Annotated in this window: 103 protein-coding genes, 1 tRNA gene and 1 pseudogene (1 of these 105 only partly in view); 35 read left to right on the top strand and 70 right to left on the bottom strand. The window is 67.0% G+C overall.

What is annotated here, in order from left to right; all coding sequences use genetic code 11:
- Together ACZYX4_RS01660 and ACZYX4_RS01655 are read left to right on the top strand one after the other, a co-directional pair.
- A pseudogene (locus tag ACZYX4_RS01660) lies at positions 1-324 on the top strand (DEAD/DEAH box helicase); the annotation flags it as partial.
- 8 nt (positions 325-332) lie between these two features.
- The gene (locus ACZYX4_RS01655) at positions 333-1,202 is read left to right on the top strand and encodes a DNA-methyltransferase (RefSeq protein WP_463873186.1); all 870 of its coding nucleotides are present in this window, start codon (positions 333-335) and stop codon (positions 1,200-1,202) included.
- Positions 1,203-1,303: 101 nt separating this feature from the next.
- Here the strand turns inward: ACZYX4_RS01655 and ACZYX4_RS01650 are convergent, their stop codons facing one another.
- On the bottom strand, positions 1,304-2,149 hold the full coding sequence (locus ACZYX4_RS01650; protein ID WP_463873185.1) for a PHP domain-containing protein: 846 nt from the start codon (positions 2,147-2,149) through the stop codon (positions 1,304-1,306).
- Between the two features lie 91 nt (positions 2,150-2,240).
- Between ACZYX4_RS01650 and ACZYX4_RS01645 the strand changes: the two genes are divergently transcribed.
- Positions 2,241-3,824, top strand: coding sequence for an aminopeptidase P family protein (locus tag ACZYX4_RS01645; RefSeq protein ID WP_463873184.1), 1,584 nt, complete (start codon positions 2,241-2,243; stop codon positions 3,822-3,824).
- Positions 3,825-3,924: 100 nt separating this feature from the next.
- Here the strand turns inward: ACZYX4_RS01645 and ACZYX4_RS01640 are convergent, their stop codons facing one another.
- Entirely contained in the window at positions 3,925-4,863 is a 939-nt protein-coding gene (locus ACZYX4_RS01640; RefSeq protein WP_463873182.1) for a YflT domain-containing protein, read from the bottom strand.
- Between the two features lie 77 nt (positions 4,864-4,940).
- On the opposite strand from ACZYX4_RS01640, the gene ACZYX4_RS01635 reads away from it, so the two are divergent.
- Genes ACZYX4_RS01635 through ACZYX4_RS01625 form a run of 3 tightly spaced genes read left to right on the top strand, consistent with a single transcriptional unit; the run spans position 4,941 to position 8,207 of the window.
- Positions 4,941-6,224, top strand: a complete 1,284-nt coding sequence (locus ACZYX4_RS01635) for a magnesium transporter MgtE N-terminal domain-containing protein (RefSeq protein ID WP_463873180.1) — start codon at positions 4,941-4,943, stop codon at positions 6,222-6,224.
- Positions 6,205-7,017: a DUF1003 domain-containing protein gene (locus ACZYX4_RS01630; RefSeq protein WP_463873179.1), complete on the top strand. Its 813-nt coding sequence runs from the start codon at positions 6,205-6,207 to the stop codon at positions 7,015-7,017. The genes ACZYX4_RS01635 and ACZYX4_RS01630 overlap by 20 nt, the downstream gene beginning before the upstream one ends.
- A gap of 11 nt (positions 7,018-7,028) precedes the next feature.
- The gene (locus ACZYX4_RS01625; protein ID WP_463873177.1) at positions 7,029-8,207 is read left to right on the top strand and encodes an Mrp/NBP35 family ATP-binding protein; all 1,179 of its coding nucleotides are present in this window, start codon (positions 7,029-7,031) and stop codon (positions 8,205-8,207) included.
- Here the strand turns inward: ACZYX4_RS01625 and ACZYX4_RS01620 are convergent.
- From ACZYX4_RS01620 to sigE, 3 genes are all read right to left on the bottom strand, one after another.
- The gene (locus tag ACZYX4_RS01620; RefSeq protein ID WP_463873175.1) at positions 8,204-8,599 is read right to left on the bottom strand and encodes a twin-arginine translocase TatA/TatE family subunit; all 396 of its coding nucleotides are present in this window, start codon (positions 8,597-8,599) and stop codon (positions 8,204-8,206) included. The two genes, ACZYX4_RS01625 and ACZYX4_RS01620, sit on opposite strands and share 4 nt — an antisense overlap.
- An 80-nt stretch (positions 8,600-8,679) precedes the next feature.
- Entirely contained in the window at positions 8,680-9,783 is a 1,104-nt protein-coding gene (locus ACZYX4_RS01615) for a hypothetical protein (protein ID WP_463873173.1), read from the bottom strand.
- A gap of 8 nt (positions 9,784-9,791) precedes the next feature.
- Entirely contained in the window at positions 9,792-10,427 is a 636-nt protein-coding gene (sigE, locus tag ACZYX4_RS01610; protein WP_463873171.1) for an RNA polymerase sigma factor SigE, read from the bottom strand.
- A 268-nt stretch (positions 10,428-10,695) separates the two neighbouring features.
- On the opposite strand from sigE, the gene ACZYX4_RS01605 reads away from it, so the two are divergent.
- Positions 10,696-11,328 (top strand): O-methyltransferase, encoded by a 633-nt coding sequence (locus tag ACZYX4_RS01605; RefSeq protein ID WP_463873170.1) that lies wholly within the window; start codon positions 10,696-10,698, stop codon positions 11,326-11,328.
- A 173-nt stretch (positions 11,329-11,501) separates the two neighbouring features.
- Here ACZYX4_RS01605 and ACZYX4_RS01600 read toward each other — a convergent pair whose 3' ends face one another.
- The 4 genes from ACZYX4_RS01600 to ACZYX4_RS01585 form a co-directional block, all read right to left on the bottom strand.
- Positions 11,502-11,669 carry a DUF3117 domain-containing protein gene (locus ACZYX4_RS01600; protein WP_160664543.1) on the bottom strand — a complete coding sequence of 56 codons (168 nt, stop codon included), beginning with the start codon at positions 11,667-11,669 and terminating at the stop codon, positions 11,502-11,504.
- Between the two features lie 232 nt (positions 11,670-11,901).
- On the bottom strand, positions 11,902-13,233 hold the full coding sequence (locus ACZYX4_RS01595; RefSeq protein WP_463873203.1) for a hypothetical protein: 1,332 nt from the start codon (positions 13,231-13,233) through the stop codon (positions 11,902-11,904).
- Between the two features lie 35 nt (positions 13,234-13,268).
- Positions 13,269-13,649, bottom strand: coding sequence for a DivIVA domain-containing protein (locus tag ACZYX4_RS01590; RefSeq protein WP_463873169.1), 381 nt, complete (start codon positions 13,647-13,649; stop codon positions 13,269-13,271).
- A 43-nt stretch (positions 13,650-13,692) separates the two neighbouring features.
- Positions 13,693-14,502 carry an LOG family protein gene (locus tag ACZYX4_RS01585; protein WP_463873202.1) on the bottom strand — a complete coding sequence of 270 codons (810 nt, stop codon included), beginning with the start codon at positions 14,500-14,502 and terminating at the stop codon, positions 13,693-13,695.
- Positions 14,503-14,844: 342 nt separating this feature from the next.
- On the opposite strand from ACZYX4_RS01585, the gene ACZYX4_RS01580 reads away from it, so the two are divergent.
- From ACZYX4_RS01580 to ACZYX4_RS01565, 4 genes are all read left to right on the top strand, one after another.
- A complete protein-coding gene (locus ACZYX4_RS01580; RefSeq protein ID WP_463873167.1) occupies positions 14,845-15,600 on the top strand; it encodes an amino acid ABC transporter ATP-binding protein in 756 nt (251 codons plus the stop codon).
- A gap of 58 nt (positions 15,601-15,658) precedes the next feature.
- Complete coding sequence (locus ACZYX4_RS01575; protein ID WP_463873165.1) at positions 15,659-16,543, top strand: glutamate ABC transporter substrate-binding protein; 885 nt, start codon at positions 15,659-15,661, stop codon at positions 16,541-16,543.
- Between the two features lie 98 nt (positions 16,544-16,641).
- Positions 16,642-17,292 (top strand): amino acid ABC transporter permease, encoded by a 651-nt coding sequence (locus ACZYX4_RS01570; RefSeq protein WP_463873164.1) that lies wholly within the window; start codon positions 16,642-16,644, stop codon positions 17,290-17,292.
- Entirely contained in the window at positions 17,289-18,122 is an 834-nt protein-coding gene (locus tag ACZYX4_RS01565; protein WP_463873163.1) for an amino acid ABC transporter permease, read from the top strand. Before ACZYX4_RS01570 ends, ACZYX4_RS01565 begins: the two co-directional genes overlap by 4 nt.
- 123 nt (positions 18,123-18,245) lie before the next feature.
- On the opposite strand, the gene dapE is transcribed toward ACZYX4_RS01565, so the two are convergent.
- Positions 18,246-19,400 (bottom strand): succinyl-diaminopimelate desuccinylase, encoded by a 1,155-nt coding sequence (gene dapE, locus ACZYX4_RS01560; RefSeq protein ID WP_463873162.1) that lies wholly within the window; start codon positions 19,398-19,400, stop codon positions 18,246-18,248.
- Positions 19,401-19,548: 148 nt separating this feature from the next.
- Here dapE and dapD point away from each other — a divergent pair, with 148 nt between their 5' ends.
- Positions 19,549-20,559 carry a 2,3,4,5-tetrahydropyridine-2,6-dicarboxylate N-succinyltransferase gene (gene dapD, locus ACZYX4_RS01555; RefSeq protein WP_463873161.1) on the top strand — a complete coding sequence of 337 codons (1,011 nt, stop codon included), beginning with the start codon at positions 19,549-19,551 and terminating at the stop codon, positions 20,557-20,559.
- 68 nt (positions 20,560-20,627) lie between these two features.
- Entirely contained in the window at positions 20,628-21,479 is an 852-nt protein-coding gene (locus ACZYX4_RS01550) for a hypothetical protein (protein WP_463873160.1), read from the top strand.
- Positions 21,480-21,527: 48 nt separating this feature from the next.
- On the opposite strand, the gene ACZYX4_RS01545 is transcribed toward ACZYX4_RS01550, so the two are convergent.
- The 5 genes from ACZYX4_RS01545 to fdxA form a co-directional block, all read right to left on the bottom strand.
- On the bottom strand, positions 21,528-22,139 hold the full coding sequence (locus tag ACZYX4_RS01545) for a hypothetical protein (protein WP_463873158.1): 612 nt from the start codon (positions 22,137-22,139) through the stop codon (positions 21,528-21,530).
- A gap of 57 nt (positions 22,140-22,196) precedes the next feature.
- Entirely contained in the window at positions 22,197-22,880 is a 684-nt protein-coding gene (locus ACZYX4_RS01540) for a TetR/AcrR family transcriptional regulator (protein ID WP_463873157.1), read from the bottom strand.
- Positions 22,881-23,066: 186 nt separating this feature from the next.
- Positions 23,067-24,350 (bottom strand): citrate synthase, encoded by a 1,284-nt coding sequence (locus tag ACZYX4_RS01535; protein ID WP_463873156.1) that lies wholly within the window; start codon positions 24,348-24,350, stop codon positions 23,067-23,069.
- A 227-nt stretch (positions 24,351-24,577) separates the two neighbouring features.
- Positions 24,578-25,726, bottom strand: a complete 1,149-nt coding sequence (gene dapC, locus ACZYX4_RS01530; protein ID WP_463873154.1) for a succinyldiaminopimelate transaminase — start codon at positions 25,724-25,726, stop codon at positions 24,578-24,580.
- A gap of 12 nt (positions 25,727-25,738) precedes the next feature.
- Positions 25,739-26,065: a ferredoxin gene (fdxA, locus tag ACZYX4_RS01525; protein WP_282384023.1), complete on the bottom strand. Its 327-nt coding sequence runs from the start codon at positions 26,063-26,065 to the stop codon at positions 25,739-25,741.
- Between the two features lie 181 nt (positions 26,066-26,246).
- Here fdxA and ACZYX4_RS01520 point away from each other — a divergent pair, with 181 nt between their 5' ends.
- Positions 26,247-26,528 (top strand): putative acetyltransferase, encoded by a 282-nt coding sequence (locus ACZYX4_RS01520; protein WP_463873153.1) that lies wholly within the window; start codon positions 26,247-26,249, stop codon positions 26,526-26,528.
- Positions 26,529-26,667: 139 nt separating this feature from the next.
- Here ACZYX4_RS01520 and ACZYX4_RS01515 read toward each other — a convergent pair whose 3' ends face one another.
- From ACZYX4_RS01515 to typA, 3 genes are all read right to left on the bottom strand, one after another.
- Complete coding sequence (locus ACZYX4_RS01515) at positions 26,668-27,477, bottom strand: type IV toxin-antitoxin system AbiEi family antitoxin domain-containing protein (protein ID WP_463873152.1); 810 nt, start codon at positions 27,475-27,477, stop codon at positions 26,668-26,670.
- A gap of 358 nt (positions 27,478-27,835) precedes the next feature.
- Positions 27,836-28,213, bottom strand: a complete 378-nt coding sequence (locus ACZYX4_RS01510; protein ID WP_463873150.1) for a hypothetical protein — start codon at positions 28,211-28,213, stop codon at positions 27,836-27,838.
- Between the two features lie 34 nt (positions 28,214-28,247).
- Positions 28,248-30,176, bottom strand: a complete 1,929-nt coding sequence (typA, locus tag ACZYX4_RS01505; RefSeq protein WP_463873148.1) for a translational GTPase TypA — start codon at positions 30,174-30,176, stop codon at positions 28,248-28,250.
- A 223-nt stretch (positions 30,177-30,399) separates the two neighbouring features.
- Here typA and ACZYX4_RS01500 point away from each other — a divergent pair, with 223 nt between their 5' ends.
- A complete protein-coding gene (locus tag ACZYX4_RS01500) occupies positions 30,400-31,131 on the top strand; it encodes an SGNH/GDSL hydrolase family protein (protein ID WP_463873146.1) in 732 nt (243 codons plus the stop codon).
- A 66-nt stretch (positions 31,132-31,197) separates the two neighbouring features.
- Here ACZYX4_RS01500 and ACZYX4_RS01495 read toward each other — a convergent pair whose 3' ends face one another.
- Positions 31,198-33,027 carry an ABC transporter ATP-binding protein gene (locus ACZYX4_RS01495; protein ID WP_463873144.1) on the bottom strand — a complete coding sequence of 610 codons (1,830 nt, stop codon included), beginning with the start codon at positions 33,025-33,027 and terminating at the stop codon, positions 31,198-31,200.
- A 79-nt stretch (positions 33,028-33,106) separates the two neighbouring features.
- On the opposite strand from ACZYX4_RS01495, the gene ACZYX4_RS01490 reads away from it, so the two are divergent.
- Positions 33,107-33,736: a PH domain-containing protein gene (locus tag ACZYX4_RS01490; protein WP_463873143.1), complete on the top strand. Its 630-nt coding sequence runs from the start codon at positions 33,107-33,109 to the stop codon at positions 33,734-33,736.
- A gap of 33 nt (positions 33,737-33,769) precedes the next feature.
- On the opposite strand, the gene ACZYX4_RS01485 is transcribed toward ACZYX4_RS01490, so the two are convergent.
- From ACZYX4_RS01485 to ACZYX4_RS01460, 6 genes are all read right to left on the bottom strand, one after another.
- The gene (locus tag ACZYX4_RS01485; RefSeq protein ID WP_463873141.1) at positions 33,770-34,867 is read right to left on the bottom strand and encodes an ABC transporter permease; all 1,098 of its coding nucleotides are present in this window, start codon (positions 34,865-34,867) and stop codon (positions 33,770-33,772) included.
- Complete coding sequence (locus ACZYX4_RS01480) at positions 34,864-36,405, bottom strand: ABC transporter permease (protein ID WP_463873139.1); 1,542 nt, start codon at positions 36,403-36,405, stop codon at positions 34,864-34,866. The genes ACZYX4_RS01485 and ACZYX4_RS01480 overlap by 4 nt, the downstream gene beginning before the upstream one ends.
- Before the next feature lie 181 nt (positions 36,406-36,586).
- Entirely contained in the window at positions 36,587-38,368 is a 1,782-nt protein-coding gene (locus tag ACZYX4_RS01475) for an ABC transporter family substrate-binding protein (protein WP_463873136.1), read from the bottom strand.
- A 315-nt stretch (positions 38,369-38,683) separates the two neighbouring features.
- Positions 38,684-40,282: a cryptochrome/photolyase family protein gene (locus ACZYX4_RS01470; RefSeq protein WP_463873135.1), complete on the bottom strand. Its 1,599-nt coding sequence runs from the start codon at positions 40,280-40,282 to the stop codon at positions 38,684-38,686.
- A gap of 240 nt (positions 40,283-40,522) precedes the next feature.
- Positions 40,523-41,380, bottom strand: coding sequence for a hypothetical protein (locus ACZYX4_RS01465; RefSeq protein WP_463873133.1), 858 nt, complete (start codon positions 41,378-41,380; stop codon positions 40,523-40,525).
- Between the two features lie 366 nt (positions 41,381-41,746).
- Entirely contained in the window at positions 41,747-42,400 is a 654-nt protein-coding gene (locus tag ACZYX4_RS01460; RefSeq protein ID WP_463873132.1) for an SDR family NAD(P)-dependent oxidoreductase, read from the bottom strand.
- A gap of 246 nt (positions 42,401-42,646) precedes the next feature.
- On the opposite strand from ACZYX4_RS01460, the gene ACZYX4_RS01455 reads away from it, so the two are divergent.
- Complete coding sequence (locus tag ACZYX4_RS01455) at positions 42,647-42,835, top strand: hypothetical protein (RefSeq protein ID WP_463873130.1); 189 nt, start codon at positions 42,647-42,649, stop codon at positions 42,833-42,835.
- A gap of 180 nt (positions 42,836-43,015) precedes the next feature.
- Here ACZYX4_RS01455 and ACZYX4_RS01450 read toward each other — a convergent pair whose 3' ends face one another.
- From ACZYX4_RS01450 to ychF, 5 genes are all read right to left on the bottom strand, one after another.
- On the bottom strand, positions 43,016-43,600 hold the full coding sequence (locus ACZYX4_RS01450; protein WP_463873128.1) for a nucleotidyltransferase domain-containing protein: 585 nt from the start codon (positions 43,598-43,600) through the stop codon (positions 43,016-43,018).
- Between the two features lie 510 nt (positions 43,601-44,110).
- Positions 44,111-44,632: a hypothetical protein gene (locus ACZYX4_RS01445; protein WP_463873127.1), complete on the bottom strand. Its 522-nt coding sequence runs from the start codon at positions 44,630-44,632 to the stop codon at positions 44,111-44,113.
- A gap of 32 nt (positions 44,633-44,664) precedes the next feature.
- Positions 44,665-45,093, bottom strand: coding sequence for a hypothetical protein (locus ACZYX4_RS01440; RefSeq protein ID WP_463873126.1), 429 nt, complete (start codon positions 45,091-45,093; stop codon positions 44,665-44,667).
- Positions 45,094-45,211: 118 nt separating this feature from the next.
- Positions 45,212-45,382 (bottom strand): DUF6226 family protein, encoded by a 171-nt coding sequence (locus ACZYX4_RS01435; RefSeq protein ID WP_463873200.1) that lies wholly within the window; start codon positions 45,380-45,382, stop codon positions 45,212-45,214.
- A gap of 431 nt (positions 45,383-45,813) precedes the next feature.
- Positions 45,814-46,899 (bottom strand): redox-regulated ATPase YchF, encoded by a 1,086-nt coding sequence (gene ychF / locus ACZYX4_RS01430; protein ID WP_463873125.1) that lies wholly within the window; start codon positions 46,897-46,899, stop codon positions 45,814-45,816.
- Positions 46,900-46,995: 96 nt separating this feature from the next.
- Between ychF and ACZYX4_RS01425 the strand changes: the two genes are divergently transcribed.
- Positions 46,996-48,243 (top strand): DNA recombination protein RmuC, encoded by a 1,248-nt coding sequence (locus ACZYX4_RS01425; RefSeq protein WP_463873123.1) that lies wholly within the window; start codon positions 46,996-46,998, stop codon positions 48,241-48,243.
- On the opposite strand, the gene ACZYX4_RS01420 is transcribed toward ACZYX4_RS01425, so the two are convergent.
- The gene (locus ACZYX4_RS01420; RefSeq protein WP_463873121.1) at positions 48,240-49,331 is read right to left on the bottom strand and encodes a 4-hydroxy-3-methylbut-2-enyl diphosphate reductase; all 1,092 of its coding nucleotides are present in this window, start codon (positions 49,329-49,331) and stop codon (positions 48,240-48,242) included. The genes ACZYX4_RS01425 and ACZYX4_RS01420 overlap by 4 nt on opposite strands.
- 82 nt (positions 49,332-49,413) lie before the next feature.
- Positions 49,414-50,256 (bottom strand): hypothetical protein, encoded by an 843-nt coding sequence (locus ACZYX4_RS01415; protein ID WP_463873119.1) that lies wholly within the window; start codon positions 50,254-50,256, stop codon positions 49,414-49,416.
- A gap of 236 nt (positions 50,257-50,492) precedes the next feature.
- On the opposite strand from ACZYX4_RS01415, the gene xseA reads away from it, so the two are divergent.
- The gene (gene xseA / locus ACZYX4_RS01410; protein ID WP_463873118.1) at positions 50,493-51,779 is read left to right on the top strand and encodes an exodeoxyribonuclease VII large subunit; all 1,287 of its coding nucleotides are present in this window, start codon (positions 50,493-50,495) and stop codon (positions 51,777-51,779) included.
- 61 nt (positions 51,780-51,840) lie between these two features.
- Complete coding sequence (locus ACZYX4_RS01405; protein WP_463873116.1) at positions 51,841-52,071, top strand: exodeoxyribonuclease VII small subunit; 231 nt, start codon at positions 51,841-51,843, stop codon at positions 52,069-52,071.
- A gap of 14 nt (positions 52,072-52,085) precedes the next feature.
- On the opposite strand, the gene ACZYX4_RS01400 is transcribed toward ACZYX4_RS01405, so the two are convergent.
- The 10 genes from ACZYX4_RS01400 to ACZYX4_RS01355 all read right to left on the bottom strand — a co-directional run bounded on the left by ACZYX4_RS01400 (position 52,086) and on the right by ACZYX4_RS01355 (position 61,670).
- Positions 52,086-52,940 carry a PPK2 family polyphosphate kinase gene (locus tag ACZYX4_RS01400; protein WP_463873115.1) on the bottom strand — a complete coding sequence of 285 codons (855 nt, stop codon included), beginning with the start codon at positions 52,938-52,940 and terminating at the stop codon, positions 52,086-52,088.
- Positions 52,941-53,017: 77 nt separating this feature from the next.
- On the bottom strand, positions 53,018-54,238 hold the full coding sequence (locus ACZYX4_RS01395) for a pyridoxal phosphate-dependent aminotransferase (RefSeq protein ID WP_463873114.1): 1,221 nt from the start codon (positions 54,236-54,238) through the stop codon (positions 53,018-53,020).
- A gap of 98 nt (positions 54,239-54,336) precedes the next feature.
- A complete protein-coding gene (locus ACZYX4_RS01390) occupies positions 54,337-55,299 on the bottom strand; it encodes an ABC transporter substrate-binding protein (protein ID WP_463873112.1) in 963 nt (320 codons plus the stop codon).
- Positions 55,296-56,042, bottom strand: a complete 747-nt coding sequence (locus ACZYX4_RS01385; RefSeq protein ID WP_463873110.1) for an ABC transporter permease — start codon at positions 56,040-56,042, stop codon at positions 55,296-55,298. The genes ACZYX4_RS01390 and ACZYX4_RS01385 overlap by 4 nt, the downstream gene beginning before the upstream one ends.
- Complete coding sequence (locus ACZYX4_RS01380; RefSeq protein WP_463873108.1) at positions 56,039-56,773, bottom strand: ABC transporter permease; 735 nt, start codon at positions 56,771-56,773, stop codon at positions 56,039-56,041. The genes ACZYX4_RS01385 and ACZYX4_RS01380 overlap by 4 nt, the downstream gene beginning before the upstream one ends.
- Positions 56,773-57,867 carry an ABC transporter ATP-binding protein gene (locus tag ACZYX4_RS01375; RefSeq protein WP_463873107.1) on the bottom strand — a complete coding sequence of 365 codons (1,095 nt, stop codon included), beginning with the start codon at positions 57,865-57,867 and terminating at the stop codon, positions 56,773-56,775. Before ACZYX4_RS01375 ends, ACZYX4_RS01380 begins: the two co-directional genes overlap by 1 nt.
- A gap of 342 nt (positions 57,868-58,209) precedes the next feature.
- Positions 58,210-59,364 (bottom strand): ribosome small subunit-dependent GTPase A, encoded by a 1,155-nt coding sequence (gene rsgA / locus ACZYX4_RS01370; RefSeq protein WP_463873199.1) that lies wholly within the window; start codon positions 59,362-59,364, stop codon positions 58,210-58,212.
- 349 nt (positions 59,365-59,713) lie between these two features.
- Positions 59,714-60,166 (bottom strand): hypothetical protein, encoded by a 453-nt coding sequence (locus ACZYX4_RS01365; RefSeq protein ID WP_463873105.1) that lies wholly within the window; start codon positions 60,164-60,166, stop codon positions 59,714-59,716.
- 72 nt (positions 60,167-60,238) lie between these two features.
- Positions 60,239-60,691, bottom strand: coding sequence for an NUDIX hydrolase (locus ACZYX4_RS01360; protein ID WP_463873104.1), 453 nt, complete (start codon positions 60,689-60,691; stop codon positions 60,239-60,241).
- Between the two features lie 46 nt (positions 60,692-60,737).
- The gene (locus tag ACZYX4_RS01355) at positions 60,738-61,670 is read right to left on the bottom strand and encodes an N-acetylglucosamine kinase (RefSeq protein ID WP_463873103.1); all 933 of its coding nucleotides are present in this window, start codon (positions 61,668-61,670) and stop codon (positions 60,738-60,740) included.
- Between the two features lie 37 nt (positions 61,671-61,707).
- Here ACZYX4_RS01355 and ACZYX4_RS01350 point away from each other — a divergent pair, with 37 nt between their 5' ends.
- On the top strand, positions 61,708-62,766 hold the full coding sequence (locus tag ACZYX4_RS01350; RefSeq protein ID WP_463873101.1) for a nitronate monooxygenase: 1,059 nt from the start codon (positions 61,708-61,710) through the stop codon (positions 62,764-62,766).
- Between the two features lie 128 nt (positions 62,767-62,894).
- On the opposite strand, the gene ACZYX4_RS01345 is transcribed toward ACZYX4_RS01350, so the two are convergent.
- Positions 62,895-63,878 (bottom strand): LysR family transcriptional regulator, encoded by a 984-nt coding sequence (locus tag ACZYX4_RS01345; RefSeq protein ID WP_463873099.1) that lies wholly within the window; start codon positions 63,876-63,878, stop codon positions 62,895-62,897.
- Between the two features lie 90 nt (positions 63,879-63,968).
- On the opposite strand from ACZYX4_RS01345, the gene ACZYX4_RS01340 reads away from it, so the two are divergent.
- A complete protein-coding gene (locus ACZYX4_RS01340; protein WP_463873098.1) occupies positions 63,969-65,273 on the top strand; it encodes an MFS transporter in 1,305 nt (434 codons plus the stop codon).
- Here the strand turns inward: ACZYX4_RS01340 and ACZYX4_RS01335 are convergent.
- Positions 65,263-66,426, bottom strand: a complete 1,164-nt coding sequence (locus ACZYX4_RS01335) for a trans-sulfuration enzyme family protein (protein WP_463873096.1) — start codon at positions 66,424-66,426, stop codon at positions 65,263-65,265. The two genes, ACZYX4_RS01340 and ACZYX4_RS01335, sit on opposite strands and share 11 nt — an antisense overlap.
- A 132-nt stretch (positions 66,427-66,558) precedes the next feature.
- On the opposite strand from ACZYX4_RS01335, the gene ACZYX4_RS01330 reads away from it, so the two are divergent.
- From ACZYX4_RS01330 to ACZYX4_RS01320, 3 genes are read left to right on the top strand one after another with little or no spacing between them, the layout of a single operon-like run.
- Entirely contained in the window at positions 66,559-67,065 is a 507-nt protein-coding gene (locus tag ACZYX4_RS01330; protein ID WP_463873095.1) for an Lrp/AsnC family transcriptional regulator, read from the top strand.
- A gap of 57 nt (positions 67,066-67,122) precedes the next feature.
- Positions 67,123-67,392: a UBP-type zinc finger domain-containing protein gene (locus tag ACZYX4_RS01325; protein WP_463873093.1), complete on the top strand. Its 270-nt coding sequence runs from the start codon at positions 67,123-67,125 to the stop codon at positions 67,390-67,392.
- A gap of 43 nt (positions 67,393-67,435) precedes the next feature.
- A complete protein-coding gene (locus ACZYX4_RS01320; RefSeq protein ID WP_463873092.1) occupies positions 67,436-68,077 on the top strand; it encodes an NADPH-dependent F420 reductase in 642 nt (213 codons plus the stop codon).
- 71 nt (positions 68,078-68,148) lie between these two features.
- Here ACZYX4_RS01320 and ACZYX4_RS01315 read toward each other — a convergent pair whose 3' ends face one another.
- A complete protein-coding gene (locus ACZYX4_RS01315) occupies positions 68,149-69,387 on the bottom strand; it encodes an MFS transporter (protein ID WP_463873091.1) in 1,239 nt (412 codons plus the stop codon).
- Positions 69,388-69,563: 176 nt separating this feature from the next.
- Here ACZYX4_RS01315 and ACZYX4_RS01310 point away from each other — a divergent pair, with 176 nt between their 5' ends.
- The 3 genes from ACZYX4_RS01310 (at position 69,564) to ACZYX4_RS01300 (ending at position 72,901) form a co-directional block, all read left to right on the top strand.
- The gene (locus ACZYX4_RS01310; RefSeq protein WP_463873089.1) at positions 69,564-70,061 is read left to right on the top strand and encodes an Lrp/AsnC family transcriptional regulator; all 498 of its coding nucleotides are present in this window, start codon (positions 69,564-69,566) and stop codon (positions 70,059-70,061) included.
- Positions 70,062-70,136: 75 nt separating this feature from the next.
- On the top strand, positions 70,137-71,132 hold the full coding sequence (gene corA / locus ACZYX4_RS01305) for a magnesium/cobalt transporter CorA (protein ID WP_463873088.1): 996 nt from the start codon (positions 70,137-70,139) through the stop codon (positions 71,130-71,132).
- 41 nt (positions 71,133-71,173) lie between these two features.
- Complete coding sequence (locus ACZYX4_RS01300; protein WP_463873086.1) at positions 71,174-72,901, top strand: ABC1 kinase family protein; 1,728 nt, start codon at positions 71,174-71,176, stop codon at positions 72,899-72,901.
- 24 nt (positions 72,902-72,925) lie between these two features.
- Here ACZYX4_RS01300 and ACZYX4_RS01295 read toward each other — a convergent pair whose 3' ends face one another.
- The 4 genes from ACZYX4_RS01295 to ACZYX4_RS01280 form a co-directional block, all read right to left on the bottom strand.
- Complete coding sequence (locus ACZYX4_RS01295; protein ID WP_463873085.1) at positions 72,926-73,240, bottom strand: hypothetical protein; 315 nt, start codon at positions 73,238-73,240, stop codon at positions 72,926-72,928.
- A 54-nt stretch (positions 73,241-73,294) separates the two neighbouring features.
- Positions 73,295-74,887 carry an ABC-F family ATP-binding cassette domain-containing protein gene (locus ACZYX4_RS01290; protein WP_463873083.1) on the bottom strand — a complete coding sequence of 531 codons (1,593 nt, stop codon included), beginning with the start codon at positions 74,885-74,887 and terminating at the stop codon, positions 73,295-73,297.
- 58 nt (positions 74,888-74,945) lie between these two features.
- Positions 74,946-76,049: a methyltransferase gene (locus ACZYX4_RS01285; RefSeq protein ID WP_463873198.1), complete on the bottom strand. Its 1,104-nt coding sequence runs from the start codon at positions 76,047-76,049 to the stop codon at positions 74,946-74,948.
- Positions 76,050-76,295: 246 nt separating this feature from the next.
- On the bottom strand, positions 76,296-76,763 hold the full coding sequence (locus tag ACZYX4_RS01280; protein ID WP_463873081.1) for a GatB/YqeY domain-containing protein: 468 nt from the start codon (positions 76,761-76,763) through the stop codon (positions 76,296-76,298).
- A 156-nt stretch (positions 76,764-76,919) separates the two neighbouring features.
- On the opposite strand from ACZYX4_RS01280, the gene ACZYX4_RS01275 reads away from it, so the two are divergent.
- Positions 76,920-78,104, top strand: coding sequence for a metallophosphoesterase family protein (locus ACZYX4_RS01275; RefSeq protein ID WP_463873080.1), 1,185 nt, complete (start codon positions 76,920-76,922; stop codon positions 78,102-78,104).
- Between the two features lie 172 nt (positions 78,105-78,276).
- Here ACZYX4_RS01275 and ACZYX4_RS01270 read toward each other — a convergent pair whose 3' ends face one another.
- Positions 78,277-79,989: an ABC1 kinase family protein gene (locus ACZYX4_RS01270; RefSeq protein ID WP_463873197.1), complete on the bottom strand. Its 1,713-nt coding sequence runs from the start codon at positions 79,987-79,989 to the stop codon at positions 78,277-78,279.
- A gap of 14 nt (positions 79,990-80,003) precedes the next feature.
- Positions 80,004-80,546 carry a PadR family transcriptional regulator gene (locus tag ACZYX4_RS01265; protein ID WP_463873196.1) on the bottom strand — a complete coding sequence of 181 codons (543 nt, stop codon included), beginning with the start codon at positions 80,544-80,546 and terminating at the stop codon, positions 80,004-80,006.
- Positions 80,547-80,791: 245 nt separating this feature from the next.
- Here ACZYX4_RS01265 and ACZYX4_RS01260 point away from each other — a divergent pair, with 245 nt between their 5' ends.
- Positions 80,792-80,941 (top strand): hypothetical protein, encoded by a 150-nt coding sequence (locus tag ACZYX4_RS01260; protein WP_463873079.1) that lies wholly within the window; start codon positions 80,792-80,794, stop codon positions 80,939-80,941.
- 825 nt (positions 80,942-81,766) lie between these two features.
- Here the strand turns inward: ACZYX4_RS01260 and ACZYX4_RS01255 are convergent.
- From ACZYX4_RS01255 to ACZYX4_RS01245, 3 genes are all read right to left on the bottom strand, one after another.
- Positions 81,767-82,129, bottom strand: a complete 363-nt coding sequence (locus ACZYX4_RS01255) for a cupin domain-containing protein (RefSeq protein ID WP_463873077.1) — start codon at positions 82,127-82,129, stop codon at positions 81,767-81,769.
- A gap of 242 nt (positions 82,130-82,371) precedes the next feature.
- Positions 82,372-84,510 carry an MMPL family transporter gene (locus ACZYX4_RS01250; RefSeq protein ID WP_463873076.1) on the bottom strand — a complete coding sequence of 713 codons (2,139 nt, stop codon included), beginning with the start codon at positions 84,508-84,510 and terminating at the stop codon, positions 82,372-82,374.
- A gap of 138 nt (positions 84,511-84,648) precedes the next feature.
- A complete protein-coding gene (locus ACZYX4_RS01245) occupies positions 84,649-85,251 on the bottom strand; it encodes a TetR/AcrR family transcriptional regulator (RefSeq protein ID WP_463873075.1) in 603 nt (200 codons plus the stop codon).
- Positions 85,252-85,409: 158 nt separating this feature from the next.
- Here ACZYX4_RS01245 and ACZYX4_RS01240 point away from each other — a divergent pair, with 158 nt between their 5' ends.
- Positions 85,410-87,002, top strand: a complete 1,593-nt coding sequence (locus ACZYX4_RS01240; protein WP_463873073.1) for an FAD-dependent monooxygenase — start codon at positions 85,410-85,412, stop codon at positions 87,000-87,002.
- 200 nt (positions 87,003-87,202) lie between these two features.
- Here the strand turns inward: ACZYX4_RS01240 and ACZYX4_RS01235 are convergent.
- From ACZYX4_RS01235 to galU, 5 genes are all read right to left on the bottom strand, one after another.
- Positions 87,203-87,275, bottom strand: a tRNA-Ala gene (locus tag ACZYX4_RS01235).
- Positions 87,276-87,321: 46 nt separating this feature from the next.
- A complete protein-coding gene (locus ACZYX4_RS01230; RefSeq protein WP_463873071.1) occupies positions 87,322-88,122 on the bottom strand; it encodes an SDR family oxidoreductase in 801 nt (266 codons plus the stop codon).
- A 122-nt stretch (positions 88,123-88,244) separates the two neighbouring features.
- Positions 88,245-89,219 carry a hypothetical protein gene (locus tag ACZYX4_RS01225; protein WP_463873070.1) on the bottom strand — a complete coding sequence of 325 codons (975 nt, stop codon included), beginning with the start codon at positions 89,217-89,219 and terminating at the stop codon, positions 88,245-88,247.
- A 116-nt stretch (positions 89,220-89,335) separates the two neighbouring features.
- A complete protein-coding gene (locus ACZYX4_RS01220; protein WP_463873068.1) occupies positions 89,336-90,010 on the bottom strand; it encodes a GNAT family N-acetyltransferase in 675 nt (224 codons plus the stop codon).
- Complete coding sequence (gene galU / locus ACZYX4_RS01215) at positions 89,962-90,879, bottom strand: UTP--glucose-1-phosphate uridylyltransferase GalU (protein WP_463873066.1); 918 nt, start codon at positions 90,877-90,879, stop codon at positions 89,962-89,964. Before galU ends, ACZYX4_RS01220 begins: the two co-directional genes overlap by 49 nt.
- Positions 90,880-90,977: 98 nt before the next feature.
- Here galU and ACZYX4_RS01210 point away from each other — a divergent pair, with 98 nt between their 5' ends.
- The 3 genes from ACZYX4_RS01210 to ACZYX4_RS01200 all read left to right on the top strand — a co-directional run bounded on the left by ACZYX4_RS01210 (position 90,978) and on the right by ACZYX4_RS01200 (position 92,963).
- On the top strand, positions 90,978-91,616 hold the full coding sequence (locus tag ACZYX4_RS01210) for a 5-formyltetrahydrofolate cyclo-ligase (RefSeq protein WP_463873064.1): 639 nt from the start codon (positions 90,978-90,980) through the stop codon (positions 91,614-91,616).
- Positions 91,617-91,763: 147 nt separating this feature from the next.
- Complete coding sequence (locus ACZYX4_RS01205) at positions 91,764-92,021, top strand: FmdB family zinc ribbon protein (RefSeq protein WP_463873063.1); 258 nt, start codon at positions 91,764-91,766, stop codon at positions 92,019-92,021.
- A gap of 342 nt (positions 92,022-92,363) precedes the next feature.
- The gene (locus ACZYX4_RS01200) at positions 92,364-92,963 is read left to right on the top strand and encodes an RcpC/CpaB family pilus assembly protein (RefSeq protein WP_463873062.1); all 600 of its coding nucleotides are present in this window, start codon (positions 92,364-92,366) and stop codon (positions 92,961-92,963) included.
- Between the two features lie 77 nt (positions 92,964-93,040).
- Here ACZYX4_RS01200 and ACZYX4_RS01195 read toward each other — a convergent pair whose 3' ends face one another.
- The 7 genes from ACZYX4_RS01195 to ACZYX4_RS01165 form a co-directional block, all read right to left on the bottom strand.
- Positions 93,041-97,090: an AAA family ATPase gene (locus ACZYX4_RS01195; protein WP_463873061.1), complete on the bottom strand. Its 4,050-nt coding sequence runs from the start codon at positions 97,088-97,090 to the stop codon at positions 93,041-93,043.
- 273 nt (positions 97,091-97,363) lie between these two features.
- Positions 97,364-98,953 (bottom strand): glutamine-hydrolyzing GMP synthase, encoded by a 1,590-nt coding sequence (gene guaA / locus ACZYX4_RS01190; protein ID WP_463873059.1) that lies wholly within the window; start codon positions 98,951-98,953, stop codon positions 97,364-97,366.
- A 107-nt stretch (positions 98,954-99,060) separates the two neighbouring features.
- The gene (locus ACZYX4_RS01185; RefSeq protein ID WP_463873058.1) at positions 99,061-99,573 is read right to left on the bottom strand and encodes a DUF3817 domain-containing protein; all 513 of its coding nucleotides are present in this window, start codon (positions 99,571-99,573) and stop codon (positions 99,061-99,063) included.
- Positions 99,570-100,436: an SURF1 family protein gene (locus tag ACZYX4_RS01180; RefSeq protein WP_463873057.1), complete on the bottom strand. Its 867-nt coding sequence runs from the start codon at positions 100,434-100,436 to the stop codon at positions 99,570-99,572. Before ACZYX4_RS01180 ends, ACZYX4_RS01185 begins: the two co-directional genes overlap by 4 nt.
- Before the next feature lie 50 nt (positions 100,437-100,486).
- Positions 100,487-100,975 carry a PTS sugar transporter subunit IIA gene (locus ACZYX4_RS01175; protein WP_463873055.1) on the bottom strand — a complete coding sequence of 163 codons (489 nt, stop codon included), beginning with the start codon at positions 100,973-100,975 and terminating at the stop codon, positions 100,487-100,489.
- Positions 100,976-101,044: 69 nt separating this feature from the next.
- Positions 101,045-102,796, bottom strand: coding sequence for a glycerol-3-phosphate dehydrogenase/oxidase (locus ACZYX4_RS01170; RefSeq protein WP_463873054.1), 1,752 nt, complete (start codon positions 102,794-102,796; stop codon positions 101,045-101,047).
- A gap of 75 nt (positions 102,797-102,871) precedes the next feature.
- A complete protein-coding gene (locus tag ACZYX4_RS01165) occupies positions 102,872-104,008 on the bottom strand; it encodes a GuaB3 family IMP dehydrogenase-related protein (RefSeq protein WP_463873053.1) in 1,137 nt (378 codons plus the stop codon).
- Positions 104,009-104,271: 263 nt separating this feature from the next.
- Between ACZYX4_RS01165 and ACZYX4_RS01160 the strand changes: the two genes are divergently transcribed.
- The gene (locus tag ACZYX4_RS01160) at positions 104,272-106,173 is read left to right on the top strand and encodes a S8 family peptidase (protein ID WP_463873052.1); all 1,902 of its coding nucleotides are present in this window, start codon (positions 104,272-104,274) and stop codon (positions 106,171-106,173) included.
- A 174-nt stretch (positions 106,174-106,347) separates the two neighbouring features.
- Here the strand turns inward: ACZYX4_RS01160 and ACZYX4_RS01155 are convergent, their stop codons facing one another.
- From ACZYX4_RS01155 to guaB, 4 genes are all read right to left on the bottom strand, one after another.
- Positions 106,348-108,189 carry an ABC transporter ATP-binding protein gene (locus ACZYX4_RS01155; protein WP_463873051.1) on the bottom strand — a complete coding sequence of 614 codons (1,842 nt, stop codon included), beginning with the start codon at positions 108,187-108,189 and terminating at the stop codon, positions 106,348-106,350.
- 40 nt (positions 108,190-108,229) lie between these two features.
- On the bottom strand, positions 108,230-108,640 hold the full coding sequence (locus ACZYX4_RS01150) for a hypothetical protein (RefSeq protein WP_463873050.1): 411 nt from the start codon (positions 108,638-108,640) through the stop codon (positions 108,230-108,232).
- Positions 108,641-108,749: 109 nt separating this feature from the next.
- Complete coding sequence (locus ACZYX4_RS01145) at positions 108,750-110,111, bottom strand: hypothetical protein (protein WP_463873049.1); 1,362 nt, start codon at positions 110,109-110,111, stop codon at positions 108,750-108,752.
- A gap of 132 nt (positions 110,112-110,243) precedes the next feature.
- Positions 110,244-110,680: the 3' portion of an IMP dehydrogenase gene (guaB, locus tag ACZYX4_RS01140; RefSeq protein ID WP_463873047.1), read on the bottom strand. Its footprint extends 1,075 nt past the window's final position; the window shows 437 of its 1,512 coding nt (coding positions 1,076-1,512); its start codon lies off the right edge, out of view; the stop codon is at positions 110,244-110,246.

The raw sequence follows: 110,680 nt of genomic DNA, 5'->3' as shown, positions 1-110,680 counted from the left end.
GACGCCGGCGCCACCAGCGGCGGTCGTGACAGCGCCCGCACCGCCGGCGGCAGCCGGGACGGCAGCCGCGACACCCGCCGCAGCGGCGGCTCCACCGCCGGCAAGGACAGCGGACGCTCCGGCGACCGCCGTCGTCGTCCGGCCGAGGCGGAAGCCAGCACCGGCCCCGCCGCCGAGGCACCCGCCAGGTCCGCCGCTAGCGCACCGACCGAGGTTGACCGCGCCACCCGCGCACGCCGACGCACCCGCACCCGCCGGCACAACGGCGAAGTGGTCGCGGGCGAAGCACAGGCCGGGGCTCCGGCGCGCAGCACCGAGGCCTAAACCCCCTCATGACTGACACCGTCTGGGCGCCGGACGGCAGCAACCTGGTGGTACACGCGGACAACGCGGCGTACCTCCCGACGCTGCCGGACGGCGCCTTCACACTCATTTACGTGGACCCTCCCTTCAACACCGGCCGGGTCCAGAAGCGCCAGGAAACCAGGATGGTGCTCAACACCGGCGGCGACGGTGACCGGGTCGGGTTCAAGGGCCGCTCCTACGACACAATCAAGGGCGCGCTGCACAAGTACGACGACGCGTTCAGCGACTACTGGACGTTCCTGGAACCGCGCCTCGTCGAGGCCTGGCGGCTGCTCGCCGACGACGGCACCCTCTACCTGCACCTGGACTACCGTGAGGTGCACTACGCCAAGGTCATGCTCGACGCGATCTTCGGCCGCGAGTGCTTCCTGAACGAGATCATCTGGGCCTACGACTACGGCGCCCGCGCCAAGTACCGCTGGCCCACGAAGCACGACAACATCCTCGTGTACGTCAAGAACCCGGCGAAATACCACTTCGACAGCGCCGAAGTGGACCGGGAGCCCTACATGGCGCCCGGACTCGTGACACCGGCCAAACGCGAGCTCGGCAAGCTGCCCACGGACGTCTGGTGGCACACCATCGTCTCCCCTACCGGCAAGGAAAAAACCGGCTACCCCACGCAGAAGCCCGAAGGGCTGATCCGCCGCGTGGTGGCAGCCTCCAGCCGCCCCGGCGACTGGTGCCTGGACTTTTTCGCCGGCTCAGGCACCCTTGGCGCCGTCGCCGCGAAGCTGGACCGCAGATTCGTCTGCGTGGACCAGAACCAGCCGGCCATCGACGTCATGGCCAAGCGGCTCGCCCCGCACACCGCCTTCACCGTTTTTCCAAGTTAGCCCCGTTGCGCTATCACTTGTGGTGGCCATTCCGGCCCGGTGGGGACCAGGACTGATAGCTCAACGGGCCGGGCCGGGCAGCCGACAGGGGATCCGCCGTGTCAGCGCACCACCGGCGTTCCGGTTCCCTGTTCCTCGATCCGGGTAAATACTTCGGGTGAGGTCAGGTTCTCGCCCAGCCGGTTCGGTTTCCCGGTGCCGTGGTAGTCGGAGGACCCCGTCACCAGCAGCCCGTGCCGGTCCGCGAGTTTGCGCAGGAACACCCTGCCCTCCTCGGGATTGTCGCGGTGGTAGATTTCCAGCCCGGCCAGCCCGGCGTCGATCATTTCCTGGTAGATGCGCTCCCCCACGATCCGCCCGCGGGCGGACGCCACCGGGTGGGCGAACACCGGCACGCCGCCGGCCGCACGGACCAGTTCGACGGCGAATGCCGGGTCCGGCGCGTAGTGCTGCACAAAGTAGCGTGAGTGTGAGGTCAGGATGGAATCGAACGCCTCGGTGCGGTCCGCCACTACGCCCGCGGCGACGAGGGCGTCGGCGATGTGCGGCCGGCCCAGCGTGGCACCGGGCGCCACGTGGTGGATTACATCATCCCAGCTCAGCGGATAGTCCTCCGCGAGGAGGCTGACCATCCGCTCGGCCCGGGTGAAGCGGGCATCCTTGGCCTTGGTGATTTCCTCCAGCAGCCCGGGGTGCGCCGGGTCGTGCAGGTAGCTGAGGAGGTGCACGCTGATCCCCTCCCTCGTCCGGCAGGAAATCTCCATCCCGGGAACCATCGCCACGCCGAGCCCGCGGGCGGCGAGGGCGGCCTCGGCCCAGCCGTCGGTGGAGTCATGGTCGGTCAGGGCGACGACGTCGAGCCCCGCCTCCGCCGCCGAGGCCATCACCGCGCCGGGCGCTTGGGTGCCGTCGGATACGTTCGAGTGTGCATGCAGGTCGATCCTCACCTCACCAGCCTAGTAGATCGCCGCCGCGGCACCCGGATGGACGCCGCCGGCCTGTTGGCCTAAGCCGCTCCGCTGGTGAGACTATGGGACGGTGAAAGATGCAGACAGCACCCAAGTTTCCGCTTCCCAGCCCCTCGATGAGCGCGTCAACAACCGCTCCCTGCGGCCCAGCTCCAACGCCTTCAAGGCTTTTATGGCCAGCAACTGGGCCCCGTCCCGCGAGCAGCTCCCCGAACGCGACGCCGTCGCCGGCCACGCCGCCACCCGCCGGCGCGCCATCTCAGAGCAGTTCAAAGGCGAACGCCTGGTCATCCCCGCCGGTCCGCTGAAAGTCCGCTCCAACGACTGCGACTACCGCTTCCGGCCGCACTCCGGCTTCGCGCACCTCACCGGCCTGGGCCTGGACCACGAGCCCGATGCCGTGCTCATCCTTGAACCGGTGGAGTCGGGCAAGGGCGACGACGGCGGCCACCACCACGCGATGCTGTACTTCCGCCCGCTGGCCGGCCGCGACACCGAGCAGTTCTACGCCGACTCCCGCTCCGGCGAATTCTGGATCGGCGCCCGTCCCACCCTGGCCGAGTTCAAGGCCCGGCTTGGCCTGGACACCGCGGACATCAGCGAACTCGAACTGGGCATCACCAAGAACGTGGGCGCCCCCGAAATCGGCGGGATCTCCATCCGGCTGGTGCGGAAGGTGGACGAGAACATCGACGCCCTCGTGGACACCGCCCGCTACAACACCGCCAAGGACCCGGAGAACCTGGACCTGGGCATCCTCGACGCCCTCGACGAGAAGCTCTCCGAGGCCCTCTCCGAACTGCGCCTGCTCAAGGATGAGTGGGAAATCGAGCAGATGAAAACCGCCGTCGCCGCCACGGTGCAGGGTTTCACCGAGGTCGTCAAGGTCCTGCCCCGGGCACTCACCCACCCGCGCGGCGAGCGTGTCGTCGAAGGGGCGTTCTTCGCGCGGGCCCGGGAGGAAGGCAACGAACTCGGCTACGACACCATCGCGGCCTCCGGCAACAACGCCACGGTGCTGCACTGGACCCGCAACACCGGCGAGGTCAATGCCGGCGAACTGCTGCTGCTCGACGCCGGGGTCGAGGCGGACTCGCTCTACACAGCGGACATCACCCGCACCCTGCCGGCCAACGGCACCTTCTCCGCGATCCAGCGCAAAGTCTACGAGGCTGTGCTGGACGCCGCCGACGCCGGTTTCGCCGCCGCCCAGCCCGGCACCCGGTTCCGCGACATCCACACCGCCGCGACCACCGTGCTGGCGGAACGGCTGGCCGCCTGGGGCCTGCTCCCGGTCTCCGTGGAGGAAGCCATCAGCGCCGAGGGCCAGCAGCACCGCCGCTGGATGCCGCACGGCACCAGCCACCACCTCGGCCTCGACGTGCACGACTGCGCCCAGGCCAAGCGCGAACTGTACCTCGACGGCGTCCTCACCCCCGGCATGGTCTTCACGATCGAACCCGGGCTGTATTTCAAGGACGAGGACCTCGCGATCCCGGAGGAGTACCGCGGCATCGGCGTCCGCATCGAGGACGACATCCTCATGACCGCCGACGGCCCGGTCAACCTCAGCGCGGCCCTGCCCCGCAAGGCCGACGACGTCGAATCCTGGATGGCGGGAATCTACCAGGAAGCTGACAGCCAGACGGCGTAATTCCGCGCCGGCCGGGCTTCGCCGGCGCTGACACGCTGTCGCTGACACGCAGAAGGCCTCCGCCCGGATCACTCCGGGCGGAGGCCTTCTGCGTTGCCGGTCAGTGCTGCGAACCGCCCTCGTCGGGACCCTGCTTGGGCGGATCGGTGACGCGGACCCCGTACTGCGGGCGGCCATCCGGCAGGTCCGGGTAGGCGAACCCGGCCGGATTGGCGACCTCTTCCGTCTCTGCCGCGGTATCGGCAGACCCTGCCGGTCGGAGGTGGGGTTCTGCCTGCTGGCCTTCGGCCGGCTGGTGGCCGGGCTGCTGGCCTTCGGCCGGCTGGTGGACGGGCTGCTGGCCGCCTGGCTCCTGGCCTTCGGCGTCGGGGGTGCGCTGGCCGTAGGGGTCGTTCCAGGCCGCGGGGCGCTGCGGGGCGTGGCCCTGCTGGCCCGGCGACTGGGCGCCCTGCCCGGGACCGGGCTGGTACGGCTGGTGCTGGTAGTCGCGCTGGGAGTATCCGGCGGATCCGGCTGACGCCGAGGCGTCATGCTGGGTCATCGGAAGCTGGTGGAGCAGGCGCCGCGCCTCGTTTGCCGCCTCAAAGGAGACCACAACGTCGTAGTTCGTCGCCACCACTTGGTTCGTGGACGTGAAATCGCGTTTGCCCTTCTGCATGGCGTAGGTGACGATCCCGAACAGCATAAAGAACGCGGCACCCATCAGCACCGACGTCATGATCGAGAAGGCGCCGTCGGTCGTGGAGAAGAAGGACAGCATGATGCCGACGAACAGGCCGAACCACATGCCGCTCAGTGCACCCGACAGGGCAACCCGGGGGTAGGTCAGCCGGCCGGTGACCCGCTCCACCATCTTCAGGTCATTGCCGACAATCGAGACCATCTGGACCGGGAACTGCTGGTCCGCCAGGTAGTCCACCGCCTTCTGGGCATCCAGGTAGGAGTTGTAGGAACCGACAGTCTCGCCCTTGGGGACACTGCGGGCCTCGTCGGGGCCGTTGGGGGCGCCAGCCCTGGGAGCACCAAAAATGTTTGACATACGCCTATTCTTACCTATCCGGCTGTGCACCGGCTGCAAATTCAGCTAAAAGAGAGCGGACTCGGTAGCCTGTACAGGTGAGCACAAATCTTTCGCGGGTGTTTGTTGCGCGCCTCCTCGGACTTGACGTCTTTGACCCACTGGGCGACCGTCTGGGCAGGCTGCGCGACGTCGTCGTGCTCTCCCGTGGAACCCGGGGCGCCCCGCACGTGGTGGGCATCGTCGTCGAGGTCCCCGGGAAGAAGCGCGTTTTCGTGCCGATGACCCGGATCACCTCGATCGACCAGACCCAGATCATCTGCACCGGGCTGGTGAACCTGCGGCGCTTCGAACAGCGCGGCGCGGAAACCCTCGTGGTGGCCGAGATGTTCGACCGCCGCGTTACGCTCGCCGACGGCAGCGGGGACGCCACGATCGAGGACATCGCGATGGACAAGCACCGCTCCGGCGACTGGTTCGTCAGCAAACTCTTTGTCCGCCGAGGCCATTCCCTCTCCCCGCTGAGCCGGCTGCGCCGCAACGAGACCCTGATCATTGACTGGGCCGATGCGCAGCCGGACGCGCGCACCGAGCCCCAGGCCGCCACCCAGTTCGTCGCGACCCACGAGGACCTCAATCCTGCGGACTTCGCCGAAGCCCTGCACGAGATGAGTGACAAGCGCCGCTTCGAGGTCGCGAGCGAGCTGCAGGACGAACGCCTCGCCGACGTCCTGCAGGAGATGCCCGAAGACGACCAGGTGGAGATCCTCTCCGCCCTCGACGTGAACCGTGCCGCGGACGTGCTGGAGGAAATGGACCCGGACGACGCCGCCGACCTCCTCGCTGAACTGCCCAGCGCCCAGGCGGAGGAACTGCTCCAGCTGATGGAACCCGAAGGCGCCGACGACGTCCGCCGGCTGCTCGAATACGACGAGGACACCGCAGGCGGCCTGATGACCCCGGTCCCGGTCATCCTGCCCCCGGAAGCCACCGTCGCCGAAGCCCTGGCCCATGTCCGCCGCGAAGAGCTCTCCCCCGCCCTGGCGTCGTCGATCTTCATTGCCCGGCCGCCGCTGGAGACACCCACGGGCCGGTTCCTCGGCGTCGTCCACATCCAGCAGCTGCTGCGCTACCCGCCGCCCGAACCGCTGGGCAACCTGGTGGACAAGACCCTGGAACCGGTGTCGGACCTGGCCCACATCAGCGAGGTGGCCCGCACGCTGGCGACCTACAACCTCAACTCGCTCCCCGTCGTCAACAGCGACGGTCGGCTTGTGGGGGCGGTGACTGTTGACGATGTGCTGGACCATCTGCTGCCCGATGACTGGCGCGCCCACGAGGACGATGTCCCGATAAGGAAGCTTGGAGGCCGCATTGGCTGATAACAGCACACCACGGAACCCCCAGGCCCGCCCGGGCAGCAAATCGGACAAAGGCGGCCTCGACACACCCCTAAGCGGCCGCCAGCGGATCCTGCCGAAGTTCTCACCCAACCCGGACGCCTTCGGCCAGACCACGGAGGGCTTTGCCCGCTTTATGGGCACGCCGCAGTTCCTGGTCTACATGACGGTGTTTGTCGTCCTCTGGCTGGTCTGGAACACCTTCGCCCCGTTGGAGTGGCAGTTCGACTCCCGGGCCCTCGGCTACACCCTGCTGACCCTGATGCTCTCGCTGCAGGCCTCCTACGCCGCGCCGCTGCTGCTCCTTGCCCAGAACCGGCAGGACGACCGTGACAGGGTTTCCCTCCAGCAGGACCGCCAGCGCGCCGAACGCAACCTCTCCGACACCGAATACCTGACCCGGGAACTCGCCTCGCTGCGGATCGCCCTGCGGGAAGTCGCCACCCGCGACTACGTCCGGGCCGAACTGCGCAGCCTGCTCGAGGACATGCTGGAGGCCCAGGAGGAAGCGCGCACCCATGATCCTTCCACCGGCGTCCTCGAGACGCCGCGGGACAAGGGCAAGGACAAGCTGAAGGACCGCCGCGACAAGCAGCGCAGCCCCCGGACCCAGCAAACGCCCCGGGTCAAGTCCGACAGCAGGACCGGCCAGAAACCCACCAGGAAAACCGACACCGGGCCGGACACGCTGCAAGGTGCCGGGCCGGACACGCTGCAAGGTGCCGGGCCGGACAACGCCGGCGCACCGGTGCACCCCGCTTCCCCCGAGAACTGAGCCGTCACCGCATGAACCCCAGCCAGGACAGCACCCAGGGCATCCCCGCCCAAGGCATCCCCGCCGCCTCACCCCGGGACGGGGCCGTGCATGCCGCCCTCGCCACCGTCATCGATCCCGAGCTCCGCCGTCCCATCACCGAGCTCGGCATGGTGGCCGAAGTGGAGGTTTCCGACGCCGGCCGGGTGCGTGTCACGGTGCTCCTGACCATTGCCGGCTGCCCGCTGCGCGGAACCATCACCGCCGACTGCGAGGCGGCGCTGTCCGCCGTGCCCGGGGTCACCGGCGTCGAGGTCGAGCTGAAAGTCATGACGCAGGTGCAGCGTGACGCCCTCAAGGAGCAGTTGCGCGGCGCCGGCGGCCAGCGGAGGATCCCGTTCAACGACCCCGGCTCGTTGACCAAGGTCTACGCCGTCGCGAGCGGCAAGGGCGGCGTGGGCAAGTCTTCCGTGACGGTGAACCTCGCCTGCGCGCTGGCCGCCCAGGGGCTGCGCGTGGGGATCGTGGACGCGGACGTCTACGGCTTCTCCGTACCGGCGCTGATGGGCATCACCCAGGCCCCCACCCGGGTGGATGACATGATCCTGCCGCCGGTGGCGTACGGGGTCAAAGTCATCTCGATCGGCATGTTCGTCCCCGGCAACCAGCCGGTCGCGTGGCGCGGGCCGATGCTGCACCGGGCCCTGGAGCAGTTCCTCACCGACGTCTACTTCGGTGATCTCGACGTTCTGTTCCTGGACCTTCCGCCGGGTACCGGCGACATCGCCATCTCGGTGGCCCAGCTGCTGCCCCAATCCCGGATCCTCGTCGTGACCACCCCCCAGGCTGCTGCCGCGGATGTGGCCGAGCGGGCGGGCGCCATCGCCACCCAGACCGGCCAGGGCGTCGCCGGCGTCGTGGAAAACATGTCGTACCTGGAAATGCCCGACGGCGGCCGGATGGAGCTGTTCGGAAGTGGCGGCGGCGCTGTGCTCGCCGCGCGGCTGTCCGCCACAGTGGGCTCGGACGTTCCGTTGCTGGGACAGATCCCGCTGGACATCCTGCTGCGGGAGGGCGGCGACGCCGGGCTTCCCCTGGTGCTGGGCCGTCCCGAAACACCGGCGGCGGTAGCACTGCTGGACATCGCAGGGAGGCTCGCCCTGGTCCCCCGCGGGCTGAGCGGAAAGCCGCTGGGCCTGCAGCCGCGTTAGGTCGCTTCGGAATCGAAGGGCGCCGGTTCGCCGTCCGGGAGCCGCTCCAGACTCCGGGCCGGCGGGCGTTCCGCAGCGGCCGCGGCGGCCGCGGCCACGGTGGCTACCGCCGGGGCACCGGCGCTGACCGGCTTGGTGTCATCGTCCAGCAGCGCTTCCTTGATGATCCGGCGCGGATCGTACTGCCGGGGGTCATATTTCTTCCAGTCGACGTCATCGATGTCGATGCCGACTTCTTCTTTGATCTGCTCCCGGGCGCCCGACGCCATCCGGCGCACTTCCTTGACGATGTTGGCAAGTTTCTGGGTGTATTCGGGCAGCCTGCTGGGACCAATCACCAGAAGGCCGATGATCAGCAGAAGTAAAAACTCCGGTCCATTGATTCCAAGCACTGTAGGAAGATTACCCTCTTAAGCGGTGCCGGGACGATTCGGCCGCGGCACACGGCGCGTGCCACTCGCAGAGCCGCCCGTCATGGGTCCAGCAGCTCCAGAATCCTGCCCAGGCCGCGCTCCAGCCGCGCGGCGACATTGGCCCCGGCGCCGTCGGCGCTCTGGTCCTGCCCGGGTCCGCCGTTTCCGGCCGGCCCCGTTGCCGCGGCTTGGGCCCGCACGAGGGCGGCCACGCCGTCGTCGGCCTGCTCCGCCGGCTGGTCCGAGACGTACGTGAAGGTGACGTCGCCCGTCTGGTAGATCGCGGCGAAGGGTGCAGCTGGGTTGACCCACAGCGTCCCGGGGCCGGCCCCTGCCCCGTCGCCGGCCGCATCAGTTGCTGCCGGCACCGCTGCGGCGGTGAAGCCGTCCGACGTCGCCGGACGGCCCGTGAGCACGTTGACCGGTGCGGGCGGGACGGCTTGCGGCCCGCCGCCCGGACTGCCGGACTGCCCGGGCACGCCGCTGTGCCGTGCGGCACGGAGCGGTTCGCCACTGTGCTGTTCCAGGACGGTGACGAAATTCCGGCCGTCGGTGAGGCGCAGTTCCAGGATGTTGCCGCCGGCGAGAACCCCGGCCCTGGCCCAGACGAGGTGGTAGCCGAGGTCGCGCAGCTCAGGACAGGTCCAGCCTTCGGAACGCAGGGCGGTCAGTTGCGCCCCTGTGAGTGCTCCGGCTGGTGTGAAATCGGGTTCGCCGGTGAGGCTCCACCCTGTCGGCGCCCCGGCCCCGGCCTCGATGGCGGCAGAAGACCCGCCGGCGGCAAGGCCACGCTGCAGAAAGACGGGGGCGGGCGCTCCGGAAGCCGTCGGGGCGCGGTCCCCGCCCATCAGGTAGGCGGATCCGCCGAGCAGTGCGGTGGCGGCTGCCACAGTCCCGGCGAAGAGCGCCGCTGCCCGAAGGGAAGGCCGGAAGTCGCGGGCCGCCGCTGGCGGGGCGGCCGGCGGTTCATTGCGGGCCAGTTCCGCGGTGCGCGCCAGCAACCGTGCGGTCAGGTCATCGCTGGCCGCGGGCACTTCCGCGCCATGCAGCCGCTCCAGGTACTGGCGTTCGCGGCGCTGGCGGAGCCGGCATTCCCCGCACGAGTCCAGGTGCCGGGGCCGCCTTTCGTGGGGGCTACCGAACAGTCGTTTCAGCAGACGCATAGCCTGGTTCAGAGGAGACCGGCGATGCGCGGCAGCGTCAGCCGCGGCTTCAGCGAGGCCTTGGCGGGCTGCGGCGGCCGCGGATCGCGGTGCGCAAGCTTCTCCCGCAGCATGGTGCGGCCGCGGTGGATCCTGGACCGGACCGTGCCGAGCTTGATGCCAAGCGCCACGGCGACCTCGTCGTAGGACAGGCCTTCAAGGTCGCAGAGGACGACGGCGGCGCGGAAATCCGGGGGAAGCTCCTCCAGGGCGGCCTGCACGTCGACGTCAAGGTTGTTGAACTCGAAGCTCAGCTCCGGACCGGGCTCGCGTCCGGGCAAACGGGATTCGGCGTCGTCGGCCAGTGCGTCGAAACGGATCCGGCTTTTGCGCCGCGCCTGGTCAAGAAAGAGATTCGTGGTGATGCGGTGCAGCCACCCGTCGAGCGTTCCCGGCTTGAAATTCTCCAGCGAACGGAAGACGCGGACGAACACCTCCTGGGTGAGGTCCTCGGCGTCGTACTTGTTGCCGGTGAGCCGGTACGCGAGGCGGTAGACCTTCGCGGAGTGGTTGGTCACCACTTCCTCCCAGGTGGGCCGGACCCACTCGGCCTCCGCCGCGGGCTGGGACTCTTCAGTTACAGGGACATCTGCCACTACCGACATTGTCCGCTCCCCTCGTGGATGGTGCTTACGCCGTGGACGGTGCTTGCGGCTGCAAGCTCCTGCAACCTTGATTCGGCGCCGATCACCTCGCGGATGAGCGGATATCCATCATTTCAATACAAGCTGGGAATTGCCTGACGCCTGCGGGCCGCATCTGACCGCCGCGGCGGGGGCGCCTCCCGGAGGTGCAGCACCTGACCGCGGCGCGGCACCTGACACAGTACGATGGAGGGAACAATCCCCCCCTGCCGCCCAGAAAGCGAAATCCATGAGCGCCGATAAGTCCACGAGCTGGTCCTACGCAGAAGATCTGCCTGCCGAGGATGAGGTCCTGTTGCACGCGCGCGAACGGTCCTTTGAACTGGGCGTCACCCCGGTGGGTCCGGGGGTCGGCGCGGTACTGACCGTCCTGGCCGCCGCGTCAAAGGCCCAGACCGCTGTCGAAATCGGCACCGGCGCGGGCGTCTCCGGCGTCTGCATCCTGCGTGGCCTGGGTCCGCAGGCCGTGCTGACCACGATCGACGTCGACGTCGAACACCTCAAAGCCGCACGGGAAGCGTTCCAGGAGGACGGCAGCCCGGCCAACCGCACGCGGACCATTTCCGGCCGCGCCCGCGACGTCCTCCCCCGGCTGACGGACGCCGCCTACGACCTGGTCTTCATCGACGCCGACAAGCCGAGCTACCCCGGCTACGTGGAGCAAGCCATCCGCCTGCTCAAGTCCGGCGGCCTGCTGATCGTCAACGATGCGCTGGACAAGGACCGCGTCGCCAACCCGGCCGCGCGGGAGGCCACCACCGTGGTCCTGCGCCAGGTGGGCAGGGCCATCCGCGACGACGACCGCCTCGCATCGGCCATGCTGCCCACCGGCGACGGCCTGCTGGTCGCCGTCAAAAAGTAGCTGTCAAGAAGCAGCCGTCAAGAAGCAGCTGTCAAGAAGTAGCCGTGCGAGAGTCGCCGCCGGACCTCGCGGTCGGGGGCAGCGGGCAACTCCGCCGTAGGTCAGCAAAAAAGCGGGCGGTGTCCGCAGCCATCGGGCTGCGGACACCGCCCGCTGTCGAGCGTCCGGTGAAGCTATTCGGTAACGCCGACGAGGCATTCCTTCAAGTTGGCAGCCTCGGCGGAGTTGAGTTCGACGACGAGCCGTCCGCCGCCTTCGAGCGGAACGCGCATGATCAAGCTTCGTCCTTCTTTGGTAACTTCCATCGGGCCGTCGCCGGTGCGTGGTTTCATTGCCGCCATAAGGAATATCCCCTCCATTAGTCCAGTGACATACCAGCCCGGCCGGGCTGCGTCCGCTTAGTCAATCAAGCTGCCCGGCGGCCGTGATGGGTGAGATCAGGGCCATATACTCAGTTTGCTTCTTGTCCTTGCTTACCAACTATTATCGCGTAACAACGCGGCTGTAGCTAATCAATGGACTTTCCGACGCGCCGCGTCGCGCCGGTCCGCCAGTGAAAAAAGGTGCCGCGCGTCACGGCGGATAGTCCCCTCCGCCGGGCAGCGGAGCCCAGGCCCACAGCCACACGATCCAGACAATCTGCAGCAGCACGAACATGACCACCACCGTGCCGCGGTAGGCGCGGGACCGGGAGATGAGGGCCGCGCTGAGGGCCAGCGGGAACAGCGGAAACAGCATCCGGAAAGTGCTCGTCTGAGGGTGCAGGAAAAGCAGCAGGTATCCCATGTAGCAGGCGCACCACAGCTGCAGTTCTGTGCCCAGTGCCCGCACCGGGCGGCTGATCAGGAGCCGGCTGAACAGTGCCACGAAAACGAAAGGCGCCAGCACACCCAGCACCGGCCCGAAGAGCAGGATGCCGGTGTCGAACCAAGGTTTGAACGGCACGAGGTCGTGGCCGCGCCAGACGGTTTCGGTCTTGGTGTAGGCCTGGATATCCCCGGTGACAGCCCAGGCGATCCCCGGCCACATCAGGGCGGCCAATCCGCTGATTGCCGTCAGTCCGGCGAGGGACCAAAGCTGGGGGCGGGTGTGCTGCACTGTGCCGGGCTGCCCGCCGCCCGCCGTGTGCGGGTCTTTCCCGCGCGCGAGGCGGCGGGACGCCGAGGTGTGCTGCCACCCCCGGTAGAGGAACAGCAGCCCCACCATCGCCGCGAACGGCACGCCCGTCGGCCGGGACAGACACATCAGCACGACCACGGGCGACGCCCACAGGTAGCGGCGTGTCACCACCAGCAGCAGGGCCGAGGCCAGCAGGAGCAGGTTCAGCGACTCTGCGTAGGGGACCTGGAGCACCGGGGACACGGGAAAGGTGGACACGAACACCGTTCCCCAGAGCGCGGTCTGGTGCGATGCCTTGAGCCGGAACAGTCTATAGATGACCAGTGCCGCGCCCAGGCCGCAGACCATGGCGATGAGCGTCAGGCTGAGCGCCGGGTGCAGTCCGGTCAGCCCCGCGACCACCCGGCCCAGTACGGGAAAGAGCGCATAGAAGGCCCAGGCGTTCTCCCGGACGTTGCCGGCATCGTCGGTCGGGAGGACTTCCGGGTAGCCGTTCTGCAGGACCTCGCCGTACCAGCGGGCATCCCAGATATTGACGAAGGACCAATAGTCCGGCTTGGCCGGAAACCAGGGGTTCACGCCCTGGTGCAGGGCGGCGGCCATGAAGATGCTGGCACTGACGAACCGGGCGGCGACATAGAGTCCGCCCACCTGGACCCACCAGGGCCAGTGCGCCGCCCGGGCCGCCGCTGCTGCGACGCCGCTCCGGGCCGCGGCGGTAGTGGTGTCACGCCGCCCGGAACTGCCGGTTCCGTCCGCCGCATCCTCGCGGCTGTGCCGCTGCACCCCCGCCGGGAGCTGCGCCTTTGGGGGGTCGGTGCTCACGGGGCCCGCTCCGGTTCGTGCCGCTTTCGTCCCAGTTGCGCCCCGTTTCGTCCCAGTTGCGCCCCGAGGTCGGCGATTTTCCGGTCCTTGGTGGCGAGCTGGTCCCGCAGGTCATCCAGCACCTGGTCCACCTGGTCCATCCGGTAGCCCCGCAGGCCCACGGCGAACCGGAGACGGTCGACGTCGGCCGGCTCCGCCTCGGCAGGCAGCAGCACCGGCGGGAGGTTGGCGACCGGCTGGTCGAAGCCGTCATCCAGGGCACGCAGCTCACTGGCACCCGTTCGGCGGCGGGCGCGGAAACTGGACGCCCGGCCGGTGCCGAGGAGGAACGCGGCGCCGACAAGCGCAATCGCGAGGAAGACCAGGAAGAAGCTCACTCCCCCATCGTGCCAGACGCCGGCAGGTCCGAGGGATGGCTGGTCAGACCCGCGTGCCGCCGCCGTCCCCGGCGCCGTTCCCGTTGGGGTTCCGGTGCCGGGCGGCACCTTCCACCACGAGTTCCACGGCGAGCGCCGGATCATCCACCACCTGCAGCAGGTCCAGGTCCTCCTCGGACATCATTCCCTCAGCCACCAGGGTGGTCTGGATCCACTCCACCATGGGGCTCCAGAACGCTGTTCCGATCAGGACAATCGGGAAGGAGGTGACCTTCCTGGTCTGGACCAGCACCATCGCTTCGAAGAGTTCGTCCAGCGTGCCGAGGCCGCCCGGCAGCACGATGAACCCCTGGGCGTACTTCACGAACATGGTCTTGCGCGCGAAGAAATAGCGGAAGTTGATGCCCAGGTCCACCCACTGGTTCATCCCCTGCTCGAAGGGCAGCTCGATGCCGAGTCCCACGGACACCCCGTTGCCCTGCACGGCGCCCTTGTTGGCGGCCTCCATGGAGCCGGGGCCTCCGCCGGTGATCACTGCCAGCCCGGCTTCAGCCAGCTGGCGCCCCACCTCGACGGCGAGTTCATAGTTCAGGCTGCCGGGCACGGTCCGCGCCGAGCCGAAGACGCTGACCGCCGGGCCCAGGTCGGCCAGCGCGCCGAACCCTTCCACGAACTCGCTCTGGATCCTCAGAACGCGCCACGGGTCAGTGTGGACGAACTGGCCAGGTCCCTTCGTGTCCAGCAGCGTCCGGTCGGACATCGTGACCTTGGCGGCTTTGCGCCGCAGCTCCAGCGGGCCCTTGTGCCGGATCCCGGCCGGGGCCGGAATGTCGCGGGTTTCGCCGGCGGTCATTCCGGCGGCGCCCCCGGCTGTCTTCGCGGCTGGCTTGCCGGCTGACTTTCCGGCTGACTTTCCGGCTGTCTTTCCGGCTGTGGCCGGCTCTCGCTGGTGCTGCGGATCGGTACTCATGCCCACAGGTTAGCGCGGATGCCCGTCCGCGCCGGTCCGGCACGGCACGGACGTGCGCGGATGCCCGTGCCGGTCCGGTCCGGCACGGCACGGCACGGCACGGACCCCGAAGAATACCCGAGGACGCCGCCGGCAGGCTGACCTGCAGGTATCTCTTGAATCACGATCTGTCGGAAGTAGCAGTGATTGCGGTCATAATCCGCAGATGTTCGCTAGATTCTTCTTATGACTACTCAAGTGCCCGGCGATGCCCTCGTCTCCCTGAATGCCGTCAATAAGCACTACGGCCAGTTGCACGTCCTGAAGGACATCAACCTCAATGTCCGCAAGGGCGAGGTTGTTGTCGTCATCGGACCGTCGGGTTCCGGCAAGTCAACGCTGTGCCGTGCCATCAACCGCCTCGAGACGATCGACGACGGCGTGATCAAGATCGACGGCAAGGTGCTGCCCGAAGAAGGCAAGGAACTCGCCAGGCTGCGCGCCGACGTCGGGATGGTCTTCCAGTCCTTCAACCTCTTCGCCCACAAGACAATTCTTGAGAACGTCACGCTGGGCCCGATCAAGGTCAAGGGCCTGAAGAAGGCCGAGGCCGACAAGGACGCATTGGCCCTGCTGGAGCGCGTCGGCGTCGGACACCAGGCGCCGAAACTTCCGGCCCAGCTCTCCGGCGGCCAGCAGCAGCGCGTCGCGATCGCCCGCGCCCTGGCCATGAAGCCGAAGGTCATGCTCTTCGATGAGCCCACCTCCGCGCTGGACCCGGAAATGATCAACGAAGTCCTCGACGTCATGATCCAGCTGGCCAAGGAGGGGATGACCATGATCGTGGTCACCCACGAGATGGGCTTCGCCCGCAAGGCCGCGGACCGCGTGGTGTTCATGGACGGCGGCCAGATCGTCGAGGACGCCACCCCCGAAGAGTTCTTCACCAACCCCAAGAGCAGCCGCGCCAAAGACTTCCTCTCCAAACTGCTCACCCACTGATCCCTTAAGAGTTCGCACCCTGGCCGCCGCAAGGCGGCCGTTCAATGAAAGGAATGTCATGATGGCATTTTTGACCCGAAGGAAATCACTTCTGGTTGCCGCGTCCGCAGCTCTGGCCCTCAGCCTGAGCGCGTGCGGCGGCGGCAGCACCTCCTCTTCCAACCCGCCCGTGGCCGAGAAGCCGAGCTTCGCTGCCGACAGCACCATGGCCAAGCTTTCATCCGCCGACAAGATCAAAATCGGCACCAAGTTCGACCAGCCGCTGTTCGGCCAGAAGGGCCTCGACGGCAAGCCGATCGGGTTCGACGTCGAAATGGGCAAGCTCATCGCCGGCAAGCTCGGCATCGCCGCGGACAAGATCGAGTGGGTCGAGACGGTCTCCGCCAACCGCGAGCAGTTCATCAAGCAGGACAAGGTCGACCTCATCGTCGCCACCTACACGATCAACGACAAGCGCAAAACCGAAGTCGACTTCGCCGGCCCGTACTACGAGGCCGGCCAGGCACTGATGGTCAACAAGGACAACACGTCCATCACCAAGCCCGAAGACGTCGCGGGCAAGAACGTCTGCTCGGTCACCGGTTCCACTCCGGCCGCCACGATCGTCGAAAAGTACGGAGCAGTCCTCGTCCCGGCTGCCACCTACTCCGCCTGCCTTGAGCCGCTGCGCAACAAGCAGGTTGAAGCGATCACCACCGACAACGTCATCCTGGCCGGTTTCGTGGCCAAGGAACCTGAGGCCTTCAAGCTGGCCTCGGACGAGACCTTCACCAAGGAGCCCTACGGCATCGGCCTGAAGAAGGACGACACCGCCTTCCGCATGTGGATCAACGACCAGCTGGAAGCCTTCGAGAAGGACGGTTCCTACAAGAAGGCCTGGGAAGCCACCGCCGGAACGGTCATCAAGACCGCACCTGCCCTTCCCACGATCGACCGCTACTAGCCTGGTGTGGCGGTTGCCGGTGCACGCGCCCGACGCGGCTCCGGTAACCGCCATTCCCGTTTCCCGCTCCACTTCCCTCAAGGCAGCCTAAGGAACCTATGGACGTCATCATTGAAAACCTTCCCGCATATGTGGACGGTTTTCTCAGAACCCTCTTCCTGTCCGTGGTCTCGGGGATCTTCGCACTGATTTTCGGCACCCTGCTCGCAGCAGCCCGTGTCTCGCCCATCGCCGCCCTGCGCGGCTTCAGCATGACGTACGTGGAGATCGTCCGGAACACCCCGCTGACCATCGCGTTCTTCTTCGCCGCCGTGGTCCTTCCCCGGCTTGGGGTGACGTTCCAGCAGTTCGAGGTCGCCGCCATCATCGCCCTGAGCGCCTACACCGCGGCCTTTATCGCCGAAGCGGTGCGCTCCGGCGTCAACAGCGTCCCGGTCGGCCAGGCCGAAGCCGCCCGCAGCATCGGCATGAAGTTCAGCCAGGTCCTCACCCTGATCATCCTGCCGCAGGCCCTGCGAACGGTGATCCCGCCCATGATCAACATCCTCATCGCACTGGTGAAGAACTCCTCGGTGGCCGGCGCCTTCTACGTCCTGGAGCTCTTCGGCTACGGCCGTCAGCTCGCCAACGCCAACGGCGACGCCGTGCTGTGGGTCCTCGTGGGCGTCGCCTTCTTCTACCTGCTGATAACCGTCCCGCTTGGCTACCTCGCCAACCTGGTTGAACGAAAGGTGGCGATCGCCCGATGAGTTCGGTCCTTTACGACGTCCCCGGCCCCAAGGCCCGCCGTGTCTCCCTGATCGGCTCCATCGTCGGCGTCGTCGCCATTGCCGGCCTGCTCTGGTGGGCCATCTCGATCCTCTCCCAGCAGGGAATTTTCGATCCCGCTCGCTGGGCCGTCTTCCAGATTCCCGAGGTCTGGGTGCTGATCGGCAACGGCATCCTCGCCACCCTCACCGCCGCCGCGGTCGCCGCGGTCATCGCGTTCCCGCTGGGGCTCCTGCTGTGCCTCATGCGCATCTCCGACGTCGCCTGGATCCGCATCCCCACCCGGATCGTGCTGGAATTCCTGCGCGGCATGCCCGTGGTCCTGATGATGTTCTTCGTGCTGCTGGTGTTCGCGACCAGTTCCTTCACCGCCGTCGTCGCCGGCCTGGTGCTGTACAACTCGGCGATCTTCGCAGAGATCATCCGCGCCGGCATCCAGTCCCTGCCGAAGGGCCAGCGTGAAGCCGGCCTCGCGATCGGCCTCACCAGCTTCGCCTCCCGGCGCAACATCGAACTGCCCCAGGCGATCCGGCGCATGCTGCCGTCCCTCGTGGCGCAGCTTGTGGTGCTGCTGAAGGACACCTCGCTCGGCTACATCGTGTCCTACGAGGAACTGCTGCGCAAAGTGCAGATCATGGCCGACTTCCTCGGCCCGGACTACCTGTTCCCGGTGTTCTTCGTGGCGGCGGCGATCTACATCGCCATCAACTTCTCCGTCTCCCGGCTCGCGATCTGGATCGAGAAACGCGGTTCCAAGAAGGCCGCCGGCGGCGTTGTGCACGTTCCGGTCGCAGGGATCCCGGCCAAGTAGGTCCCCTGCCCCGCAGCCCGTCCCGCACCCGGGCCGCGCCGCACGCACAAAGGTCCGGAGTCCCGCGAGGGGCTCCGGACCTTTTGTGTTGGCGGCTGTATACCTGTGGTGCTGCCTGCGGCGCTACTCCGTGAGCCAGCTCCGCAGCGCCCGCAGGCATTCGCGGATCGCGTCGGCCTCGACGTGTTCGTTGTCCTTATGCGCCAGCAGCGCGTCGCCGGGTCCGAAGTTCACCGCCGGGATGCCCAGCTCACTGAATCGCGCGACGTCGGTCCAGCCGTATTTGGGCTTGGGCGCGGCCCCCACAGCGGCGACAAAAGACGCCGCGGCGGGGTGGTTGAGCCCCGGCCGGGCGCCGGCGGCGCTGTCGGTGCGGACGACGTCGAATCCCTGCAGCAGGTCCCGGACATGCTGCTCCGCCTCGTCCGGGGTTTTGTCCGGGGCGAACCGGTAGTTGATTTCCACGACGCACCGGTCCGGAATGACGTTGCCGGCGGTCCCGCCGTTGACCTTCACGGCGTTGAGGCTTTCCCTGTAGTCCAGTCCGTCCACGGTGATCGTCCGGGGCTCGTAGGCCGCGAGCCGGGCGAGGATCGGCGCGGCGGCGTGGATCGCGTTGCTGCCCATCCAGGCCCGGGCGGAATGCGCGGCTTCCCCGGCCGTGGTCGCTTCGAAGCGGATGGTGCCGTTGCACCCGCCCTCCACGGTCCCGTCCGTGGGCTCGAGCAGGATCGCGAAGTCCCCGCCCAGCAGGTGGCCGTGGTTCCGTACCAGCCGGCCGAGCCCGCTCTTGACTGCTTCGACTTCCTCATGGTCGTAGAAGACAAAGGTGACGTCCTTGTCCGGCTCCGCGCCGCCGTCGAACAAACCGGCGGCCAGCGCCAGCTGGACGGCGACCCCGCCCTTCATGTCCGTGGCACCGCGGCCGTAGAGGATGCCCTCGCCGGGCGATCCCGAGGGCCAGTAGGACGGGACGGTCCCCAGGGATCCCTCCGTGGTCGGCAGGGGCACCGTGTCCAGGTGCCCGGCCAGGATGACCCGTTCGGCGCGGCCGAAATTGGTGCGGGCAATGATCGAGTCGCCGTCGCGGACCAGCTCCAGCTGCGGGACGGAGCGCAGGGCATGCTCCACGGCGTCGGCCAGTTCCGTCTCCGCACCGGAGACGCTGTAGATGTCGATGAGGCTGGCGGTCAGCAGCGCCACGTCCTGGCGCAGGTCCAGTCGGGCGGCGGCGTGGGGGCGGGAATTCGGGTGTGGGTTCAGGTCCGGGGCAGTCACCGTCCCACTTTATCCGCTCGGCTGCCCCGGTACCCCGCCCATCTGGCCCGCAGACGGGGCGCTTTGAGGCGGCGTTGCCAGGGGGTGCGTGCCGGATGGGCTGTCACGGGTTTAGGGGAGGGCATGCGCCGTCTATAGACTTGAGGGCATGACTGAAAACGCTTCTCCCGCTGTGCCCGCAGACGCCCGCTCCGCCTATGGTTACGGCGTCGCCACGATCGCCACCGGCAACGGTGACGCCACTGTGCTGGACGTCTGGTTCCCGGCACCGGCCCTCGGCACCGCCACGGAGAGCCTCCGCGACGTCGCGAACGCGGACCCGTCTCTGCTCGAGATCGCCGCGACCGGCGCCGACGCCGACCGCGGCACCGAGCAGAAGGTCGTGTTCGCCCAGATCCACCTCGACGAGGCCCCCGCCGACACCGCCGACGCGTACCTGCGCCTGCACCTGCTCTCGCACCGCCTGGTGAAGCCGAACAGCATCAACCTGGACGGCATCTTCGGCAAGCTCCCCAACGTGGTGTGGACCAACTTCGGGCCCGCCGCCGTCGAAGGCTTCGAACTGACCCGCGCCCGGCTGCGCCGACGCGGTGCCGTCACCGTCTACGGCGTGGACAAGTTCCCCCGCATGGTCGACTACGTCATCCCCGCCGGCGTGCGCATCGCCGACGCCGACCGGGTCCGCCTCGGCGCGCACCTGGCCGAGGGCACCACGGTCATGCACGAGGGCTTCGTCAACTTCAACGCCGGCACCCTGGGCGCGTCAATGGTGGAAGGCCGCATCTCCGCCGGTGTGGTCGCCGGTGACGGGTCCGACGTCGGCGGTGGCGCCTCGATCATGGGGACCCTGTCCGGCGGCGGCAAGGAAAAGATCGCCCTGGGCGAGCGTGTGCTGCTGGGCGCCAACTCCGGCGTGGGCATCAGCATCGGCGACGACTCCGTCGTCGAGGCCGGCCTCTATGTCACGGCCGGAACCCGCGTCAGCGTGGTCGGGGCCAAAGGCGCCGACGGCGAGGACACCAGCCGGATCGTTAAGGCCGTGGAGCTCTCCGGCGTCCCCAACCTGCTCTTCCGCCGCAACTCCTCCACCGGTGAGGTGGAGGTCCTCCCGCGCAAGGGCCAGACCGTCGAACTCAATGAGGCCCTGCACGCCAACTAAGGTTGGGTGCGGAAAGCCAACCGTCAGCAGCATGGACCGGCCCCGGACGGGCCTGAGGGAGTAGTTTCGTGGCACGCAGACGCAGCTTGCGCCGTTGGGTTGTGCTGCTGCTGACCCTTGTCATGGTGGCGGGCGGGGTGTACACGGCCGTGGCATTCGTGCAGCGCTCAGAGGTCCTCATCACCGAGCGCTGCACGGCCACGGGCGGCGGCAGCGCCCAGCTTGCCACCGACCAGGCGGCCAATGCCAGCCTCATAGCGGCCGTCGCCGTCCGCCGGGGGCTCCCGGCCCGGGCCGCCAGTATTGCGCTGGCCACGGCCATGCAGGAATCCAAGATCCGGAACATCGGCCACGGGGACCAGGCCGGCCCTGACTCCCGGGGGCTCTTCCAGCAGCGGCCCTCGCAGGGCTGGGGCACCACGGAGCAGGTGATGGACCCGTACCACGCGAGCAACGCGTTCTACGATGCCCTGGTGAAGGTCCCGGGCTACCAGACGCTGGAAATCACCGACGCCGCACAGCGGGTCCAGCGCTCCGCCTACCCGGACGCCTACGCCCAGCACCAGGTGATGGCCCGCGCCTTCGCTTCGTCGCTGACCGGGCAGACCGCCGCGGGTCTCGACTGCTCGCTGCGCGACCCCGACGCAGCCGGGGATCCGGCCGCGGTGCAGGAACGCCTCACCTCGGACTTTGGCGCGGTCCCGGCATCCACGGAGGGCGGCACCCTTGTCCTGGAGGCCGAGGGCGACCGGGAGTGGGCTGTGGCGCAGTGGGCGGTTGCCAACGCCAAGGCCCTCTCCATCACGGAAGTCCAGGCGGACGGCCGCAGCTGGACGCGGCAGGACCGCAACGGCTGGCAGGCCTCCGAGGTTCCGGCGGGACAGGTCAGGGTCACCGTCGCCGGGGCGCCGGCGCAGTAGGGGCACTTCCCCGGGTGCGTCAGGGCGTCCGGGTGCGTCCGGGCGGACTCAGACCAGCAGGTCCACTACCGGCTGCACGTAGCTGCGGAACAGTTCCGGCTGGGACAGCAGATCCGAGCTCATGATGATCTTGTCCGGCTCCAGGTACCAGGCCCGCGGCTCGGCCAGCGGCAACTCGATGATGGTCAGGTTGAAATCATTGGCGGCGCGGCCCACCTCCAGCAGCCGGTCGTCCACCATGTCCTGCAGCTGCTGCACCCCGCCGGCGGCGTCACGCTCCGCCTCCAGGGCCAGGTACTCAGCGCGGCGTTCCCGGCCCCAGGACAGCGCCGCACCGAAATGCGCCTGCAGGACACGCCGGAGGGCCGGGGAATTGCTGAAAGCCCGGAAGCCGGGCGGGCCCAGTTCGGGCGACATCTCGGGATGCGCCTTCAGGAGCTGCTCCCACCAGGCTTCCCACTCCGTCTTGAGCGCACTGATTCCGCCCACCTCCGCCATGAGGTGCGTGTGGTCCGCGGGCCGGATCTTCGGTTCCGCATGGCAGAGCGCCGGGTGCCCCGCGCTGTCCAGGCCGGCTGCGTCGCGAACGTACAGGGCAATGAGCAGAGGACCCGAAGTGTCCAGGGTGATCCGCCAGCCCGGCCCGCCTGTATGGTGCATCCCATTGCCTCCTTGGCAAGACGTACGTTTCAAGTGTATTCCTCAAGCTAACGCACGTTAATGGCTGCCAGCATAGCTGCCCAGTCCGTTGAGGTGGGACTCCAACACGTCGGTGCACATCTGCGCGGTCATCCATTCGGGTTGCAGCAGGGCGTGCATGGTAAGCCCATCCAGGGTGGCCAGCAGCCGCTCCGCCTCGGTGACCAGACGCTGCTGCTCCCCTGCCGCGTCGGTGCCTGCCGCGTCGGTGCCTGCCGCGTCGGTGCCTGCGGAGTCGGGCCCGGCCGCGGAGGACAGCTCCATCACGAGCCGCCCGACGATTGCGGCCACGGCGCGGTGGCTACGGTCTGCTTCCGGGGCGAGGAACGGCTTGGTCCTGGCCGCGGCCTTGAACGCCATCCAGACGCAGGCGTCGACGGCGCGCTCCTCATCCAGCGGAAGAAATTCACCCAGCACGGTTAACACACCCTCGTGGTGCTCCCGGGTACCGGGCTGCGCCTCCGCGAGGCGCTCATCGGCTGCCGTCAGCCGGCGGACGATCCGGTCCACGACCACCCCAAAGGAGTGGGCCAGGAGCTCGTCGCTGCTGGCGAAGTAGTGCCGGACCGATCCGACCGCCAGTTCCGCCTCATCCGCGACTTCGCGGAGCGACGCCCTTTCGAGTCCGTCTGCTGCGATGATCCGGAAGACCGCTTGGACCACTTCCTGGCGCCGCACAGCGGCGTCGACAAATTTGGGCATGAGTCTTTTTAGCACGGATGTGCCCGCAGGGCGCCGGGCCACACCGGCGGGCAGTCCCCGGCCGCGCAGGATGGACAGGCTGCCTGTCCGGAAGCGGGCCCCAGGTGCAAACAAAGCCGGCCGCGCACCCCGTGGGGTGAGCGGCCGGCGTCGCACTCTTATTGCTGCTTTTGTTTGCTGCGGGGACTACACGGAGGGGTAGTTGCGCTCCGGCTCGCCGATGTAGAGCTGCCGCGGGCGCCCGATCTTGGTGTTGGGGTCGTTGATCATCTCGCGCCACTGCGCGATCCAGCCCGGAAGGCGGCCGATCGCGAAGAGCACGGTGAACATCTTCTCCGGGAAGCCCATGGCCTTGTAGATCAGGCCGGTGTAGAAGTCCACGTTCGGGTAGAGCTTGCGCTGGATGAAGTAGTCATCATTCAGGGCCTTCTCTTCGAGGCGCAAAGCGATTTCCAGGAGTTCGTCGTTGCCGCCGAGCTTCGTGAGGATCTCGTGGGCCGTGGCCTTGACGATCTTGGCGCGCGGGTCGTAATTCTTGTAGACACGGTGTCCGAAGCCCATGAGCCGGACGCCGTCCTCCTTGTTCTTGACCTTCTCCATGTAGTCCTCGGGCTTGGTGCCGTCGGCCTGGATCTGGCGCAGCATCTTCAGCACGGCCTCGTTGGCGCCGCCGTGGGCGGGGCCGAAGAGGGCGTTGATGCCGGCGGACACGGAGGCGAAGAGGTTCGCGTTGGAGGAGCCAACCAGCCGGACCGTGGAGGTCGAGCAGTTCTGCTCGTGGTCGGCGTGCAGGATGAGGAGCAGGTCCAGCGCCTTGGCGACGACCGGGTCCACCTCGTACTGCTCGGCCGGAAGCCCGAAGCTCAGGCGCAGGAAGTTCTCCACGAGGTTGTGGGAGTTGTCCGGGTAGAGCATGGGCTGGCCGATGCTCTTCTTCAGGGCGTACGCGGCGATGACCGGCATCTTGGCCAGCAGCCGGTAGGTGGAGACTTCCACCTGCTCGGCGTTGAACGGATCCAGCGAGTCCTGGTAGAACGTGGACAGCGCGGATACGGCCGAGGACAGCACCGGCATCGGGTGGGCGTCGCGCGGGAAGCCGCTGAAGAAGCCCTTGAGCTCTTCGTGCAGCAGGGTGTGGTGCCGGATCCGCTGGTCGAACGCTTCCAGCTCCGTGGCGGTCGGCAGGTTGCCATAGATCAGCAGGTAGGAGACTTCCAGGAAGCTCGAGTGCTGGGCGAGCTGCTCGATCGGGTAGCCGCGGTAGCGCAGGATCCCGGCGTCGCCGTCGATGTAGGTAATGGCGGAGGTGGTTGCTGCGGTGTTCATAAAGCCGGGGTCAAAGGCAACGGCACCGGTCTGGTTCAGCAGCTTGGAAACGTCGTAACCTTCGTTTCCTTCTACAACCTGGATGCGCGGGAGTATGAGCTCCCCGCCGGCATGGCGCAGGGTTGCGCTGGTGGTCTCAGTCATGGAGTCTCCTCTGAGGCATCGGGGCCTCTGTAGAAAGCTGGTCCAACTTCTGGTGAAGCTGCCCACGGAACCTGTTTTAGCCACGGATTCCAACGGCTGCGCTGCCTTCTTGTGGAAAGCCACCATTGATAGTCAGTTAAAAACTACCGCCAGTTTCCTAGTGGCACTAATCCAAGGCCGCCCGGTACTACCCAAACGCACCTGTTATGGCGTGTGTCACAGCTTTGTTACGCGCCTGAGGCCAGTCGGGAGGCGGCTGCGTCGATACGTTCATCGCTGGCCGTGAGCGCGACGCGGATAAATCCGTTGCCCGCGTCGCCGTAGAACACGCCCGGGCCGACGACGATCCCGCGGTCCGCCAGCCGGCCGACCGTGTCCCAGGTTGGCTCGCCCGCGGTGGCCCAGAGGTAGAGTCCGGCCCGGGATTCGTGGATGGTCAGTCCGAAGCGCTCCAGGGCCGGCATGATCCGTTCCCGGCGTCCGCGGTACAGGTCCTTCTGCGCCTGGACATGGGCGTCATCGCCGAGGGCCACCCGCATGGCTTCCTGGACCGGGTACGGAACGATCATGCCCGCGTGTTTGCGGCTGTTGACCAGGTTCGCCATGATGGCGGGGTCACCGGCCACGAAGGCGGCGCGGTAACCGGCCAGGTTGGACTGTTTGCTGAGCGAGTACACGGCCAGGAGGCCCTCATGTGAGCCCTCCGCGACCAGCGGGTCCAGGATGCTGGGCACCGGGGAGCCGCCGCGCTGGACGTCCCATTCGCCCCAGCCGAGTTCGGCGTAGCACTCGTCGGAGGCCACGACGGCGCCGATTTCGCGGGCCTGCCGGACGATCCGGCGCAGGGATTCGGCGTCGCGCACGCTGCCGGTGGGGTTTGCCGGGGAGTTGACCCAGACCAGGCGCACCCGGGCGCGGGTGCCGGCGTCGAGCTCGTCCAGGTCGTCCGCGGCGACGTGGCCGGCACCGGCGAACGTGGCACCGATGTCGTAGGTGGGGTAGGCGACCGTCGGGCGGACGACGACGTCGCCCGGTTTGAGGCCGAGCAGGAACGGGAGCCAGGCCACGAGTTCCTTGGAGCCCACGGTGGGCATGATGTCCTGCGGATCCAGCCCGGGCACACCGCGGCGGCGCTCAAACCACGCCGCGATGGCTTCCCGGAGCCCGGCCGTGCCGTGGACCGTAGGGTAGCCGGGGGCGTTGGCCGCTGCGCGCAGGGCCTCCTGCACCACAGCGGGGGTGGCGTCCACCGGTGTGCCGATGGACAGGTTCGCGACTCCGCCGGGGTGTTTTCCAGCCCGGGCGATGTACGGCGCCAGGGCCTCCCACGGGTAGTCGGGCAGGCTCAGGCCGAAGCTGCGCAGCGCAGAAGTCACCGGTGCCCCGCCCTAGTTCTCTTGGTTCTGCGGGGGCAGGGCGGCAATCATCGGGTGGTCGGTGTGGGTGTTGCCGACCTTCGCGGCCCCGCCCGGGGACCCCAGGTCATCGAAGAACTCCACGTTGGCCTTGTAGTAATCGGCCCATTCCTCGGGGGTGTCATCCTCGTAGTAGATGGCCTCGACGGGGCAGACAGGCTCGCAGGCCCCGCAGTCCACGCACTCGTCGGGGTGGATGTACAGGGAACGCTCACCCTCATAGATGCAATCGACGGGGCACTCTTCAATACATGCCTTGTCCTTGACATCTACACACGGCTGCGCGATTACGTACGTCACGTCCCTGGCCTCTCCACTCTGGTTCCGGCGAGTGCCGGATAACTGCCCCCGGCCTGAGCGCCGGACTGCTGACTTCTGAGCCTATTATCTCCCGGCCGGTTCCCGCGAACCTAGCGGGGCGTCACACGGGTCCGCACGCAGGAATCCAACCGACCTGGTATGACGGACCTAGGATGAACGGGTGAGTTCCTCGAAGCCGTCGCCCCAAGAGTTCCTGGCCGCCGCCGATCCCGGCACCCGGGTGGTGGTCAGGTACCGGATTGAGGGCGGGCTGACGGACGCCCTGGGCGAGCTGGTGGCTCGCACCGGGGAGAGCTGCACCATCCGCACCCGGCGCTCCGAGGTCGTGATCCCGCTTCCGCTGGTGGTGGCCGCCAAGCAGGTCCCGCCCCCGCCGCCCCGCCGCGCCCCTCCCCCTCCCGGTGGACATGCCCTCCCCTGGCCTCCGCCAATGGACATATAGCCACTATGTCCATTCGCGGCCGTACCCGCTGGACATGCCCCCGCTGTCCGGTCGGCGAACGGAGGACATGTCCAGCCGCAGCGGTGAACGCTGGACTGGTGCAGAGCGTGAACCGCGGCCCCGGAGGACATGTCCAGTGCTAGGCCGCAGCGGAGATGCTGTTGAGCGCTTCGCGGACCATCGCGATGAACTCATCGGGCCGGTTCAGGAGCAGGGGGTAGCTGACCACAAGCGTCGGGATGCCGAGCCGGGTTGTGACGTTCCAGCGGCGCCGGTCCTCCTCGAAGCTTGTCCGGTCCATGTGGAAGGCCGCCCCGTCAGTCTCAACGCCGAGCCGGCCGTCGACCATGAGATCAAGGTGGCCCATCCCAGGGATGTTGACCTGGGACTCCACATGGAACCCGGCGCGCCGCAGCCAGTACCGGGCCACGCACTCCATGATGGACTGCGACTGCGGGACGATCCTGTCCACCAGCCGGCGCTCCCTCGCGTCGTTGCGCCCGGCCAGCCGCTGCCGCAGCCCCGAGAGGCCTAAGCCTTTGACGACGACGGCGGATTCGGCAATGACAAGGCCGTCGAGTTCCGGCAGGCATCGCAGGCTTTGAACAACGGTGTCCAGCAGGGTGGGCGGCGCGACGGAACGGTGGCAAATGAACCCCGGATAGGGGCGGCTGTGGGCGATCGCTATATGAGGTTGCCGGGGCGGTTCGAGCACCCAGAGTCCCTGGAATTGCGCAGCTGTGACGCAGGCGGGCTCGGCCGGAAGAGACCGGATGGCGATGAGCTGGGCGTCGGCGCCGCGGACAGCGTACACGCCGCGGGCCACCCGGGAGACGGCGCCTCGGGCCAGGGCAGCCTTGAGCTGGAAGTCCGAGACACCCGCGGCAGCGAGGTGTTTGGCGCGGGCGACGCCGTCGTAGTTCGAGAGTATTTCCGTGACATTGACCATGCGGACAGCGTGGCGCGGAATCCCCGGGCCGGAACAGGGCCGGGTCCCGCTATGTGCAAAAAGGGCATGCTTCGCGGACCGGGCCGGGAGGGGACATGTTCCGCGTCCGGGATGGTGCACGTCCCTGGTCAGCGGTGGGCATGTCCGCGGACCGCATGCGGGGAATGGACATGTCCCCGCATGCGGGCGGAGCGAAGATGGGGCATGTCCCGAGGCGCGTGCAGCAGATGGACATAGTGCTGCTATGCCCACCCCTGGCCGCGAAAAATGGGCATGTCCCCCGGGGCGGAGGGCGAAAAATGGGCATGTCCCTCGAGGCGGGGAGATGGCTCTGAGGGCGGGGGCGGAGGCTGTGTGCCTACGCCCTGGCCGGCCGGTAGCGCCCGCCCCAGGCCAGCATGCCTATGGTGACCACCACGATGCCGTAGATCCAAAGGTTACCGGCCAGGTCGCCGATGATCAGGCGCTTTCCGCTCGCCAGGGTGGACCACCAGCCCGCCAGCGCATAGCAGAGCGCGCCGCAGACCGCCGTCGGGAGCGCGGAAAGGAACGCGGCGCCGAGCCACAGCTCGACGGCGCCCAACAGCACCAGCGCGGCGGCGGCACCCCACGGCACCTCAACGCCTGCGACGAGGATGTCCTGCCGGTGCAGCATCGTGCCTGCGAGGGCAGCAAAAAGAGCTGCCGGCACAGCGGCGGCAATACCGCCTGCCGTACCGGCAGCTCTCTTATTCACAAACGATCCGTTGTTTCAGCGCAGAACGCGGAAACTAAACCTTCGCGCGGGCCCGGTTGGACTTGGCGCGCTGGTTGACGTCCAGGATGAGCTTCCGGATTCGGATGGATTCCGGGGTGACCTCAACGCACTCGTCTTCGCGGGCGAATTCGAGCGACTCTTCGAGGGTCAAGTCGCGCGGGGGCGTCAGGTTCTCGAAGGTGTCGGAGGAAGCGGCACGCATGTTGGTGAGCTTCTTTTCCTTGGTGATGTTGACGTCCATGTCGTCGGCGCGGGAGTTCTCGCCGACGATCTGGCCCTCGTAAACCTCGGAGGTGGGGCGGACGAAGAAGGATCCGCGTTCCTGCAGGTTGATCATGGCGAACGGCGTCACAACACCGGCGCGGTCGGCGATCATCGAACCGTTGGTGCGGTACTCGATCGGGCCGGCCCAGGGCTCGTAGCCCTCGGAGATGGAGGCTGCGATGCCGGCGCCGCGGGTGTCCGTGAGGAACTTGGTGCGGAAACCGATCAGGCCACGCGCCGGAACGATGAACTCCATGCGGCACCAGCCGGTGCCGTGGTTCGCCATGTTGGTCATGCGGCCCTTGCGGGCGGCCATGAGCTGCGTGACGGCGCCGAGGTACTCTTCCGGCACGTCGATGGTCATGTGCTCCATCGGCTCGTGAACCTTGCCGTCGACGAGCCTGGTGACAACCTGCGGCTTGCCTACGGTCAGCTCGAAGCCTTCGCGGCGCATCTGCTCGACCAGGATGGCCAGCGCGAGCTCGCCACGTCCCTGGACTTCCCAGGCATCCGGGCGCTCGGTCGGGAGCACCTTGATGGAGACGTTACCGATCAGTTCCTTGTCCAGGCGGTCCTTGACCTGGCGGGCCGTGACCTTGGCACCCTTGACCCGGCCGGCCAGCGGCGAGGTGTTGATACCGATGGTCATGGAGATGGCCGGATCGTCAACGGTGATCAGCGGCAGCGGCTGCGGGTTGTCAACATCGGTCAGGGTCTCACCGATGGTGATTTCCTCGATGCCGGCGACGGCGACGATCTCGCCGGGGCCGGCGGACTCGGTCGGGACGCGGTCCAGCGCCTTGGTGGCCAGCAGTTCGGTGATCTTGACGTTCTTCAGTTCGCCGTTGGCGCGCGCCCAGGCAACGGTCTGGCCCTTACGCAGGGTGCCGTTGTAGATACGCAGCAGCGCCAGGCGGCCGAGGAACGGGGAGGCGTCCAGGTTGGTGACGTGCGCCTGGAGGACACCGTTCGGGTTGTAGGTCGGCGCCGGGATGTGCTCGATGATGGCCTGGAACAGCGGCTCGAGGTCCTCGTTCTCGGGAGCGGAACCGTCGGCGGGCTGCTCGAGGGACGCACGGCCGACCTTGGCGGCGGCGTAGACGACCGGGACGTTGAGGATCTTGTCCAGGTCGAGGTCCGGAACTTCGTCGGCGAGGTCGGAGGCCAGGCCCAGGAGCAGGTCCATGGACTCGTGCACAACTTCTTCGATCCGGGCGTCAGGACGGTCGGTCTTGTTGACCAGGAGGATCACCGGCAGGTGCGCGGCGAGGGCCTTGCGGAGGACGAAGCGGGTCTGGGGCAGCGGGCCCTCAGAGGCGTCAACGAGGAGGACGACGCCGTCGACCATGGACAGGCCGCGCTCGACCTCGCCACCGAAGTCGGCGTGGCCGGGGGTGTCGATGACGTTGATGGTGATGGTCTCGCCCTTGGAGGACGGTCCGTTGTAGGCCACCGTGGTGTTCTTGGCCAGGATGGTGATGCCCTTTTCACGCTCAAGGTCACCGGAGTCCATGACCCGGTCTTCGAGGTGGTTGTGGGCGGCAAAGGAGTTGGTCTGCTTGAGCATGGCGTCGACCAGGGTGGTCTTGCCGTGGTCAACGTGGGCCACGATCGCGACGTTGCGCAGGTCACTGCGCGATGCAGTGGCTACCGCGGTGTTGGTGGTGGTTTCAGACATGCGTTATTGCTCGATTCAGTGGTGAAGTCAGCTGTTGTATCGCGACATTTCCAACCGGAACGCACGATGGATGCGCCCCTTTGGCACAGGGCACCTTCATCCATTCTAAGCGCTAAGGCATTTATTGGCCTAAAAACCTTCATTCCCGGCAGCCCGGCCGGGCAGTCAGGACGGTAAATCGGCGCGACGGGTGTGAGTAAAATCACTGGATATTCCGGCGTCCATGCCCCATTATTGCTCAGACACCCCCACCCGCACCGCCGACGTCGGCGCGACGGCGCCGGGCAGCATGCCGGCGGGCAGTATTTACCGGAATCCTGCCAATGGCCGCAACGAGGTGGTCGTGGAGGACATCGCCCGGACCGCCGTGCTGATCGGCGATTCCCAGTCGGAACCCCGTTCTTCCTGGCCTCGGAGGGCACTGGCACGACTGGGCTACAACGTCCACTTCTGCGGCCGGGGCGGCACCGGATTTGTCACATCCAACGGCACGACCGGCAACTACATCGACGCCCTGCAGCGCGGCGACTGGCTGCTCCCCTACGGCTCGCCGCCCCTCGTTGTCATTGAAGGCGGCGGAAACGACGCCTCCCGCGGCGCCACCGACCAGCAGATCTCAGCCAACGCCGAGCGGCTGATCGCCAGCGTCCGGCAGCGCTACCCCGAGGCCCGGCTGGCCATGGTCGGGACCCTCGCCCGCGGTACCGCCAACGGCGGCGGGCGCCGCACCGAGGTGGACGCGCTGCTGGGCACGGTCGCCGCCAGGCAGTCGATTCCCTTCGTGGGTGTGGGTGACTGGCTGACGCGCCATCACCTCACGGCGCTGATGTCCGACAGCGTGCATATGGGTCCCGAGGGGCATGCCGCCCTTGGCGTGCTCCTGGCCCGGCGGCTGGACGGGTTCGGCTTCCGGGCCCCGGCCAGTGAACCGGCGGAGTCCGCGGCAAACCGATGAGGGCAGCGCACGCTTCCGCCGCGACAGGAGCCGGTCTGCACCGGCAGACGCCGGTCCTCGGCAAGGCTAACTCGGTCCGGAGGCCAGCAACTGGGCCCGCAACTCGCGGCGCTCCCGCTGTTTTTCCGGATCCGGCAGCGGCACGGCTGCCAGGAGCCGCTGGGTGTAGGGCTCCTGCGGATTGCGCAGGATCTGGTCCCGGGTGCCCTGCTCGACGATGCGGCCGCGCTGCATCACGCAGATCCGGTCCGCCAGCACGTCGACGACGGCGAGGTCGTGGGTGACGAAGAGGCAGGCAAACCCGAGTTCCTTCTGCAGGTTCTGGAACAGGTCGAGCACCTTGGCCTGCACGGACACGTCCAGCGCCGAGGTGGGCTCATCGGCGACCATCAGCTTCGGCTTGAGCGAGAGCGCCCGGGCGATGCCGACGCGTTGCTTCTGCCCGCCGGAAAGCTCGTGCGGGTAGCGGTTGCGGTAGTTGCGTGGGAGCTCCACCTGGTCCAGCAGCGCCTCGATGAGTTGCTGCAGCTCCGCGCCTTTCGCCACCCCGGCCAGGAACATCGGCTCACCGATGCTCTCGCCGATCGGAAGCCTCGGGTTCAGCGACGATGACGGGTCCTGGAACACCATGCCAACGTGGCGGCGCATCTCGTGAAGCTGCCGGCCGTTCCTCTTGGCGGCGGAAATGTCCTGGCCGACAACCTTCATGGTGCCGGCCGCAACCGGCAGCAGCCCGACGGCGGCGCGGCCGACGGTTGTCTTGCCGGAACCGGACTCCCCCACCAGCCCGACAACCTGCCCCGGATAGATCACCAGGTTGGCGCCCTCCACGGCGCGGAACGCAGGCACGCGGCCCTGCTTGGGGTACTCGATCGCCACGTCCGTCAGCTCCAGCACCGGCTCTCCCAGCGGCTTGGCGGCCGCCGCGGCTGCCAGGGCCGCGGCGTTTTCACGCTCGCGCCGGAGCAGCTGCTCTTCCGGGACGGACCTCAGTTCGGCGTTGGTGGCGGCGGCGAGGGCTGCGGTGACGTCCACCTCCTCGGCGGCATCCGAACCGCCCTGGCCGAGGTGCGGAACAGCGGCCAGCAGGGCTTTGGTGTATTCGTGCTGGGGGTTGTGGAAAATCTCGGCGGCGGTCCCCGTTTCCACGATCACGCCACGGCGCATCACGGCGATCCGGTCCGCCAGGTCGGCAACGACGCCCATGTCGTGGGTGATCAGGACAATCGCGCTGTCCAGCTTGTTCCGCAGGTGGCGCATGAGGTCCAGGATTTCGGCCTGGACTGTCACGTCGAGGGCCGTTGTGGGCTCATCGGCAATCAGGAGCTTGGGGTCGCAGGACAGCGACTGGGCGATCATGGCACGCTGGCGCTGTCCGCCGGAAAGCTGGTGGGGGTAGGACCGGAAGGCCTTCTCCGGGTCCGGCAGTTCCACAAGCTCGAGCATGCGCAGGGCGCGCAGCCGGGCCTCGTCGGGAGAGACCTCGCCGTGCAGCCGGACGGTCTCCACGATCTGGGCGCCCACGGTGTACACCGGGTTCAGTGCGGTCATGGGCTCCTGGAAAATCACGGCCACTTCCTTGCCGCGGACGGCGCGGATGTTCGCTTCGTCCGCACCCAGCAGCTCCTTTCCGGCAAGCTTGACACTCCCGGTCACCCGGCTGTTGCTCGGCAGCAGCCCCAGCAGGGCCATCGAGCTGGCGCTCTTGCCCGAGCCGGACTCCCCCACGATCGCGAGCACCTCACCGGCGCGCACCTCATAGTTCAGGCCGATGGCGGCAGGCACCCACTTTTTGTCCACGCCGAAGTCGACGCTGAGGCCGCGGACCTCCAGCACGGGTTCGCTCTTGCCGGGAGCCGGAGTGACGGCCGGATCGAGGGTGATGAAGTCAGTCATGATGGGGCTTTCCTTCCACCCGGGCCGCCGGTCCACCGGGGATTAGTGCTGCGGCTCGGAATACTGAATTATTGGGGGCATGAGCTCTGCGCCGCATGCCGGTACCGTTGAAATCTTCAAGGCCCGAACGAACGCCTGGTTCGCCTGGCTGAGCTGGACGGTCGCCGCTCTCGGCATCGCCGTCACGGCGGTCACCGCCGGCCCGGCGGCGCTGGCCGGAACGGCACCGCTGCTGCTGGTCGCATTCCTGGGCTGGCAACTGTTCTGGATGCCCGCCGTTGTGGTTCACGACGGCGGGGTCACCCTGGAGAACCCGTTCCGGTCGATCCTGGTGCCCTGGGAGGCCCTGGTGCATGTCGACACCCGCTTCGCCCTCACCCTGGTCACGGCCCGCAGGAGCTACGTGGCCTGGGCCGCACCGGCGCCAGGCCTCTGGGGCGGGCGCAATGCCCGCCCGGAGGACCTCCGGGGCCTGCCGGCAACAACCTACGGTCCAGGCCAGTCCGTGCGCCCCGGGGACCTGAAGTCCACGGATTCCGGCCAGGCAGCCCGGCTGGTGCGGGAGCGCTGGCATGAGCTGGTGGAAAGCGGTGAACTGGCCGCCGGCGATGCCGCCACCACACCGGTGAAAGTGACCTACCGCTGGGCGGCGGCCGCCGTCGTCGTCCTGTTGCTGGCGGCCAGCTACTGGACGGTCGCCGCCCGGTAGCTCAGCCGTGCGGGGACTGCGGGGAGCAGGCATCTATGCGCCCTTGGTTCCGTCGAACGCGGTGACGGGTGTCGCTTCGAGGGGATGCTTCCCGGTGTCCTTGGCTTTCTTGGCGTTGAACTTCTTCTGCCGCGGATCGAACGCATCCCGCAGGCCGTCACCAATGAAGTTGATGCTCAGGCAGATCAGCACGATGAAGAGGCCGGGGAACCAGAACAGCCACGGCCGGGTGGCAAAAGCTTCCTGGTTCTGCGAAATCAGCAGCCCGAGCGACGTGTCCGGAGCCTTGACTCCGACGCCGAGGTAGCTCAGGGCGGTTTCGGTGAGGATCGCGGCGGACATCGTCAGCGTGACGTTGACGATCAGCACACCGACGGCGTTCGGCAGGATGTGCTTGAAGATGATCCGGGCGTTGCTGGCCCCGGAAATCCGGGCGGCGTCGACGAATTCGCGTTCGCGCAGCGAGAGGAACTCCCCGCGCATCAACCGGGCGAGTCCCACCCAGGTGATCAGGCCGAGGAAGATACCGAGGGCCAGGATGCCGTTGCTGCTGGCAAAGGTGGCAAACCAGCTGCCGGAGTCCCGCCGGCCGGCCATCTGCGCCATCACGGCGGCGAGCAGCAGCCCCGGAATGATGATGATGACGTCGGTGAGGCGCATCAGCACCGCTTCCGTCCAGCCGCGGAAGTACCCGGAGAGTGCACCGACGACAACGCCGACCAGGCCGGCGATCAGGCCGATCACCAACATGACGGTGATGGACTGCTGGGCGCCGCGCATGGTCATGGCGAAGAGGTCTCGGCCGATCCGGTCCTGGCCGAAGGGGTGTTCGCCCCAGGCCAGCGGCAACAGCGAGGCGGTGGGCACGCCTTCGTTGACCAGGGGGGTGACCTGGTCGTGGGTGTATTTCCACCAGCCGGGAATGCCCCAGTAGCCGACGGAGGTGAAGGCCGTGACAAAGATGACGGCGAAAACGACGAGCCCGATGATGGCGCCGGAGTGGCCCAGGAACCGTTTCCGGACGATCTGTCCCTGGCTCAGGCCCTTGGCTTCGAGGACGGGCTCGATGCCGACCGGCGGCAGTCCGGCCCCTTCGGCCATGATTTCGTCCTGCTGACTTGGCTGGCTCATGCTTTTACCCTTACGCGCGGATCAAGTGCGGAGTACGCAAGGTCCGCAATGAGGTTGAAAACCATGGCTGTGATGGCGACACAGATGAAGACGCCCATCACGGGGTTGGGATCGACGTGAGAGATGCCGTCCAGGAACAGGTAGCCCATCCCCCGGACCGAGAAGACCGTTTCGGTGATGACGGCGCCGCCGATCAGCCCGCCGATGTCGAAGGCCACGATGGTGGCGATCGGGATCAGCGCGTTGCGGAAGGCATGGCGCATGACGACGGTCCGTTCGGACAGGCCCTTGGCCCGGGCGGTCCGGATGTAGTCCATGTTCATGATTTCCAGCATCGAGGCCCGGGTGAAGCGTGTGTAGCCGGCCAGCGAAATCAGGATCAGCGCCATGGTCGGCAGGATCAGGTGCGTGAAGGAGTCCAGGCTCAGGATCCAGAAATCGCCCTCGATGTTCGGGGTGCTGGCGCCGATGGTGGCGATGGGGCGGCCCCGTACCCGGCTGTTGTTGAAGTACGTGGGCCACGCCTGCATGTAGCGGTCCAGCAGGATCAGGAATCCGACCAGGAACGAGGTGAGCGCGGCGGCCCGCATGGACTGCCCGCGGTCGTAGCCGCCCATCAGGAATCCGATGCCCAGCCCGACAAGGACCGCGGCGACCGCGAGGAGCACGATCATCAGGACGGTTGCGTCGTTGAGCAGCGGCTGGATGACGAAGTAGACCACCAGTCCGACACCGACGGCGATCAGCGCCGACTGCAGCGCCTTGCGGTTCTTGAGCCCGGCCGAGAGCAGGGTTACGGCGAACGCGATGCCGACGCCGGCAATCGCGATGACCACCGGGCCCAGCCCCGGGGTCTTGAACCACTCGGTGGCGGAGAAATACATCAGCACGGCGGCAGCGAACAGGAAGGCGACGCCGCCGATGAGCAGCCGGCGTTTCATCTCGCCGCCGACGGTGACGGCCGTCAGGACGCCGAGGACGGCGCCGATGGCGAGGGCTGCCGGTATGGGTATCTCGGGATTCCGAAGGAAATTGTTGAACCCGATGGCGCCGTACTCCTTCAGGAGCACCGCGACCCAGAAGATCGGGAGGGAGAAGAACAGGAAGGCCATGAAGGTCACGCCGTAGTCCAGCGTGCTGTACTGGCGCAGGGCGGTGATGATGCCGAGCGTGATGCCGATCAGAATCGCCAGCACGGTGGCCCCGGTGACCAGGGTCAGGGTCTGGACCAGTGCGTGTCCCAGGGCATCGGTGATGGGCTGGCCCGCGATGTTCTTGCCCAGATCGCAGGAGTTGGCGAACGGGATGAGGCACTGTGCCGCGCCGCCGAGCCAGTGAAAATACCGGATGGGGGCCGGTGTGTCCAGTTGGAGCAGCTCAGTGCGTGCGTCCATGAGCTGTTCTTTGTTGGGGGCGCTGCTGGCGCGGAATTCCTCCAGAGGATCGCCTGACGCCGCTGTCAGGAGATACACCAGGAAGGATGCGCCGAGAAGTATGAGGGCGGCAGTGATGAGCCGCCGGACTATGTAGGTCACCATGGGATAGAACCTCGGTATTCGGGGCCGGGGGTTGCCCGGTCCGGTTGCAGAGTTTGGCTTTTTTCCCCGCGGATGGTGGGGCGGGGCCCGCCATCGTTAGGGGGTGTCGCTAGAAAGGCGCCGGGACCATATTGCCCGGTCCCGACGCCTTTAGCTAGCAAGTGTCACTTGCGGTCGTCGGCTACTTCTGTGCCCACTCCCAGAAGTTCCACCATACGCCGGTCTGGTTCGGCATGTACTTCACGCCGGTGATGCGGTCGCTATACGCGTCCACGCCAACTGACTGGAACAGCGGCAGGCCGTAGGCCGAGGCCCAGATCTTCTGGTCGACCTGCTTGATCAGCTCATCCTGCTTGCCCTTGTCGGTGGTGACAATCAGTTCGTCCATGAGCTTGTCGGCTTCCGGATCGCTGAACTGGTTGAAGTTGGAGTCGTTGCCCGTCTTGAAGATCTGCGGAACGCCGGAGACGCCAACACCCGAGTTGATCCAGCCGAAGATGGTGGCATCGTAGCTGCCGTCGCCGAGGGCCTTGCCCCAGTCCGACTTGCCGAGGCCGCCGTCGACGATCTTGAAGCCTGCCTTGGTGGCCGACTCGCTGATCAGGGCGAACATGTCCGCACGGTTGGGGTTGTCCTTGTTGTACATGATGCGGACTTCAGGCGTGGCACCGGCGAGGAGCGACTTTGCACCTTCGATGTCGACATCCTGGTAGGCGGAGGATCCGTTTGCCTTGGCGGAGTCGGCGTAGAGGGCCTGGTCCGGCACGAACAGCTGCGAGTCAAGCGGCTTAGCCTCGGGGTCCAGCTTCTTGACGATCTTGTCGACGATGTCCTTGCGCGGGACGCTCTTCATGAACGCTTCGCGGACATTCTTCTCGGCAAAGACGCCGCTGAAGTTGAGGTCGATGTGGTCGTAGGAAAGCTGGTTTCCGACCTCGACGGTGACGCCCTGGCTTTCGAGGGCCTTGAGCTGCTCCACCGTGTCAGCCGAAGCCTGGGGTGCGATGATGTCGGCTTCGCCGTTCTTAAGCGCCTGCACCTGGGCAGGAGCGGAACCGATGTAGCGGACGGTGATTTCGTCCAGTTTGGCTTCCGGACCCCAGTTGTAATCCTTGTTCTTGACCATGGTCAGGGACTGGTCCTGGTTGACGCCCTTGACAATGTAGGGGCCGTTGGAGAGGTACAGGTCCGGGTCAGCCGGCAGGGTCTTGGAGTCGAAGCCGGTGTTCCACATCTCCGCCATGGCCTGCAGCTGGGTGTTGGCCGGCTGGGGTGCTGTGGCGTCGCCGCGCGGCATTTCCTTGACCAGGTCCACGAATGCCTTGGCATCCGTCAGGCCCGCCTTCTTGGCCAGGACGTGGGCCGGGATGTCAACACCGGGGCCGCCAATGGCGATTTCCCAGTCAGCAAACGGCTTGGAGTACTTCAGGGTCATGGACCGGCCGTCTTCGCCGAGTTCCGGGAAGTCCGTCAGGGCGATGCCCGTGGGGTCACCGGCGTAGGAGAAGTAGGACGTCCCGGTCTTTGCCTCTGCGTCGGCATCGTTGTAGTAGCCGGAGAAAGCGGCCCACTGCAGGACGAGGTCGGCTGCGGTCACGGGAGTGCCGTCCGACCACTTCACGCCTTCGTTGATGGTGTACTTCACCGTCAGCGGGTCGTCCGAGACCTTTTCCATCTTGCCGAACTTCTCGTTGCGGACAACGTTCAGTTTGTTGTCGATGTGGAAGAAGCCCGAGTGGGTGGCGTAGCTGATCTTCGAGTTGATGTCGGTGTTGCCATCAGCGGTGTTGGGGTTGAACGTGTTGAACGCGTTCACCTCCACGACCGTTGCAGATCCCCCTGATTTGCTTGCTGCCGCAGCAGTGGTCGGGGTTGTCCCGCCGCTGTTGCTTGCGCAGGCGCTGAGGGCGAGAGCAGCTGCTGCTGCCACGCCCACTGCTTTGGAAATACGACCGAAGCGCATTCCGCCTCCTTGTTTCTGTGGTGTGGTTGAGACCGAGGCCGTAGGCACCGGGCAGACGTCCACACTCCCTAGCGGCAGTGTGGTGCGTCTCACATGGGATGTAGCGTAAGCCCGAAATTCAGTGCCGGGCGTCGAAAGTTGACCGGCTGTAAAGTTCGTTACAGAGCTGCAACATTGGGCACCGGTTCACCGGACGAATTTTTCTCGTGCTATTGACGTTCCGCACGGTCGGCGCTAATGTTCCCGGGCACAGGAGAAGCCTCGAAGCTTCCATCGGGGCTTCGCGAGTTAATCCTCAATTACTTGAGGAGATCATCAATCAGTCAGCAGTGTCGTTTTGAGCAGCGACGTTTCGTGCCCGGCGTCGAGAAGCGCCCTAGCGCGGCGTCGGTGGCCGTTCCGGGTGTCCGGGTCCATTTTGTCAAGCAGGGCGAGGACCATCCGCATGCGCGGGTTTGCGCCCAGGACCGCGCGGTGATCCTCGATGAACGTCCAGTACAGACCATCCCAATCAGGCATCCACTCTCCCGCAGGCAGGTCTGACATCTTCCGCAGGTAGTTGCTGCCCGACACATAGGGCTTGGTGGTGATCCCCTCCCCCGCAGCGAACTGGCTCATCGCGTAGACATTGGGGACCATCACCCAGTCGTACGCGTCGATGAACAGCTCCATGAACCATTCGTAGACCCGGTCGGGATGGATCCGCAGCAGGGACATTGCGTTGCCGAGCACCATCAGCCGCTCGATGTGGTGGGCATACCCGGTGGCGAGAACGCGGGAGATGACCATGTCCACGGGCGCCAATCCGGTGGTGGCGTCCCACCAGCCGTCCCCGAGTGCGTTCTGGTGGTCGAGCCGGTTGGAGGTACGCATCCGGCGGCCGCTTGTCCGGTAGGTGGCGCGCATGTATTCCCGCCAGCCGATTACCTGCCGCACAAACCCCTCTATGGAGGCGAGCGGGGTGTTGTGATCGGCACCGTCGAGGACCGCCTGTACGACGTCCCCCGGGTCCAGCAGTCCGATGTTCAGCGCGGCGGTCAGCAGGCCGTGGGCGATGAACGGATGCTTTGTGGAGATCGCGTCCTCGTAGGGCCCGAACTCGTTCAGGCGTTCGCGTACGAACTCCTGCAGATGCGCACGGGCTTCGTCGCCGCTCGTGGGCCAGGCGAACAGGTGGGGGTCACCCGGAGCGTCCGGGAACTCCGCACTGACCCATGCGATCGCGAGGTCGACCTCGCGAGGCACGTCGTCCCCAATCCCGTCGGCGTCCACCATCAGCGCGTCGATATCGAAGGTCCCCTCGCGCTGGAGGACGGGATGGCGCCCGAAACGGCCTACAACCTGGGGAGTGTAGCCGCGGGGAAGCTTCTTGCGGTTTTCGGCATCGAAGGACCACTTCCCGCCGAGGGGTCCCCCGTCGTCGAGAAGAATGTTGAGTCGGCGGCGTTGCCACACATAGAAGTCCTGCATGCGGGAGACATTGTGTGAAAACCAGTCATCGATCTGCTCACGGTCAGTGAGGAAGTTCGGCGTCTCCAGCACATCTTTCTGGCGCATCTGATAGCCGCCGTCGGCGAGCCCCGCGAACAGATCCTGCTCGAGCCAGTCATCGACCACGTCGAACCAGGTCACCTGCACCGGGTCGCGGTTCCGGACGAACTCGGCGAGCTGATCGTGGGAGCTATGGCCGGCATCGCTTCTAAGGACTTCAACCTCGTAGCCATGCTCGCTCAGGCGACGGGCGAAGCGGGCCAACGAAGCGCGATGCAGGACCAGCTTGTGGGAATGGAACGCGTACTGGCGAAAGAGAAGGTCATGCTCGATGAGCACGAACACGGTGTCGCCAGCCGCCTCGAGGTGCTGTTCGAAGAGCTGATGCGGCAAAACGAGGCGCACACACGGGCCGGAATTCATACCCTAAGGATAGAGGGGCCGCCCTGGACCGGGAGCATTCGCGCATCGTCGCGGTCTAGACGTTGAAGCGGAACACCACCACATTGCGCAGCTGAATAACCTCTGCGGTTGCTTCGCGACCAGTTCTTCGCTGCCGCTCTCAGATCCGTCGGCAGTCTATTCGCCGCGCTTCTCCGATTGAACAGCCCTGCGACGCTCCGCCGACCGAGTACGCGTCCATCAGCCACAGCCAGATTAGATTCAACGCTCCTTGGCTTGCTTCTCACGGGCGGCGGCTACAGCTGGTTTTTCGCGCTTCTGTGTTTGCGTCTGCTGCTTCGGCCGACGTTTCCGTCGCCGGCGCCGCCGTCCCGGGCCGTTGAAGGGCGGCCGGGGCTCGCCCAACCGGGGGCCGCTCCAGTACCGTCCGCCTATCAAAATGCCGGCGAGGGCGCCATAAGCCGACGCATGCGGAAGAGCCATCTGGTCGGTGGCACCACCCGCGAACGCCAAGGCAAACCACACAACGGGTAGGCCAGGGATAAGGAGGCCGTTTCTAATTTGCAGCGGCAGCGTGAAGCGGAACAACGCCCAGCCTGCGATAACAGCGACAACAAGCACTGCAACAGCAGGCGCCGTCGGTGACAGGAGGACCAATTGGGCTGTTCCGATGCCGAACAGCACCAGCGCGCACACTCCATTGATCAGTGCCAGGCGCCACCCGCCGGAGAACTTGCCGTCGGCGTCGGGCCGGCGCGGGCGGGTTTGCGTGCCCTCTGACCCGGCACCCGGTCCCGACCGGACGTATCCGCCGGCGATTCCGCCGACGATGAACCCTATGGACCACGGCCCTGCCGCGGGGATGTCCAAAGCACCACTGACGTCGAGCGAGATCAACGTCCAGTAGTTCAGGAGGAACGTCCAGAGCATCACCGTGAACGCCCGGAATGATCGTGAGACGACGCGAACCACGACAAATGCGTAGACCGCCCCTACCGAAAGGAACACTGATGCCTCAAGGAGACGGTCGCCGGCGAACCACACGAACGCCGCCAGCATCAGGGCAATCATCCCGGCGTAAAGGACCCGCACGTCCCACTGGTCAATTTTCTTCGGCACAGCAATACCCCCCATGGATATAAGGGTAGGGCAGGGCAAGCCGCATCCACGGCAGCCAAGATCGCCTCCGCGCGGTCGCGGCACCGTGCATCACCGCTGCGAGGCGGTGTCCACGGTGGACCTGAACTCTGCTGACAGCACGATCTACTCAGGCACTGTGACTGACACCCATGCGGCATGCAAGGAACTTCTGACGCCTCGGGTCGGTTCCGAGCAGGAGCAAGGTGGATTCGATGCCCCGGCCGTCAGCAATGAACCCACTTCGGAATCCATCCGACTCGTTAGCGCTGTATTCGAAAGGCCAGGCTCGCACTCTCGAGCCTGGCCTTTCGCAGACAGCGCTCAGTTTCATCAGCTCCGCCGAGCCTAGAAGGCGGTGCTGGGCAGATCCTTCTCGCCATCGACGATCGCGGTGATAATCCGCGCTGCAACCAGGTCTGGATCCAGCCCCGCTCCGAATCGCGGCGCGGACCCGGCGATCGGATGCTCGGACAGCGCGGTGCCAGTGTGGCCTGGGCGGGCGTCCACGAGTCGGATGCCCGCGCGGCGATACTCGCGCGCCGCTGCGACAACGAAGGCCGCGAGCCCAGCTTTCGACGCCGAGTATGCTGCCAGACCGGCGACGGGTGTCTCAGCGACAACGCCGCTCAGTGTGACCACGAAGGGCTCCCGGCCCTCACGTGCCGAGGCCGCGAGGTAGGGCTGGCTCAGGGTAATGAGCTGGATCGCACTGGTCGTGTTCACAGCGAACAGTTCGTCCACCGTGGCGGGTTCAAGGTCTGAAGCGGCGCCGAAGGCGACGACCCCGGACGCAACCACTAGCCCGTCGAGACGTCCGTGCTGCGCATTCGTGGCATCCAGCACCTCCCGAACCACAGAGGGTGCACGTAGATCGTGCCCAGCAGACTTTGACGACCGGGCAACAATGGCGCCGTTACTCTCCAGCTGATCGGCGATCCGCGAGCCGAGCCCGCCGGTGGCGCCGACTACCAGAACAACCGCACCCTGAAGATTCGTCATGGGCAGATCCTAAATCACGTGCGGCAGGTAGCCTAGCGCGAGTCGGTTCGCTGAGGTTGGACGGCTGCGGTATTCCCCGGGCAGTGAGGCAAGCTTCACGCGCTCACGGATGCTCCCATCGCACCAACAGAGACGGCCCCATATGCGGAAGCAGATGGGGCCGTCTCAAAATCCAGTGGCTAGAGACGTTGAAGCGGAACTCCACCACCACGTTACGTAGCCGAAAAGTGTCTGTGAAGAAGCGGGATGCCGCTGATTCAGGCGTTCACCGCAGTTGAGCCCATGGGGGCTGTCGGCGCCGCCTTCACTCCACGGATTGTTTGCGGACTGCTGGGTCACGGCGAGATCCCTCTGGCGAGGACGGCGTCGAACAGCGTTCGGGCGACCTGCTCGGCCTTCTCCGTCGCTGCGGCACCCACCGGCTTCGCCTCGTAGCGGCCTTGGTTGCGAGCACGTCGCAGACGGTCGAACTCTCGCGCCGCGGCAATTGGTTCAGGCGTTCTTCGGCCTGACGAAGAAACGAGGTCGCACGCGCGAAGTCCGCGGGCACGACATCGAGACTTCGCGCCTCGACCAACGCGAGAACCGTCGCCTGCTGGACGCGGGTGAGCGGATTCAGCGCCACGGCAGTTCCCCGATCACGGCGGCCACCGAGCCGCGGCGCACGTTGTCGAGGAAGACGGAGGGCGCGGCGAACTCCTCAGGAGTGAGGATCGTCGGGTTCACGGGACGGTGCACCGCGGCCTCGGTCCGGGCGCACGCCTCGTACACCGCTTCCACATTGGGCTCACCGAGCACCATGACGTCGATGTCGTGCGGTGCCGGACCGGTTTCTCCTCGCATCCGCGCGGCGAAAGAGCCATAGAGGAACGCTGACTCGATCCCATCGATACGGGAGAACTCCTCGGCCAGGATCACCACGGGGCCGGTCGCGACCATGAGGATCTTGCGCAAGGGGTCCACCAGCGGGCTCTCGTCGTTGGCGCGGATGAGCCTCGTGCGGCCCACATATCTCTCGCTCAGGATGCCTGCGTCCGCCAGCCGCGCGACCTCGCGGTGCGCGGTCGGGTAGGCCAGGCTGGCCCGATTGGCCAGATCGGTGACGCTCAGTTCGTCGCCGGTGAGCAACAAGGTGGAGAGCAGGCGCGCTTGTCCGTCCGACCGGAAGATCGGAGCGAGGAGCGGTGCCTCTGTTCTCATATAACTGATATTATCCTCCATTATATCGACAGTCACCGTCTCGGCGCGAAGTCTTCGTTCGGAACGCCGGCGCAGCCGTGCAGCGAGGGTTTTCCTCGCCGATTTGTCCGCTCGCCACGCACATGGGGTCGCGGGCGTCGTCCTGCTGCGAGCGCGCACCGCCGAGAACGCTTCCGACGCTGATCGAGAACAGCTCGCAATAGACGGGCCGAGCGATACCGACCACTTCCGCACCCTCGTCGCGAACGACGGCGGCGGGGTGGCGGATGGAATCCGCGGCGGCAGCCCGTGCGGGAACTCGTGAAGAATTCCATTCGGCAGCAGAACTGCGACGACATTGCTTGGCGGGAGAAGCGGTGGACTACACTCGCGCAGAGATCGCGCCGCCACACGCAGACGCGGGGTGCCTCAAAACCACTGGAGCAATCCCTTTGTCGTCGCTATTCACGCTTCGCATCTGACGGTGGGCCTTCGGGTGAAGTCATGACTATCCCGATTCTCCGTTGGGGGCTAGAGAGCGCAGTGCAGTTCGGTGTCGTTCAGCTCCGGTCTGGTGCAGCTCCTACCGAACGGACCATGATCCTTGAAGACGACGGCCAGAGTGTCCTCCTCCATGTCGCGCCCGATGATCTTGCCGCCCTCTGATTCCACGAACTCGACGATTTCCCGGTAGCGGTCACGGTCGAAGCAGAGCAGGGCGTCCGGCGATTCGACGCTGTCCGCGACAACTCGACATTCCTCAGGGCCGAAACAGTGATCGAGGCCATCCTCGGCGGACTGGCTGGTCAACCTCACCTGGCCCTCGTCGATGAGCTTCTCGACGTCCACGCCGCCGTACATTTCCTCGATGGCCTGAACGTAGGCCCTGTCGTCCTGCCGGTTTTGTTCAGCGCCGTTCCAGATCACGAATACGACGCTGGCTGCCAGCGCGCAGAGGGACGCAATGGACAGCGCGTACATCACCTTGTCGACAGGCGATTTCTCATCACCCTTCGAGCTCGCCCGCGTTGATTTTTGCTGAGCGTCGCTCACTTGCTACCTGCTCTCTGGCTCTGATGATGGAACTAGCGGTTGACGGCGGGGTCGCACTTCAGCGAGCGCGGTGTCTGATCGAGCAGGTCGTAGGTGCATCGACTTTGCTCGCCGTCGAATACGACATCGACGTATCCGTTGCCGCGACCCCTGGGACCCGGATGGACGATCTTGGTCACCTCGCCGCCCTGGGCTTCCACGAACTCAGCGATTCTGGCATCCCTCTTCGGTTCACCCAGCTCACTGCCGATGACTCCCGCGCATGTCGCCACGATGCAGACAACGCAGAATAGCGTGATCGCCGGGTTGAGGATTTTTCGTCGTCGCCTCCTGAGCGCGATTCTTTGTCGGCGTTGCGTGCGCCTCAGCTCCTGCTCGGCAGCCTCACGTGACGTCATCTGGATCCTGTTCTTCAGTGAAGTTGGCGGGGCGACCATGCGTGGGTGTTCCTCGACTGCCATTCCAGTGCGCACCAGCCCGCCATTCTTCCATAGCCCCCACACCCGTCGGCATCATTTCGACCGAGAGCGGGGCTTCGGCTTCCGGCTGGCAAGGGGCTGCGTATTCGAACCTAAGTTCTTATGGGACTCGGAGCGACAGACAGGCGCCCGGACGTTCACAGCAGGCGGCGACACCTTGCGGCGCCTGCACCAGCTGCTCCAGTTCGCTGGCCTCCGCAGCCCAAGTGGAGTCGCACGCGTCGCAGCCACAGGCCGGGAACTGAAAATCATTGAGCAGCCCAGCTTGCATGTAAATTCCCGGGTTAAGCGGTGAAGACGAAGGCCAGGGACGCGCAGGCCGGGTCAATTGGTCGAAGCCGTACGGCGCGAACCACAGCGGATGCCGGCCCTGGATCCATTCGTCATGCTGTTCGGCCAGCGCGGCGCAGTCGGGGAAAATTCCGACCTCGTCAGTGCGGCGGCGGATTTCCAGCTGCTGGTGACTCAGCCAGAACCCCAGAAGCCAGGCGCAGGTTCGTGTCCAGATGGAACCAAACGATCCGGGGCGCTCGATGGTCTGAGGCGCTCCCTCGAAGCAGCGGGATTCATGGCGTGGGGAGAGAGAACATGTTATTCGCGAACCATCGCGGTCCACTGACAACCGCCGCCACATTCCCTACAGACAGGAAAACGCTCCTCAGATAACAATCTGAGAAGCGTCATCCAAGCAGCCAAGCGGTGCTAAACGTTAAATCGGAACTCCACCACGTCGCCGTCGGCCATGACATATTCCTTGCCTTCGATGCGAACCTTGCCACGGGACTTCGCCTCCGCCATGGACCCGGCTTCGATGAGGTCGTCGAAGGAGACGACCTCGGCCTTGATGAAACCGCGCTGGAAATCGGAGTGGATGACGCCGGCCGCCTGCGGGGCCGTGTCACCCTGGTGGATGGTCCACGCCCGGGTTTCCTTGGGTCCTGCGGTGAGGTAGGTCTGCAGCCCGAGGGTGTGGAAGCCGACGCGGGCCAGCTGGTCCAGGCCGGATTCGTCCTGGCCGTTCATCTCCAGCATCTCGCGGGCCTCTTCCTCGTCCAGTTCGACGAGGTCCGATTCGAGCTTGGCGTCGAGGAAGATGGCGTCCGCCGGGGCTACCATGGCGCGCAGTTCATCCTGTTTCTCCGGGCTGCCCAGAATGCCCTCGTCCGCGTTGAAGACGTAGATGATGGGCTTGGCAGTCAGGAGGCTGAGCTCCCTGAGGTGCTCCATCTCCAGCTTGTCGCTCTTGACCGAGGCGAAGATGGTGTCGCCACGTTCGAGCACAGCCTGGGCGGACTTGATGGCAGCAAGCTCGGCGGCGTCCCGCTTCTTGATCTTGACTTCTTTTTCGATCCGGGGAATGGCGTTTTCGATGGTCTGCAGGTCGGCCAGGATCAGCTCGGTGTTGATGATCTCCATGTCCGAGCGGGGATCCACCTTGCCGTCGACGTGGATGACGTCGGGGTCATCGAATACGCGGACAACCTGGGCGATGGCCTCGGCTTCGCGGATGTTGGCGAGGAATTTGTTGCCCAGGCCTTCGCCCTCGGACGCACCCTTGACGATCCCTGCGATGTCGACGAACGACACCGGGGCGGGCAGCAGACGCTGAGATCCGAAGACGACGGCCAGCTTGGCGAGCCGCGGGTCGGGCAGGCTGACCACACCGACGTTGGGCTCGATCGTGGCGAACGGGTAGTTCGCTGCGAGCACCTGGTTGCGGGTCAGTGCGTTGAAAAGAGTTGATTTGCCGACGTTGGGCAGTCCGACGATGCCAATAGTAAGAGCCACGAGTAGTAATTCTACCCGCTGCGGCCCACACCGGTTGCTACGCCGCCGGCAGGGCGTCGGCGGGAAACTGTCGCAGGGGCATGCCAAAGTGAAGACATGGACGCTTTTGCACTGATTCTTGCCCTGCTTATGCTGCTCGTCGGCGCAGTCGCCGGCGCCGCCGTGGTTTTCCTGCTGATCCGGCGCCGCACCCTGGCTGTGGAGCAGGATTTCGACGCCGTCTCGGCCCGGCTCTCCGAGGTCAGCGCGCAGTTCGCCGCGGCCGACGCCGAAAGGCGCCTGCTGGCGGTCCAGAACCGGGACCTTGGCGAGTCCCGGAACCAGGACGGCAGCGTGCTGCGGGCCCTGGCACCGGTGGCGGAGAAGCTCACCGCGGTGCAGCATCAGGTGTCGCTGCTGGAGCGCGACCGGCTCGAGCAGTACGGACAGCTGGCCCAGCAGCTGCAGGAAGCCCGGCTGTCCGACGAACAGCTGCTGCGCTCAACCCATGCCCTGGAGTCCGCGCTGCGGTCCAACAGCGCCCGCGGCCAGTGGGGGGAAGTCCAGTTGCGCCGTGTGGTCGAGGCCGCGGGGATGCTGCGCCATGTTGACTTCCACGAGCAGGTTCACAGCGGTCAGCAGCACGGCTCCGCGACGGAGAGCAGTATCCGGCCCGACCTCGTCGTGCAGCTGCCCGGCCAGAAGCAGCTCGTGGTCGACGCCAAGGTGCCGCTCACGGCCTATCTTGCGGCGCAGGAACTCGGAACGTCCGCCTCCGGGCTGCAGCACGCGCAGTCCCTGGGCGGGCAGCAGGCGCATCTGCTGGCCCACGCCAAGGCCCTGAAGGCGCATGTGGACGCACTGAGCAACAAGAAGTACTGGGACATACCGGGCAACTCCCCGGAGCTTGTGGTCTGCTTCCTGCCGGCCGAGTCGATCCTGGCCGCCGCACTCTCGGCCGACCCGGCCCTGCTGGACTACGCCCTGTCCAGGAATGTGGTGCTGGCCTCGCCCTCCACCCTGCTGGCGGTCCTGAAGTCCGTCGCCTTCACCTGGCGCCAGGACGTCCTGACGGACAGCGCACGGGAGCTCTTCGAGCTGGCCCACCAGCTCTATGAGCGGATGGGCACCCTCGGCGATAACGTCACCAAGCTCGGCGCCTCACTCAAGACATCGGTGGACCGCTACAACTCCATGGTGGGCACCCTGGAAGCCCGGGTGTTGCCGACGGCGCGGAAGCTCAATGCCCTGGATGCGACCGGGCTGGCCACCCCCGCGGCTGTTGAGGTGACGCCGCGGTCGGTGGCTGCCCCGGAACTCCAGCCCGGAAGCGCGGCGGGGGAAGACCGGGAGTCCGCAGCCTAGGCGGTCTGGGCGGGGCGTGTCCCGCGGCCCCCGAGGGCGCGCGTGACATCGCCGGCCTGCTTCAGCGTGGCGCGGAGCTCCTTCGGCAGCGAGAAGAGCAGGTCCTCCTCGGCCGTGACAACTTCCTCGACCGCGCCGTAACCGTAGTCGGCGAGCAGGCGCAGGACGTCCTTGACCAGGACTTCCGGGACCGAGGCACCCGAGGTCACACCGACGGTGGCCACACCTTCGAACCAGGACTCGTCCACCTCGTTGGCGAAGTCCACGCGGTACGAGGCTTTCGCGCCGTACTCCAGCGCCACTTCCACGAGCCGGACGGAGTTCGAGGAGTTGGCCGATCCGACCACAATCACGAGCTCGGCCTGGGGTGAGATCTTCTTGATGGCCACCTGGCGGTTGGTGGTCGCGTAGCAGATGTCGTCGCTGGGCGGGTCCTGCAGGGTGGGGAACCGTTCCTTGAGCAGGCGGACGGTTTCCATGGTTTCGTCGACGCTGAGGGTGGTCTGGGAGAGCCAGATAACCTTCTCCGGGTCCCGGACCGTGACCTTGTCGACCTCGTGCGGGCCGTTGATGATCTGGATGTGCTCGGGGGCCTCGCCCGCGGTCCCTTCAACTTCCTCGTGGCCGTCATGGCCGATCAGCAGGATGTCGAAGTCGTCCTTAGCGAAGCGGACAGCTTCTTTGTGCACCTTGGTCACCAGGGGGCAGGTGGCGTCGATGGTCCGCAGCCCCCGGTCCTCGGCAGACTGGACCACGGCGGGTGAAACACCGTGGGCGGAGAAGATCACCAGGGCGCCCTCGGGGACCTCGTCGGTCTCGTCAACGAAGATGGCACCCTTTGCCTCCAGGGAGCTGACCACATGCACGTTGTGCACGATCTGCTTGCGAACGTAGACCGGCGGACCGTAGTGCTCCAGCGCTTTTTCCACCGCAATGACCGCACGGTCGACGCCGGCGCAGTAGCCGCGCGGGGCCGCGAGCAGGACCTTTTTCGGGCCGGCCACGGGGGCTGCAGCCAGGACTTCTTCCGGCGTACGCCGCCGGCGCGGAACGGTTGGCATCGGAATGGAAACAGCAGTGGAAGTCATGCCCCCAATGCTACCGGTGTTGGACGGGCAGCCGATCTGGCGGGTCCGGTCCATGCCAGCCAGGCGCCAGGCGCTCAAGCGCTCAGGCCCGGGGGCGCCCGCCGACGACCCGCACCACGAGTCCACCGGCCAGCAGGACGCCGCCGGCCACGGCAGCCACCAGGATCCACTGCCCGAAACTTGAGCTCGCGGCAGAGACGAACTCGCTCTTGAAGATCTCCGCGACCTCGTTGCCGCTGCTCGTTGCCGTCACGGCGGCCCCGACGGCGTCGGCGGCCAGCATCCAGGAGCCGGCCAGCACAAGGCCCCCGAGTCCAATGCCGGCCAGGACCGTCCAGCGCCGCCGGGCGGCCGCAAAGGCCAGCGCGAAGGCGACGAGGGCGCCGACGGCAAGGGCGTAGCCCATCGGAGCGAAAGCGGACACCCGGTCGAGGAGTTGCCGGTGCTCGGGCTGCCCGATTGTGATCAGCAGCTGCTCCGGGGCCTCCAGCGGCAGGGTGGTGGCGTCCGCCACCTGTTTCGCCACCAGACCGACGAGGGGAGCAAGGTCCAGGGTCAGCGACGTGGCGGTGACCTCTTCGGCTGGCGGTGCGCTGGGGTCGGTGAAGTTCAGCTGGTGGCTTTTGCGCAGCGTTTCGGTCCAGGCCTCGGGGTAGCCGGGCATACTCGTCAGCGACCGGGCCGCGCTTTCCAGGATCGGCGTGACCAGTCCGCCGAGCGCTGCCGGGATCCGCTCCGCGCCCAGACTGCCGACGGCGGCCGCGGCCAGCCGCTCTTGAAACACGGGGTCCTTGCCGAGCGGCGCGGCGAACGCCACGAAACCGTCCTGCTGGACGATGTTCCGGTCCACCCACATGGCCGGTACAGCGACAGCGGCCAGGACGAGCCCGATGAGTACCGCTACGGCCGAGACAAAAGTGCGCACGAGAATTCCTAGTCGATTGGTGGGTAGTGCCCATCCTACGGGTGGCGGCCTGCGGAACGATAAAGTCGGCCCCCGATGATAAAGCTATGGATAGAGTTGAAACCGACAAGTTCGAGTTGTCGGCCGGTGGCCCTTCCTGACGCGCAGGCGCCGGGGGACGCACCTGCCGACAGCCCCGCCCCGGCAAAGGACACCCACGCATATGCACCAGGCCAGCTCCGCCCCGGGACACCGGCATGTCTGAGGACGTCGCCGCAGCCACGACGGTTCCCGCCACGGCAGCGGAAACCAGCCCGGACAACCCCTGGCCGCTGCAGTTGCTGTCCCAGAAACTCAAAATGCACATCGACCGCGCCCCCTCCGCCTGGGTCGAAGGCCAGGTCATCGAACTGAACCGGCGCGGCACCAACGCTTACCTGACGCTGCGGGACATCGACGCTGAGATCTCCCTCCCTGCCTCCATCTGGACCAAGGTGCTGGACCGCCAGGAAGCCCCGCTGGAGCGCGGCTCCCGGGTGGTGGCCCTGCTCCAGGCGGAATTCTGGCTCAAGACCGGGCGGCTGAACATGTCCGTGAAGGACATCCGGCCGGTGGGACTCGGGGACCTGCTCGCCAGGATCGAGCGCCTGCGCCATGCCCTCGCCGCGGAAGGGCTGTTCTCCGACGCCCGCAAGAAGCGTCTGCCCCTGCTCCCCCACCGGATCGGCCTGATTACCGGCCGTGATTCGGATGCCAAGAAGGACGTGCTGCGCAACGCGGCGCTGCGCTGGCCCGCCGTCGAATTCGAAATCCGCGAAGTGGCCGTCCAGGGCAACACCGCCGTTGCGCAGGTCATCGCCGCGCTGCGCGAGCTGGATGCGCATCCCGGGGTGGACGTGATCGTGATCGCCCGCGGCGGCGGGGCCTTGGAGGATCTGCTGCCATTCAGCAACGAGGAACTCATCCGGGCGGTGTCGGACGCTTCCACACCGGTGGTCAGCGCGATCGGCCACGAGGCGGACCGGCCGATTCTTGATGATGTCGCGGATCTGCGCGCCTCCACACCGACCGACGCCGCCAAGCGGATCGTCCCGGACGTCGTCGAAGAGCTCGCCCGCGTCCGCCAGGCCCGTGACCAGCTCCGGCGTGGTGTTACCCGGTTGGTGGAACGGGAAACGGACCGCCTGGCCTCGCTGCGCTCCCGACCGGTGCTGGCCTCCCCCGATGTCATGGTCAGCATCCGCCACGACGACGTCGAACGGCTCAAGGGCCGCTCCCAGGCGGCGGTCACGGCCGCCGTCGTCCGGGCCGCCGACCAGCTGGTCCACCTCAAGGCCCAGGTCCGGGCACTCTCGCCGCAGAAGACCCTGGACCGGGGTTACGCCGTCGTGCAGCTTGCCGGCGGCGGCCCGGTTCCCGGAACCCGCCGGGACGTTGTCCGGCACCCTGACCAGGCACCGTCGGGCACCCCGCTGACCGTCCGTGTGGCCGGAGGCCGGTTCACCGCGGAGTCGACGGGCGGCCAGGAACCGGCCGAAGAGTAAGCCGCCCCGCCCTCCCACCCGAACCATCCGTCCTGCGGGACACAGCAAGGAGCAGCACACCATGACAGCAGAAACACAGCCCAACGCCGACATCGAGGGCCTCAGCTACGAGGAGGCCCGCGAGCAGCTCGTCGGCATCGTCACCAGGCTCGAAGCCGGAGGGGCGAGCCTTGAGGAGTCACTGGCGCTCTGGGAACGCGGCGAGGCGCTGGCCAAGCGTTGCGAACGGTGGCTCGAAGGTGCCCGCAAGCGCCTGGCCGCGGCACGCGACCAGCCGTCCCAGGCCGGCTAGGCGGCGCGGGCCGGTCAGGAACGCCCGACCAGTTCCCGTTCCAGCGCGACGTCCAGGTCCGGAACCGGCCACTTCAGCTTCAGTCCCTCCATCGCGTCCAGCAGCAACTGCTGGACGGCGATCCGGGCATACCACTTCTTGTTGGCCGGAACGACGTGCCATGGGGCAATCTCGGTGCCCGTCTTCTCGAAAGCCTTCTGGTACGCGTCCATGTAGTCGTTCCAGAACGCGCGCTCTTTCAGGTCAGTGCTGCTGTATTTCCAGAGCTTGGCCGGGTCGTCCAGCCGCGCGAGCAGCCGTTCCTTCTGCTCATCGCGGCCGATGTGGAGCATGACTTTGATGATCTTGGTGCCGGCGGACGTCTGCCTGGCCTCGAACTCGTTGATCGCGTTGTAGCGGCGCTCAAGTTCCTTCGGATCTGCCCAGCGGTGGACGCGGTGGATCAGGACGTCCTCGTAGTGGGACCGGTCAAAGACGCAGACCATGCCGGCGGCCGGCACTTCCTTCTCGACCCGCCACAGGAAGTCATAGGACTTCTCTTCCGGGGTGGGAGCCTTGAACGACTTCATCTGGACCCCGTGCGGGTTCATGGCGCCCATAACGTGGGTCACGATCCCGCCTTTGCCGGCCGTATCCATGGCCTGCAGGATCAGCAGGATGCGCTTGGTGCCACCGAAGCGGGATTCGGCAAAAAGCTGCTCCTGGAACAGGGCGAGGTTGTCATCCAGGTCGGCGAGCAGCACCTCCCCGTCGTTCTTGTCCCCCGGGTAGCCCGGAGTGGAGTCCGGGTCCGTGTCCAGCAGGTTGAAGCCTTTGCCCACCTTCAGGGTCTCAGAGGGGTGCTCCTTGAATCGGACGACGTCTGGCATCCTTTGCCTCTTTCCAGTTCGGGCAGCCTCCGTGAGGACCGCGGGACAACAGCCCGCGCTGAGCTGCTGAGCTCAGGCTAGTTCCCCTTGTACCGGCTCAGGAAGTCCGCCATGCGGTTGATTGCCTCTTCCAGGTCCTTCACGAGCGGAAGGGTGACCATCCGGAAGTGGTCCGGGCGGACCCAGTTAAAGGCCCGGCCGTGGGAGACCAGGATCTTCTGTTCGCGCAGCAGGTCCAGAACGAACTTTTCGTCGTCGCGGATGCGGTAAACCTCGGGATCGAGCTTCGGGAAGAGGTACATGGCGCCCCGGGCCTGTTGGGTGCTGACCCCGGGGATCGCGTTGAGCATGTCGTAGGCCTTGTTCCGCTGCTCGAGCAGGCGCCCGCCCGGCAGGATGAGGTCGTTGATGCTCTGGTACCCGCCGAGTGCCGTCTGGATCGCGTGCTGGGCAGGGACGTTGGCGCACAGGCGCATGTTCGCCAGCAGGCTGATGCCCTCGAGGTAGTCCGCAGCATCCTTCTTCGGCCCGGAAATGGCCATCCACCCGGCCCGGTAGCCGCACACGCGGTACGCCTTGGACAGGCCGCTGAAGGTCAGGCACAAAACGTCGTCGCCGGTCAGGCTGGCCATGTTCACGTGGACCGCGTCCTCGTAGAGGATCTTCTCGTAAATCTCGTCGGCGAAGAGGACCAGTCCGTGCTTCTCCGCCAGGGCGACGATCTTCTTGAGGGTCTCTTCCGGATAGACGGCGCCGGTGGGGTTGTTCGGGTTGATCACCACGATGCCCTTGGTGCGCGGTGTGATCTTCGCTTCGAGGTCCTCAAGGTCCGGCTGCCAGCCCGAGTCCTCGTCGCACAGGTAATGCACGGGCCGGCCGCCGGCCAGGGCAACGGAGGCGGTCCACAGCGGGTAATCGGGGGTGGGGATCAGGACTTCGTCGCCGTCATCCAGCAGCGCCATGAGGGACATCGTGATGAGCTCACTGACGCCGTTGCCCAGATAGATGTCATCCACGTGGATGTTCTGGATCCCGCGGGTCTGGTAATACTGCGAAACGGCGGTCCGGGCGGAGAAAATGCCGCGGGAATCGCTGTAGCCCTGGGCGTGCGGCAGGTGGCGGATCATGTCCACCAGAATCGCGTCCGGCGCTTCAAACCCGAACGGGGCCGGGTTTCCGATGTTCAGCTTGAGGATGCGGTGACCCTCTGCCTCCATCTGCTGGGCGGCCTGAAGGATCGGTCCACGGATGTCGTAAAGGACATTATGAAGCTTGGTGGACTGCTTGAATTCTGCCATTCATCAAATATGCCATATGCGGGATGTACTTCCGTCGAGGTCTGTCTCACAGGAGTGTCCCGCCGTCACAGGCGGGACACCCCTGCAGGACAGGTCTCTTACTTGACCAGTCCCTTGTCCTTGAGCCAGGCCGCCGCAGCGTCCTTGGGGTTCTGCTTCTGGCTGCCGCTGACCGCGCGGTTGAGGTTGATCAGGTCCTCGGTGGTGAGGACTTTGGAGACGGCGTTCAGGGTTTCCTTCGCCTTGTCCGTCATCTTGGCCGTGTTGTACAGCGGGAGGACCTGCTGGGCGATGAAGTTGTTCTTCGGGTCCTCAAGCACCACCAGGTCGTTGTCCGCGATGGACGGGGTGGTGGTGTAGATGTCGGCCACCTGGACCTGGTCCGCGAGCAGGGCCTTGAGCGTGACCGCCCCGCCGCCGTCGCTGAACGGCTCGAGCTTCTTCGGCACGCAGCCGTAATTCTTCTCCAGACCCGGAAGCCCGTAAGCGCGCTCGGCGAAGGTCGCCGGGGCGCCCACCACGATTTCGCTGCAGACCTTGGCGAGGTCCTCGATCGACTTCAGCTGGTACTTCTCCGCGGTGGCTCTGGTGACGACCATCGCGTCCTTATCCTCGGCCTTGGAGGCCTCCAGCACCGCCAGTCCCTCGGGCAGCTTGCCTGGCAGGGCCTGGTAGATGTCCTCGGCCGAGACCTCAGTGGCGTCCTTGCTGACGTGCAGCAGCAAGTTGCCGCTGTAGTCGGGGATGACATCCACCGACCCGTCCTGGACGGCCTTGAAGTAGACCTCGCGTGAACCGATGTTCGGCTTGGTGCTGGCTGTGACGCCGGCGCCGTTCAGTGCACCGGCGTAGAGCTCGGCGATAATCTGGCTCTCGGGGAAGTCGGCTGAACCGATGACGAGGGCCGAGCCCGAACCGGCGGTGGCTCCGCCGGTGGCGGGGGCCGTGGAGAGCGGATCGGATGAGCCTGCGCAGGCGGACAGTGCCATGGCCAGGCCGACGCTGGCGGCCAGGCCGCCGAATGCGCGTCTGCCGAGTGCTCGTTGGCGGGTTTCCTTCATGACGTACCTCCTTGAAGAACAGTCCCCGCGGGTACGGGGTCTGTGAGATCGACCGCAGCCTGCTGGCTCCGGTTTGGCTGGGAAGAGGTGCCCCGGGACAGGAACAGCCTCTGGATGAGGGCAAGGACAAGGTCGACGGCGATGGCCAGTCCGGCGATGAGCAGGGATCCGCCCAGCATCTGGGGGAAGTCGGAGAGCACGAGCCCGTCGAAGAGATACCGGCCGAGTCCGCCGAGGTTGATATAGGCAACCACCGAGACGGTGGCGATCGCCTGGAGCACACCGGTCCGGAACCCGCCGTACATAACGGGCAGGGCGTTGGGGAACTCGGCGCGGAACAGCACCCGGAGTTCCGTCATGCCCATGGCGCGCGCGGCGTCGACGACGTTCCGGTCCACGCTGGCGATGCCGGCATAGGTGCCCGCGAGCAGCGGAGGGACCGTCAGGATCACGAGCGCCCAGATCGGCGGCATGAGACCGATGCCGGCCAAGAGCACGAAGAGGGTGAGCAGGCCGAGCGTGGGCAGGGCCCGGAGGGCACCGGCAACGGCCACGGCGGCAACCCGCCCGCGGCCGGTGTGCCCCACGTAGAGGCCGATGGGGACGGCGATGGCCGTGGCGATCACCATCACCAGGCCGGTGTAGAGCAGATGCTCGGCCAGCCGTGTCGGGATTCCGGCACTGCCGGACCAGTTCGCCGGATCGGCGAGCCAGGCGAAGGTGTCAGTGACGACGTTGCTCATGCGGCGCCGCCCGCCGTCTGCGCGTCGGACAGCCGCAGCGCTGCGGCAGCGGTGCCCGTCTTGTCCTGGCCGGCGCCGGGATCCGTGCCGGTGGCCGCCGCGGCGCGGGTCCAGGGGGTCAGCAGCCGCTCAAGCAGGACCAGGACGGCGTCCATCAGCAGCGCGAGGATGAGGATGGCAATGATGCCCACCACCACTTCGGTGACGAAATCACGCTGCAGGCCCGAGGTGAACAGCATTCCGAGGTTGCCGATGCCGAGCAGCGCCGCGACGCTGACCAGCGAGATGTTGCTGACCGAGACCACACGCAGCCCGGCGAAAAGAACCGGCAGGGACAGCGGCAGGTCGATCTGCAGGAACCGTGCGAAGGGCTTGAACCCCATGGCGACGGCGGCCTGCCGGAGGTCCTCGTCCACGGAGTCGAAGGCGTCCAGGGTGGCGCGCACCAGGAGGGCGACGGCGTAGATGGTCAGGGCCACGACCACGTTGACGGGGTCCAGGATCCGGGTTCTGAGGACGGTCGGCAGGATGATGAACAGCGCCAGGGACGGGATGGTGTAAAGCAGGGACGAGGCTGTCAGGACCACGGAGCGGAGTCCGCGGTTCTGCCGGGCGAACTGGGCCAGCGGGACGGCAATGAGCACCCCGAACACCATCGGCAGGATGGACAAAACAAGGTGCTGGCCCGCGAGACTGAGGACCTGCCCGCTGTTGGCCAGGAACCACTCCATCAGCGCGCACCCTGGCGGACATGGCGGTCCGACGTTATGACGGCGAGGACTTCCTCGGCAGTGATGACCCCGGCGACGCGGCCGTCCTCATCCACGGCGACGCCGCGACCGGAGGGCGAGGACAGGGCCGCATCAAGGGCGCGGCGGAGCGTCTCGCCCTTGCGGAAGAGGGATCCTCCGGGAACAGTCGCGGTGCCCTTGCCCGGACCCGACCAGCCGAGCGGTCGCAGGTTTTCGTCGACCACCAGCTGCCACTCGCCGGAGGCGTGGCCAGCACGCGCAAGTTCATCGGGGGTGATTGTCGGGGCCGGGTGCACGGTGACGCCGTCGGACGGGCTGAATGCCAGGTGCCGGAAGCCACGGTCCCTGCCCACGAAGGACGCCACGAAGTCGTTGGCCGGGGCGCGCAGGATTTCCTCCGGAGCGGCGTATTGCGCCAGTTTGCCGCCGAGGCCGAAGACTGCCACCTTGTCCCCAAGCACTGTGGCCTCGTCAATGTCGTGGGTGACGAAGACGATGGTCTTGGCCAGGTCGCGCTGGAGCCGGAGGAGTTCCTGCTGCAGCTCCTCGCGGACCACGGGGTCCACGGCGCTGAAGGGTTCGTCCATGAGCAGCACGGGAGGGTCGGCGGCGAGCGCCCGGGCCACCCCGACACGCTGCTGCTGGCCGCCGGACAGCTGCGAGGGGTACCGCTTGCCCAGCGCGGATGCCAGCCCGACGACGTCGAGCAGTTCCTGCGCGCGCTTCCGGGCCTCGGCCTTGGACACACCGTTGAGCCGGGGAACGGTGGCGATGTTGTCCAGTACGGAACGGTGCGGCATCAGCCCTGAGGACTGCATCACGTAGCCCATGGACCGGCGCAGCTTTGCCGCCGGCACCGCGGTGATGTCCTGGCCGTCCACGGTGATGGTTCCGGACGTCGGCTCGACCATGCGGTTGATCATCCGCAGCGAGGTGGTTTTGCCGCAGCCCGAGGGTCCGACGAAGACCGTGACGGCGCCCTTGTCGATGGAGATGGTCAGGCAATCGACGGCGGCCTGGCCGCCCGGGTACTGCTTGGTGACGTTCTGGAACTCGATCATGGCTTCAGCCATTTCCGGGGCTTACCTTTTCTGTTGGCGGCAACATCGGACCCTCCAGCCAACTGATCATAGACACGCTGATTTTTGACTGTAAAGCAGGTAGAACTCAGCCTAACCAGCACGGCTGACAATGTCAGGGATATGTCGGGGTCGCTGTGGCCGACGTAGTGATTCGCAGGGCAGGCGATTTTGGATGGGTGCCGCGCGGAAAAACTTCCCGCAGCACCCCTCCAGTACCCTGCGGCGGACCCAACCATGCAACGCGGGGTCACTTCGCGCCCATTCGAGCGGGCGCAATGGGCGCGAAGTGACCCCGCGTTGCTCCTTGGCACTCCGCTTAGCGCTCAGCGACGGTCAGCGTGTCCGCCGGCCGCCCCCTGTGGACCCGCCCCGGCGCTGCCGGCCGCGCTGCGCGCCCTCGTTGGCAGCGGCCTCGTAGCTGTCCCGTTCTGCCGAGCGCTGGCTCTTGCCAGCAGCGGAAATCTGCTGGTGCCACTCCCGTGCGAAGGCGCGGCTGGCGGCAGCATCGTGCCGTCGGGCCAGGGCAGCGAGTTCGCGCTGGAGTTTCTGGTAGCTCTCCCAGCGGCGGCCCTCGAGGGACCCGTCCGCGAGCGCGGCCTGCACGGCACAGCCGGGCTCGCGGCCGTGGGCGCAGTCGGAAAACCGGCACTGCGCGAAGAGTTCCTCAAGGTCGCCGAACATCTCCGTCATCCCGCTCTCGGCGTCGAACAGCCCGAAGCCCCGGACCCCGGGAGTATCCATCAGGACGGCGCCCCCGGGGAGGGGCACGAGCTCGCGTGAGGTGGTGGTGTGTTTGCCCTTGCCGTCGCCGGCCCGGACTTCCCCCGTTGCCTGGACCTCCGCGCCGGCGAGGGCGTTGATGAGGGTGGATTTGCCGGACCCGGAGGGACCCAGCAGCACGAGGGTGCCGCCGCGCGGGAGGTGGCCCAGCAGTTCCTCGAGTCCGTCGCGGTGCTCCGCGGAGGTGGTGACCACCGCGACGCCGGCGGCCTGGAGAATCACCTTGCCGACGACGTCGTCCGCGAGGTCGGCAAGGTCAGCCTTGGTGACGATGACCAGCGGGGTGGCTCCCGAGTCCCAGGCGGCGACGAGGGTGCGTTCGAGCCGGTTGTGGGTGAGCGGCCGGTCCACGGGCACCACGACGCCGACGACGTCCATGTTGGCGCCGAGGACCTGCGTCTCCGAGGAGGCGTCAAAGGCCCGTTTGCGGCTCAGTTCCGAGTGCCGCGGCAGGATCCCCGCAATGGCGGGCTCCCCCGCGGTATTGGATCCCAGCCAGACCCAGTCGCCGGTGGCGGGCAGCTCCCCCCTGCCGGGATACGGCACATGGACGGTGGTGTCGTGCGTGGCGACCAGGACCAGGTTGCGGTCCACGCGGATGACCCGGCCCGCCCCGGTGCCGCCCGGTACGGGATGGGCCGCGAACCGTTCGGCGACGGCTGCGGTGAAGCCGTACCCGGCTGGACCCGCGGGGAGGTTGGTGGGGATGGGGTGGGTGGCGCCGGACGCGCCCGGACGTGCAGATGAACTAGTCAACGAAAACCCTTTGATGGGCCCCGGTGCACGTGCCGCGCTGCGGGTGGAATCTGGCAGCTGTGGCGGCTAGTGGGTGCTGATGGCCGGGGCAGGAATGATGGCCTGGCTGATGCTGGCGCGCAGTGCGCACCGGAGCGTTGCAGTCATCGTCTCCACCTCCCCGCTATCGCTTTCGGCTTTTCTGCCGGTTTCAGAATAGCTGGATCCGCGCTCAATGGCAGTGAAATTGTCCTGCCAATTGGCCCGGCGCTTCGGGTGCGATAAGAACCGTGACTAGCTGCAGCGCCGCCACTCACCGGGGTTAGTCGCAGCCGCCTCCGCCGTCGCCTCCGCCATCGCCGCATCCGCTGTCCCCGCCCGAGCCGGATCCGCCGTCGCCGTGGTGTCCGCTGGGTCCGGTGTTCGCGGTGCGCGGGGCCAGTGCGCCGAACAGCAGCACACTTGTGGCATTCGGGTCTCCTCCCGCTGCTGCGAACGCTGCCCGACGACTGCGACCCAGAAGCCAGATGATCCCGAGAAACAGGGCAAAGGACAGTCCCATGCCTCCGACCATTGCTGCTGTGGTCCCCGAACCTGACTCATCGGTGTTGAAGGCATTGATCAACTTCCCGCCGAAAAAGAATCCGACGGGGACGGCGAAGATCAGCCTGCGCGCCAGCGCCCAGCGGAGGCTTGAAACGGGAACTGGAAGCTTTTTGAACCGGCGGCTGCGCGTGCCCTTACCACGGCGCACCGCAATCTTCGACTTTGCCATGACCCCCACCTTACGGCCGGCGGTCCGGGACAAGGCTGCGGCTCGGATGCCCCGGCGCTGGCTAGGAAAGGGTCAGGAGAGTTGTCCGTTCAGCGGCCGCTCGCGGTGGAGCCGGAGTGCGGCGTCGACGAGCGAGACCTTGTTGAGCCTGGGAACGTCCTCCAGTGCGATCCAGTCCGCGTGCGTGGTGCTGCCGTTCACCTCGTGCCGCAGTTCCCCGCCGGTTATCGTTGCTTCGTAGATGAGCCGGAGGGACTGGAAGTCCCGTTCGCCGCCGTCGATCCGGATTTCGGCGGGCCAGTGGCCGACGTCGATCCCCAGCATGGCGCCGACCTCGGCGTGATAGCCGGTTTCCTCGTAAATTTCCCGGCGGCAGCCATCGACGGGGTGCTCGGCCAGGTCCAGCCCGCCGCCCGGCAGGGTCCAGCCTTCCTTGCCCCCCTGCTTCCAGTACGCCAGGAGGATGGCGCCGTCGCGGATGATGACCGCGTAGGCAGCGGGACGGGTGTCGAAGTTCAGGCTCATTCCTCCAGCGTAGTGTCCCGTCAGCGCAGGAGCCTGACCGGCCGGGTCAGCCCTGCTCAGCCACGAGCTGGAGCACACCAAAGACAGGGTCCCGCTCCAGGACGCGGACATCGGTGATCCCCTCGGCGGCCAGTGCGTTGCGGAAGGATTCCTGCAGGCGGGCGACGTTCATGCCCAGTCCGCTGCCCAGGATCACCGGGCCGTCGATGCCGAGCTTTCGGACCGTCTGCAGCGCCAGGGCTGCCAGGTCCCGTCCGGCCTGGTCCACGAGGTCCTGGCTGGCGGCGTGGCCGGCGGCGGCCGCGTCGACCACGAGCCGGGCCCTCTCGGCCCAGTACCGGCGTCCGGTGCCCGGTGAATGGAAGAGCGCGATCAGCTTATTCGGGTCATCCACACCGCAGGACCCCAGGAGGGCGGTGGTCAGCGCGTCGGGTTCCAACCCCTGGTTCATCCGCCGCAGGCTGTGGCGAACCGCCTCGCGGCCCAGCCAGTAGCCGCTTCCTTCGTCGCCGAGCAGATAGCCCCAGCCGCCGGCGCGGGCCTCCTCGCCCCGGCTGTTCCGGCCCCAGGCGGCCGAGCCCGTTCCGCCGATGACGGCGACGCCGGTGCTTGCGCCGCCGGCCGCCAGCAGGAGCCGTGAATCATGGACCACGGTGATCCGGGCGTCCGGCACGTGCGGCGCGATCAGGGCAGCGAGCGCGGCGGCGTCCTCGTCGGTATCGATGCCGCCCGCTCCCGCATAGACCTGGGCGACCGTTCCGCCGCCGATCCGGGCGAAGAGCTCCGCGAGGTGCAGGGCCGCCTCCTCGCGGCTGACGTTCTGGACGTTGGAGCTGCCCACCGATTCGTCGGCCACGGCGGTGCCGTCCTCGAAGCGGACGCCGCGGGTCTTGGTCCCGCCGATATCGAGGCCGATCACGGCGGCGGGTGCGGTCGGGGCAACGGGGTCCGCCGCCGGCGGGATGTCAGAATGAGTCACCGGAACAGCCTACTGAATCCTCTTCAAGGAGTGAGCCTTGCCACACGCGATCTTTGGTACCCGCATTGTTGCCGCCCCGATGGCCGGCGGGACCTCCACTCCAGCCTTCGTGCAGGCCGTGCATGACGCCGGCGGCCTGGGCTTCCTGGCCGCCGGCTACAAGAGCGTGGACGCCATGCAGGCGGACATCCGCAGCGCCCGGTCCTCCGGGACACGTTTCGGGATGAACGTCTTCGTTCCCGATCCCGCCCAGCTGCCACCGTCCGCAGACGTGCAGGCGCAGCTTGAGGACTACCGCGCCCTGCTGCGGGCGGATGCCCTGCGGCACGGCGTGGAGGTCCCGCCGCTTCGGCTCGACGACGACGACCACTGGCAGGGCAAGATCGACGCGCTGCTGGCCGATCCGGTGGAACTGGTCAGTTTTACCTTCGGGCTGCCCGGGTCCGATGTTGTCCGGGCGCTGCAGCGGTCCGGCTCCGCCGTGCTCGCCACCGTCACGACGGTGGCCGAGGCGCTCGAGGCCGCCGCGCAGGGCGTGGATGCGCTGGTGGTGCAGCATGGGAGCGCCGGCGGCCACAGCGCGGCGTTCTTGCCGGGCGCGGCAGAGCCCGACGCCTCGCCGGATGCCGGACGCGCTGAGGGCCAGCCGGGCACGACGGCGGAGCTGCTCGCCCGGGTGCGGGCCGCCGTCGGACTCCCGCTGCTGGCGGCCGGCGGCGTGATGGACCGGGCGGGGCTGGAGGAGGTGCTTGCCGCGGGGGCGCAGGCCGCCCAGCTGGGCACCGCGTTCCTCCGCACGCACGAAAGCGGCGCCCGGCAGCTGCACAAGGACGCCCTCGCCAGCCCGCACTTCACGCAGACCCGGCCGACGAGGGCTTTCACCGGTCGGCCCGCCCGGGCGCTGGTCAATGAGTTTGTCCGCGACCACCCCGACGCGCCGGAGTCATACCCCGCCGTGCACCACCTCACCGCTCCCCTGCGCGCGGCAGCGGCCGCCGCCGGGGACGCGGAACGGCTGAACCTCTGGGCCGGGACGGGCTGGCAGCGGGCGCGGGCCGGTTCCGTCGCGGAGGTCATGGCGGGACTGCTGGACTGACAGCCTGGCACGCCAGGCTGCCGCACGCCCCTGCACACCGCCGCGCTGCACACACCGGCACACCGCCGCACGCCGGGGTCAGGCGGCGGGGCCACGGGCCGGCTCAGGCGGCGGGGCCCCGGGCCGGCTCAGGTGCCGGAGCGTCCGCGGACGAACCCGGCCAGAAGGGCGGGACCTTCGCTGAGCACCAGCTCCCGGAACAGCCGCACCGGGTCCGGCTCGGTGTCCGTTCCGCCCCGGCGTTCGCGCCAGGCCAGGCCGATCTCCCGGAAGGCCAGGCCTGAATCCAGGGCAAGCTCCACCCAGCCAAGGTCACCGGACTGCCCCGGGGTGTGGCGTCCGGGGGCCGGCCCGCCGGGCGGGAGGATACTCACGCCGAGACCTGCCGAGACGAGTCCCCTGGCCGTGTGGGAATCCTGGCTCTCGAAGGCGATGCGGGGCCGGAAACCCGCCTCCCGGAACAGGGCGTCCGTCAGCGAGCGCATGCCGTAGCCGGCGCCCATCGCCACGAACGGGTCCTGCCGGATCTCCGCGAGCCCCGCGCTGCGGCGCTTCGCGAGGGGATGCCGGTGGTGGACCACAAGCCGCAGCGGTTCCCGGTAAAGGGCGGCGGAGGAGATCAGCCGGCTCGGCACCGCGACCGGGGCAGTCAGGGCCAGATCCGCATCGCCGGCGGCCAGTTCCGCCAGGCAGCCGTCCCGGGCACCCTGGCTGAGGTCGAAGGCCGGCTGGGGATGCCGGCTGCGGAAGGCGCTGATCAGCAGCGGCAGCATCGCCTCCCCGAAGGTGTGCTGGAACGTCACCGCGATCCGGCCGCGCACCACCTCCGACTCGTGCCGGACCAGGTCCAGTCCGGTCCGGAACTCTTCCAGCGCGGCCTCGATGTGGGGCAGGAGCGCCTTGGCGGCGGGCGTCAGCCGCACGCCCCGGCCATCACGGATCAGCAGTTCCGTTCCAATAATGCCGCTGGCCCGGGCGATGCCCCGGCTGACCGTCGACTGGGGCAGTCCCAGCACTTCGGCGGTAGCGGTGATGTGCTGGGTGCGTCCGAGTTCGGCCAGCAGGGGCATCAGCGGCAGCAGCTGGACCAGCTGTTTGTGTTCCACGTCCATGGCCCGTCCTCCAGATCGTTCCGAATTTGCTATTAATTCTATGAGAATCATGCATTGGATGCATGTCTTTCGACAGCCTATTCTGGGAAGATGCCCCGACTTTCACTGCTCCGCCGCCCCGCGGCCCCCGGCCCGGTGCGGCCGCTCCCTGCCGGCGGCAGCCGTGCTGCCTGGCCGGGACATCCGAAGGGGTCCGCGGCCTACCGGAAGATTCTCGCGGGGCTGGCGTTCGCCGGCGTCGCCACCTTTGCCCAGCTCTACTCCACCCAGGCCGTGCTGCCGATGATGGCGGCGGAGCTCCAGGTCACGGCGGCCGAGGCGGCGCTCACGATCTCCCTGGCGACAGTGGGGCTGGCCGTGACCGTGCTTCCGTGGTCCTTCCTGGCCGACCGCATCGGCCGGGTCCGGGCCATGATGTGGGGCATTTCTGCCGCCACGGTCCTGGGCCTGGCAGTCCCGCTCGCTTCGAGCTTCCCGATGCTGCTGGGCCTGCGGATGCTCGAAGGCATGGCACTGGGCGGCATCCCCGCCATCGCCATCGCCTACCTCAATGAGGAGGTCGACAAGGCCCACGCCGCGATGGCTGCCGGAACCTACGTCGCCGGCACCACCCTGGGCGGGCTCGCCGGCCGGCTGCTGGCCTGCTTTGTCGGCGAACTCTGGGGATGGCGGGCCGCAGCCCTCTCCGTATCAATCCTGGCCGCCGTGGCGGCAGCCCTCTTCCTGGTCCTGGTGCCGCAGGCCCGGGGCTTCACGGCCGCGGCGGCGGGCGGTTTCCGCGGGGCCTTCCGGACGCTGGCGGGCCACGGCCGGAATCCGCGGCTGCTGGCCCTCTACGTCCAGGCCTTCCTGCTGATGGGCGGCTTCGTGGCCGTCTACAACTACCTTGGCTTCCGGCTCACCGGCGAACCCTTCAGCCTTCCCGCCACCATGATCAGCCTGATCTTCCTGGCTTACCTCTCCGGAACGGTCTCGTCCCGCTGGGCCGGCGGACTGGCGGCGCGGTTCGGGCGGCGCACTGTGATGATCGCGGGGACGGTGCTGATGGTGGCGGGCCTGGCCCTGACGCTCACGCCGCTGCTGCCGCTCATCATGGCGGGCCTGCTGCTGTTTACCGGCGGCTTCTTCGCGGCGCACAGCATCGGCGCCGGCTGGACCGGCGTGATCGCCACGACCGGCCGGGCCCAGGCGGCGTCGCTCTACAACCTCGCCTACTACCTCGGATCCAGCGTCATCGGCTGGGCCGGCGGGCTGGTCTTCCAGACGCTCGGCTGGACGGCGCTGGCCCTGACCGTGATCGGGCTGGCCTGCACGACGGCGGTGATCACCGCCGTCGTGCATCCCGGCCGGCCGGCGCCGGCGGTTGGGGCTCCGGCAACGGGCGTCAGCGGGTAGTTTCGATGGCCTGCACGAGGTCGGCCACGACGTCGGCCGGGTCCTCGAGGCCCACCGACACACGCAGCAGGCTGGCATGCGGCCTGGCGTCGGCGGCAACGGGCCGGTGGGTCAGCCCGGCCGGGTGCTGGATCAGGGTGTCGATGCCGCCGAGTGAGACCGCATGGGTGATCATGCCGACGGCGGACGGGACCCGTTCGGCGTGCCCGGCGCTGCCCACCTCGAAGGCGAGCAGCGAGCCGGGACCGGACATTTGCGCCCCGATCAGCCCCTGCGGATCGCACTCGGGCAGCCCCGGGTAAAAGACGCGCCGGACGAGCCCGTGCCCGGCCAGGGCGGCGGCGACCTTCTGCGCGCTGGCCTGCTGCGCGCGCACCCGGACGGGGAGCGTGGCCAGGCCGCGGTGGAGCAGGTAGGCCGGCCAGGGCGTGAGGATGCCGCCGGTGACGGCCCGGATCTGGCGCAGCCTGGTGGTCCACTCGGGAGCCGCGGCCACCACCCCGCCCATGGCGTCGCCGTGTCCGCCGAGGAACTTGGTGGCACTATGCAGCACCATCGCGGCGCCGTGCAGATAGGGCCGCTGGAGGATTGGGCTGGCGAAGGTGTTGTCGACCAGGAGCGGCACGCCGTCGGCGGCGGCGGCCACGCGGGCGATGTCGACGAGCTCCAGGCTCGGGTTGGCCGGCGTCTCCAGGATCACCAGGCCGGTGTCGGGGCGGAGCGCCGCATGCACAGCCTCCGGGGTCGTGAACGTGACGTCGTTGCCGAGCACTCCCGAGGCCAGCAGGTAGTCGCTGCCGCCGTAGAGTGGCCGCACCGCGACCACGTGCTTCTTTCCGGTGGCGACGACGGCGAGCAGGACGGCGCTGAGCGCCGCCATTCCGGTGGCGAACGCCACGGCCTCCGGGGTGTCCTCGAGGACGGCGACGCCTTCCTCGAACCGTGCCACGGTGGGATTCCAGAGCCGCTGGTAGACGGTGCTCTGCCCCTCGACGTGGGTGCCGCCTGTGGCCATGTGCTCATAGGCGAGACCGCCGTCGTGCACGGAGGGCAGGGGCGCCGTGGTGGACAGGTCGATGGGCACTGCGTGCACACCCAGTTCAGTGAGTCCGTTGCGGCCGGCGTGGACGGCCAGCGAGTCTTGAGAAAGCACCTTGCTCCTTATGAATATTCACCGTTGAATGCCGCAAGTATCTGGCAATAATTCGGGGTTTTGTAGGGGCCGCGAATGGAAGTGTCGGTATGCGCCGTTTATGATGAACTGACAAACCATCAAGGAGGATCCGTGAGCAGCACTGCGAAGAATCTTCGGCCGGGAGCGGGTGCCGGCGAGCCGCTGGACGCTATCGACGAGCGCCTGCTCGCGGCACTCGTGGCCGATGCCCGCATCTCCAACAAGCAGCTGGCCGAGCTGGTCGGCATCGCGCCCTCCACGGCCCTGATGCGCACCCGGGCGCTCTCCGAGCGCGGGATCATCCAGGGCTTCGAGGCGAAGCTGAGCCTGTCCGCGATCGGCCGCTCCGTGCAGGCCCTCATCGCCGTCAGGCTCCGCGCCCACGACCGCGAACAGATCGACCGCTTCACGGCCCGGGTCCCGAAGCTTCCTGCCGTGCTCTCGACCTTCCATACCTCGGGCTCGGTGGACTATCTGCTGCACATCGCCGTCGCCACCACCGAGGACCTGCGCGACTGGGTGCTGGACAATCTGGCCACCGACCCGGTGGTGGGCCACACCGAGACCACCCTCGTGTTCGACCACATCCAGGGCAACCAGGGCCCGCTGCCCGACTAGCGGTTCAGCGGCGCTGTCGCGCCGTGGTGGGAGGGACGGGGCGGCCTCCGGGAGGGTGTGGCCCAGCCGGGCGGGGTCTGCGCGCACCTGGAGTCCGCGGGGGTTCCCGGGGTTCCGGATAACCCGAATTGCGCGGAATGCGTCCGGGAAGGTAGGACGCCGGTCCACCTCAGAATGTGCCTGGCCTGCGGCACCGCGGGGTGCTGCGATTCGTCGCCTGGAACCCATGCCTACAAGCATTTCGCCGCGACCGGCCATCCCGTCATGCGGAGCATCGAACCGGGCGAGCACTGGCGCTGGTGCTACGAGGACGACCTTCCGGGCTGACAGCGGCACGAAATATCCTGGGCCGGCCCGGCGTTGGCCGGACATGACAACAATAGGAATCATCGGTGCAGGACATATTGGCAGCCAGCTAGCTCGCAAGGCGGTGCAGCTCGGGTACGACGTCGTGATCAGCAACTCCCGCGGGCCGGAAACCCTCACGGAGCTCGTCGCGGAGCTGGGCCAGCACGCCCGGGCAGCGACGGCAGCCGAGGCGGCAGCGGCGGGCGACTTCGCCGTCGTCACCGTGCCGCTGAAGAGCATCGGCGCCGTCCCCGTGGAGCCACTGGCCGGCAAGATCGTGCTTGACACGAACAACTATTACTGGGAGCGGGACGGCCGGTTCCCGGCACTGGACAACGGCGAGACCACCACCTCGGAACTTCTGCAGGAACATCTGCCCGGGTCCAAGGTGGCCAAGGCATTTAACCACATCATGTCCACGCAGATCAGCACCGACGGGACACCCGCCGGCTCACCAAACCGCCGCGCGCTTGCCACCGCCAGCGATTTCCCGGAGGCTGCGGAACTCGTCACCAGGGTCTATGACGAGTTCGGCTTCGACACGGTCAACATCGGCCCGCTGTCCGAGAGCTGGCGTGTGGAGCGGGACCGCCCGGCCTATGGCGTGCGGCAGGGCGCGGCCGATCTCAAGGAGAACCTGGCCCGGGCGCCACGCACCATCTAGCCGTTCAGCGGCGCCGTCGCGCCGTGGGGGGAGGAAGTGCCCCGGCGGCGGTTCAGGCCCGCCGGGGACCCTCAGGCGCGGCGCAGCGCCGCGCGCAGCGTGATGGCGGCGAGGGTGGCCCCGGCGATCGAGCAGAGCACCACAAAGCCGGCCACCGCCGCCTGCAGGCCGACGACCCCCTCGGCGAACCCCAGCCCGATGACGGGGAAGGCGCTGCCGAGGTAGGTGATGACGTAGACGGTGCTGATGATCTGGGCGTGGCGGGCAGGTTCGACCTTCCCGGCCACATCGTTGAAGACGGTCCGGAAGGACACTCCCTGCCCCAGGCCCGCGGTGATGCTCGCGAGGATCAGCAGCCAGGGACTGCTCCAGGCGGCGGCCGCGGCGATCAGCAGCACCGACACGGCCAGCATGCCCAGTCCGATCGGCACGACGAAACGGCCCCGCACGGCGAGGAGCTGGCTGAGCGCGGAGGACCCGAGAGTCAGTCCCGCCAGCAGTCCGATCAGCGGCCGCGAGTCGGCGTGGACGATCTGGGCGAAATAGCCCGGCGCCAGGGACAGGCAGAAGCCGAAGACGGTGAAGCTGAGGAACCCCACGGAGGACGCCAGCCAGAAGGCGCCGCGCGCCTCACTGGACACCGACGGCCGGCGGGGCGCCAGTACACGCAACGGCTGCGGACCGGCGACCGATGTGATGGCCGGACGGGCCTTCAGCAGGTACAGCGGGACCAGCAGCGCGGCCAGGACCAGGGAATGCAGGTAATACGGCGTGGTGGTGGGTCCGGGCAGCAGCGAGAGCACTCCCCCGATGGCAGGGCCGGCCGCCACACCCCCGGCGGACGCCAGCAGGGTGAACCGCGAGGCCCACTCGGGGCGGCTGGGCAGCAGCTCCCGCAGGGCCGCCGAGCTGGCGCCGGTGGCGAGCGCCACGGCTATGCCCTGCAGCGCCCTGCCGGCACACAGCGCGAACAGGCTGTCCGCCATGGCGAAAACGGAGCCGCCGGCGAGTCCCGTGAGCACCGCGAGGACCAGCGCTGCCCGGCGGCCGATGTGGTCCGACCAGTGGCCCGCCAGGATCAGTGTGGCCACCAGCGCCAGGACATAGGCGGAGAAGGCCACGGTAATACCGAAGGCTGTGATGCCCAGTTTGGCCTGCAGCAGCGGGTACAGCGGCGTGGCGAGATTCGCGCCGACCAGCAGCGTGAAGATCACGACGCCGGCCATCACCAGCCGTGCCGTGGTGGAAGCATCCCAGCCCCAGCGCTCTGCCGTGGCGGGGCGCATGCGAAGCTCACTGTAGACCGTCATGACCTTTTGCCCTTGCGTGGAAGCGGGCCGCGTGTTCCCTGTGGTGGGGGAATCGCCAGCCCGTACTGATTCGATACTCCCAGAATGGCGCATGGCTGCCCGCTTCAGTCACATTCCATGGCAAAATTGATCAAAACAGTCAATCAGCTGCTGTCCAAGTGAACCGGAGTGACGATTTGAACAGCCTGGACCCCACCGACCTGAAAATCCTGCTGGAACTGATCCGGGACCCGCGGATCCAGATCGGCGATCTTAGCGAAAAACTGGGCATTGCCCGCAACACCGCACAGTCCCGCGTCCGGCGCATGCAGCGTTCGGGTTTGCTGCACGACGGCGGCCGCGAGATCGATCTTGAAGCGGTGGGCTACGACGTCGTCGCCTTTGTCACAATCGAGGTCACCCACCGGGAACTCGACGGTGTGGTGGGAGCCCTGCGCCTGATCGCCCAGGTCCTGGAAGTCCACGAGATCTCCGGTCGCGGCGACGTGTGGTGCCGGGTGGTGGCCACCGACACCCACAACCTGCAGGCCGCCCTGCGCTCCATTCTGCGGATCAAGGGCGTGATCCGGACCGAGACCGTCCTTGCCCTGCACACCCACATCCAGTACCGCACCGAACCGCTGATCAGCAGGCTGGCGCAGGGCAGTTCGCCGGCCCCCGCCAAGGCGAAGTGACCACTGCTGCCCGGCTGACCCGCGGAACGGCCGGCCCCGCGCGGCCACGGCCGCTGGAGACGGGATAATGGGCCCGTGACTATCATCGATAACGCCGTCTACGTCGACGGTGTCCGCAGCGCCGAGCCGCAGAGCCTCGAGCAGACCTTTGAGACCCTGAGCCGGCACGGCGGGATGGCGTGGATCGGCCTGTACCGGCCGACGGAGGACGAAATGTCCGCGGTCGCGGCGGAGTTCGGGCTGCACAGCCTCGCCGTGGAAGACGCCATTTCGGCCCACCAGCGCCCCAAACTCGAACGCTATGACGACATCCTCTTCACGGTGTTGCGGCCCGCGCGGTACCTGGATGCGACGGAAACCGTGGAATTCGGCGAACTCCATGTGTTCACCGGCAAGAACTTCGTCGTCACCGTCCGGCACGCCGAAACCGGCGGGGTGGCGCAGGTACGGCAAAAACTGGAGCAGCGGCCCGACCTCCTCTCCCACGGCCCGGAGGCTGTGCTTTACGCCGTGATGGACCAGGTGGTGGACGACTACGTCCCCGTCGTGGCCGGCCTGGAGAACGACATCGATGAGATCGAGGACCAGCTGTTCAGCGGGGACTCCGCGGTCTCGCGGCGGATCTACGAACTGGCCCGCGAGGTCATCCAGTTCCAGCGCGCCATCCACCCGCTCCCCGCCATGATGCAGCTGCTGCGGCGCGGCTTCGAGAAGTACGAGGTGAAAGCCGAGCTGCAGCACAACCTCCGCGACGTCGAGGACCACGTGGAGCGGCTGATCTCCCGTGCCGACTCCTTCCGGGACCTCCTGCAGAACGCCCTCACCCTCGACGGCACACTGACGGCCAACCGGCAGAACGAGGCCAGCGCCGTGCAGAACGAGCAGGTCAAGAAAATATCGTCCTGGGCGGCCATCTTCTTCGCCCCGTCCATTGTCGCGGGCATCTACGGCATGAACTTTGACGGGATGCCCGAACTGCAGTGGAGCTTCGGCTACCCGATGGCCATCGGGCTGATGGGCACCACAGCCGCCCTCATGTACGCCGTCTTCAAGAAGAAGGGCTGGCTCTGACCGGCGGATCCGTTCGGACTGCCCGCGTGTAGTCTGGCGTCATGAGCGCACGGCGGGACCGGCTGCGGGACATCGTGGAGACCCTGACAAGGCACGGGCTGGGCTTTGCGCTGGAAACCCTTGGGCTGGACAGGCTCCGGCCCGCGGACGGGGTCCGGGCCCGGGCCCGGGTCCGGGCCCGGGCCCGGGACCGGCGTCCGCCCCGGGGGGTGAGCCTGCCGGTGCGCGTCCGGCTTGTCCTGGAAGACCTCGGCGCTGTCTACATCAAGTTCGGCCAGATCGTGTCGACGCGCACCGACGTGCTTCCGCCGGAGTACGCCACCGAGCTCGCGAAGCTCCAGGATGCGTCCGCGCCCATTGCGGCCACCGAGGTGCGCGCCGTCATCGCCGAGGAACTCGGCACCGCGGCGGACCGGCTGCTCGCGTCGCTGGACGATGCTCCCCTCGCCACCGGTTCCATCGGCCAGGTCCACTGCGGCCGGATCGATCTGGGCCCGGAGGACGCTGCATCAGGCCTCGCCGGGGGCGCGGACGCCGGCGGCCGGCGCGTCGACGTCGTGGTCAAAGTCCGCCGGCCCGGCGTCGTGGCGCAGATCAATGAGGATCTGGAGATCATGGCCGAGCTGGCCAAACGGGCGGAGCGGGCCTCCACGAGGGCCGCCGGAGTCCACCTGGCGGCCCTCGTCGATGAGTTCGCCCAGACCCTGCGCGCCGAACTGGACTACCTGCAGGAAGCCCGGAACGTGGAGCACTTCGCCGTGAACTTCGCTGGCGACGTCCGCGTCCACATCCCCCGGGTCTTCTGGGACACCACCACTTCCCGGGTGCTCACGCTGGAGCGGATCCGTGGCATCAAAGTCAACGATGCGGCCGCGCTGCGGGAGGCCGGGACCGACGCCGGGGAGCTGGCCCGGCGTGCCTGCGACGTCCTGTTGAAGATGGTGTTCGAGGACGGTTTCTTCCACGCCGACCCGCATCCGGGAAACTTCTTCGTGGAGGCAGACGGACGGCTTGGCATCATCGATTTCGGTATGGTCGGCCATATCAGCGACTCCACGCGCGATCAGCTGGTCCGGATGCTGGCGGCCGTTGTGGACCAGGACGCCGCCGGGCTGACCACGGCCCTGGTCCGGATGTGCGGGGCGCAGGCGAGCGGCGGCTTCGGCGGATTGCAGACGGACCTGGGGCGGCTCGTGGAACGGTACGCCGGACGGCCGCTCGCGGAGATTCCGATCGTGGCGGTACTGGCGGAGCTGGCGGCCCTGCTGCGCGAGTACCGGCTGCGGCTGCCGCGGGAAACAGCCCTCCTGTTGAAGATGCTGGTGATGGCGGACGGACTGGGCAAACAGCTGGATCCCGGGTTCGAGCTGACTACGCAGCTGGGACCCTTCTCGCAGCAAATGATCCTCGCTTCGATGTCCCCCGAGGCTCTGGCGGACCGGCTGAAGAAGCTCGGAAGGGAAGCCCTGCGCTTCGGGAGGGATGCGCCGGAGATCATGCGCCGGGTGGTGGATGTCCTGGAGCGCGGTGGCATCGACATTCATTTCCGGGCCGAAGAGCTGGACCGGCTGATGGACAAAGTGGAGAGGACCGGGAACCGGATCGTCGCCGGAATGATCACCGCCGCCCTGATCAACGCTGTTGGCGAGTTGGTGGCCGCCCAGCCGGACCGCTGGCGGAACTGGCCGAAAACCCTCTTCACCGCGGGGATCGGCGGCGTCGGCGCACTGGGGGCCTACCTGGCACTGACCTCCCGGCACCGGAAGTAGCGCTGCCGCGCACCGCCGGGACGGTCAGCGGCGCCGCCGGGCCTGCGCGACCAGCCGGCTGAACGCCAGGACAAACACCGCCTCGATCAGCACCATCAATCCGAGCAGAACCCACTGGCGTTCGCCGATGAAGACGACGGCGCCGACCACCACCAGGATGGTTCCCAGGGTGAGGGCATAGACGGCGAAGCCGATGGCCACTTTCGCGCTGCGGACTCCCGTGCGGAAGCCGAAGCCCACGGGTTCACCCCCGGGATGGCCCGCCACCCGGTCGGGTCCCGCCGGTTTGATCCGGTCGAACTCATCCCACGGGTCCCGGTCCCGGTCCTGTTCGGTCATGCATCCATTATCCTGCGGAAACGGGGTTGTGGGATCCGGAGGGGGCTGACCGGCTTAGGCGGCGCGGACGTCGATTTCGCCCGGGGCCGCGCCGTCAGCGCCGAACACCAGGTGGCGGTTGGCGATTTTTTCGCTGAAGAACCGGTCGTGGCTGACCGCGACGACGGCGCCCGGGAAGTGCACCAGCGCGCGTTCCATGACCTGGGTGCTGGACATGTCCAGGTGGTTGGTCGGCTCATCCAGCAGCAGGACCGAGGCGCCGGACAGCAGGCACTGCGCCATCGCGACGCGCGCCTTCTGCCCGCCGGAGAGGTTCCCGATTTTCTGTTTGAGGTCCGCCTCGGAGAACTGGAACATCGCGAGGAACCGATTGACGGACTTTTTCGTGGCGCTGAACGCCAGGCTGTCCGGCAGCGCGTTGACCGCGTGCGAGACGGTGTCGGCGTCGTCGAGGTCCTCGAGCATCCGGTTGTAGGAGACAAAGCCTGGCCCCTTGGCCCAGGTCACTTGCCCGGAGTCGGGCTGCTCCTCGCCGGTCATCACCCGCAGCAGCGTGGACTTGCCGCTGCCGTTGGCGCCAAGAACCACGATCCGGTTTCCCTTGCGGATCTCAAAGCTCAAATCATCGAACAGCTTCTTTTCCCCGTAGGACTTCCCCAGCCCGTCCACCCGGCACAGGATGTCCTTGACGTGCAGGCCGCCGTAGATCTCGGTGACGATCTGGTCGACCGGCCGGGGTGTGCGGGACTTCTTGATTTTGGCCAGCTGGTTCCCCAGCCCGCTGCCGGCGGCCTTGGCCGCCTCGCGGCGGTCGGAGATCCCTTCGGCTTCGAAGGCCAGGAGCTCGGACTCGTGCACGAACTGCTGCTCCAGGGTCTTGAGGCGGAACTGTTTCTGCACAACGTATTCGCCGAAGTTGCCCGGGTACTCGTGCAGGTGGAAGTTTTCCACCTCGATGATCCGGGTGACGACGGCGTCGAGGAATTTCCGGTCGTGCGAGACGATGATCGCGGCGCCCTTGAAGTCCCGGAACCAGCTTTCGAGCCACTCGACGCCGGCCACGTCCAGGAAGTTGGTGGGCTCGTCGAGGAGCAGCACGTCGGGGCCTTCAAGCAGGATCTTGGCCAGGGCTGCGCGGTTGCGCCAGCCGCCCGAGAGTTCGTCGATCGCGCAGGTGCGGTGGGCCTCGTCGAAGCCCAGGGTGGTGAGGACGGTGTCGATGCGCCGCGGGTAGTCCCAGCCGTCGAGCCGCTCCATGTCCTCGAACAATTCGGCCTGACGGCTGATGAGGCGGTCCAGTTCTGCGTCCGCGGGGTCAGCGGCGATGGAGGCATCGATGCCGGCCAGCTCGGCCTCAATCGCCTTGATCTCGGTAAACAGCGCGTCAAGGACCTCAAGAATCGTGGCGTCCCCGTTGAGTTCCGAGAACTGGGAGAAGTAGCCCACCTTGGTGCCCAGCTCCAGGGTGACCGTGCCGGTATCCGGTGTCACCTGGTCGAGGACCAGTTTGAGGATGGTTGTCTTGCCGGAGCCGTTTTTGCCGATCAGGCCCACCCGGTCGCCGGTCTCGAGGCGGAAAAACGCTTCCCGGAGAATCTGGGTGTTGTCGAAGCGCACGCTGACGTCTTGCAGCCGGATCAGGCTCATGGGTATTTCACTTTCGATTTGGGATCTGTTCGGCAGGGGCACGCGGCGAAGCGCGGCACTAACGGGGCACGAGCCGCCACAGCGACGTGACTTCGGCCGACCGGGCCTCGAACAAGGGATCGTTCCGGTCGGACGCCTTGGGGTGGGTTGGCCTGGTGTCGGACCGTTCCAGCACCTGCAGTCCGGCGGCCTCGATGGCGCCCAGCAGATCGTCCCGGGACCGCAGGCCCAAGTGCTCGGCCAGATCCGAGAGGACGAGCCACCCCTCACCGCCCGGCTCCAGATGGTCGGAGAGCTCGTTCAGGAAACGGAACAGCATCCGGCTGCCGGGGTCGTAGACGGCGTTGTCCAAGGAGGAATGCGGCGTGGCCGGAATCCACGGCGGGTTGCACACGATCAGCGGTGCACGGCCGGGCGGGAACATGTCGGTCAGGACAGCCTCCGCCCTGTCCTGGACGCCCAGATTCCGGAAATTCTCGCCGGCGCAAGCAATCGCGCGGGATTCGTTGTCCGTCGCCACCACACGGTGGACGCCACGGCGGGCGAGCACGGCAGCGAGCACTCCGGTGCCTGTTCCGACGTCGAACGCCAGCCTGTCGGAGGGCAGCGGAGCGGCGGCCACCAGATCGACGTACTCACTGCGGGTCGGGAAAAACGTTCCGTAGTGCGGATGGATGCGGCCCTGCAGGGCCTCGACGTGGACGCCGTTTTTTCGCCATTCGTGCGCGCCGATGGCCCCTACGAGCTCATGGAGGGACACCACCGAGGGCTCGCTGATGTCCCCGTACGCCTCCTCGGCGGCCTGCCGGATGTCCGGGGAGCGCCGAAGCGGCACTACCGGGCCCGGATCAAGCGGAATCAGCAGCAGGCCGAGGATGCGTGCCCGGTGCGAGCGGGACTGGCGGTGCCGGTAGAACTCGTCGGCCGGGGTGTGAACGGCCTTTTTCTTCCCGGATCCCACCCGCCGGTCCAGAGCGTTGAGGATCTGCCGCGCGTTGTGGAAGTCACCCTGCCAGAGCATCGCGGTGCCCTGGGACGCCATCCGGTTCGCCTCGTCGGCCGTAAGGGAGTCGTTGACCACTTCGACCCGGGCGGGCGCGGGTCTTCCGTTCGCCGACCGCCAGTGGGCGGTTCTGCTGCGGCCGCCCTCCACCCACGTCACGACGGCAGGCTCATTCACCGCGGTTGCCTGCGGGGGCGTGCGGGAGGGCGTCGGGATGGCCAGAGGTTGATCCGGCACGGCGGTAGCGATAAGAGTTCCAATCCCAGAGTCCGAGGGGCGGATCGGAGACTGACGTATGCGGCGGCACACACCTTCTCAGGATACAGGCGAGCGCCGGTGGCCGTCCGCCATCCGCCGGTCCGCCGGTCCGCCACGGCGCCGCAGTCCGGAGGCGGACAGGCCCTGTCAGTGCGCGATGCGGCTGCGCACGATCTCGCTGACGGCCTTGCCGTCGAAGCGTCCGGCGACCTTGGCGGTCACCGGCTTCATCACCGCGCCCAGCTGGCGCATGGTCAGTTCGGTGCCGTCGGCCGTGAGGCCACCGATCACCTCGTCGACGATCGCCTCCACCTCGGTTGCGGTCAGGGCCTTCGGCAGGTACGCCTCGATGATCTCGGCTTCGGCGATCTCCGCAGCCGCCCGCTCGGACTCCCCCGCCTCGGTGTAGATGCGGGCGGTGTCGCGGCGCTTGGCGGCTTCCTTCTGCAGCAGGGCCGTCACCTGGACGTCGTCCAGCACGATCGGGGTCTTGCCGGACTTCTCGCGGGTTTCGATTTCGCCCAGGACGTTGCGCACCGTGGTGAGCGCGACCTTGTTGCGGTCCTTCATGTGGCCGACGACGTCGGCGTGCAGGCGTTCTTTCAGGGTGGTCATGATTCTCCTCGTCTCACTGGACAGGATATCGGGCTGAGCGGCCGTGTAGTGCGGTGCGTTCACTGTCTGTTTCAGGGCTGGACGCTTCTGCCATGTAGCGTCTCGACAGGCCGGCGGCCGGCATCAAGGCCGCATCAATGATGAAGAGAGGTCGCGATGACGACAGGTATCCACCAGCCAAAACTCAGCAGGCGAACGGCGTTGGCCGCTGCCGGAGTGCTGGGGGCATTGGGAATCACAGCGTCTACCGGAACTGCGGGCATGGCATCACCGCGCGCAAAGGCACCAAAGCCGACGCTTGCCTTTCGCCCGGACGGCGCATTCAGAATTGTCCAGTTCAACGACACCCAGGACGACGAGCAGACGGACCGCCGCACAATCGAACTCATGGACCGGACCCTTGATACGGAAAAGCCGGACTTTGTGGTCATCAACGGAGATGTCATCAACGGAGGATGCGACTCCGAACTGGAGGTCAAACAAGCGCTCAACCACGTGGTCCAGCCCATGGAACGCCGGCAGATCCCATGGGCCGTGACCTTCGGCAATCACGACGAAGACTCGGTGCAGCGAACAGGGATGACCGAAGGCAGGATGCTGGAATTCCTGCAGACCTACGAGTTCAACGTGAATGCCGACTCCACGCCGGGACTCACCGGTACCTCTAACTCGCAACTGCTCGTTCAATCCTCCAGGTCAAAAACTCCGGCCTTCGGTCTTTGGCTTATCGATACCGGCCGCTATGCCCCCGACAGCATCGACGGGCAGGACTTCGAGGGCTACCCGGACTGGGACTGGGTGCGCATGGACCAGGTCACGTGGTACCGGAATCAGTCAATCGCCACAGAGCAAAAATACGGCAAGAAGATCCCTTCCCTCATGTGGGGCCATATTGCGCTTCATGAGCACCGCAATATGTGGTTCGCCAGCCTCGACTCGCGAACAGATGCGGATCACGCGCGAGCGCTCAAGAAGCACAACATAGTGGGCGAACGGAACGAGGACGAGTGCCCCGGACCCATCAACTCGGGCCTGTTCAATGCCTTCCTGGAACGAGGGGATGTGGCCGGTTACTTCGTGGGGCACGATCACGTCAACACTTATGTGGGCAACTACTACGGTGTTCAGCTCGGCTACGCACCCGGAACCGGTTTCGGCGCCTACGGACTGCCCGGCCCTGACCGTAACCGTCTGCGCGGTGCACGTGTCTTCGAACTGGACGAGAACCACCCCGGAATCTACAAGGACACGCGGCTCGTCTTCGCCAAAGATCTCGGCATTGACCTTGCCGCCAATGACCAGCCCATAGTTCCGCTCCCGCTGAATCCGCCGCAGCGCTAACAAGGGCCCGGGGACGGGCCGGGATGCGAGCGAAGCGTCTGATCGGACCCGAATGAGGCCTCCTATCTCCCGGGACTAAACGCGCAGGGGCCCAGCCGGTTTGATCGGCTGGGCTCCGCTATGTCTCACCGGCACCGTTCCCCTGGCGCCAAAGACGGAGTCACCGGCTCACTCAGAGGCCGCTGCGCCCAACCCACAGCCCGTGCAGCAGCGGAATCACCGACACGAGCATCAGCACACTGCCGAGCACCGTGTCGTCCGCCCGGACCACAGAACCTGCGATGAGCAATGCGCCGAATATCAGTGCCGATGCCGATCGCTGCGCCGTGCGGTCAAGCCGCGCCACCTGCCGCTCAAGGCGCGGGTTGGCAACCGCCAGTGAACCGTCCTCGAGCCGGGCGAGAAGCCCATCCAGGCGTTTCGGCAGGCCGAGGGCCAAACCGGCGGCATCGAACGCCTGCTGAGCCACGTCCTGCACGATGTTGCCACGCTCGTCGCGCAGCAGCTGCGCCGCATAGGGTTCAACCGAGTCCCACAGATTGAACCGCTCGTCCAGCGTGCTGCACACACCCGACGTCAGTGACATCGCCCGGATGATGAGCAGGAAGTTCTCCGGCAGCTGGAACGGCAACGAGCGAACCACGTCACCGAACTCCACCGCAAAATCAAGAAACTCCCGCGGGTCCACCTCGCGAAGCTCGGCGAAGCCCATCCCGCCAAACCGGGCGAAGAGGTGCGTCAGCGCCCGCTCAAGCTCGACCGTGTCGGCCGAGGGCACCAACACGCCCACATCGCTGATCGCGGTCATCAATCCCCTACCGTCACGGGATGCGGCCGCGATGAGCAGCTTCCGCAGGCCGGTGCGCGTACTCGCCGGCACCTCGCCCATCATGCCGAAGTCGATGAACGTCAGCTTCCAGGGACGCCCTGTGGACGAACCGGTATCCGGGGTGACGAAGATATTGCCCGGGTGCGGATCAGCGTGGAAAAAGCCGTTCGTGAACATCTGGTCGAACATGACCGACGCGAAAACCGGGGCAACCTGGGCCGGATCGATGCCCGCCGCACGAAGCGCCTCCGAGTCCGTGATCTTGATCGCCGTGACATCTTCGAGGGTAAGCACGCGGCGGGTGCTCCGCTCCCAGACGACGTCGGGCACGCTCACCCGGTCGTCGGCGGCGAAATCAGCCGCAAACCGCACCGAATTCTCCGCCTCATTCAGGTAGTCGATCTCCTCAAGACTGGTCTGCGCAAACTCCTCGACCAGGGCGGGCATGTTGGCACGATCGGACACCAGGCGCACGTGGCTGAGCCAGCCGCCCACTTTGCGCAGGGCCGCCAGGTCGACGTCGACAATGGCGTCGATGCCCGGTCGCTGTACCTTCAGCACCACACTGTCGAGCCCGGTGTCGGCGGCATCGCCCGGAAGGAGCCTCGCCCGGTGCGCCTGCCCGAGGGACGCTGCCGCGATCGGTGTCTCCTCGACCGAGGCGAACAACTTCTCCAGCGGCGCCCCCAGCTCAGCTTCGGCGAGGGTGCGGATCGCAGAAAACGACACCGGGGGCACCTCATCCTGCAGCCCCTCAAGTTCCTTGGTGATCTCGGGCGGGAGCACGTCGAGCCTGGAGGACAGGAACTGACCCACTTTGATCATGAGACCGCCAAGCTCCACCGCGAGCACGTGAAAGCGCTGCGCGAAGCGCCGCATCCTCTTCGTCCTGGTGCGCTCGGCAATCCAGCCCAGCCCGAGGCGTGGGAGGAACAGCTCAAACCACCAGGTCACCGCGAGATTCCACGCGGCGAAGCGGAGGATGCGACGGTAACGGGCACGGGTGTTCCCGGCGCCGGGTACCGGATCTGCGCGGTCCCGGCGAACCGACGTCACCGGCGTCACCGGCGTCAGTCCCGGGCGAGGATCGAGTACAGCCGGCGGCGTGCGTCGTCGAGCACCGCCACGGCCTCCTGCACCTGCTCCGGCGTGCCGGTGCGGCCCACCTGGGACGCCGCTTGTGCGAGCTCGACGCCCGCCTTGGGCAGCGCGGCGAACCCGGTGCCCGACGCCGGACCCGCTGCCTCCCACGGCGCTGAAGTGCCTGCACCCGCTACCTCCTCGCGGCCGGCTTCCGTGAGCGAGTAGATCTTGCGTCCGTTGGATTCCTCGGCACTGATGAACCCCTCATCGGCCAGCAGCTGCAGCGTTGGGTAGACAGAGCCGGCGCTGGGCTTCCAGCTGCCACCGCTGCGCTCCTCGATTTCACGGATGATCTGGTAGCCGTGCATCGGCCGTTCGGCGAGCAGTGCCAGCACCGCCGACCGCACCTCGCCTCGGCCTGCGCGGGTGCCCGAGCGCTTCTCGAACCTTTCACGCAACTCCTCAACGGCCTGCCACATGCTGTCGACGTTGTTGCCTCGGAATCCGCCTGCCGGGTATGAATTGCGCATCATGTTCTCCTCTGGAAATTCTGAACGATATATAGCGATAGTCAACGATACATCCGAAATTTAAGAAACGAAAAGCGGCGCCGGCCCACTTTGGCCACATTCTTTCCGGCGGCCTCGCCGGTTCGGTGCCACCAGAGAGTACGGCGTATTCCGTCCGCCACCGTGCCCCTTGCGCCGCAGATGACTCCACCTACCGGCGAAGACCCGTTCCGGGCTATTGGGGCGACAATTTCTCCGAGGTCTACGTGAAAGGCGTCAAGGTCAAGTCGTTCCGCACCGACGACGGTAACGCCCCGCAGTACCTCGTCCTGAATGTCGGCAAGGCCAACACCAGCACCGTTTGCGGGAGAGCCTCTACAGTGAAGGTCGGCTACGCGAGGGCTCCAAAGACGTGAAATGACGTTGCAAGAGCCCGTCGCGGAGGGAACTGCATCTCCGAACGTTTCCGCCGGCTGCCGTCACCACCGGAGGTCCACCTCCTACCCTGCCGACTCAAACTGCTGTTCTCGAAGACGTTCGCCTCGACTGACTGACTGGAACCGAGAAAGGCCCCGGCAGGCTGGATTTCTGACGTCCCGATGGTGCTGGCATACGCCGCCCTCGTGGACCTCCTAACCCGATTCCGGGCGAGCCTGGAGATGCCCCGCTCGTTGGGCCGGATCGTCGTCGGCACCCCGACGGGCCGGTCTTCGCCGTCGGGACTTCCCCACGCACCAGCTGATCGCCGCGATCCTCGCGGTCATGGCCGGCCGTGGTCTGGTTCCTGATGAAGGAAGCTCCGGGATGGACCCCGAACAACCTCCCCGTCCTGCCCAAGCTGCTCGACGCGGGGAAGACCCCGGTCACCTGGAAAATGCGCTTCCTCTACGCCACCGGGGAAAGGCGACAGCATCAGCGCAGTGGTCAGCGCCGCCTGTGGCCTGGGAGGCTGCTTCCCGCCACTGTTCATGGGGGCAACGTACGACGCCGCGACGCGCATCTACTCGATCGGGCTGCGGTTCTTGGTGGTCACGGCACTTGCCGCGCTGGCGCTTTCTAAAGGCCTAATTCACTGCCACGTCCGCCGTCCCGGCCATTGGGCCTGAGATCCCCGGATTTCCGCCCCCGAGACCAAGAGCAGTCTGTTTGCCGATCGCCAGCCGTCAGCACTGTCCGCACTGCCGTGCTAATACTCGTGTTTCTGGCCGCAGCAGGCCAGCCGGCGGCGAGCTAACCAGGTATTACTCGTGGTGCTCCTCTTGAGAGCTACCCCCGTGGCTGTCAACATTCTGACTGGTCACGGTAGTCAGCAGGAAAACGGAGTCCTCCAGCGCCTCGACACCGTGGCGCACGTGAGTCAGCGCAACGATCTCCCCAGCAACAACTTCCGACTGGTCCTGCCCGGTGACCCGCACTCGCCCACGCAGAACATACATACTCGCAGCAGGCGGAGAATTGTGCTCGGCAAGGAGTTGCCCAATCCTGAGCCCAATGACGGTCTGACGTAGTGGCCCGTCATGGACGAGGATCTCGGCCGAACGACCTTTGTTACTGGCGGTTGCTTCTTCAAGTGCCTTCGTGACAGCAGCCTCGACGATGGGCATGGTGCCTCCTGTGGTTCACGCTTGGCTTGGATTCAACCAGACAGTGCAATAGTGCTGCCAAGCCTATCGGTAAAAGTGGGGCCACCTGGTTAGGCCCTCGTTGGCAGTCAAGCGTCTATGCGACAACTGATTGGTTTTCATGAGTTCAGGCCTTCCTGCGTACGGCCACCTCTGCTGGGAGCCGTGCAACCTGTCAGGAACGGAGGATCGGTCAGCACCGCACTACTTCCTGCTCACCCCCGTCAGAGAGTTGCCGTGTGGGGTTCCGGTTCCCGCTCGGGTGCGACCGCGGGGTCCTGTGAGGGGTGGCGCCTGGCCCTCCCCCAGGCAGCGCGTCCGGAGATGGCGAGGAGAGCGGGCACGAGTACCAGCATGACGACGAGCACATACACGGCGATGGCCACGGCCAGGCCAAAGCCGAACATCGTGACGGTCCGCTGGTCGTTGAGCATGAAGCTCCCGAAGACGACGACCATGACTGATGCCGCGGCCAGGATGACCCTGGCGGTGGCGGCCAGGCCGTTGCGGACGGCCAGGTCGGGATCTCCCGTGCGGTCGAGCTCCTCCTTCACCCGGCTTAGCAGGAACACGGTGTAGTCGGTGGACAGGCCGAAGAGCACCGCGAACAGCATGACCGGCACGAACGACTCGACGGGGCCGGGAACAACCCCCAGCAGTTCAGCGGGCCACCACCCCCACTGGAACACGGCGACAACGGGCCCGTACGCGGCCCCCACCGCGAACAGGTTCATGATGACCGCCATGGCCGCGATGAACGGCGCCCGGAACTCGATCAGGAGAACGATGAAGGCCAGCACGACGACAACCAGAATGAACCAGCCGATCTGGGCCAGGAGCGTGTCGGCCAGGTCGATGCTGGTCGCCGTTGCCCCGCCAACGTGGGCGGCCGCGCCCGGTACCGCCGCGGGCAGGACAGTGTCGCGCAGGTCATGGACCAGTGTTTCCGTGGCCGCGTCATCCGGGGAACTCGTGGGGATCACCGTGTACAGCGCGGTTGCCCCGTCTTCCCCGAGCCGCGGCGGAGTCACCGCGCTGATGCCGCCCGTTGCCGCCAGCTGGTCGCGCAGTTCGATGCTCGCGGCCCGGTTCTCGGCCGGCGTCGAGTTGGCGCCGAAGTCGACCGTGACGAGCAGCGGGCCGGCCCAGCCGGCACCGAAACCGTCCACGATGAGGTCATAGGCTTTCCTCTGGGTGGTGTCTGCGGCCTGGGAACCGCCGTCGGCGGTACCGAGGCGCAGCGACAGCAGGGGCAGGGCAAGAATGGCCAGGACGAGCATGGCGGCGAACGCTGCGGCCCATCGGCGGCGCTGGACGCCTCCCACCCAGCCGTGCCACCCCGACGCAGGCGAAGAATCAGGCTGGCCGGCACCATCCGACGCAGGGCGGGTCTTCCTGCCGGTCTTGCGCACCCTGACCCGGTCCAGGTTCCGGCCGAAGATCGACAGCAATGCCGGCAGCAAGGTGACGGAGGCCAGCATCGTCGCGCTGACGACAATTGCGCTGGCAAGGCCCAGTGAGGAGACGAACGGGATGCCGATGGCGTAGAGGCTGAGGATGGCGATAATCACTGTGGCGCCGGCGACGAGGACTGAGCGGCCGGCGGTGGTCATGGCCGCTTGGACGGACTCGTTGGGAGCCAGGCCCCGGGACATCCCCTCCCGGTGTCTGGTCACGATGAGCAGGGCGTAATCGATGCCCACGCCCAGTCCGATCATGGCGGCAACGATGGGACCGGACGTGCCGATGGTCACCGTCGAAGCGAGCATTGAGATTGAGGCGAGCCCGACGCCGAGGGCCACGAGGGCGGTGGCCAGCGTGACCAGCATGGCGAACAACGAACCGAATACGACCAGCAGCACCAGGGCTGCCGCAAGCAACCCGAAGGCCTCACTGCCGGATGGCCCGGACTCGGCCTGCGCGGCCGGACCTCCGAATTCAACCTGGCCCCCGGCATCCTGCACGCCCTCGAAGGCCGCCCGCGCCTGGGTCACCGTCTCAACGGGAATGTCTTTGGCACGGTCGGTGAACTGGATCGTCACCATCGCCGTCATGCCATCCCCGGAAACCATCGGCAGGGGCGGCCCGTAGGGCGATCGGGCAGCGGCCACGCCGTCCAGCGAGGCAACCGTAGCGACGGCGTTCTCCACCGCGGCACGCATTGACGGCGCCGTGACGGGCTCCCCGGCTTCCGTGCTGTGAACGATGACCTGCATGCCGTCACCGGCAAGCTCGGGGAACTGCTCGCGGAGGCTGTCGTATGCGGCCTGGGAGTCGGTGCCGGCGAGGGTCAGGTCATTGTTGAAGGTCCCGCCGGCCGCGCGGCTGCCCAGCGCCGCCCCCAGGATCAATACCAGCCACATGGCGACCACTATCCAGCGGTACCTGGTTGACGTGCGAGCGAGTGCAGAGAGCACGGATATTCCCATCACGGTTCATGGAGTCGGACAGCACCAGTTAGGGCGTCTGATCTGAGACTAGATGAAATGAGACAGGTATGTCTAGTTTTTGGGACCGCCCATGCCGCCGCGTGCCGCGATCCCGCCGGCCAGGGTGCGGAAGATGAGGTCGGACACCTCCGCATCGGAGTGCTTGGATTTCGGCGATGCCCGCACCGCCGACATCAGCAGGGAGGCCATGGCTGTGACGATCCATTCCGGCGACAGATCGGCTCGGATATCGCCCTCGCTCTGCCCGCGCCGGATCACCTCGACCAGAGGGGCGAGGACCTCGTCGCGCTGGGCGAGGAACCGCGCGTTTTGGTCAGGCGCCCTCAGCAGAATGATGCGGAAACGCATCCCGTGCTTGCCCAGGGAGTCAATCACGCGCCGAAGGACCTCCAGCGCGTTCCCCTCGTCGAGGCGACACGCAACGAGCGTCTCCGATCCGCGCGCGAGGGCCTCCGCCTGGATGGCCTTGAGCAGGGACTGCCGGTTGCTGAAGTGGCGGTACAGGGTCGCCCTGGTCAGATTTGCCGCCTGCGCCACATCCGCCATGGAGGAGTCGGGATTGCGGGAGAGTTCATCGGCCGCGGCCGCAAGGAGGGCCCGGTGATGGCGCTCGACATCAATGCGCGGGACCGCTGGCTGTTTAGGGCTGGGCATGGTGCCTTTCCGGGGAGTGCTTCGACCTCGACCATACGCGACGAGGCATACGGAATGGGCCATGGCCAGCGGGTCCGGGCCCCGCAGCGACGCTGCCCCACTGCAGAATCCAAAAAAAATGCGACAACATTGTCTCATTTTTTGTTAGACTTATCGCCATGAACACTCAGCACTCCCCGGATCCGTCCACCCGGCCTCCTTCCTCCGGAACGGCCGACGTCGAGGTGGTCGATGTTCTCGTGGTGGGCGCCGGCCCAACCGGGCTGACCGCGGCTTGCGAAGCCCTGCGTCATGGCTTGAGCGTGCGCATCATCGACCGCAAACAGGAGCGCTCGACGCACTCCAAGGCCCTGGTCACTCATGCCCGAACACTCGAAGTTTTCCAGACCATGGGGACGGCGGACGCGATGCTCGCTAAGGGGGTCCCGTTCGCGGCCCTCACTGCGCATTCCGGCTCCCAGCGCCAGGCCACCCGTATAGACCTGGGTGGGCTTCCCTGGGGGGACACGGCGTATCCATTCTGGCTTTCCATCCCCCAGGACGCGACGGAACTCGTGCTGGAGAAGCACCTCAACAGCCTCGGCGGTGTTGTGGAATGGGGAACTTCACTCAAGGAGATTCACGACGGGGACGATCAGGTCCAGGCGCTGGTCACGCGGGACGGCGGAAACGAAAGTGTCAGCGCACGCTGGCTCCTCGGCTGCGATGGGGGTCGCAGCCGGGTGCGGGACCAGGTCGGACTCCGACTCACTCGCCGTGACGCCGGCGCCACCTTCATCCTGGCGGACGTCAAGAGCACCCTGCCGCTGACCCAAAACGAGGGCTACGTCTACCTGAACCCGGACGGGCTGCTGCTGATCGTCCCCATGCCGGAGCCGGATCGCTGGCGGATCATCGCACACGTTCCCACGCCGGCGAAGGAGTCAAAAGTGACCGTCGATGCGGCCTTCCTCGATGGGTTGATTCGCCAGCGTTCCGGGCTGGAAGTCGGCAGCCACGACGTGAAGTGGACATCCCAGTTCAACCTCAGCCACGGGCTGGCCAACCACTTCCGCGCCGGCCGCGTCTTCCTTGCCGGGGACGCCGCCCACATCCACAGCCCCGTCGGAGGGCAAGGCCTCAACACCGGGGTCCAGGACGCCCATAACCTCCTCTGGAAACTGGCCGCGGTCGACCGCCTGGATTCCCCCGAGGCTGCGGAGAGACTGCTCGACAGTTACGAGGCAGAGCGGCGGGATACGGCCCGAAGCATGGTCACCGGCGTGGCACGGGTAACCACAGCACTCACCACCCGTCGAAGCTCCATCCGTCGAGTGCTCGGACGCCTCGCACCCTGGATCCTGGCGCGCCCCGGCGTCCAGGCGAAGCTTGGCCGCACCGTAGGAATGCTCGACCTCTCCTATTCCAGCGGATCCTTGACAACCGCACCCGGCGCCGGCCAGCGCCTGCCGAATCCGGAACTGCCCGGCGGCGGACGACTCTACGACAAACTGAGCCCGACCGGCTGGTCCTGGATAGTGTGGGGTCGTCCCGGAGAAACCCAGCCCGACCCCGAGGCTCCACGATGGCACGGAATACCCATTGTCTTCCTCTCCGACGGACTCCCCGCACCGACCACGGCCCCCACGCGGGACGTTAATCGCGTAGCGCTCGTGCGCCCGGACCGATATGTTGCGGCTCGCGGCACCTCTCCGGAGCGGACAGAAACACTTGTGCCCGCTGTCCTGGGATGTCACGGTCGAAATTGTTAGGGGAAGGATCTAAGGGTCAACTTTAAGTGCATGCTGATCTACCCTCCCACTGATCGGGAGTATAGTTCCACGCCGGGGACCCCGCCCAAATGCTCCCCCAATGCCACGGCCTTCAGTCCCAAAACGTCGGGCTGGCCCTAAAACAGGCAAGACAAAAGCCCTCCAACCATACGTTTCCGCAGATGAGAGAGCTTTCACTGTGGAGCTAAGGAGATTCGAACTCCTGACCTCTTCGATGCGAACGAAGCGCTCTACCAACTGAGCTATAGCCCCGAAGCAACGCCGGTCCCGGAGGAACGGCGTTGCCGGTGTCCCTAGGCTACAAACTATCCGCGTTCATTGCCAGCCAGCCGCTGAAAGTCTCACCGGCGCGGCGTTCCTCCGGCGCCAGGTTCAGCCCGGCGCGCAAGTATGTTCCCATCGGACCGGGCAACGGAAAGCGCACCGGCCGTGCACGGGAGCCAGTGGCTGCCTTCCATTGCCGGGCGAGCTCCCCCATCTCGTGAATCTCGGGGCCGCCGATGGTCCTGAGGCTGTGCCGGCGTCCCGTTGCGGGTTGCAGGGCCTCCCCGAGCAGGGCAGCCGCGGCATCGGCGGGTGCGATGGGCTGAAAGCTGGCGCCTGTGACCACCGGGATCATCCGCAGTTTCGAGCCGGCGGCAAAAGTCGTCGCCAGAAGGGAATGGAACTGCGTCGCCCGGAGCACGACGGTCTCGAGTCCTGACCGCTCGTAGACCTGCTCCTTGGCTGCCTTCGAGGCGTAGTAGCCCAAGCTGCTCCGGTCGCAATTGACGATGGAAAGCATCATGGCCCGGACAACGCCGGCGTCCTGGGCGGCGGCAAGCAGCCGGGCGCCGCCGTCGGCGAAGTCCTTCAGCGCCTTCCCGGAGCGCCCCTCCAGGCAGTCGATCACGACGTCGGACCCGGCCAGCGCCGCGGCCAGCCCCTCGCCGGAGGTGACGTCGGCAGGAAAGTACTCCGCGCCGACGGTCCGGGCGGGATCCCCGGAGGGCGGCAGATTGCGGCAGAGTACCGCCACCCCGAACCCAGCCGCGACGGCCTGCCGCACGACTTCGCGGCCCGCTTGGCCGGTTCCCCCGGCGACGCAAAGTCGAGTCATGCCCTGAGGCTACAGGGCCGTGCCTGATTTCCGGCCGTTTGGACCCGCGGGTATTTGATCAGCCGGGCACAAAAAAGCCCCGGGCGGCCATGGCTGGCTGCCCGGGGCTGGAAGTGAGAAGCTCAGGCCCGGCGTCGCTGCAGGACGTCGTCCAGGTTGCTCAGCGCACTCTGGGCCTTGCCCAGCGGCTTCGGCCCGGCGTCCGCGCCGAGGCTGACGGCCGGCGCCTGCGGAAGGCCCTGCTTCAGCAACGGCTTTCCGACGGCCTTCGGGGCTTCCGGCAGGTCGAGCGGCTGCGGGGCGGCCCGCTCGGCTTTCGCCGCTTCCACATAGGTGGGTTTGGGGACGTCCACCGGTTCCCAGCTGGATTCTTCGGGGGTGCGGGCGTTCGCTGTGCCGACGGACATGTCGCCAGAGGCCGCAGCTTCCGCCAGCGCCGCCTGGCGGAGTTCCTGGGCGGTAAGGGGCTTCGGTGCCGGTTTACCCTCTGCGGTGTCGGCCTGGGCGTCGAAGAGCGGGCTCTCGGGCCGCTCGCGGGGCTCCCCCGCCGGCTCCCGCAGCGGGGCACGCTCCGGGGCGGACCGTGCCGGGGCGCTCATGGCCTCGCGAAACGCATCGTTCATTTTTCGGCGGCGGTCCCTGACCGCGAGCCAGCGGAGCGTAAAGACTGCGGCTCCGGTGCCGAGGAAGGCAATGAAGGGCAGCCAAGGTGAGCCAAGGCCGAACATCCGCAGGGCCGCCGAGACGACGCAGGTGAGCAACGAGAGCAGACCGGCCAGAGCGAGGGCCAACCGGCCATAGCGGATTCTGAACGCCGGACCGGCGGCTGACGTCGTGGGGCCGCCGTCGAGCCCGGTACTTCCCGGGACGGACTCGGTGCGCTGGGTACTGGTCATGGGTTTCTCCTGCTGGGCCGTCATCTTCATGACGTTCCCGGCTTGGGGGGCTGCTGTTTCGAGATCGATGATGTCCGCCGCATGCTCGCCCGCGGGCTGCAGTTGGTGGCGTCCGTTCCGGAGCATGTAGGGTGCAACCCACACAATCCAGAGCGCAACAGCACTGAAAAGGATCACAGAGCTGCTAAGAGGAATATCCACATCAAAACCGTATGAGTAATGCGGGGTGCTGGGCCGCATTGTCCCCGGTGTGTCGCTGGGGAACTGTCAAATGACCGGTTTGATGACGTAAGGGCTGGTCAGACGGGTTCTGACGACTACACCGGACGGCTCTGCTGCCACCGCGACAGGAGCCCCTCCGGCACGTCCTCAGACGTCAGAGCGAAGCTCCGATGATCAGCCCATTCACCGTTGATGTGCAGAAACCGCGGCCGGTAGCCCTCGTCACGGAAGCCGAGCTTCTCGACCACCCGGAGGCTGGGCCCGTTTTCGGGTCGGATGTTGATTTCCATCCGATGCAGCCCAAGGTTCTGGAAGCAATAGTCCGTCACCAACGCCACGGCGGTCGGGGCAATGCCGTGCCCTGCCCGGTCCTTGTCCACCCAGTAGCCGAGTGTGGCCATCATCGCCGAGCCCCACACGATGGAGGAGACCGTCAGTTGCCCCACAATGACAGGCTCCCGGAAACCCGGGGTCCGCTCTGTAATCAGAAACGGCAGCGCCGTGGCCTGGGCGGCCTGCGCCTTGAGGGAACGCACCATATGGCGGTAGTCAGGAAGGCCACCCCCGGGAACGGGGTTGGAGGCTTCCCACGGGGCCAGCCACCCGCAGTTGCGGGAACGGACTCCGGACCATTCCTTGCGGTCCCGGTACCGGATCGGGCGCAACACAAGATCGCCGCTTTCGAGCGTCACCGGCCAGTTGAAGCCGCCCCCCACGGAAGCTACTTGGTCAGGCTGGGGGCCAGGCTCGAGGCGAAGCCCGGCAGCCATTCCCGCAGACCGGGACCCAGGTCGTCGCTGTCGCAAGCCAACTGGACGCAGGCCTTGAGGTAGCTGAGTTTGTCACCGGTGTCGTAGCGACGGCCGTGGAAGACCACGCCATACACGCCGTAGCCCTCGCCGTCACCGGCCGCGAGCTCCTGGAGCGCGTCGGTGAGCTGGATTTCGCCGCCGCGGCCGGGCGCGGTGCGTTCCAGCACATCGAAGACCGCCGGGTGGAGGACATAGCGGCCGATGATGGCCAGGTTCGACGGCGCGTCCTTGACGTCAGGCTTCTCGACCAGGTGGTTGATCCGGACGTACTCTTCGCCGCCGATCGCCTGGACATCGGCACAGCCGTAGGCGCTGATCTCTGAAGGCTCAACCTCGATCAGTGCGACCACCGATCCCCCGGTCTTCGCCTGGACTTCGATCATGGTGCTGAGAAGTTCGTCGCGGGCGTCGATGAGGTCATCGCCCAGCAGGACGGCAAACGGCTCATTACCCACGTGCTGCTTTGCACGGAGCACGGCGTGGCCCAGGCCCATCGGATCACCCTGGCGCACGTAGTGGATGTCGCCAAGATTGCTGGCCGCCTGGATGGACTCAAGCTTGGCAGTGTCTCCCTTGGCTTCCAGAGCAGCTTCCAGCGTGGGGACCCGGTCGAAGTGGTCCTCCAGCGCGCGTTTGCTGCGCCCGGTGATCATCAGGATGTCGCTCAGGCCGACTTTGACAGCTTCCTCCACGACGTACTGGATGGCCGGCTTGTCGACGACGGGCAGCATTTCCTTGGGCATGGCCTTGGTGGCCGGGAGGAACCTGGTGCCGAGGCCGGCTGCGGGGATGACGGCCTTGCGGACGGGAGCGTTGAGTGTAGTCACTGGACTAATCTAACGGAGGGACCAAACATTGGGTAATCATTCGAGCCGCCAGGAGAACCGTTGTTTACCGGGCTCCATCACGCGGAGGGGACACGGGAATGGCGTCGAAGGAAGAAATCCGGGGAAGCCACCGCGCCAGGCGTGCCGCGCTGACGCCGGCCTTGCTGGAGAGCGCCGGGGCAGGCCTTGCCCGGAACGGACTTGCCTGGGCTTCCAGCCTGACCGGTGGCAGCCCGGGCACTTTTGCCGCCTACCTTGGCGTGGGTTCCGAGCCCCCGACCCGACCCCTGCTGGCAGCCCTGCATAACGCCGGTCACCAGGTGCTGCTTCCGGTCTGCGAGCCCGGCCTGGCGCTGAGCTGGGTGTACTGGACACCGGCATCCAGATTTGTCCGGAGCCGCTACGCGCCCATCCAGGAGCCCGCAGGGGAACGCCACAACACCGCCCTCATGCAGCACACCGACGGCATCTTCCTGCCAGCCACCGCCGTCGACTGCTCCGGGAACCGGATCGGCCAGGGCGGCGGATACTACGACAAGTTCCTGGCGGCGCTGGCCGACCTCCTCCCGTCCGGAACCCCGGCGGCCGACGGCGGCCAGTTGCCGCCCGTGCCGACCGCCGCCGTCGTATACGACGGCGAGGTCCTGCCCGCCGGCAGCATCCCGGCAGAGCCCTTCGACCGGAAGGTGGCCGCCGCCCTGACCCCGGCAGGCGTACTGCCGCTGCAGCAGCGCTAGCTCATAAAGGGACGCGCCGCAGGGATGATAGAATTGGCACTCAGGCCCTGCGACTGCTAACGGGCGGATTACGGCGACGGAGACGTCGGCTGCGATCCCCACCGGACAGCACGGGACCTGCTCGTTTGTCCCAGAGGAGGATTTCCAGTGCCCACGTACGCATACGCCTGCAAGGACTGCAGCCACGCCTTCGAGATCGTGCAGTCGTTCACTGACAGCTCCCTCACGTCCTGCCCCGAGTGCCAGGGGACCCTTCGCAAGAAGTTCAACAGCGTCGGCGTCGTCTTCAAGGGTTCCGGTTTCTACCGGACCGACTCACGCGACGCCAAAGGCAGCACCGTGTCCCCGGCCCCGGCTCCTTCCCCCGCCGCAACTCCGGCGCCTGCCGCCGCTTCCGCAAGCTAGGACCTGTCCGGGGGCTCCGGCCCCGTTCCGGTTCGATGTCTGCCAGGCTGTTTATCCACATAGCCCAACGCCCCCCTGCCCGGCTTCCGCGCCGGTACGTAGTGTCGGGCTATGTCCACCCCCAGCAGTCCCGTCCCGTCCTTAGGCGCCGTCTCTGAGATCAAGCCTGGGGCTGTTTTTCGTGGCGGGTGGCACCCGCTATCGGTTCTGCGCAACGGCGGTACCCGCCGGCGCCACCCAGTCCGGTCGACGGCCGGACGTCCGCGGCACCAGCCGGGACCCGCCGGCCAGTCTCCCCGCAGGCGGCTGGCCCGGTGGCTGGCCCGCAACCGGAGGCTGGGGGTGGCACTGCTGCTGTGCGTGGCGTCCGGTCTCACGGTCCAGCAACTGACGCCGGCCCCGGCCTTCACGGTCTCCGCTTTCGCCGCCGCACGGGACCTCCCTGCCGGGGAAACACTCGGCCCGGATGACCTGACAGCGCTGAGTGTCCCGCGCGGGCTGGTGCCCGCCGGCAGCTACGGCAGCGCCGGGTCCCTGCAGGGCAAACAGCTTGCGGTGGCCCTGCGCAAGGGCCAATTGCTAACTGATGCCCAGCTCCTTGGCCCCGGCCTGCTGGCGGGAAGCCCTCCCGGATCTGCCGCCGTACCGCTCCGGATGGCGGACCCCGCCTCGATCCAGCTGCTCTCCCCCGGGCAACTCGTCAACGTCGTGATGACCACCGGCAGCGGCTTTGACCAGCCGGCAGCATCCCAGGTGCTGGCCGCCGCGGTGCCGGTACTGTGGACATCCGAGCACGGCAGCGGGGACGGCCAGTGGCTGGCAACCGGGGAGACCGACGGCCTTATGGTCGTGGCTGCCGACGCCGATCAGGCGGGGCGCCTCGCCGGTGCATCCACGCAGGGGAAGCTGTTCTTTGTCCTCGTGACGGCTGCCCCTGGCTAGCCGACCCCGGCACGAGCCCTCCCGGCAGAGGATCGCCCGGCAGCCCACCCCCCGGGCGGTCCAGGCCGGGAAGGACCCTAGCCCCAGTGCGGAGGCTTCTGTTCCTGGAGCCAGGAGTCGTGGTCGTAGCTGCCCGCCTCGTCGCCCCAGCGCCTCGGATCGTCTTCGGCTGCCTTGTTCGGCAGCCCGCCGGACGGGTCTGACTCCGGTGCGGGTTGTTGGGTATCGCTGTCGTTCTGGGTATCGCCGCCTGCAGTCATGCCGCCGGCCTCCTTACTGCCCTGATCTGTTCCGTGCTCCTGCGCGCTGTCCGGCCGTCCTGCCGTGGCCCGCTGTTCCGAGTCCTGCGCCTGGTTGACGGCACGGCTTTCGACGTCATCGCCGAAGAATCCCAGCGACCTCTGCAGCAGCTGCGACTCGACCGGTTTTTCCAGGCCGAGATATCCGCCGATGCGGTCGGCACAGGCCGACGGATCGGTGAAGACCTCTATGGTCCACAGTGGCATGTAGCGCCAGCCGAGTCTTTCCAGGAGTTGCGGGCGGAGCCTGCTGCGTTCGCGGACGGTCATCCGGCGGTACTGCTCGGTGCCGTCGGACTCAATCGCCACGGGCCGGGGAATCTCGGCGTCCTCCTGTCCGAGGGTGCTCAGCGGGTCGGCCGCAGCCACCATGTTCAGGGCGCCGTCGTACTGGTGCCAGACCCGGGCACCCCGGGCCCGCAGGCGGTCCCCGAGGTCCGCCACGAGGGGGTCAGCCCCCAGGGCCTGTTCGCTGGCGGCGGCCCGCGATGCCGGGCTGCCGAGATCGGAGTTGCCCGCGATTTCACGGTCCAGCAGTTCGTAGAAGTCGACGGCACCGTGGTGCAGCCGGGTCACGTCCAGGTCCTCGGGGCGGAAGCAGCTCAGCACGTGCAGTGACCGTCGCGCCCGTGTCATGGCGAGGGCGAACTTGGCCCGTCCGCCGTCCAGGGACAGCGGTCCCAGGCTGTGGAGGGCCCGCCCGTGCGGGGTGCGTCCGTACCCCGGGGAGAAGATCACGTGGTCGCGGACCAGGCCCTGGGCACGTTCCAGGTCCACAACCCGGAAGGATTCGTCGCCGGCGGTGAAGAAACCGGCCAGCAGGGGGTAATTGGGCAGCTGCAGCCGGATGGACTCCCCGATCCGGGCTGCGTGCCGGAGGCTGCCGGTGACAACAGCCAGCGACATCCGCGGCCGCAGACGGGCGTGTTCGAAGACAAGCTCCACCGCACGGTTGACCTCGGCCACGACGGATTCGACACCGTCCTGGTCGGCGCTGGGCAGTCCCGTGCCGTCCGGCAGGTATTCCACCGTCAGGGCGCGGTTCAGCCCGGTCGCGGACTGGCCCTCCGGCAAGCGGCGCAGTCCGCCGTCGTAAAAGCCCTTGCTCAGCTGCCGCACGAGGTCTTCATCAACGGCCCGGTAGACGGTGCGCAGGCTCCGGGTGGGCAATACGGTCACCAACGCCTGGTAAGCGCTCTCCACACCCTGGTGGGAGCTCTCGCCGGCGGCAAGCCGCTCCACCCCGACGCTGAAGGTCCGCGGGTTGGCAATCCGGTCGTCGCCGAAGGCGATGACCTGTTTGGAGCGGGCGATGGCCGGCAGGACAGCCTGCAGCGAAGTCGCCTCGGCGTCGAGGATGACGACGGCGTCGAACCTCTGCTCCACGGGCAGGACCGCCGTCAGGAGATAGGGGCTCACCGACCACACAGGCACCAGCATGGGCAGCAGTTCCGCGGTCTGCCCGGTCAGCGCCGAAAGCGTTACCCTGCCGTCCTTGAGCAGGCTGCGCAGCAGCTCCGTCTGGCGCGGATGCTCCGCAATGGCCGCCCGCCACCGTTCGGCCAGCTGCCAGCGCAGCCGGGCCGCGCCGCTGGCGATGTGGGCGTTATCCGCGAGCCGGTACTCTGCTTCGAGCTGGCGCAGGGCGTCGCCGTCGGACATGGCGAGGTAATCGTCGCCGCTGATCATGGCTTCCAGCGCCGACTGCCACCAGGCGAGCTCAAGCTCGGTGGCAACGAATTCGGCCGGCACCTCACGCTCGGCGAGATCGGCGAGCAGTTCGCCAAGACCATGCTCGCGCATGTTTTCGACCAGAAGCGTCCGCTCCGGCAACGTCTCGAGCGTCCCTGTGTCGGCAACCAGCCGTTCCAGCCGTTCCATCAGTTCTTCATAGGCCGTGGTGTGCAATGCCCCGCCCGCGGCGGTGTGCCGGACGGCCTGGCCCAGCTCGGCCAGCTCCGCTTCCAGCTCGCGGTACAGGGCGATGATCTCCCCGAGGCCGGCCGGGACCGCCGGATGGCGCTGCGTCGTGGCGTACCCGGACCACGTGGCCCGCTGCTCCTGGACGAGGACCAAAGAGCTGTGCAGGTCAGCGATGTGGACACCCGGGCGGACGTATTCCTTCGCCACCCGGCGCAGGCGGGAACGCTGCATGGAAGGCATCTCGATGTTCCGTTCGCGCCGCCAGGAGGAGGCAGCGGTTGCGGAAATGAGGTCATGGACCGGGCGGTCGAAGATGTCGGGGGTGAATTTGTCGAGGCTTTCACGGACCGCGACAAGAAGCTCAACCTGCTCGCCCCACTCGGCGAAGGTGCTGCCGAGGCGGATTTCGGCGTGCTCGGCGACACCGTTCATCAGTTCGCGCAGCTCCGGCAGTTTGCCGGCCACCGAGCGCGCCACCTGCTGGGCTTCCTGGGTCTCCTTGCGGGTCAGGAGGCGGGCGCCGTGCCAGGGGCTCGTCGTCGAGGACCGGCTGAAACTGCCCAGTTCGGCGGCTCGGTGGAGCCGCCCGGCGAGTTCCTCGCGGTCGCGGATGTTGTCCAGCACGCTGCGCTTGAGCCGGACAGTGGTGGCCGGTGCCGGCTGGAGCGCGGTCAGCCCGGCCAGCGACTGCATGGCCTCGTAGGGCGAGCAGCCCCAGCGCTGGCGGACATTGTGCAGCGAGGCGACGTGGTCCCTCAGGGCGTGGCGGTGCTCGATCAGGGTGGTGTGCAGGTTGCTGAGCTGGGGCTTCAGCGATTTTTCGTTGCGCATGATGGCCCGGACAATCTGGCCCTTGAGCTCCAGCGGGGTGGTGTTGCCGGCGAGCTGGAACAGGGTGGAGTCCAGCCCCAGGATCTCCAGCTCTGCGGAGATCTCGCCCAGGCTGGCGCGCCGGTCCCCCACGACCAGGACGGTCTTGCCCTGATCGACGAGGGCGCCGATGGCGTTGACGGCTGTCTGGGTCTGGCCGGTGCCCGGCGGGCTGCTGATCACAAGCGAGTCGCCGGCGCGGACGGCGTCGACAACGTACTGCTGGTCGGTGTCGGCGTCGAGCAGCAGCATTTCATCGGCGGGATCGCGCTCGTCGGTGCTCGGGAAGCGCCCGCCCTTGAACTCCGGGACCTCCACCGTCCCGCCGGCCGCGGCGCGCCCCAGCGCCGCGATGAGGGGATGGCTCTCGTTGATCCACGGATCCTCGAGGCTCCCGGACAGGTCCGCGAAGGTGGAGACCAGAAGGTTGTGCTCGACCTCTGCGCCGTGGATCGGCTGGATCAGCGTGCCCAGGCGGTCGAGGACCGGCTGGGGGTCAAACCGGGCGGTGCTGTACGCCATGCGTGTGACGGCGTCAACGTCGAAGACGATCCCATGGATGGTCTTCAGGTGCCGGATCAGGGCAGGGTTAATTCTGGCCTGTTCGGTGAGTTGCAGTTCGTAGTCGTCCTCGCCCGGGCGCACAGTGAGGGAGATGGAGGCCAGCATGACCGGGGCAGACACACGCTGGGGTTTGCCCCCAACAGCGGATGTCCAGACGACCGTGCCGGCCGAGAAGTAGCCAGCGTCGATGCCGCGGTCATTGGCGAGTTCGAAGATCTTTGACCGCAGATTGCGGGAGGCCCCCGCGGCAACGACGTACTGCTGGTGGTCGCGGATCAAGGTGGAGAGCCGGGTGCGCCGGCCGGCCATCATCTGCGCCAACCCGGACGGATGCGCGTGGGTCAGGTCGATTGACCCCTCAGGCGTTTTGGTGAAACGCAGCATGGTGTCTGCTCCGGTGACGGGCTTGAGCCCCGACAGCCATTTCCTGAGCTCCGCGGAGCCCTCGGTGTGGCCCTGACCAACTGACACTACTGCCTTCTTTTCTGTGCTCGCGATTACTTTGTCCACGTTTTCCGCGCCCGCGCGGGACGTCCTGAACAATACCGGCATGCATTCGAGGGTAGCCCGAATCCGGCGCCGGTGAGGCTCCGCAACACTGGCGGGGCACAAATTCGACCGAATTCACCGGATCGCCGGACCCCGCCAAATGCCGCCGCCGGAAGCCCGGCCGGGCACTCCCGGACAGCCGGAGAACCGCCGGCTTCCCCCATCCACCGGCCATTCGACCAGCCCGCTACCAGGCTATTCCCACTCAATGGTTCCCGGCGGCTTGCTGGTCACGTCGAGTACAACGCGGTTCACGCCGTCCACTTCGTTGGTGATGCGGTTGGAGATCCTGGCCAGCAGATCGTAGGGCAGCCGGGACCAGTCCGCGGTCATGGCGTCCTCCGAGGAGACCGGGCGCAACACAATCGGGTGGCCGTAGGTGCGGCCATCGCCCTGGACGCCGACGCTGCGGACATCGGCCAGCAGGACGACCGGCATCTGCCAGACCTCGTTGTCCAGTCCGGCGGCGGTCAGTTCAGCCCGCGCAATGGCGTCTGCCTTGCGCAGCAAATCCAGCCGCTCCTTGGTGACTTCACCGACGATCCGGATCCCGAGGCCCGGGCCAGGGAACGGCTGGCGTCCCACGATTTCCTGCGGCAGGCCCAGCTGGGCGCCGACGGCACGGACCTCGTCCTTGAACAGTGCCCGCAGCGGTTCCACGAGTTCGAACTGCAGGTCCTCCGGCAGTCCGCCCACGTTGTGGTGGCTCTTGATGTTCGCCGCACCTTCGCCGCCGCCGGATTCGACGACGTCGGGGTACAGGGTGCCCTGCACGAGGAACTTGATCTTCTCGCCGTGCGCGGCCGCCTCGGCGATGATCGCCAGCTCGGCTTCCTCGAAGGCGCGGATGAATTCGCGGCCGATGATCTTGCGCTTGGTCTCCGGGTCGCTGACGCCGGCCAGGGCTGACTGGAAGCGCTCCTGCTCGTTGGCAACATAGAGCTTGACGCCGGTGGCGGCCACGAAGTCGCGTTCGACCTGTTCGGCCTCGCCTTCACGCAGCAGTCCGTGGTCCACGAACACACAGGTCAGCTGGTCGCCGACGGCGCGCTGGACGAGGGCGGCGGCGACGGCAGAGTCAACGCCGCCGGACAGGCCGCAGATGACCCGGGCGTCGCCGACCTGCTCGCGGATCCGGTCGACCTGCTCCTCAAGGATGTTGCCTGCGGTCCAGTTCGGTTCCAGTTTGGCGCCCTTGAACAGGAAGTTCTCCAGGACCTGCTGGCCGTACGCCGAGTGCTTCACCTCGGGGTGCCACTGCACGCCGTAGAGGCCCTTCTCCTCGTTCGCGAAAGCGGCCACTTCGGCTCCGGCCGTCGTCGCCAGCACCTCAAAGCCCTCGGGCGCCTCGTGGACGGAGTCGCCGTGGCTCATCCAGGTGCTCTGGTGCTGGGGCATGCCCGCCAGGATGGAGCGGCCAACACCTGCGGTGGTGGTTTCGGTGGCGCCGTACTCGCGGAGCCCGGTCCGGGCGACCTTGCCGCCGAGGGCGATTGCCATGGCCTGGAAGCCGTAGCAGATGCCGAAGACCGGCACTCCGGCCTCGAACAGGTCCGCCCCGACGCTCGGGGCGCCTTCGGCGTAGACGCTCGCGGGGCCGCCCGAGAGGATGATGGCGGCCGGGTTCTTGGCCAGGAGCTGCTCGGTGCTGTAGGTATGCGGAACCACTTCCGAATACACATTCGCTTCCCGGACGCGGCGGGCGATCAGCTGCGCGTACTGGGCACCGTAGTCAACAACCAGCACGGGCCTGTGGGACGTCTGGGATGCAGAGGGAGTAGTCACCGTACCAGCCTACTTTGCGGCGCCGTCCGCCCGCACATTGAGAAGCCTGTGCGGGCCCGCGAACGGCCTCCGGGTAAGCGAACTCACACGGGGCCGACGCCGCGGGCTCAGTAGCGCTGCGGCGCCTGCGGGTTCGCGGCCAGCTCGGCCTCCACCTCGGCGTGGACCTTCTTCTCCACGACGAAGGACAGGAACGGCACCACACCGCCGAGCGCCAGGAGGATCATCTTCATGAACGGCCAGCGCATCAGCGACCACAGCCGGAAGTTGGACATGAGGTAGACGACATACATCCAGCCGTGCACGATCAGGACCGCGACGGAGAGATTCACGCCGCCGATGACGCCGGGCGGCTCGGCGTCGGCGAATCCGAAGCCGAACGGCTCACCGGTGACGGCGTTGGTTCCGCCGACGAAGAGGTAATGGCCGAAGGCGTAGCGGGCGATCAGTTCGGCGCAGAGCAGGAGCAGCATGGCCCCGGTCATGTAGGCGAGCACCTTGTAGAACTTCAATGCCGAACGGATCTGGGCCTCGGTTCCGCCAAAGCGGCGCTTCCTGCCGCGACCGCTTCCCGGGGCGTTGGACTGCTGCGGCTGGACGGCCGGCTGGGGCTCGATCATGATTGCACTTTCGTTTCGGTGGGTCGCGGTTCGCTGGGGTCCGGTTCGGGGTGGTCCTGCGCTGCGGCTTCGTGCTCCTCGTCGAGGGCGTCCTCGAGGCCGCGGCGGTAGTCATCCTTCACCAGGCGCCACCAGATGAACATGGCGAACCCGGCGAACACGACCCACTCCGCGGCGTAGAACAGGCTCAGCCAGTTGACTTTTTCGGCGGGAGGCTGCGGCCCGATGTTGAGCGGCTTGACCTCTCCGCCGGACGCGACGGCGGCGCTGACGTCGCTGCCGCCGGCGGCCTCGGAGTTCGCGGCGACGAAGCCGGGGTAGCTGCTGACTTCCCAGATGTTGATGAGCTCCGCGACGGAGACGGCGCTGGCCCGGCCGGGTCCGGCGTCGGTCCCGGTCAGCGGGGCTTCGGATGGCAGCAGCCGTCCGGTCAATTCAATGGTGCCCGGCGGCGGCGCGGGGACATCCGCGGGGTCGGCAACCCAGCCGCGGGCAACCGGGATCCAGGTCTGCGGCGAGGCGCCGGCTCCGGTCAGGGCGGGGGCGTCGTTCACGGACAGGGCTGAAACGATCCAGTAGCCCGTCGCGCCGTCGTTCAGACGGCCCGGGACGAGGACCTGCTTCTGCGGATCATAGCTGCCGGTGGCGGTGACGACCTGGTCGGCCACCGAACCGGGAAAGAACTGCCCGGGCTGGAGCACGGTGGTGAGGGATTTGGGTTCCTCGGTCGTGGTGGAGACCGTCACCTCAGGCTGGGTCGAGCGGCCGAACTGCCACTGGCTGAGCAGCACAAACACCCCTGATACGACGATCGCGAACACGAGTCCGGCGATCCAGCGGGGTTTGAGGGCAGTTTTCAGCACCCCTTAACCGTACTTCGTCCGTGTGTAGAACAACGAAACGGCTATAAATTTCAGTGGTCGAAGAAGACCAGGCTGGAGTTGATGAGTTCGGCGATGACTTCGGTGTCGTAGGCACGGCGGAGCGATTCGCGGAACGACTCCTTCGACAATGACCGGGCCAGCGTGGCCAGCACTTCGAGGTGCTCGGAGAAGGAGCTGGCCGGGGTCGCGATCAGCAGGACCACCGTGGCCGGCCCGTCGGAGGCGCCGAAGTCGAGAGCCTTGCCGTATTTTGTGATGCCGACTGCGATGGTGGTCCGGGAGACGAACTCGCTGCGCGCATGGGGCAGGCCGATGCCGCCGGGAAGGCCGGTGGCCAGCTGGTGTTCGCGGGCGTTGACGTGCCGGAGGAAGCCCGGAAGATCCGAAATCCGCCCGGCGGCGTGCATCCGTTCCGCCAGTTGGGTCGTGGCGTCGAGCTTGTCGCTGGCGTCCATCTCGAGGATCACCATTTCGGGGGTGGTGAGCTCGGCGTCATACCGGTCCAATGGTTCCGCCAAGAGGTGTCCCTTCGAAGTGGCGTCAGACGCCGGCAGTCTCGGGTCGAGGCTGCCGGCGGACGCTGCCGGTCAGCGCAGCGGAACGATGTCCTCGACGCCCAGGCGTGCTGCGTCAGCGGATTCGTCGTCCGGCTGCTCCTGGCTGAGCCGTTCGGCGTCGACCCTTGCCAGGTAGTGCGTGATCTCACCCTCGCGCTGCTCATCGCTCCAGCCGAGGACCTCTCCCATCAGTTTAGCGACTACCGGTGCGGCGGAGACACCGCGGTCCCAGGCCTCGATGGAGATCCGGGTCCGGCGGGTCAGCACGTCCTGCACATGCCGGGCGCCCTCATGGGTGGCGGCGTACACGGCCTCGGCGGCGAGGTAGTCGTCCGCGCCGGGCAGCGGTTCGCCCAGTTCCTGGTTCTCGGTGATGAGAGCGAGCACCTCCGGGGCCATCGAACCGTAGCGGTTGAGCAGGTGCTCGATCCGCGCCACGTGCACGCCGGTTTCCTCCGCCATCCGGTTCCGCTTGTTCCACGCGGCCTTGAATCCGCTGGCCCCCAGCAGCGGGATGGACTCCGTGCAGCTGGGCGGGACACGTTCGTCCATGCTGCGGGTCGCCTCGTCGACGGCGTCCTTGGCCATCACCCGGTAGGTGGTCCATTTGCCGCCGGCCACGACGACGAGCCCGGGCACCGGGTGGGCCACGACATGTTCGCGGGAAAGTTTGGCGGTGGAGTCGTTTTCGCCGGCCAGGAGCGGGCGGAGCCCGGCATAGACGCCTTCGACGTCCTCGCGGGTGAGCGGGCGTTTCAGGACCCGGTTCACATGCTCGAGGATGTAATCGATGTCCTTGCTGGACGCGGCCGGGTGGGCTTTGTCGAGGTGCCAGTCGGTGTCGGTGGTGCCGATGATCCAGTGCCGGCCCCAGGGGATGACGAACAGGACGGATTTCTCGGTCCGCAGGATCAGACCCACGGTCGACTGGAAGCGGTCCCGTGGCACCACCAGGTGGATGCCCTTGGAGGCCCGGACCTTGAGCTGGCCGCGGTCGGTCACCATGGCCTGGGTCTCGTCGGTCCAGACGCCCGTGGCATTGATGACCTGCTTGGCCTTGATGTTGAAGTAGGTCCCGTCCTCGTGGTTGACCACCTTCGCACCGACCACACGCTCGCCTTCGCGGACGAAGGACACCACGGACATCTGGTTCACCGCGTGGGCACCGTAGGAGGCCGCAGTGCGGACGAGGTTGGCGCAGTATTTGGCGTCGTCGACCTGGCCGTCGTAGTACCGGATGGAGCCGACGAACGCGTCGTCCTTGAGGCTCGGCGCTGCCCGCAGGGTCCCCCGGCGGCTCAGGTGCTTGTGGAACGGCACGCCGCGGCGCTGGCCGGTGGAGATGGACATGGCGTCGTACAAGGCAATGCCGGCGCCCACGTAGGGCCGTTCAAGGAACGGCTTGGTCAGCGGGTACAGAAAGGGTACGGGCCGGGCGAGGTGCGGGGCGAGTTCGGAGAGAATCAGCCCGCGTTCGTGCAGCGCCTCTTTGACCAGGGCGAAATCGAGCATCTCCAGGTAGCGGAGACCGCCGTGGATCAGCTTTGAGGAGCGGGAGGAGGTGCCCGCGGCCCAGTCGTTGGCCTCGACGATGCCGACGCTCAGTCCGCGGGTGATTGCGTCCAGGGCCGCGCCGGTGCCGACGATGCCGCCGCCGACGATCAGGATGTCGAGTTCCTTCCCCGGTTCCGTGGTGCCCCTGAGAACCGCGAGTGAAGCTTCGCGTTCCGCAGGCCCAAGGGCACCGCCGGCCTTGGGAGAACCGCCGGGAAAACTGTTCATCTCACGCCTCCATCCGTCTCAAAGCTCGTAGTGCACCACACTACTTCCAACTTCCCCGGATGGGCAGGGGTGCTGTCAGTTGCCGGTGTACGGAGAGACGACGACGTCGACGCGCTGGAATTCCTTCAGGTCCGAGTAGCCGGTGGTCGCCATCGAACGGCGCAGCGCACCGATCAGGTTGGACGTTCCGTTGGTGTGGTGGCCCGGCCCGAAGAGGACCTCCTCGAGCGGCCCGACCGTGCCGACGTTGACCCTGTCGCCGCGGGGAAGTTCGAGGTGGTGCGCTTCCTGGCCCCAGTGCCAGCCCTTGCCCGGGGCTTCCTGGGCGCGGGCGAGGGCACTGCCGAGCATAACGGCGTCGGCGCCCATGGCGATTGCCTTGACGATGTCGCCGGAGGCTCCCATGCCGCCGTCGGCGATCACGTGGACGTAGCGGCCGCCGGACTCGTCCATGTAGTCGCGGCGGGCAGCAGTGACGTCGGAAATGGCGGAGGCCATGGGCGAGTGGATGCCGAGGGCGCGGCGGGTGGTGCTCGTGGCGCCGCCGCCGAAGCCGACCAGCACCCCGGCGGCTCCGGTGCGCATGAGGTGCAGGGCGGGGGTGTAGCCGGCGGCCCCGCCGACGATCACCGGGACGTCGAGTTCGTAGATGAACTGCTTGAGGTTCAGCGGCTCATGGTCTTTCGAGACATGTTCGGCGGAGACGGTGGTACCGCGGATCACGAAGATGTCAACGCCGGCGGCCACCACGGTCTTGTAGTGTTCCTGGGTCCGCTGCGGGGTGAGGGACCCGGCAACGGTGACGCCCGCGGCGCGGATTTCCGCGAGCCGGGCGGTGATCAGATCCGGCTGGATCGGAGCCTGGTAGAGCTCCTGCATGCGCCGGGTGACGGCGGGGCTGTTGGTCTCGTCCTGGAGCGCGCCGATCTGGTCCAGCACGGCCTGCGGGTCCTCATACCGGGTCCAGAGGCCCTCGAGGTCGAGAACGCCGAGTCCGCCGAGGCGGCCCAGGGCGATGACGGTCTCTGGGGACATGGCCGAATCCATGGGAGCGGCGATGACCGGCATGTCGAACTTGTAGGCGTCGATCTGCCAGGCGACGGACACATCCTTGGGGTCACGCGTACGTCGGTTGGGGACGATCGCAATGTCATCCAGGGAGTAGGCACGACGCCCACGCTTGCCAAGGCCAATCTCAATCTCATAAGTCACGTCCCCACTTTACTTGACCATGACGTTGACCCGGAATTTGGCAGCGCCGCCGGGCCGCGGAGGGTGCGTCGGCGTTGCTGCGGGGAAGCCCCCACGGCCCCCAGACCACTCGATAGTGAACACTGACTTGACAGGTATTGTCAATGGTTTACAAAACGTGAAAATACCTTTACGTTTGCTTTCGCCAAGCTGGGATTTCATCCGGCGCCCTCCACCCCCAGATCCGGGCATTCCACGATGCCCGGTTACAGAAAGCAGAACCCATGGGAAGTGCATCACTCAGGAAGTACCGCGTCCTGGCCCTGTCGCTGGCCGCCGTCGTCGGCACCATGACCGTCGCCGTCACCCCGGCGTTCGCCACCCCCGGCATCGGGCCGGTGGTCTCGGAGAATATTCCGACCCCCGACGTCAACGCCGGCGAGGCATACACGCAGTTCATCGTCAGCTTTAAGAAGACACCGGGCAGTGCCACGCCCAACGGCCGTGCGAACGCGTGGGGAGCGGCTGCCAGACAGCAGGGGGTGAGTGTGCGGGAACTGCGCGCCCTGGCCACGGGAGGAACCCTGATCGCCGCGGACAAGGCGCTTTCCGACCAGGCTGCCCAGGACTTCATGGACGCAATCGTCGCATCCGGAGCGGTCAACGCCGTGGAACCCGATGCCCGCATGACGGCCGTGCTGTCGCCGAACGATACCCGTTACGGCGAGCAATGGGACTTCACCGGGGCAAACGGCATGCGCATCCCCGGCGCCTGGGATGTCTCCACCGGGTCGGGGGCCACTGTCGCCGTGATTGACACCGGCATCACGGCGCACCCTGATCTGGACGCCAACGTACTGCCGGGCTATGACTTCGTCTCCGACGCCACTGCGGCGCGCGACGGCAACGGCCGGGACTCCAACGCCCAGGACCAGGGCGACTGGTACGCCGGCGGCGAATGCGGCCAGACCGCAGCCGCCAACTCTTCCTGGCACGGCACCCACGTCTCCGGCACCGTTGCCGCTGTCACGGGTAACTCCACGGGTGTGGCCGGGGTCGCTCCGAACGCGAAGGTCCTCCCGGTCCGGGTCCTGGCCAAGTGCGGCGGGTCCCTCTCCGACATCGCGGACGCCATCATCTGGGCCTCCGGCGGCACCGTCACAGGAGTCCCCGCCAACGCCAACCCGGCCAAGGTCATCAACATGAGCCTGGGCGGCTCCGGTACCTGCGGTACCACCTACCAGGCAGCCATCGACTCCGCGGTGTCGCGAGGCTCCACGGTGGTGGTGGCTGCCGGCAACAGCAGCCAGGACGCCGCCGGCTTCCGTCCGGCCAACTGCAACTCCGTGGTGACCGTTGCCGCCAGCAACCCGAGCGGCAGCTTGTCCTACTTCTCCAACTACGGCGCTACCGTGGACCTCACTGCCCCGGGCGGCGACACCAGCGTCAGTGGCGGCGGCATCCTCTCCACGATCAACACCGGCACTTCGACGCCGGGCGGGGCTGGCTACGCCAACTACCAGGGCACCTCGATGGCGGCCCCGCACGTCGCCGGTCTCGTTGCCCTGATGAAGTCCAAGTCCCCCGCCCTTACCCCGGCCCAGGTGGAGTCCACGCTCCGGCAGGGCACCCGGGCGATGCCGGGCGGCTGCACCAAGGGCTGCGGCGCCGGCCTCTCCGATGCCACCGCCACCATGGGACTGCTCGGCGGAACAACCCCGCCGCCGTCGGGAAACCTTCTGCTGAACCCAGGCTTCGAGAGCGGCTCGACCTCCTGGACTTCCGACCACTTGGACACGTTTGAGACCGGAACCAACGCCCGCACGGGCAGTGGCTTCGCCGGCCTGAACGGCTGGGGCCAGTCGACGTCGTACAAGCTCGACCAGACGATCTCCATCCCGTCCTCCGTGACCGGTTCCAGTCTGTCCTTTTACCTAAAGACGCTGACCGACGAGACCACCGCCGGGACCGCCTACGACACTCTGAAGGTTCAGGCCATCAGCGGCGGCGTCACGACTACGCTGGCCACCTACTCCAACCTCAACAAGTCCACCGGATATGTGCTTAAAACCCTGAATCTGTCCTCGTTCAAGGGCAAGACCGTCACCCTGCGCTTCCTGGGTGTGGAGGACGCCTCCCTCAAGACCTACTTCCTCGTGGACGACACCTCGGTGACGACCTCCTAGCAGCTGGCCTGGTACCAAGAATGGGCATGCCCTCCCTTCCCGTGAGGACATGCCCATTCTTCGTGCCTGCGAGTGCGCATAGCGGCATTATGTCCACCGGACCCGGCTCGCGGAGGGAATGTGCCGCAGACTGCAGGTCCGGCAGGTCAGGCCGACCAGGGCCCGGTCTCCCCCTCAGATGCCTTCGGCCTCGTCCACGGTGAGCTGGGATTCGAACATCCGGAAGTAGCGGCCGCGCAGGGCCACCAGTTCCTTGTGGGTGCCCTGTTCCACGACCCGGCCGTCCTCAAGCATGTACACGATATCCGCCTTCTCGATCGTGGCGAGCCGGTGGCTGATGGCGATGATTGTGCTGCTGCGGTCGGCGAAGAGCCGGGTGAAGATGCGGTGCTCCGCGAGCGCGTCAATGGCCGACGTCGGCTCGTCCATAACCATGAACGGGGCATTGCGGTAGAAGTTCCGGGCCATCGCGAGGCGCTGCCACTGTCCGCCGGACAGCCCGCTGCCCTTCCGTCCGCGCGGATCCTCCATCCAGTTGCTGACGTGGTTGTCCAGGCCGTTGGGCAGCTTGTTGATGAACCCGAGGGCTTCGGCGTCGGCCGCGGCGCGGCGGATCCGCCCGTCGTCGCGCGGTGCATCGACGTCGCCGAAGAGGATGTTCTCCGCCGCGGTGGCGAATTCGTATTTCAGGAACTCCTGGCTGAGCACCGCCAGATAGTGGTGCCAGGACTTAACGTCGACGGCGGAGAGGTCGACGCCGTCGAGCAGCACCTGCCCGGAGTCCGGGCGGTAGAGCCCGGCGAGAATGCGGATGAGGGTGGACTTGCCGGCGCCGTTCTCCCCCACGATCGCAACATGCTGGCCCTCCCGGATGGTCAGCGAGATGCCCTTGATAACCTCCAGTTCGCTGCCCGTGTAGGTGAAGCGGATGTCGCGCAGCTCCACGGTCCCGGGCGCCTGCAGCAGCGGCGGTGCGTGCCCGGAGGGGACCGGCAGCGCCATGAACAGCTCGTAGTCCTTGAGGTTGGCGAGGTCCTCGTCAATGGAGCTGAGGGAAGTGACGAGGCTGTTGGCGTTGGACAGGGCCCGACTGACGATCTGCTGCACGTAGAGGAACTGGCCCACCGGCTGCGCGCGGGCGATGATCTGCCCGACCACCCAGATCAGCGAGACGACCTCGGCGCCGTACTGCAGGGTGTCCGCGGCCAGCTGTTTGGGGATATATCGCTTCTGGAAATCCAGCCGGCGCTTCTCGTCGGCGTCCCGCAGCCGGGAGCGGAGCCCCATGAGGTGGCCGACGATCCCGTAGAGGCGCATCTCGGCAATGTGCTGCGGGCGCAGGAGATTGGTCTCGATCATCCGCCGCTGCCGGCGGGAGTCGATCTGCGTGTTCCAGTGCGCGATCTGCTCGCGGGAGAGCCTGAACTGCAGGTAGACGCTGGGCACAATCGCCACGAGCACGATCACGGCGATCCACCAACTGACCAGCAGCAGCGCGCCGATCGCCAGGATCACCGAGACGAGCTGGGTGAAGATGGCCGCGATCCGGTCCAGGACCCGGGCGTAGGAATCGGAGAAGCGCTTGGCCCGGTCGTACAGGTCCACCGTTTCCTTGTCGTCGTAGCGCCAGAACTCCAGCGCCAGGAACCGCTCGTACATGAGGTCGCCCACGATCGCGCCGACTTTGAAGCTCATGAGTTGCTGGATGTACCGGTCGACGCTGCTGAAGGCGCCCCAGAACAGTCCCAGCGCGGCGGTGATGATGACGTAGACAATGGCCTGCTGACCTGCGGCGGCATCGCCCGCGTAGGCGGCCGCGAGGGCAGTGGTGGTCAGGGCCGCGAAGTAGGTGGTGACAAGCGGCAGCAGCGCTGAGATCAGCGAGCCCAGCACTTTCATTACGACGGCGGCGGGCGAGGCCCGGAAGCTGACGCGCAACACCTGCGCCACGGCCCGTGCGTACGGCCTCAGCGCGAGCTTGCGCTTGGGCTCACGGGCGGGCCTGAGTTCGGACATGCCTCCAGCCTAGTTGGGGACGCTGACGCGCGGACGCCAGCTAGTAGTCCTCCCCATATTGGTATTCCGGGAACTCGAAACAGGCGCTGAAGCTACCAATCTGGAGACTCTCCGGGCCGTCCCAGAACGACACCACCAACTGGGTACCGTCCTCATGGCGGAGATCCAGCCGGCGGTCCCCGTCGTTGTCCTTGCTCTCCGTCGCGGACCAGCCGGTCCGCGCGCCGAGGGAATCCCGGACGTCGTCCAGGAACGTCCCCCGGTCGAGGCCTGGCAGCAGCTCGACCTGGCCGGTCCCGGCCCACCTCTTCTCTTTGCCCCGGCAGGACATCAGGCTGGAGGTGTCGTTTTCGAAGACCGAGACGACCAGCTCGGCCGGGACCATGTCGATGATCTCGCGCTGCACGGCCAGGAGCTTGGCTTTGGCAGTTTCCAGGGTTATGGCGGACATCGTTTCCTTCTCTGGTGTTGCGGATCCTGCAGCGCAGCCCGACAGGCCGAGACACAGGATGATGGCAAGGGGCACGCACCAGCCTCCGGTCCGGGGGGACCGCCGGCCGCTACCGCGCACGGATCTGGTCTCTGATGTCTTCCAGGACCTGCATATTGAACGCATCCGTCGATGCGATGAGGCTGTGGTTGTCAATGCTGTACTCCTGCTGCCAGTTCTGGTCGCCTGGCGGAACGTATTCGTGGGTCTCGAAGGCGGGCTCCTTCATGGGGTAGTTGTCGCCCACGACCCCGCCCTGTTCCAAGGTCAGGAGGATGTCGGGATACGTGTAACTGGAGTACTGCGTGCCGGCCTCGGGCGCCCAGCCTTCCGGCATCGCGGCGCCGGACAAGGCGATGACCTGGTCGTAGCGTGCCCCGTTGGTCTCCGATCCGGCGACGTTCCTGAATCCCCAGCTGTGTCCCATCCCAACGGTTTGGGCGGCTGCTGGCTTCTCGAGCTCGACGGCGGCCTGGAACTCCTTCAGGACAGGTGAGGTCTCCGCGACGAACGTTTCATTCCTCGCTTCCACCGCGAACGCCTCAATCTCCCCGCCGTCCGGGAACTCCGTCCCTTTGTACACGAAGGCAACCGTTCCTCCCGTCTTATCAGCGTTGACCAGCCAACTCGGCACCTCTTGGGGACCGCCGCCGTAGAACGAGGCCTCGTTGGTTTTGGTTCCGGGCACGTAGGTGATGGCCACTTTTGTCTGCTCGTCGTAGGTGCCGACCATCTCGACTATGGAATTTTTGGCCGGGTCGTAGGCCGCGAGCTGGACTTTCCCGTCCACCACCTCCTGCAGGTAGGTTAGCCCCGACTGGCGGGATTTCCACTGCTCCTGTTCGGCGGCGAACCGTTCCGGATAGCCGGTGTCCAGGGCCACCAGCAGCAGGTTAAGGATCGGCTCCGGATCGTTTTCCCTGAGCCAGTCGATGCGGTTCTGGGCGTTCACCTTGTTCGCTTCGACCCGGTCGGCGAAGGGGATGCCGTTGGTGTTGCCGGCCTGGACGGGATTCGCGGAAATGAATCCCTCGCGCTGGTCCGTGGTAAGGGCCAACCACCAGGCCCGGACGTCCTCGTCGGATTTTCCCGCAACATCAGCGGGCGTCGGCGAGGGCTGTCCGGCACCTGCCGGCCTCCCTGCACCGCCGTGGCTGCCGGCTCCTGAGCTGGCAGTTTCCTGTTCATCGGCGTTGCGGACCAGATCCCTGGCGGCCTGTTGCAGAAAGGCCGCGGCAGCCAGCAGGGACCGGCTGTGGCTATTTCTCCAGTCGTGGCGGAATCGCTCCGCGTCGGGGCCGGGCCACGGTGTGCCGGTGACGCTGGCGTTGAAACCCGTCAACTGGGAGTGGAGTTTGTTGCCGGCCCGGGACATCGCGGAGGCCAGCACCCGGAGCTGGGCCACGTCCGCACCACTGAATTGCGCTGCCACTCTGGTCCCCCGCCGTCCCCCGAAACTAATTACTCCATCGAACTTACAGGGAAAAAGATAATGACGGGATGGGCATACCTCCCCATCCCGTCATTTCAACCCGTTGCCCGGACGCCAGGGCGGGAAGAGCGCTTAGCGCGAACCGTAGTTCGGTGCCTCCACCGTCATCTGGATGTCGTGCGGGTGGGATTCCTTGAGCCCGGCCGGGGTGATCCGGACGAACTTTCCGCGGGCCTTGAGCTCGGGAATGGTCGGGGCGCCGGTGTAGAACATCGTCTGGCGGAGACCGCCGACCAGCTGGTGGGCCACCGAGGCCAGCGGGCCGCGGTAGGCCACCCGGCCCTCGATGCCTTCCGGGATGAGCTTGTCGTCGCCGGAGACGTCGGCCTGGAAGTAGCGGTCCTTGGAGTACGAGGTGTTCTTGCCGCGGGTCTGCATGGCCCCGAGGGACCCCATGCCGCGGTAGAGCTTGAACTGCTTGCCGTTGACGAAGATCAGGTCACCCGGGGACTCGTCGCAACCGGCGAGCAGGGAGCCGAGCATGACGGTGTCCGCGCCGGCCACCAGGG

The sequence above is a fragment of the Pseudarthrobacter leeuwenhoeki genome, assembly GCF_055412885.1.
This window is presented reverse-complemented; position numbering and strand designations above follow the sequence as displayed.

Coding starts and splice junctions, on each gene's coding strand:
- ACZYX4_RS01655 (WP_463873186.1), top strand. CDS start 333: ATGACTGACACCGTCTGGGCGCCGGACGGCAGCAACCTGGTGGTACAC.
- ACZYX4_RS01640 (WP_463873182.1), bottom strand. CDS start 4,863: ATGTCAAACATTTTTGGTGCTCCCAGGGCTGGCGCCCCCAACGGCCCC.
- ACZYX4_RS01625 (WP_463873177.1), top strand. CDS start 7,029: ATGAACCCCAGCCAGGACAGCACCCAGGGCATCCCCGCCCAAGGCATC.
- ACZYX4_RS01615 (WP_463873173.1), bottom strand. CDS start 9,783: ATGCGTCTGCTGAAACGACTGTTCGGTAGCCCCCACGAAAGGCGGCCC.
- sigE (WP_463873171.1), bottom strand. CDS start 10,427: ATGTCGGTAGTGGCAGATGTCCCTGTAACTGAAGAGTCCCAGCCCGCG.
- ACZYX4_RS01605 (WP_463873170.1), top strand. CDS start 10,696: ATGAGCGCCGATAAGTCCACGAGCTGGTCCTACGCAGAAGATCTGCCT.
- ACZYX4_RS01600 (WP_160664543.1), bottom strand. CDS start 11,669: ATGGCGGCAATGAAACCACGCACCGGCGACGGCCCGATGGAAGTTACC.
- ACZYX4_RS01585 (WP_463873202.1), bottom strand. CDS start 14,502: ATGACCGCCGGCGAAACCCGCGACATTCCGGCCCCGGCCGGGATCCGG.
- ACZYX4_RS01580 (WP_463873167.1), top strand. CDS start 14,845: ATGACTACTCAAGTGCCCGGCGATGCCCTCGTCTCCCTGAATGCCGTC.
- ACZYX4_RS01575 (WP_463873165.1), top strand. CDS start 15,659: ATGATGGCATTTTTGACCCGAAGGAAATCACTTCTGGTTGCCGCGTCC.
- ACZYX4_RS01570 (WP_463873164.1), top strand. CDS start 16,642: ATGGACGTCATCATTGAAAACCTTCCCGCATATGTGGACGGTTTTCTC.
- ACZYX4_RS01565 (WP_463873163.1), top strand. CDS start 17,289: ATGAGTTCGGTCCTTTACGACGTCCCCGGCCCCAAGGCCCGCCGTGTC.
- dapD (WP_463873161.1), top strand. CDS start 19,549: ATGACTGAAAACGCTTCTCCCGCTGTGCCCGCAGACGCCCGCTCCGCC.
- ACZYX4_RS01545 (WP_463873158.1), bottom strand. CDS start 22,139: ATGCACCATACAGGCGGGCCGGGCTGGCGGATCACCCTGGACACTTCG.
- ACZYX4_RS01540 (WP_463873157.1), bottom strand. CDS start 22,880: ATGCCCAAATTTGTCGACGCCGCTGTGCGGCGCCAGGAAGTGGTCCAA.
- ACZYX4_RS01535 (WP_463873156.1), bottom strand. CDS start 24,350: ATGACTGAGACCACCAGCGCAACCCTGCGCCATGCCGGCGGGGAGCTC.
- ACZYX4_RS01515 (WP_463873152.1), bottom strand. CDS start 27,477: ATGGTCAATGTCACGGAAATACTCTCGAACTACGACGGCGTCGCCCGC.
- typA (WP_463873148.1), bottom strand. CDS start 30,176: ATGTCTGAAACCACCACCAACACCGCGGTAGCCACTGCATCGCGCAGT.
- ACZYX4_RS01500 (WP_463873146.1), top strand. CDS start 30,400: ATGCCCCATTATTGCTCAGACACCCCCACCCGCACCGCCGACGTCGGC.
- ACZYX4_RS01495 (WP_463873144.1), bottom strand. CDS start 33,027: ATGACTGACTTCATCACCCTCGATCCGGCCGTCACTCCGGCTCCCGGC.
- ACZYX4_RS01490 (WP_463873143.1), top strand. CDS start 33,107: ATGAGCTCTGCGCCGCATGCCGGTACCGTTGAAATCTTCAAGGCCCGA.
- ACZYX4_RS01485 (WP_463873141.1), bottom strand. CDS start 34,867: ATGAGCCAGCCAAGTCAGCAGGACGAAATCATGGCCGAAGGGGCCGGA.
- ACZYX4_RS01480 (WP_463873139.1), bottom strand. CDS start 36,405: ATGGTGACCTACATAGTCCGGCGGCTCATCACTGCCGCCCTCATACTT.
- ACZYX4_RS01475 (WP_463873136.1), bottom strand. CDS start 38,368: ATGCGCTTCGGTCGTATTTCCAAAGCAGTGGGCGTGGCAGCAGCAGCT.
- ACZYX4_RS01470 (WP_463873135.1), bottom strand. CDS start 40,282: ATGAATTCCGGCCCGTGTGTGCGCCTCGTTTTGCCGCATCAGCTCTTC.
- ACZYX4_RS01460 (WP_463873132.1), bottom strand. CDS start 42,400: ATGACGAATCTTCAGGGTGCGGTTGTTCTGGTAGTCGGCGCCACCGGC.
- ACZYX4_RS01455 (WP_463873130.1), top strand. CDS start 42,647: ATGCCGCTGATTCAGGCGTTCACCGCAGTTGAGCCCATGGGGGCTGTC.
- ACZYX4_RS01450 (WP_463873128.1), bottom strand. CDS start 43,600: ATGAGAACAGAGGCACCGCTCCTCGCTCCGATCTTCCGGTCGGACGGA.
- ACZYX4_RS01440 (WP_463873126.1), bottom strand. CDS start 45,093: ATGGCAGTCGAGGAACACCCACGCATGGTCGCCCCGCCAACTTCACTG.
- ACZYX4_RS01435 (WP_463873200.1), bottom strand. CDS start 45,382: ATGCAAGCTGGGCTGCTCAATGATTTTCAGTTCCCGGCCTGTGGCTGC.
- ACZYX4_RS01425 (WP_463873123.1), top strand. CDS start 46,996: ATGGACGCTTTTGCACTGATTCTTGCCCTGCTTATGCTGCTCGTCGGC.
- ACZYX4_RS01420 (WP_463873121.1), bottom strand. CDS start 49,331: ATGACTTCCACTGCTGTTTCCATTCCGATGCCAACCGTTCCGCGCCGG.
- xseA (WP_463873118.1), top strand. CDS start 50,493: ATGTCTGAGGACGTCGCCGCAGCCACGACGGTTCCCGCCACGGCAGCG.
- ACZYX4_RS01405 (WP_463873116.1), top strand. CDS start 51,841: ATGACAGCAGAAACACAGCCCAACGCCGACATCGAGGGCCTCAGCTAC.
- ACZYX4_RS01400 (WP_463873115.1), bottom strand. CDS start 52,940: ATGCCAGACGTCGTCCGATTCAAGGAGCACCCCTCTGAGACCCTGAAG.
- ACZYX4_RS01395 (WP_463873114.1), bottom strand. CDS start 54,238: ATGGCAGAATTCAAGCAGTCCACCAAGCTTCATAATGTCCTTTACGAC.
- ACZYX4_RS01390 (WP_463873112.1), bottom strand. CDS start 55,299: ATGAAGGAAACCCGCCAACGAGCACTCGGCAGACGCGCATTCGGCGGC.
- ACZYX4_RS01385 (WP_463873110.1), bottom strand. CDS start 56,042: ATGAGCAACGTCGTCACTGACACCTTCGCCTGGCTCGCCGATCCGGCG.
- ACZYX4_RS01380 (WP_463873108.1), bottom strand. CDS start 56,773: ATGGAGTGGTTCCTGGCCAACAGCGGGCAGGTCCTCAGTCTCGCGGGC.
- ACZYX4_RS01375 (WP_463873107.1), bottom strand. CDS start 57,867: ATGGCTGAAGCCATGATCGAGTTCCAGAACGTCACCAAGCAGTACCCG.
- ACZYX4_RS01365 (WP_463873105.1), bottom strand. CDS start 60,166: ATGGCAAAGTCGAAGATTGCGGTGCGCCGTGGTAAGGGCACGCGCAGC.
- ACZYX4_RS01360 (WP_463873104.1), bottom strand. CDS start 60,691: ATGAGCCTGAACTTCGACACCCGTCCCGCTGCCTACGCGGTCATCATC.
- ACZYX4_RS01345 (WP_463873099.1), bottom strand. CDS start 63,878: ATGGACGTGGAACACAAACAGCTGGTCCAGCTGCTGCCGCTGATGCCC.
- ACZYX4_RS01340 (WP_463873098.1), top strand. CDS start 63,969: ATGCCCCGACTTTCACTGCTCCGCCGCCCCGCGGCCCCCGGCCCGGTG.
- ACZYX4_RS01320 (WP_463873092.1), top strand. CDS start 67,436: ATGACAACAATAGGAATCATCGGTGCAGGACATATTGGCAGCCAGCTA.
- ACZYX4_RS01315 (WP_463873091.1), bottom strand. CDS start 69,387: ATGACGGTCTACAGTGAGCTTCGCATGCGCCCCGCCACGGCAGAGCGC.
- ACZYX4_RS01300 (WP_463873086.1), top strand. CDS start 71,174: ATGAGCGCACGGCGGGACCGGCTGCGGGACATCGTGGAGACCCTGACA.
- ACZYX4_RS01295 (WP_463873085.1), bottom strand. CDS start 73,240: ATGACCGAACAGGACCGGGACCGGGACCCGTGGGATGAGTTCGACCGG.
- ACZYX4_RS01290 (WP_463873083.1), bottom strand. CDS start 74,887: ATGAGCCTGATCCGGCTGCAAGACGTCAGCGTGCGCTTCGACAACACC.
- ACZYX4_RS01280 (WP_463873081.1), bottom strand. CDS start 76,763: ATGACCACCCTGAAAGAACGCCTGCACGCCGACGTCGTCGGCCACATG.
- ACZYX4_RS01275 (WP_463873080.1), top strand. CDS start 76,920: ATGACGACAGGTATCCACCAGCCAAAACTCAGCAGGCGAACGGCGTTG.
- ACZYX4_RS01265 (WP_463873196.1), bottom strand. CDS start 80,546: ATGCGCAATTCATACCCGGCAGGCGGATTCCGAGGCAACAACGTCGAC.
- ACZYX4_RS01255 (WP_463873077.1), bottom strand. CDS start 82,129: ATGCCCATCGTCGAGGCTGCTGTCACGAAGGCACTTGAAGAAGCAACC.
- ACZYX4_RS01250 (WP_463873076.1), bottom strand. CDS start 84,510: ATGTGGCTGGTATTGATCCTGGGGGCGGCGCTGGGCAGCCGCGCGGCC.
- ACZYX4_RS01245 (WP_463873075.1), bottom strand. CDS start 85,251: ATGCCCAGCCCTAAACAGCCAGCGGTCCCGCGCATTGATGTCGAGCGC.
- ACZYX4_RS01240 (WP_463873073.1), top strand. CDS start 85,410: ATGAACACTCAGCACTCCCCGGATCCGTCCACCCGGCCTCCTTCCTCC.
- ACZYX4_RS01230 (WP_463873071.1), bottom strand. CDS start 88,122: ATGACTCGACTTTGCGTCGCCGGGGGAACCGGCCAAGCGGGCCGCGAA.
- ACZYX4_RS01220 (WP_463873068.1), bottom strand. CDS start 90,010: ATGGCTGCCGGGCTTCGCCTCGAGCCTGGCCCCCAGCCTGACCAAGTA.
- ACZYX4_RS01210 (WP_463873064.1), top strand. CDS start 90,978: ATGGCGTCGAAGGAAGAAATCCGGGGAAGCCACCGCGCCAGGCGTGCC.
- ACZYX4_RS01185 (WP_463873058.1), bottom strand. CDS start 99,573: ATGATCGAGCCCCAGCCGGCCGTCCAGCCGCAGCAGTCCAACGCCCCG.
- ACZYX4_RS01170 (WP_463873054.1), bottom strand. CDS start 102,796: ATGAACAGTTTTCCCGGCGGTTCTCCCAAGGCCGGCGGTGCCCTTGGG.
- ACZYX4_RS01160 (WP_463873052.1), top strand. CDS start 104,272: ATGGGAAGTGCATCACTCAGGAAGTACCGCGTCCTGGCCCTGTCGCTG.
- ACZYX4_RS01155 (WP_463873051.1), bottom strand. CDS start 108,189: ATGTCCGAACTCAGGCCCGCCCGTGAGCCCAAGCGCAAGCTCGCGCTG.
- ACZYX4_RS01150 (WP_463873050.1), bottom strand. CDS start 108,640: ATGTCCGCCATAACCCTGGAAACTGCCAAAGCCAAGCTCCTGGCCGTG.